The following is a 115,343-nucleotide window of genomic DNA, read 5'->3' as shown; positions in this document are numbered from 1 at the left end:
AGGAGCGGATTTGCGCGTGCTTCCCCGGCGTGCAGATCTACGTGACAAACGACGTGGAGGTCGGCTGGGCCGGTTCGCTCGCGTGTGAAGAGGGGATCAACGTCGTGGCGGGAACGGGCTCCATCGCGTTCGGCGAGGACGGCAGCGGAAAAACCGCGCGTTCCGGCGGCTGGGCGGAGTTTTTCTCCGACGAGGGCTCCTGCTACTGGACCGGAAGAAAGACGCTGGAGCTTTTTTCCAAGGAAGCCGACCACCGGCTGCCCAGAGGGCCGCTGTACGACATTATCCGCGAAGAATTCCGCCTTTCCGACGATTTCGAGCTGATCGACCTGATGGTAAAAGAGTATTTTCCGTACCGGGAAAAGGTGGCCGGCCTGCAGATTCTTCTGGAAAAGGCGGCCGTCAGGGGCGACCCGCAGGCAGTCGAAGCCTACCGCGCCGCCGCCGCGGAGCTGGGACTGATTGTCAGGGGCGTGCTGAACCAGCTGCATTTTGAACCCGGGTTCCCCGTTTCCTACTCCGGCGGGCTGTTCAAGGCCGGAGACCTGATCTTAAAGCCCTTCGGCGAGCAGATTCACGCGCTCGGCGGCCGGCTGGTCAAACCGCAGCTTTCCCCGGTCACGGGAGCGGTGCTCCTGTGCTTCTTCAAGTTCAACCCGGCGGATTTTCCGTCGGTTGCCCAAAAAATAAAAAACAGACAGTGAGGTAAAAAAGATGTATTTAACAGAACAGGAAATCATGGCGACCAAGGACGCCCTTGATAAAACCTATGCGCAGGTACTCAGGCAGGAAGACGAAATCCGGAATTTCTTCCGTGAAAACGCGCAGCGCAAATTCGTATTTCTCGGCTGCGGCTCCAGCTACATGCTGTCCAAGAGCAACGAGCGCCTGTTTGTGACCCGTCCGGACACCTCCGCCGTCGCGCTTGCGGGCGGCGATTACCTTGTCAATCCCGACACCTACCTTCACACCATCGAAAACAGCATCGTGCTGGTCCTGTCCCGCTCCGGCACGACCACGGAGATCGTCCGTGCGGTCGAGCACATGAAAAAGGCCGCCAATGTCAAAATCGTATCCATTACTATGAAGGAAAAAAGCGCCCTGGAGGAGCTTTCCGACTTGACCGTCGTGCTTCCGTGGGCTTACGACAACAGCGTCTGTCAGACCCGTTCCGTCACCAACCTGTATACCGCCAGCCTGCTGATCAACGCGATCTGCTACGGCGACGGGGAACTGAAAGCCGCCGTCAAAACCGCGATTGACCAGAACAAAGACCATATGGAGAAATACCGCGCCGATCTGGAAGCCATTGGAAAGAAGGATTTCACCGACGTGATCGTCCTTGCCGACGGCGTGCTGTGCGGCCTTGCGGAGGAAGGCGCACTCGCCTTTACCGAAATCGCGCTCATCAGCGGCAAATACTTCAATATGCTCGACTACCGTCACGGCCCCAAGGTGCTCAACGGCCCCAAAACCCTCACCATTTTTGCCGTACAGCCCAACGAAAGCGCCTATCAGCGCGACATGATCGACGACGTGAAAAAGCACAACGGAACCGTGGTCACCTTCGGTTCCGAACAGGCCAACGTTTACGGCTCCGACCTTCATATCTCCGTCAGCGGCATCAGCCGCTTTGAAGCATACGGCATTCCGTTCATCTACACCATGCAGATGATCGCCCTGACCAAGGCCCTTGCCGCCGGAGGAAACCCCGACGCACCGACCGGTCTGAACGCTTATATCACACTGAAATAACAGGAGGCAAGCGAATTATGCTGGTAACTACCAAAAAAATGCTCAACGACGCCAGAGACGGCGGATACGCGGTGGGCGCTTTCAACGCGGAAAACGCCGAAATGGTCTGGGCCATTGTCAACGCCGCGGAAGAACTGAAAGCTCCCGTCATCATTCAGACGACATCCTCGACCTTAAAATATTTTCCGCCCGCCTATTTCGCACAGCTGGCGAAGGCGGCCGCCGAGTCCGTCAGCGTGCCGGTGGCCATTCATCTCGACCACGGCGCGAGCTTCGAGCTGGCGAAGGAATGCATTGACAGCGGCTACACCTCCGTCATGATCGACGGCTCTGCCCTTCCCTACGAGGAAAATGTCCGCGTCACACAGAAGGTGCGCGATTACGCGGATAATTTTGGCATTCCCGTCGAATCCGAGCTGGGAAAAATCGGCGGCAAGGAAGACGACACCGAGAGTGACGAGGACCAGTACACCGACCCCGGCCAGGCTGCGGACTTCGTGAACCGCACCGGGATTTCCTCTCTGGCCGTCGCCATCGGAACCGCTCACGGCATCTACGCCAAAAAGCCGGTGCTCGACTTTAACCGCGCCACCCTGATCCGGAAAGTGGTCTCCATCCCGCTGGTCATGCACGGCGCTTCCGGCCTTTCCGACGACGCGCTGCGCGAAGGCGTGGAAAAGGGTATGTCCAAGATCAACTTCGCCACCGAGCTGCGCATCGCGTTTACCGACGCGGTCAAAGCGCACATGGCGGAGCACCCGAACGACTTTGACCCGAAAAAATACATGGGCCCCGCCCGCCTTGCCGTAAAGGAACTGGTAAAAGCGAAAATCCGGGTCTGCGGCAGCGCCGGAAAAGCATAATCCCCTGCCTCCCTCAAAGAGGGAGGTAGGTCCTTACGCGAAATTGCGGGACAAGTGATACTCCCGAATCATAATTTCCCGTCACAGTGAAAAACTATGGCGGGAAATTTTTTTGTTGCAAACGAAGAAGAACCGTGATATTATAATCATGTGCTTATCATATAAACAATTGATTATAAAATTTTTACAGTATCCTTACAGCAATTCCATTTCAGTTTGCGAGACAACACAACCTTATTTTAAAATCAGCCGGAAATGCTATAACCCATGATAAGAGAGCTGTAAAAAGGAGGGGGCCTTTTGACAAACAGGGAACAGGAAATTATTGAGCTGATCCGGAAAAACCCGATGATTACGCAGAACGAGCTGTCGGAAAAGCTTTCCATTACACGTTCCTCCGTCGCGGTGCACATCACCAACCTGATGAAAAAGGGCGTGATCAGAGGGAAATGCTATCTTCTGGACGACGAGCCGTATGTCTGTGTCGTCGGTGGGGCAAATATCGACATTCAGGGCTTCCCCGGCGAAGAGCTGGTCATGAACGACTCCAACCCCGGCAGTGTGAAGATTTCGTACGGGGGCGTCGGCAGGAATATCGCCGAGAACATCAGCAGGCTGGGAATCGCCGCCCGGCTGATCACCGCGGTCGGCAACGACGACTACGGCCGGGGGCTGCTGGAAGCCGCCGGGAGCTGCGGAATGGATATGAAGCATTCGCTGATATCGGACGAATTCCCCACTTCCATTTACCTTTCCATTCTCGACGAGGAGGGCGACATGAAGGTCGCGATCGCCCAGATGCACGTGCTGGAAAAGATCACCCCCGAATTTATTGAAAACCGCAGGCAGCTGATCAAGCGCGCGCGGCTTTGCGTGATTGACACGAACCTGCCGGAAAAGACCCTCGTTTTCCTGACACAGGAGTTCCCGGAAATGGATTTTTACCTGGACACGGTTTCCACCGCGAAAGCGGTCAAGGTGAAAAACATTCTGGGCCGCCTGCACACGATCAAGCCGAACCGGTTGGAATCGGAAAAGCTCACCGGAATCAAAATCACGGACGAGGACAGCCTGCGCCGGTCGGGAGAATTCTTTCTGAAACAGGGCGTCCGGCGCGCGGTGATTTCGCTCGGCGGCAGGGGGACCTATTACCGCGACGAAAAAAACGAATTCATTCTGGAAACGGAAAAGGCGAAGGTGGTGAATGCCACCGGCGCGGGGGACGCGTTTATGGCCGGGCTGGTTTACGGAAGCCTGAACAAAATGAGTCCGGAGGAAAGCATCCTCTTCTCGGCGGCGGCTTCCAAGCTCGCGCTTCGCCACGAAAACACGATCAACCCGGATATGTCCGTCAAAAATATTCAAAAACTTATGGAGGAAACGTACCATGTTAAAAGACTATCTTGAAATCAATCCCGGCGTACAGAAGGCTCTGGATGCCGGAAAGCCCGTCGTCGCTCTGGAATCCACCATCATTTCCCACGGCATGCCCTACCCGCAGAATGTGGAAACGGCGCGCAATGTGGAAAAAATCGTCCGTGAGCACGGCGCGGAGCCCGCTACCATCGCGATCATCGGCGGAAAGATCAAAATCGGCCTGACCGACGGCGAGCTGGAACACTTGGGCACGGCGAAAAACGTCATCAAGACCAGCAGAAGGGATATCCCCTTCGTCATCGCCAAAAAGGCGGACGGCGCCGCCACGGTGGCGACCACCATGATTCTGGCGGCGCTGGCGGGCATCAGGGTGTTTGTCACCGGCGGCATCGGCGGCGTACACCGCGGCGCGCCGGAAACCTTCGATATTTCCGCCGACCTTGAGGAGCTTGCAAGGACCAACGTCGCGGTCGTCTGCGCGGGCGCAAAGTCCATTCTCGACCTGAAGCTGACGCTGGAATATCTGGAAACCCGCGGCGTGCCGGTCGTCGGCTTCGTCACGGAGGAGCTGCCCGCCTTCTACACCAGAAAGAGCGGATTCAAGGTAGACTACCGCGTCGACTCCGAAAAGGAGCTGGCGCAGGCGGTCAAGGTCAAATGGGAAATGGGCATCAACGGCGGTCTGGTAATCGCGAACCCGATTCCCGAGCAGTACCAGATGGACAAAGCGGTGATCGACAAGGCCATCGACGAGGCTTTGGCGGACGCTGCGCGTGAAGGCGTCAAGGGCAAGGAAACCACTCCCTACCTGCTCGCCAAGATCAAGGAAATCACCGGCGGCGACAGCCTGGATTCCAATATCCAGCTGGTTTACAACAACGCCGTGGTCGGCGCGAACCTCGCGGTGGAGCTCGCGAAGCTGCAGTAATTCATTCCTTTGTCAGGCGCGGCTTTATCGACAGCCTGCAGGCCCCCTGCGGAACACAGGCTTCCGCAGGGGGCTTTTTTTCCTGTTTTTTCCATGGAGAATCTTTCCGCCCCGGCGGGGATTTGTTTACACAAATTGCCTTGACAGTCCCCTTTCCGCCCGTTATAGTGGATATCACAGAGATTACTGAAACGTCCGGTACCACCGGCCTGAAAGCCGCAAAGGAGACTTCTTATGAAAATCACGGTCATACACGGCAGCCCCAGAAAGGGCAACAGCTACACGGCGACGCAGAAATTTTTAGAGGCGATGAAGGAGCACGGAGAAATCACCGTGCGGGAATTTTTCCTGCCGAAGGACCTGCCCGATTTCTGCAGGGGCTGCTACAACTGCTTTCTGAGGGACGAACTGACCTGTCCGCACGCCGGATATGTGCAGCCGATCCTTCAAGCGATGCTGGAAGCCGACGGCCTTGTTTTCGACTCGCCCGTCTACGTGCTCTCCCTGAGCGGCGCCATGAAGTCCTTTCTCGACCATTTCGGCTTTCTCTTCCTGCCGCACCGTCCCCGTCCGGAGATGTTCCATAAGAAGGCGTTTATTCTGTCCACGACCGCGGGCGCCGGAACGCGTTCCGCGATGGGCGTGATCGCGAAAAGCCTGAAATACTGGGGCGTTAACCGAGTATATCAAAGAGGCTTTGCCCTGTACAGCCTGAGCTGGGACGAAATGCCGGCGAAAAGGCGGCAAAAATTTGAAAGGCAGCTTCAAACAGATGCGGCCGGATTCTACCAGGCCGTCGCCGGAAAGAGGGACAGACCGCCTTATCTGCAGACCCGGTTAATGTATTTTATCAGCAAACAGCTGCAGAAGGGCCGCGAGGGCAACCAGCTGGACAAACGCTACTGGAAGGAACACGGGTGGCTGGACGGCGCCTCCCCGTTTCATTTCGATAAACCGGCCGAATAGTACTTGAAAGCCGTGCCGTTCAATGGTAAACTATAATAATACTCAGTAATGGCGGTGATACCTTTGGACAAGCTGAAAAAGCTGTGGCGCTTTCTGACAACGCCCGAAATGATCTCCTACCTTATTTTCGGCGTTCTTACCACGGCCGTCAACGTAGTGAGCTACGGCCTTCTGCGCCCGGTCATTCACTGGAACGCGCAGTGGGACGTGCTGACGGCAAACACGATCGCCTGGGTCCTTTCCGTGGCTTTTGCGTTTATCACCAACAAGCTCTTTGTGTTCCGCAGCAAAAGCTTCGCGGCGAAGCTTTTCTGGAGGGAGCTTTCCACCTTCGTAGGCGCCCGCCTTCTGTCGCTCGGCGTGGATTCGCTGGGGATGCTGCTCATGGTGAACGTGCTGGTGTGGAACGACTGGCTGGCAAAGATCATTATGAACGTCGTCGTGGTGATCATGAATTATGTGCTGAGCAAGATGATTATCTTTAAAAAATAATGGAGCGCAGCCAGCGCCCCTGATTATGGAGGAAGTTAAACATGTTGGCAACTGAAAAAACAATGGACAAAATTGTCGCTCTGTGCAAAAACCGCGGGTTTGTTTACTCCGGCAGCGAAATCTACGGCGGCCTGTCGAACACCTGGGATTACGGTCCGCTGGGCGTTGAATTCAAGAACAACGTCAAACGCGCGTGGCTGAAAAAATTCGTGCAGGAAAGCCGGTACAACGTAGGGCTGGACACCGCGATCCTGATGAATCCGCAGGTCTGGGTGGCTTCCGGCCACGTGGGCGGCTTTTCCGACCCGCTGATGGACTGCCGCGACTGCAAAACCCGCCACCGCGCGGACAAATTGATTGAGGACGCCGGCGGCGACCCCAACGGCATGACCTTTGACCAGATGAGCGACTATATCAAAAACAACAACATCAAATGCCCGGAATGCGGATCTTCCAATTTCACCGACATCCGCAAGTTCAACCTGATGTTCAAAACCTTTCAGGGGGTAACGGAGGACGCCAAAAACGAAATCTTCCTCCGGCCGGAAACCGCGCAGGGCATTTTTGTCAACTTTGCCAACATTCAGCGCACCACCCGCCGCAAGGTCCCCTTCGGCGTCGCACAGATCGGCAAAAGCTTCCGCAACGAAATCACGCCGGGCAACTTTACGTTCCGCACGCGTGAATTCGAGCAGATGGAGCTTGAATTCTTCTGCAAGCCGGACACCGACCTCGACTGGTTCTACTACTGGAAGGATTACTGCAAAAAGTGGCTGCTGAATCTGGGCATGACGGAAGAGAACATCCGCCTGCGCGACCACGAGCAGGAAGAGCTGTCCTTCTACTCCAAGGCGACCACCGACATTGAATACCTGTTCCCGTTCGGCTGGGGCGAGCTCTGGGGCGTTGCCGACCGCACCAATTACGACCTGACGCAGCACCAGAACCATTCGGGCAAGAGCCTTGAGTACTTTGACCCTGAGACAAACGAGCGGTATGTCCCGTACGTTGTCGAACCCTCCCTCGGCGCCGACCGCGTCGCGCTCGCCTTCCTGTGCGACGCCTACGACGAGGAAAAGCTGGATGAAAAGGACACCCGGGTCGTCATGCGGCTGCATCCCGCGCTGGCTCCCTATAAAGCCGCCATCCTTCCGCTTTCCAAAAAGCTGAACGAAAAAGCACAGGAAATCAGCGCAGACCTTTGCAAACACTTCATGGTGGACTACGACGACTCCGGCTCCATCGGCAAGCGTTACCGCCGCCAGGACGAAATCGGCACCCCGTTCTGCATCACCTACGACTTCGACAGCGAAACGGACGGCTGCGTGACCGTGCGCGACCGCGACACCATGCAGCAGGAGCGCATCGCCATCTCCGAGCTGGAAAACTATATCAGTGGGAAAATCGAATTCTGATCTTCAACAGAAAAGCGATCCTCCCTCCCCGCCTGTGGCGGGGAGGGAGGATCATTATTTTTTTCCGCTCTCTGATGGAAGATGGGTATTACGCATACAAAAGCGGGCCGCTTCCCCAAGCTGGGAAACGGCCCGCTTTCGGCTATACGAACTATTTATCTCCGGAACTCTCTTCTTTCTGTTCCTGTGTAAACGCTGCTGCGGCCTTTTTCGCCGCCTTTTCAGACCTTCTTCTCTTTTTGCGCAGGACAAACACCACCGCCGCCGCGATCACCGCCAGAAGCAGGATCACGGGCGCGCCGCCGAGCACAAAGACCAGCAGCCCTTCCCCGAACCCGCCGAGCGCGCGCAGGGAATCCCTGAACTGCCTTGAAATTTTTTCGCCGAGGGTCACCGGCGTCTTTTCAAGCTCCGTGGGCTTTACGACCTCGTTGAGCTGAATGGAAACGGTGCTGTAGTGAATGAGGGAATCGTACTGACGCAAAGTGCCGGTGTACTGCTCGATCTGGTAATTGACGTCCGCAAGCGCCTTTTCCAGCGCGATGATATCGGTCAGGGAACCGGATTTCTGCAGCAGGGCCATCAGCCTTTCCTGCTGGGTACGCAGGCTTTTCAGCCTTGCTTCGGTATCGTAGTAGCTTTCGCTGATATTTTCGCTCGAGCTGGTCAGATTCAGGACGCTCCCGATGGAGCCCGCGCTGCTTTTGAACTGGCTGAGTTTTTCCTGTGGAATCCGCAGAACAAAGCTCGCGGAACGCAGGTCCTGCTCCTCTATCCCGCTGCCCGTGACGCTGGAATCCTGCACATAGCCGTTCAGCTCCGTGCAGAGGCTCTGGACCTTCTGGACGGAGTCGTCGAATTTCAGTGTTTCTATCTGATACGACAGGCGCTCTATGATCTTCTGGCTGGAAGAAGCGGCCGCGATTTCACCCGCGGTCGGATTGCCGCCCGCCGTACTCGCGGTACCGTTCTCAGACAGTGACTTCTGCCCTCCGTCGATTCCCGCCGCTTCGTTCGCTGCCCGCGCGTCCTGCATGGCGGCGGATTGCTGTTCCGTCGCGGGCGCTGCGGCGGAGCCCCTCCCCTGTGAGGCGCAGCCGCCGAGGATGTACGCCGTCATCAGCAATACGGCGGAAAGCGCCAAAAATCCCCTGTTTCTCATCGTTTTCCCTCCCTGTATCCAATCTTATAGCATTTCCGGTTGATTCTGCAACAAGTTTGCGTTTCTCACAAGTTGAAATGGAATTGCTGTTAATCAAATTACGGCACGTACTGCTCCCGCAGCGCGATGATTCTTCCGTCGCTTACGGTGTATTCATAGGGAAAGCTCAGAGCGCCGTCCTCAGCAAGGCGCTTCCCCAGTCCCGCGGCGTCTGTCTGTACGTAGGATTCCGCCACGTTTTGCGCATTCCACTGAATAAGACTGATTTTCGCGTTTCCAGAAAGCTTTATTTTCTCCGTTTCCACGGTAGGATTGTAAATGCAGTAGCCGTCCGGGAAATCACCGTCGAGTTTCAACTCCTGAATCCGGGTCTTATCTTCACTGGTGATCCATTCGATCGGGTCCAGAGCAACAGTTTCGGTTTTTTCATCGTAGCTTTTGATATAGCACATCCTTTTCTTCCATGAAACCTCGGAAGAGGTGCCGCCCGGAGCGCTGTTCAGATAAATCTCGCTTCCGACGCTGTTCAGGCTGCTGCTCATCAGCTTTTTTTCTTCCTCACTTTGCGCGGTCTGGGTGAAAATCCAGAGCGTTTTTCCGTCATAGAAGACGAAGCCGGGAATCGGACCGTTTTCCCCCAGCGTATTGAAAGTTTCGACCGGCATATACGCCGCGCCGTCGATCATAGTCGGTTTCACGCTTTTCCCGTCCACCTTGTAACCCGCGTCCGTCTTTTCCACAGTATGATTCAGCGTGTCGGCGGTTTCTTCCAGCGGCAAAAGCACGCCGCCGTCGTTCACAACGACCGGATTCTGAAACTCCATATCCATCCCGTTGTGCCGTACGTTCAACCGGTCCGGGTTATTGCCCATGCGGAATTTCAGGTCGAGGTCATCCAGCGAAAAGCGGAACTCCGGCATTCCTCCCGCGTAAGGCATCAGCTCATACAGGTCAAAATAGACGACAAGGTCCTGCCCGTCCAGATAATAAGAATACGCGCCGTGCTTTTCCTCCACCGTTTTTGCCGCTTCGGGAAAATAAAGATCGGGACGCTCTTTAATATTCTTGAGGATCTTATCCGTAATTTGTTTGGTTCCCGCTTCGGGGTCCTTAAACAGCGCACCGGGCGTATCGTAGGATTCCCCGGTCTGAATATTCACATTGAAAGACTTCACCCACCGGTAGCCGTGTGCGCCGCCCGTGTAATTCTCATTCATGAGCCACACGGAAAGGATATCATTATCCCAAAAGAGATCGTAACAGCTCTGGAAAAAAAGATTCCCCTTCGCCGCCGAATTGCCAAGCTCCTTTTCCGCCCGCTTTACCTCGGCAAGTCCGTTATCGGAAATCTCCCTGATTTTTTCGTTCAGCTCCTGCGCCGCGGAAAAGCCGACGAATGTCGGAACGGCGGTCTGAATCCGCACTCCGTCTTCTTTGGCGTTGACCACATTGCTGCCTTGTGAAAAACCGTTTACCCTGCTGGAATTTGTCTGTGCTTCCGCTTTCCCGGCGCAGCCCGCCTGCAAAAGGACGCAAACCGCCAGCAGCAGAAGCGCCGCGCGCTTTGCCCGGTAGATCATCCCGATTCCCCTTTTCCTGCTTCTCTATTGTCAACGATATGAAATTCCTTATCACTTTCATTATAGTATCATGGAAAATCATGGAATGTCTATATTTCTGACAGCTTTGTAACGGTTATGAATAAATTGTATTTGAAACAACCCGCGGCCCGTTATCTTTCAGATAATCATGCCGCCGTTGACGCCCAGCACCTGACCGGTGATAAAGCGCGAATTTTCCCCCGCAAGGAAACTGACGGCGGCGGCAATATCCTCCGCCGCGCCAAGCATGCCGAGCGGGGTCTCCTCTTTCAGCCCACAAAGGGTGCTTTCGTCAAGCTGCGCGTTCATTTCGGTCGCTATGACGCCCGGTGCCACGCAGTTGACCTGGATTCCCGACGGGCCGACTTCCTTCGCCAGCGCTTTGGTCAGCCCGATCACCGCCGCCTTTGCCGCGGAATAATGCACCTCACAGGAAGCGCCGACCTGTCCCCACATGGAGGAGATATTGATGATTTTCCCCTGCTTGCGGTGAATCATATACGGAAGCGCGCACTGACAGCAGTGGAAAATCCCCTTGACGTCCACGTCGAACATCCTGTCCCAATCCTGTTCCGTAAGGTCCGTAAAGAGTTTCTGCTGCGCGATGCCCGCGTTGTTGACCAGCACATCCACGCCGCCGGCTAAAGCAAACATCTCTTCCACCTGTGCCCTGTCGGAAACATCGGCCCGTACCGCGGCGCAGCCGCGAAAATACCGCGCGTTCAGCTCGTCCAGAAGGGTTTCCGCTTCTCCTTTGGAGGTATGATAATTGACGACGACACGGAAGCCGTCCCCGGCAAGGCGGAGGGCAGCCGCTCTTCCGATTCCGCGGGAGGCCCCGGTAATCAAAGCTGTTTTCATTTTTCCCGATTCCCTTCTTCCAGTTCCCGGCGCACTTTTCTGCTCAGAGAGGCGAATACAACCGCGTACGCGTTGTCCAGCATTTCCCTGACCGTTTCGTCCGGAACAGTTCCCTCCAGATACAGGGAGTTCCAGTGCTCTTTATTCATATAATAGCCCGGCACAATGTCGGAATACCGGGAACGCAGCAAAGCGCCCAGCGTGGGTTCCAGCTTGATGGTAATAATGGGGCGGCCTTCCCTGTCCCCTCCCTGCATGGCGAACATTTTATCCCCCACACGGTAGCGTACAGCGTCCCATTCCGGTTTATAGTCTTTCACTACGCCTTTCTTAGCAAGGCAGTACCCGTCGATCCAGTCATATTGGTCCAAGATGCATTCTCCTTTCTTGCATTGTCCGGCTACATATTCCCCGTTGCGAGCATAATCGCCGAAAGCGCCGCAATGGGCGCGGTCTCCGTGCGGAGGATCCGCGCGCCGAGCGTGCCGACGGCCGCGCCGTTTTCCACCGCGAAATCGACCTCCGACTGTTCAAAGCCGCCCTCCGGCCCGATAAAGATCGCCAGCTCCCGGGTTTCGCCGTTTGCCAGCTTTGAGATGCTCTGCCCGCCGCCCTCAAAGAAGAGAATGATCTCCCCGGCTTGGGCCGCCTGTTTCACTGCCTGACGGAAATCCGTAAGCGGGGCGACCTGCGGGATGATTCCCCGGCCGCTCTGCTTGGCCGCTTCGTGTGCGATCTTCTGCCAGCGGATGATTTTTTTGTCCGCCGCTTTTTCGTCCGGCCTTGAGACACAGCGCGCGGTCATGACGGGCACAATCCCCACCGCGCCCGTTTCCACCGATTTCTGCACAATGCCGTCCATCTTATCCGCCTTGGGCAGGCTCTGGTACACCGTGACACGGACGCCCGGCTCCGCCACGCTTTTGCAGAAATTCAGGACGCGCACAACGACCCGGTCGTCCGCCACGCTCTCGATTCTGCCGTTGTAGTCCGTCCCGATGCTGTCGCAGAGAATCAGGCCTTCGCCGGACTGCATCCGCAGGGACCGCGCAATGTGGCGGGCGTCCTCCCCGGCGATCACCACCTGCTCCTCCGGAACGTAGTTGATAAAAAATCTGGGCATAATCCACCTCAGGTTTCAAAAATAGAAATACAAATTTTCTGTGGTTATTATACCACAGGAAACCGCAGGAATAAAGGAGAAAAGCCCCGCACGATACCGTGCGGGGCCTCTATGAGAAATAGGATGAACAAATCAGGAAATAACCGCCAGAATCGCGAAGTTCAGAATGAACAGGCCGGTGGCAACCCAGAGAATCGGGTGAATCTCTTTGGCCTTGCCGCGGAAAACTTTGATGAGGCAGTAGAAAATGAAGCCTGCCGCGATCCCGTAGGAAATGCTGTAGCAGAGCGCCATGAAAATACCGGCAAAGAAAGCGGGAACCGCCTCTTCCAGATTGGTCCACTCAATCTCCTTAAAGGAGCTGAGCATCATAATGCCGACGACGATCAGGGCGGGAGCCGTAGCGGCGGAAGGAACCGCGCTGATCAGCGGGGCGAAAAACGCGCTGATGATAAACATGACCGCGGTCACGACGCTGGTCAGGCCGGTGCGGCCGCCCGCGCCGATGCCCGCCGCGCTTTCCACATAGGTCGTGGTGTTGGAGGTACCGAAGATCGCGCCGATGGAGGTCGCCGTTGCGTCCGCGAACAGGGCCTTGTCCATCTTGGACTTAAAGCCGTTGCTGGTTTCCAGCGCCAGCTGATCCTCCGCGCTGAAAATTCCGGTCTTGCGGCCGGTGCCGATAAAGGTACCGATGGTGTCGAAGGTATCGGAAAGGCTGAAGGCGAAAATGGTCATCAATACGAGCGGGATTTTCGCCGGGTCGGCAAAGAGCGAAACCATACCGGGGTTGCCGAAGGCGGCGCCGAAGGTTTCCGGCAGCTGGGAGCAGGCTTCCGCAAAGCCCATGCTCTGGCCAATGGTGGTGATCCCCATCGGGATACCGATAATCGTGGTAGCCGCGATGCTGATCAAAATGGCGCCCTTGACGTTTTTGACCAGAAGGACGACGGTCAGCGCAAGCCCGAACAGAGCGAGCAGCACAACGGGCGCGTTCAGCTTTACAATGGCCGGGACCGCGGCGCTGGAGGCGATGACTGTTTTGCTGTCCAGAAGGACATAAGTACCCGGGTCGGAGGTGAACTGGATCAGGCCCGCGTTTTTAATGCCGATGTAGGCGATGAAAATGCCGATACCGCCGCCGATGGCGTTCTGAAGGCTTTCCGGAATGGATTTGATGATGAGCTTGCGGATTTTGGTTACCGTAATGAAAATGTTGACAAGGCCGCAGATGAAGACCATTGCGAGCGCTTCCTGCCATTTGAACTGTAAGCCGAAGCATACGGTAAACACAAAGAAAGCGTTAAGGCCCATGCCCGGAGCCTGCGCATACGGAACATTTGCGAACAGACCCATAATAAGAGTGCCGATTACGGAAGCAATGATGGTCGCAAGGAATACGGCGCCCCACTTCATGCCTGTCTGGGACAGCATGGTCGGGTTCACGACGATGATGTACGCCATTGCGAAGAAAGTGGTCAGACCTGCTCCGACTTCTGTACGGACATTCGTATGATTGCCCTTTAAATTAAAGAAGTCTCCCTTCGGATGGTATGCTGTTTCTGAACTGCCTGCCATAATTTTTCCTCCTGATAAATAAAAGTGCCCGACAAAGCGCTGCCGGGTAATCAACATGATTTATTTATAGTATAGAGCTTCCGGCAGGATATGACAATGGGATATTTACACAAACTTTTTGAATTAGAAACAATTTATTCATACTTTTTGAGACAATTTCATCGTCAAAATGCAAAAAAATGGATTTCATCGTCAATTTTATAGCACTCTGTCCTAAAACATGCATGAAACCGCTTTCAAACTGCAAAAGGCATAAAACAAGCGGCGGCTTTCCAACAAAGCCGCCGCCGAAAATCAGTATGGTTATTTCAGGTTGTTCTTCAGGATATCGAGCTGACTCCTCAGCTCCTTCGGAAGCTTGTCGCCGAACTTCTTGTAGAATTCCTCAATGCCCTCGGCTTCCTTGACCCACTGATCGTTCTTGATCTCAAGAATGCTCTTCAGGGTATCTACGCTGAAGTCAAGGCCTTCCAGGTTGATGTCCTCCGCCTTCGGAACAAAGCCGATCGGGGTCTTAACAGCGTCGGCTTTTCCGTCGCAGCGGTTGATGATCCACTCCAGCACGCGGAGGTTGTCGCCGAAACCCGGCCAAATGAAGTGGCCTTCTTCGTCGAGGCGGAACCAGTTGACGTTAAAAATCTTCGGAGCCTTATCGCCGAGCTTCTCGCCCATTTCGATCCAGTGCTTGAAGTAGTCGCCCATATGGTAGCCGCAGAAGGGCAGCATCGCCATCGGGTCGCGGCGGACTACGCCGACCGCTCCGGTCGCGGCGGCGGTTGTTTCAGAAGCCATGATGGAGCCGACGAACACGCCGTTGTTCCAGTCGCGGGACTGATAGACCAGCGGAGTGGTCTGCGCGCGGCGGCCGCCGAAGATGATGGCGGAAATCGGAACGCCCGCGCCCTTGTCAAACTCGGGGCTGACGCAGGGGCAGTTCTTTGCGGGAGCGGTGAAGCGGCTGTTCGGATGAGCGCCCTTCTGGTCGGAAGTGGTGCCGTCCCAGGGCTCGCCCTTCCAGTTGACCGCGTGCTTCGGGGGATTCTTGTCCAGGCCCTCCCACCAGACGGTGTTGTCGTCCAGATTCTGAGCGACATTGGTGAAGATGGTGCCGGACTTTGTGGAAGCAAGCGCGTTCGGGTTTGACTTGTCGTTGGTGCCGGGAGCGACGCCGAAGAATCCGTTTTCAGGATTGATCGCGTACAGCCTGCCGTCCGGGCCCTGGCGCATCCAGGCGATATCGTCGCCGACCGTCCATACCTTGTAGCCCTTCCTGCGGTAGCCTTCCGGCGGAATCAGCATCGCCAGGTTGGTCTTGCCGCAGGCGGACGGGAACGCGGCGGCGACATATTTGATTTCGCCCTTCGGGTTTTCAATGCCGAGAATCAGCATATGCTCCGCCATCCAGCCCTCGGTCTTGCCAAGGTAGGAAGCGATGCGCAGCGCAAAGCACTTTTTGCCCAGCAGAACGTTTCCGCCGTAGCCGGAGTTGACGGAGATAATGGTGTTGTCCTCCGGGAAGTGGCAGATGTATCTCTTTTCCGCGTCGATGCTGCACTTGCAGTGAAGGCCCTTTACCCAGTCGGTGCTGTCGCCCAGCGTATCCCAGACCTTCTGGCCCACACGGGTCATAATCGCCATATTTAACACAACATAAATGGAATCTGTGAGCTCTACGCCGATTTTTGCGAGCGGCGAGCCGATCGGGCCCATGGAATAGGGAATCACGTACATGGTGCGGCCCCTGTAGCTGCCTCTTGCGATGTCGTAAAGCATTTTATAGGTTTCCTGAGGATCCTTCCAGTGATTGGTCGGGCCTGCGTCCTCTTCTTTGCGGGAGCAGATAAAGGTCCTGTCCTCAACGCGGGCAACGTCGTTTACCGCGGTGCGGTGCAGGTAGCAGCCAGGGAGTTTTTCCTGATTCAGCTTGATAAGTTCCCCCGAAGCACAGGCTTCGGCGCGCAATGCCTCAAGCTGAGCCTCTGACCCGTCAATCCAGACTAATTTATCCGGACCAACAAGCGCTTTCATTTCCTCGATCCAGTTCAAAACAGACTTGTTGCTTGTCATGACTCATTTCTCCTTCCGGTCCAATGACCTTCCAAAATTGATGATATTAGATCCCATTATAATACATTGCGGCGTTTTAATCAATCTTGAAATATTGAATTCGTTAAAAATTTACCATAGTAAAATGCACAAAGCTTTCGCTCTGATTTTGGAGGATTTTCATCAGCTTCCTTCAATCGGCATTGCCGCGTGGGCGTTCAGGTCCATTTTCGCAATGTTTCCTGCAAGAAACTCATAGTATCCCTGCGCGCCGACCATGGCGGCGTTGTCCCCGCAAAGCTTCAGCTCCGGCATATAGAATTTCCAGCCGCGGTCCCCGCATTCCCTTTGCAGACGGCTGCGCAGAAGGGAATTGGCGGAAACGCCGCCCGCGATCACCAGCCTGGTGCTGCCGGTATCCTGCGCGGCCTTCACAAAATTTTTGACCAGACAGTCGACCACCGCCTTGCGGAACGAGGCCGCCAGGTCCTCCACCGGCAAGGCCCGTCCCTTCTGCTGCGCGTTGTGGATCAGATTGATGACCGCCGTTTTCAGCCCGGAAAAGCTGTAATCGTACGGCGAGCCGTCCACCGTCGGCCGCGGCAGCAAAAAAGCGTTGGGGTTCCCGCCCTCGGCGCGGCGGTCCATCTCCACCCCGCCGGGGTAAGGCATCCCCATGGCCCTTGCGGCCTTGTCAAAGGCTTCGCCGGCCGCGTCGTCGCGCGTGCGGCCCAGAACATGAAGGTCCGTATAATCCTTTACCTCCACAATATGGCTGTGCCCACCGGAGACGATCAGGCACAGAAACGGCGGCTTCAGCTCCGGTGAGGTGATGTAGTTCGCGGCGATGTGCGAACGGAGGTGATGCACCGGCACGATCGGCTTTCCGGAGGACAGGGCCAGCCCCTTCGCAAAATTCACGCCCACCAGCAGCGCGCCGATCAGTCCGGGCGCGTAGGTGACGGCGACGGCGTCGACCTCGTCCAGCGTCATTCCCGCGTCGTCAAGGGCTTTCTGCGTAACGCCCACAATCGCCTCGCAGTGGCGGCGCGACGCGATTTCCGGCACGACGCCGCCGTAAAGTTTGTGTTCCTCCACCTGTGAGGCAACCACCGAAGACAGAACCGTTCTTCCGTCCTCCACCACCGCGGCGGCGGTCTCGTCGCAGGAGCTTTCCAGTGCTAAAATCCGCATTCTCTATTTTCCCCTTATTCTTTAAAATAAAACCGTCCGGCCCGCTGTCCGACGGAAAACCGGAGCGTTCATCCTTTATTCTGAAAAAAATCTCGTCATCAGAAGCGCGTCCTCTTTCGGTGACGTGTAAAAATCCTTCCTGACCCCGACCGGCTCAAAGCCGAGCCCGGCGTAAAGCGCAACGGCGGCATCGTTGCTCCGCCGCACCTCCAGCGTGATGAATTCCGCATGGTTTTTGACCGCGTCCTCGATCAAATACCGCACCAGCGCCCGCGCGATCCCCCTCCGGCGAAAGCCGGGGTGGACGCAGACCTTGTCGATATAGCACTCCCCGCAGACGCAGTGCATGCCCGCGCAGCCCACGGTCTCCTCCCCGCACTCCGCCGCGGCAAACCGGGCCGTATCGCTGAAAAGCTCCGCGCGGAGCCCTTCGCGCGTCCAGGGGTCTGAAAAGCAGAGGGCGTCGATCTTCGTCAGCGCGTCAAGGTGCTCCTCGCCCATCGGCACGATCCGCGCCCCGCTCACCCCGGCACCTGCCCCGGCTGCTCCGACTGCAGGTCAATCTGACGCACCGCGTGCCTTGCGACCTGTATCAGAATGAAAAGCATCATGACCGCCAGCAGCTGCACGCTGAAAAAGTCCGTGTTGAACAGGTTGTGGCAGACGGCGTAGGTGGAGCTCAGCACCGTGACCACCGGCACATAGAGCATCTTCGGAAAATAAAACGCGAAGACAACCGACAGGATATCCGCCAGATAGAAATACCGCTCGTGCATATGCGGGAGGACGAACGGTAAAAACAGCGCGAAAAAGAGCGCCAGCGAAACAAACAGCTCGTCCGTAAAAACAAACTTCCTCTTATACAGATAGAAAAGCACGGCAATGGTCAGCGCGCCGGCCAGGATCACCGCGGCGGCGCTGATGTACTCCGGCGTGTCCTCCGGCAGCCAGGTGTACAGGTTCGGCAGGAACATGGCGATCATCTTATACTGCCCCGCCTGGGAAAAATACACCGTCAGAAGTTCCCGCATGCCGCGCCCCAGAAACAGGGCGGGAAGGATGGCCAGCAGGTACACGAACGGAATCATCAGAAAGGTGCTGGGGCGCACCCTGCGCTTGACGAGCAGGAGCAGCAAAAACGGCGCCAGAAACACCGCCTGCAGTTTAAAGATAAACGCGACGGCAAAGGCGGCGACCGCCTGATATTCCTTATCCAGCATGAAATAGTACACACAGGCGACGAGCGCGGCGGTAAAAATCGCGTCGCACTGTCCCCAGACGGCCGAATTCAGCACCACGCTCGGCAGAAACAGGACAGCCGCGTAAGCCATGCCCCCGTACAGGGGGTCTTCAACCTTCAGCCGGACCGTTTTCATCACGTAAACGGCCAGAACAATGTCCGCCAGGCTGGAAACCAGCTTAATCGCGGTCAGCCCGGAAACGGGAAGATAGGTAAACCCGGCAAGCAGATAAAGATAGGTCGGCATATAGTCGCCGATATCCATCCCCACCGCCGCAAAGCCGCCGTTGTCCTTCAGCGAGGTATACCATCCCTGCAAAAACTGGTGGTAATCCCCCGACTCAAACGGGAAAAGCAGAAAACGGCACAGCAGGGCCAGCACCGTGATCAAAACAAGGAAGCCCATGTTTTCAAACTGTTCGTTTGTCAGCTCTTTGCGCCTGCGCAATTTTCTCCCACCTTTTCATAGATTAGAAAATCAAATTCGAGATGCGTTTTTAGCGTCTGCACCTGTTTCAGCCGCCGTACTCCCTCCGCCCCGGTTTTATAGAAATAGGGCGTCATGGCGAACAGGTCCTGAATCAACGCGCCGGAAATCGCGGCGTCGGTCTGTACCGGCACGCGGCCGGCAAAGGCAAACCCGCCGTAATCCGCCTCAAACACTTCGTTCTCATAGGGCTTCTCGTACAGGATTTCCTTTAACCCGTACAGATGGCGGGGACCCGGCACGGCCAGAATCAGAGTTCCGCCCGGTTTGAGCACGCGGTTCAGCTCGCTTTCCACCACCGGCGCGAACACGTCCAGAGCAAAATCCGCCGCGCCGTCCGAAACCGGGATGGCGAAGCTGCTGGCGACGGCGAAGGAAATCGATTTATATTTTTTCGCCGCAGCCTTTACCGCGAACTTGGAAATATCAAACCCGAAGACCCGCGGGGAAAACCCGTGGGAAAGCAGGTCGTCGCACAGCCGCCCGGTATAGTAGCCCTCCCCGCAGCCCGCGTCAAGGAGGATTGGACTTTTTGTCCGGGAATATGCGCGCACCAGCTCGTTGAGCTTATCGCTGAAAAGCCGGTAGGCGCCGGATCCCAGAAAGCGGCGGCGCGACGCGGTCATTTCCTGATTGTCGCCGGGTACTTTGGCGTGCATTTTGTTCGGCGGCAGAAGGTGGACATAGCCCTCCCCCGCAATATCGTAGCTGTGCCCGTTTTTGCAGACGTAGGCTTTCGCAAGCCTGTCCAGCTTTTCCCGGCAGACGGGGCAGGTGAAAATAGTCATGCCTTCGCCTCGTACCACGTTTTTCCGATTTTCGCCTCGGCCACCATCGGCACGGAGAGGGAAACGGCGTTCTCCATTTCCTCCGTCAGGATCCGCGCGGCCTTTTCCGCCTCGTCCTTCGGGGACTCCACAATCAGTTCGTCGTGCACCTGCAAAATCAGACGCGACCGCATGCCCTCTTTTTCCAGCCGCTTTTCCACCTTCACCATCGCGATTTTGATGATATCGGCGGCGGCGCCCTGGATCGGCATGTTGCGCGCCACCCGCTCGCCGAACGAGCGCATGTTGAAATTGCTGGAGGTCAGCTCCGGCAGGTAGCGCCGGCGGCCGAACATGGTCTCGGCGTAACCGGTCTCCTTCGCCAGCGCCACGACCTCTTTCATATACCGGTCGATCCCGGAATAGTGGGCAAGGTAATCCTTGATATAGGTGTCGGCCTCCCTGCGCGTAACATGAATGTTCTTCGCAAGGGAAAACGCGCCGATCCCGTACACAATACCGAAATTGACCGCCTTGGCGCGGCTGCGCATCATCGGGGTGACCATCTGCTCCGGCATATGGAACACCTGTGCCGCCGTGCTGCGGTGGATATCGTCGTTATTCAAAAACGCCTGTATCATATTTTTGTCGTTGGCAACGTGCGCCAGAACGCGCAGCTCAATCTGGGAGTAATCCGCGTCCACCAGCACCCAGTCCTCGCGCGCGACAAAGAAACGGCGCATTTCCCGGCCGAGGTCGGTGCGCACGGGGATGTTCTGCAGATTCGGCTCCGTGGAACTGATGCGGCCCGTGCGCGTTTCCGTCTGGTTGAAATTGGAATGGATTCTCCCGTCGGGCGCGATCACCTTTAAAAGGCCCTCGCAGTAGGTGGATTTCAGCTTTGCCAGGCTGCGGTAATTCAGCACCAGCTCCACCGCCGGGTGCTCGTAGCGCAGGTTTTCCAGAATTTCCACCGCCGTGGAATAGCCGGTTTTCGTCTTTTTCCCGCGGTTCAGCCCCAGTTTTTCAAACAGCGCCTCGCCCAGCTGTTTGGGGGAATTGATATTGAATTCATAGCCGACCGTTTCATAAATCTGCGTCTGGATCGTGTCGATCTGTGCCTGTAAAACCTCTCCGTACGAGCGGATGCCATCCCTGTCCACGGCAAAGCCGACGGTTTCCATGCGGGCCAGCACTTCCGCCAGCGGCATTTCGATATTATTTAACAGCTCCGTCTGGTTTTTCTTCCCGATTTCACCGGCCAGCACGTCCGCAAGCGCGGGCATCACACAAGCGTCCGTCAGCCGGGCGTCCTCCTGCCGGGTCAGGGCGACGCCGTACTCCTGCGCCAGCCGGGACGGCTCGTAGCCGGACGCCGACGGGTTGAGCAGGTAGGCCGCCAGCATCGTGTCGATCCCGGGGTTTTTCAGCGCGATGTCCCGCGCCAGCAGCGCGGCGTAAAGCGGTTTGATGTCATGCGTATTCTTGCGGATGGTTTCGTCCTCACAGAGCCGTTTGATCCATCCGGCGTCGTCGATCACATGAATCCGGCTGCCGCTGTTGAGATACAGCTTCAGGTTCCCGCCGTCATCCTCCGCGATAAAGTCGGCGCGGCCCGCCTTTTCAAGTTCCTTCAAAAGCGCCGCCGGATCGGTGTTTTCCGCAACGCCCGGCGCGGCTTCCTCCGCTTTCTCCCCTTCCGGAGAAGCGGTGGGCTCGCGCAGGCCCATTTTGTCGATCAGCGAGAAAAATTCCAGCTTTGCCATCAGGCGCGCGGCGGCGTCATTGTCGCAGGGCTGCGGAATATAGTGGGAAATTTCCGTATCGACCGGCGCGTCCGTGCGGATGGTCCCGAGGTAGCGGCTCAGATAAGCGGTCTCTTTGTCCCTGATCAGCTTCTGGCGCATTCCCTCCTTGATATCGAGCGTATCGATCTTTTGATAAATGGAATCCAGATCGTGATATCTCTGAATCAGGTCGCCAGCGCCCTTCGGGCCGATGCCCGCGACGCCTGGAATATTGTCCGACGAATCCCCCTGAATCGCCTTGATGTCGATCAGCTGCTTCGGGGTCACGCCGTAGTCTTCCATAATTTTGGCCTCGTCGTAAACCGTGACCTGCGGCTGGCCGAATTTGGTCGCGGCAAGACGGACGCTGACACGCGGCCCGACCAGCTGAAGGCTGTCGCGGTCGCCGGTGGCGAGAACGCACTCGTCCCCGGTTTCGCTGCAACGGTGCGCCAGCGTGCCCAGAATATCGTCGGCCTCAAAGCCCTCGCACTCCACCAGACGGTAGCCTAAAAGCCGCAGCAGCTCCTTGAGGTTGGGAAGCTGCTGGGCCAGCTCTTCGGGCATGCCCTTGCGCTGCGCCTTGTAACCCGCGTATTCCTTGTGGCGGAAGGTCGGCGCGCGCATATCGAACGCGATGGCCACCGCGTCGGGGCCGGTTTCGTTTTTCAGTTTCTGCAGCATGGTCAGAAAGCCGTAAATTCCGTTGGTAAAAACGCCTTCCTTCGTGGTCAGAAGGCGGATGCCGTAGAACGCGCGGTTCAGTATGCTGTTTCCGTCAAGTACAAGCAGCTTCATGTTGTTCTCCTTTTTCAGCGGTATCGTCTGCGGGCGGACCGGAAAGCAGCATCGCCAGCCGGAAAGCCCCGCTTCTTTTCAAACATATACATTGGTATTATAGCACTTTCCAAAGAAAAAAATAAGTGTTATAATGAACGCGGATTTTAAAACGGAAAGGAATTTTGCATGAAAATCGGCAATTTACAGATAGATGGCTTCGCCGTGCTCGCGCCGATGGCCGGCGTGGCCGACCGGGCTTTCCGCGAGACCTGCGTGCGGTTCGGGGCCTCCTATGCGGTCAGCGAAATGGTCAGCTCGAAGGGACTTCAGTTCAACGACAAAAAGACCGGCGAACTGATGGAGCTGAGCGGCGCGGAGCGCCCGGCGGGCATCCAGCTTTTCGGGAGCGAGCCCGCCGTGATGGCACAGGCGGCAAAAAAGGCGATGGAGTACCGCCCGGACGTGATCGACATCAACATGGGATGCCCCGCGCCGAAGGTGAGCTGCAGCGGCTCCGGCAGCGCGCTGATGAAAAGCCCCGGACTCTGCGGGGAAATCGTCGCGGCGGTCAAAAGCGCCGTCCCCGTACCGGTCACGGTGAAAATACGCAAGGGCTGGGACAGCGGCAGCGTCAACGCGGTGGAAGTCGCTAAAATCTGCGAGGCCGCCGGAGCGGACGCCGTCACCGTCCACGGCCGCACGCGCGAGCAGATGTACGCCCCCGGCGCGGACTGGGAAATTATCCGCCGGGTCAAGCAGGCGGTCGGCATCCCCGTGATTGGAAACGGCGACGTTGTTTCCGCGCAGGCCGCCGCGCGGATGCTGGAGCAGACCGGCTGCGACGCGGTGATGGTCGGGCGCGGGGCGCTGGGCAACCCGTGGATTTTTTCACAGATCAACGCCTACCTGACCGATTCGTGCCGGATCGTCCCTCCGCCGGATATCCATGAGCGCATCCTGGTCATGCTGCGGCATATCCGGCTGATGTGCGGATACAAGGGCGAGCACCGCGCCATGAACGAGGCGCGCAAGCACGTTGGCTGGTACCTGAAAGGGATCAAAAACGCCGCGTCGTTCCGCCGCCGGGCGGGCGCTCTGGAAAGCTGGGAACAGCTGGAGGAGCTGGCCCGGGATATCCTTCTGGCAAACAGCGAACCCACACGGCCTCTATAACGGAAAAACCGCCGGAGGAACCTCCGGCGGTCATTTTTTCACTTACTTTTCCATATAAACAATGGCGAAGGTCCCCGGCCCGCAGTGAACCGAAACGGAACAGCCACAGTCCCCAACCACGATTTCCTCAAAATTCTGGTATTCCATGATCTTCTGTCTGACCGCTTCAATGGTTTCATCGTCTACGTCGTAGTGGGCGATGATAAGACGGGAAAGGTCGATGTTTTCCGCGCCCTTCAGCCTATCCTCCACCAGCTTGCAGACCGCCGATTTCAGGCTTCCGCGGTACTTTTTGGCAACGCCCATTTTGCCGTCCTTCACATCGATGCAGGGCTTCAGGTTCAGCAGATTCGCGCCCAGCGCCTGCACCCCGGTGCAGCGCCCGCCCTTATACATATAAAGGAGCGTGCTGATTACGCAGGTGGTGCGCACCTTCCCGGTCATTTCCCCGACCCGCTGTGCGATCTCCGCCGCGGAATATCCCTGATCGCGCAGTTCGGCCGCCTTCACGGCGAGGATGCCCATGCCGCTGGACACGTTGCGGGAATCCACGGGATAAACGCCGTCAAACTTTTCGGCGGCCATCTTCGCGATATTCGGCGTCACGGTCAGCTCCGCGCTGATACTGAAATGCACGACCTCCCAGCCTTCGTCCGTCCACCTGCGGTAAAACTCCTCGTAATACGCGGGAGTCGGAGCGGAGGTGGTGGGAAGCTGTCCGGTCTTTTTATAATATTCGAACAGATCCGGCGTATGGACGGTTACCCCGTCCAGATAGGACTTGTCGCCCAGATTCACGTTGAGCGGAATAACTTCGATCCGGTAGCGCTCCAGCATCTGTGCGTTCAGGTCGCAGGTGCTGTCGGCTACAATTTTTACCTTTCGCTGCATAGCTCCTCCTATTTTTCCTTGTAAAACAAAACCAGCGTGTTGGGGCCCGTGTGGACCGTCATGCTGCATCCCGCGCGCGAGGTGAGGACCTGCCGGAACTTCCCGCTTTCCTTCACCATTCTGACAACGCTGTCAAAAAGCGACCGGTCCATCCCCGTGGTGGAAACAAACGCGCGCTCGTCGTCCATATTCGGCTGCTCCAGCACAAAACGGATATATTCCCTGCAGACCTGAGCGAAATTCCCGCGGAATTTCCGCCGCACGGAAAGCACGCCGTGGGTGTCCAGCAGAAGGCAGGGGCGCAGCTTCAGCAGGTTTGCCCCGAACATCTGCAGCATGGTGGCCCGTCCGCCCCGGTAGGCAAATTCCAGCGTATCCAGAAGCACGTTGGTGCGCATTTTGGTTTTGTCTGTTTCGATTCTGTCAAAAATCTCTTTTGCTGACATGCCCGCGTCGCGCATGTCGGCGGCCCGGAGCACCAAAAGGCCCTGAGCGGAGCTCAGCGTAAAGGTGTCCACCACATAAACGTTGTCGAATTCCCGCGCGGCGATCAAGGCGTTCTGATAGGACGAGGAAAATTTGGAATTCATCGCGATATGGACCACGTCGTTTCCGTTCTCCGTCTGCTTTTTGAACAGTTCAAAAAAATCGGCGGGCGGCGGAGCCGACGTTTTCGGCAGCCGGTGCGTTTTCTCGTAATCCACAAAAAGGTCGTCCGGCCCGATTTCAAAAACATCCCGGCGGGTGCGGCCTCCCACCGTAATATAAAGCGGGACAATCTCGATCCGATATTGCTGATATAAATCGGGAAACAAGTCGCAGGCACTGTCGGTGCTGATAATTACGCCCATAATCGCACTCCCACAATCATTTTGCATACTAATTTTTTAATTATATCATCCTAAAATCCTTTTTTCAATCTTCTCCTGCCGCAAATGTATTTCTATGGAAATTTTACAGAAAATTCACAGTTGTATGGGAACCATATTATATGATATGATATGTTTATGTCAGCTTATCAGCATTGAGAGGATTTGTAAGAATGAATATAAAATCGAAGAGATTTCTGACGGTGTTTCTGACACTGATTTTTGCGGTCACAGTATTTACGCTGACTGCTTTTGCACAAAGCAGCACGGTCGACCCGCCCGGACAGGAGCCCACAAGCTCCGTTTCCACGGGCGGGGGTTCTTCCCAGCCCGGAGACGCTTCGCAGGGGGAAGCGTCTTCCCAGCCGGGAGAGGCGTCCCAGCCCGACGGCAATTCACAGGGGGAAGCTTCCCAGCCCGACCAAAACAGTCAGGCCGAGTCCGCCGCGAGCAATCCGGAAAGCTCCAGAGCTACCGCGGTTTCCAGCAAGGAGCCGGCGGTAAACCACTATGTCGATACCCACACCAATGAGGTCGAAAAAAGAGCTTCTCAGGCGGCGCAGACCGTCAGCGACCCGGACGTGCTTTCTTCCCAGGACTGGGGAGAGCTTCTTTCCAGCGGGGGGTCCTCCTCCAGCGAAACGGTGGCGGCCGCCGGTACCGTCAGCAGTGAAGCCGAATCCCCGTCGGGGATCGGCGGCGTATCCTGGCTTCTGATTTTGGGTGTTGTGCTGATCGTTCTTGCGCTGTGCGGAATCGGCCTGTTCATCTACCTTCAGTTTTTTTTTCAGGGACGCCGTCAAAACCTGAAGTTCGCCCCCGCAGGCGGCGTTCAGGAAGCCGATGAACCCGAAACCTTTGAGGACATCAGCTCCTACAGCGACGAGACGCAGCACCAGACCGACGCCGTTTCCGACGATACGCAGTCCTTTACCGATATTCAGTCCAGCTCGAACGAAACCGAAGCCCCCGCCGCCGCGGAGACGGCGCCCGCCGCAAAATCCCGGACCGTCGCAAAGCACCGGCCCGCCGCGAAGCCGCAGCCGGATAAAAGGCCGGTGAAGTCCGATCAGGAAGAAACCGCGCCCATTCCGCAGGATCTTTTAAACCGGAGCGATCCGTCCGTTTCTTCCCCCGACCCCGATTCTCTCCCGAAATCACAGGCGCGGCCGGTACAGGACAGCAACTTTGACTGGGAGAAGTTTTTCAACGAAGAAAAGTAAGCGAATGCTCTTTTAAAAATAGAAAATTTATAAATCAAGCGCTTTGAACCGGTTTTTCCGTTCAAGGCGCTTTTTTATGATCCTTTGAAATGATTGATTCCGCTTCATCCGGCGACCGATTTCAGCCCCGTGGTAAACCGGATCGTCTTCCCGTCGCATTGCGCCAGAACGGTTTTCTGCCGGTCGGTGCGGTAAACGGTCACTCCCGCTTTCTTCAGCCGGTCCAGCACCTCCTTGTGCGGATGGCCGTAATCGTTGTTCAGTCCGCAGGAGATCACTGCCGTACCCGGGTCAGCCGCCTTCAGGAAGGCGGCGCCGGTGGAGGTGGAGCTTCCGTGATGCCCGCATTTCAGGACGTCGCACCGCAGGTCGTACCCCTTTTTCACCATTTCCTTTTCGCTGTCCGATTCCGCGTCCCCGGTAAACAGAAAGCGCTTTTCGCCGCTTGTAAGCATCGTAACGATGGAATAGCTGTTCAGACCGCCGTATTTTTCGGAATTCGGGGCCAGTATTTCCAGTTTTTCCTCCCCGTTGTCAAAAATCACCGCGCCCGCTTTCGCGGCGGTAATTTTGAGTCCTTTCCGGTCGATGGCGGTCAGCAGCTTTTCATAGGTTGCCGTGGTGGGAATCTGGCTGTCGGGGATTCTGGGCATATAGACCTTCCCGACGGAAAAGCGGTCGACGACCTGCTCCATCCCGCCAATGTGGTCGGCGTGGGGGTGCGTCGCGATCAGGCAGTCGATTTTTGAAACCCCCAGACCGGCCAGGTAATCGGCAAGCTCCCGCGCCGTTTCCGGGGTGCCCGCGTCGATCAGGATATTTTCACCCGTTTTCAGGCGGATCAGCTCGCTGTCCCCCTGCCCTACGTCAAGAAAATAGACGCTTGTGGCGTCCCGCTCCGCCCCGGACGGCTGTGCGCCCGGAGAACTCTGCGGCGCCGGACCGGCGACCGTTCCCGTCCCGCCGCGGGACCCGAACGCCATAACCGCCGAAATCGCGGCAAAAATCAGCAGAGAGACCCAAAAAGGTGTTCTCTGATTTTTTCTGTGTGCCAATGATGTTCCTCCTTCTGTTCCCGTGTACTAAAAAACCGCCCTCACGGGCGGCGAGAGTGTCGAAAAAACTGTCAGGCGTCGGAAAATATGCCGGGACGGCATATCCATCAATACCGATTACGCCTTTTCCGTTCCGAAAAGATTGAAGCGGAAAAGTCTGGATTCATCCTCCGGTTTTTCACAGATAATAAAGGCCTCCGCGATTTTTCCGCCTTCGATCAGCTGTGTCAGCCCGACCAGCTGGCTGAGCTTGCTCTTTAAATTGAGATGGTCGCCCTCGCGCGTTACCAGAAAGACGTTTCCCTCACACTGGTCAAGCACCTTTAAAAACGCGGGAACATCCACATCATGCAGTTGAAGCGTAGATGACGTCATAATAAGCCTCCTTCAGCGGTTTTCATGCTATTATCTTCCAACGCCATTATAACATTTTCCTCCCGATTGTCAATGAGCCGGCATGCCTTCCGTCTGCCGGGACAGCTTGCGGTTTTCGGAACGGATGTGCTATAATGCCTATTGATTACTTTAGCAAGGTCCGCATCCGGCAACTTGCTATCCAGACAGGAGATTGTTAAAAATGACTTTCGCACCCGAGTCCGCCATCGTATTGGGTGACAAAAATGACCTGCCCATGATTTATGAGGACATGAAGCAGCAGTTCCCGCCCAACGAGTTGTATCCGTATCCAAGGCTTTTGCAGCTTCTGAACGGCGACCGGTATAAAATTCTGCTGTTCCGCCGGCTTTCCGACAACGAGCTGATCGGCTACGCTTTGGTGTACGCGATGGAGGACAGCAATATGCTTTGGCTGGATTATCTGGCCGTCCTGAAAAAATACCACGCCCACGGATACGGCAGCGCGCTGTTTCGTGCGCTCTGGCAGAAATACTGCGGCCCGTTCGACGGCATCCTGTTTTCCGTGGAATATGTCTCCGAAACCGACCCGGAGCTTGCCGAACGGCAGAAACGGCGCATCCGGTTTTACGAAAAGCTGGGCGCGCGCCGCCTTCACGCGAAATTCCTGCTGCCCTGCGACGACGGGGCCTTTCCGATGCACCTGTACTGCAAACCGCGCCGCGGATACCTCACCATCAGCCGCTCCGTACAGATGCAGGCGGTCAGCCAGATGTACGAATACTGTTTCTTTTACCTGAAGCACCGCCGGGAGCTGCTTCCCAAATTCAAAGACACCATTGCCGACGAAAAATTTACCGACTGACGATTTGGCCGTCCTGTATCTGTACCATGCGGCCCGCGGAAGCGGCGATTTTTTCATCGTGCGTAATCAAAATAACCGTTTTCCCTTCTTCATTTAAAGAATTTAAGATCCGCATGACCGCCGCGCCGGACTTTGAGTCCAGGTTTCCGGTCGGTTCATCGGCCAGAATAATGGGTGGCTTTGCCGCGATCGCGCGCGCAATGGCCACCCTTTGCTGCTGCCCGCCGCTCATCTGGTCGGGCCTGTGATGCTCGCGGTTCGTCAGCTCGACCTTCGAAAGCGCCTCCTGCGCAAGGGCGCGGCGCCCGGATTTCGGAATCCCGCGGTAAAGCAGGGGCAGCTCCACGTTTTCAAGCGCGTCCAGCCCGCCGATCAGATTGAACCCCTGAAAGACGAACCCGAGCTCGCAGTTGCGGATCTGCGTCAGCCGTTTTTCGCTCAGACCCGCCACGTTTTCCCCGTCCAGATAATACTCGCCCATGGTTGGCGTATCCAGACAGCCCAGAATATTCATCAGGGTCGATTTTCCCGAGCCGGACTGACCGACGATGGCGACGAATTCACCCTCGTCTATGGACAGGGAAACGCCGTTCAGCGCGCGCACTTCGTTCTCCCCTTCGTTGTATATCTTATAAATATTACTGATGGTAATCAAATTTTCGATCGTGAACACCTCGTTTACAAATATCCCCGAATCGCTTATAATAAGACCAAATAACAGCATAAAGGGGACAGATTGATGCTTACAAAATATTGGAAACAATTCAAGAGCGGCACCGATATCCGCGGGGTGGCCAGCGAAGGAGTACCGGGGCAGGAAATCAGCCTTACCGATGAAAATATTGAAAAAATGGCGGCGGGTTTCGTCCTGTGGCTTTCCGCCTTTACCAAAAAAGGCGCTTCCCAGCTGACCGTCGCCGTAGGGCATGATTCCCGCATTTCCGCCGACCGGATTCAGGCGGCAGCGACCCGTTCGCTCACCGGGGCGGGCGTGCGGGTGCTGGACTGCGGGCTGGCCTCCACCCCCTCCATGTTTATGACCACAGTCGACCTCGGCTGCGACGGCTCCATACAGATCACGGCAAGCCATCACCCCTTCAACCGCAACGGGCTGAAATTTTTTACCGGAAACGGCGGCCTGGACGCGCCGGATATCGAGCAGATCCTGCTGCACGCGCAGGAGGGCGAAAGGCCCCTTCCCGGCTCCGGGACCGTGGAAAAGGTCGATTATATGGCGCGGTACTGCGCGAACCTGAGAGAAAAAATCAAAGCCGGCGTGAACGCCGCGGACTACGGGCATCCGCTCGCGGGATTTAAAATCGTGGTGGACGCGGGCAACGGCGCGGGCGGCTTCTACGCGCGGGACGTGCTGGCCCCCCTCGGAGCGGATACCGACGGCAGCCAGTTTCTGGAGCCGGACGGCACCTTCCCGAACCATATCCCCAACCCGGAAAACGAGGCCGCCATGCGGTCCGTATGCGCGGCGACCGTTGCCGCGAAAGCGGACATGGGCGTTATTTTCGACACCGACGTGGACCGCGGCGGCGCGGTGGACGCAAAGGGGGACGAAATCAACCGCAACCGGCTGGTGGCCATCGCCTCCGCGATTGCGCTCGAGGGAAACCCGGGCGGCACCGTCGTAACGGATTCCATCACTTCCAGCGGACTGAAGACCTATATTGAAAAAACGCTGGGCGGGAAGCACCACCGTTTCAAAAGAGGATATAAAAACGTCATCAACGAGGCGATCCGCCTGAACGAAGAGGGCGTCAACTGCCCGCTGGCCATTGAGACCTCCGGCCACGCCGCCCTGCGCGAAAATTATTTTCTGGACGACGGCGCGTATCTGGTGACCAAGATCATTATCAAAATGGCCCGGCTGCGCGCACAGGGAAAGACGCTGGAAAGCCTGCTCCTGCCGCTGGCGGAACCGGCGGAGGCCGCCGAACTGCGCTTCCCGATTCTGGAAGAAAATTTCCGGGAATGCGGTAGCCGGATCATTTCCGAGCTGGAGGCTTACGCCAGACAGCAAACGGGCTGGCAGATCGCGCCCGACAACCGCGAGGGCATCCGCATTTCCTTCGGGAAAGAGAACGGGGACGGCTGGTTCCTGCTGCGCCTGAGCGTGCACGACCCCCTGATGCCGCTGAACGTGGAAAGCGACACCCCGGGCGGAAACAGGCTGATCGCAAAGCAGCTCTACGGCTTCCTGCGCACCTGTTCCGGCCTGGATATCTCGCCTCTGGAAAAATTTATCGGTTAAATAACACAGGGGCGGCCATGAGCCGCCCTTGTTTTTGCGTCATGCTTTCAAAAGGACCAGATGCGCCACGCCCGGGATGCTTTCCCCCTGCTGCGACGAGGTGGGCGACATCAGCGCGCCCGTCCCCAGAAACAGCACCTTGTGCAGCTTTCCGGTCAGCATCTGCTGCATGATATAGGAGCACAGCACCGCTCCGGAGCAGCCGCAGCCGGAACCGCCCGCGTGGACGTCCTGCTTTTCAATGTCGTAGATCATCAGTCCGCAGTCATTGTGTACGGCTCTGATATCGATTCCGTCCTTCATCAGCAGCTTTTCCATCAGGTCGCTGCCGATGCTTCCGAGGTCCCCCGTCAGGATCAGATCAAAATCCTTCGGCGAAGAGCCGGTGTCCGACAGATAATCGATCAGCGTCTGCGCCGCGGCCGGGGCCATGGCGGCCCCCATGTTTGCCGCGTCCTTGATGCCGAAGTCGGTGATCCGCCCAAAGGTGACGGAGTCCACGACAACCTGGCCCTCCTGTTTCTGCTGCGGGGAACCCATCACGATCGCCCCGGCCGCCGTGGCCGTCCACTGGGCCGTGGGCGTCCGCTGCCCGCCGTATTCCAGCGGGAACCGGAACTGGCGCTCCGCGGAACAGAAATGGGACGAGGTCACCGCGACCGCCCGCCGCGCCGCGCCGGACTCCGTGAATAAAGAAGCGATCGCCAGCGTCTGCGCCATGGTGGAGCAGGCGCCGAACTGCCCGAGAAACGGGATGTTCAGGCTGCGCAGGCCGAAGGTGGAGGAAATGCACTGATTCAGCAGGTCCCCCGCCAGAATGCAGTCGATATCCGAATTTTTCAGGTTTGCCTTTTCCACCGCAAGCACGACCGCCTCATTCTGCAGGCGGCTTTCCGCTTTTTCCCAGCTTGACTCCCCCAGCGTCGTGTCGTTGTGGCACTGGTCGTAATACTGTCCGAGCGGCCCTTCGCCCTCCTTTTTGCCGACAACCGAGGCGGAACCGAGAATCACGGGCTTACTGGTCAGTTCAACCGTATATTTGCCGATTCGGGTAGGCATAGCCATTCCTCCTCATCCTTAGTATAAATGGAAAAACCATATGATCAGGCCGTATAAGATCGAAGCCGCGATTCCGTAAACCAGCACCGGCCCCGCGATGACGAACATTTTTCCGCCCATTCCAATGACATAGCCCTCGCTTTTAAACTCCATGGCAGGAGCGACGATCGAATTGGCGAACCCCGTAATCGGCACCAGCGTGCCGGCCCCGGCGTGCTTTGCGATATTGTCGTAGATTTTCAGCGCGGTCAGCAGCGCGCTGAGCGCGATTAAGCTGATGGAAACCCACGCGCGCGCGTCCTTGAGCTCCAGCCCGTAGTGCATGTACAGGTTAGCCAGTGCCTGTCCGAGCGCGCAGATACCGCCGCCGACCACAAACGCGAGAATGGTATTTTTCACGTATGTCGTACCGGGCGAAGCTTTATCTGCCATCTTTTTGTATTCCCCTTTTGATATTGTCATCTCGGCACCTCCTTCAAAAAATATTCTGCCAATCCGGCACGCAAAATATACGAATCCGGCACGATTTTTCGGCGTCTGTTTCGCGCCCGTAAAAGGGTTTTCCCCGCAGGGGGACCGCTTTATCAGGAAAAAATTATTTTTTTGCTAAAAAGGTTGGATTTTTCGACAAAATACGTTATGATAAATAAAGATTCCAATATCAGGAAAATAAACTGTGGAGCATGATCATGGACAATCGTATTCCTTCCGGTTACTATCATCAAATATCCGCTCTGAACCGCGCAAACACAGCGGTTAACAAAAGCGCGCCGGCCTCCGTATTTTCCAAGCTGCTGCAAAACGCGATCGGCGCGGAGGACAGTCAACAGAAAAAGGGCGGCATGGAGGATATCTTCCAGACCGCCGCCCAGAAATACAATCTCCCGGTGAACCTGCTCAAAGCGGTCGCCAAGGTGGAATCCGGATTTGACGCGGACGCCGTTTCAAGCTGCGGCGCGCAGGGCGTGATGCAGCTGATGCCGGGAACCGCCGCCTCGCTGGGGGTGGAAAATCCCCTTGACGCGGAGCAGAACATCATGGGCGGGGCAAAATACCTGAGCCAGATGCTCGACCGGTACGACGGTGACACCAAGCTGGCGCTCGCGGCCTACAATGCGGGCAGCGGCAACGTCGCCAAGTACGGTGGAATTCCTCCGTTCAAAGAGACACAGGCCTATATTTCCAAAGTGCTGAACGAAGCGGGCGGGGATGTTTCCGCGCCGGCCGACGCGCTTTCCGAACTGAGTTCGCTTCTGAACGCTTCCGTTAACGGGACGGGGCTGACCGGCCTTTCGGCGCTGACCGGCTCCCCGTCGTCCGGTTCCCCGTCGGCGGTTTCCCCCGGAACCGGCGCTTCCGGCGCCGCTTTCACCTATGACGATTACCTCGCGTTCCTGCAGCTTTTTATCGCCCAGATGCAGATGAACACCACCCAGATGATGTCCTCAGACCTCTCGGGCCTTACGTCCTCCGACACGGACAGCCCGACGTCCCTGTTATAAGAAGATGACGTAAAAATCCCCTTTCCAACCGCTTAGCGGCACTGGAAAGGGGATTTGTTTTGTGTTGAGGACCTGCCGTCGGGAAACGCCTACGGCGGCACTTTCAATCAGCTTACGTTAAATCGAAGCCTGATGCTCCAAAACTCCTTCCGGCGCGCCGGGCGCACCACCTCCCTCAAAGAGGGAGGCAGGGGTCTGATCACAGCGATTCGATTTCTTTGAGCCAGAGAGCCGAAGACGCGTCGCTGGGCATCCGCCAGTCCCCGCGGGGGGACAGCGTGACACTGCCGACCTTCGGGCCGTCCGGCAGGCAGGAACGCTTGAACTGGTGCGTGAAAAACCGCTGGTAAAAGGTCGTCAGCCATTTTTTGATCGTCGCGCCGTCGTAGATTCCGGCAAACGCGCTCTGCGCCATATGGTAAATCTTCGCGGGCGTGAACCCGAAGCGGAGCATGTAGTACAGGAAGAAATCATGCAGCTCGTAAGGGCCGACGATATTTTCCGTCTTCTGGGCGATGACCCCGTTTTCCGGCGGCAGAAGCTCCGGGCTGACCGGGGTGTCCAGCACATCCTCCAGCAGCGCGCACAGCTCTTCGCTGCTGTTGACGGCGGCGTGGTGCACGAGATGCCGCACCAGCGTTTTGGGAATGGAGCAGTTCACGCTGTACATGGACATAATGTCGCCGTTATAGGTGGCCCAGCCGAGCGCGACCTCCGAAAGGTCGCCCGTGCCGATAACCAGCCCGCCGCACTGGTTTGCCAGATCCATCAGGACCTGTGTGCGTTCGCGCGCCTGCGCGTTCTCATAGGTGACGTCGCGCACATTCGGGTCGTGGCCGATATCCTCGAAATGCCGGGACACCGACTCCCCGATGGGAATCTCCCTCAGGGTGACCCCCAGCATTTCGGAAAGGCGCTGGGCGTTGCTTTTGGTCCGCTTCGTCGTGCCGAAGCCCGGCATCGTGACCGCCAGGATCCCCTTGCGGTCCAGCTTCAGAAGGTCGAACGCGCGCGCAATGACGAGCAGGGCAAGCGTGGAATCCAGCCCGCCTGAAACGCCGATCACCGCGCATTTGGAGCCGGTGTGTTTCAGCCTTGTTTTGAGGCCCGCGGCCTGCATGTTCAGGATCATTTCACAGCGCTCGCTCAAATCCCTGGTATCGTCCGGCACAAAGGGAAGAGCCGGGAATTTCCGCTCCAGTATGGGGTCTGGCATGTCCATGTCAAAGCCGACCTCACAGGCCTCTCCCATGTTTGACCACGTGGTGGTGCGCAGACGTTCCTGCATCATGCGCTGCAGGTCGACATCCGCCACGGTCAGCCCCGTCGTAAACAGCTGCGATTCGGCAAGGACCGTCCCGTTTTCGGCAATCACGTTGTGCCCGGAGTACACCAGGTCGGTGGAGGACTCCCCTTCCCCGGCGTCGGCGTAAGCGTAGGCCGCAAGCAGCCGCGCGGACTGCCCGTTGACCAGATTGCGGCGGTAGGGCGCCTTGCCGATGATCTCGTCGCTCGCGGACGGGTTGAGCAGCAGGGTGGCCCCGCACTGCGCCAGCCGCGCGGACGGCGGGCAGCAGGTCCACAGGTCCTCGCAGATTTCCACGCCGACCACCAGCTCCGGCGCGCTTTCGCACCGAAAGATCAGGCTGTTTCCCAGCGGAACGGTCCCGCCGCAGAAGCGGGTTTCCGCGTACGCGGGCGCGGGCGTGAAATGCCTCGCTTCATAAAATTCGCTGTAATTCGGAATGCTGCTCTTTGCCGGCAGCCCCAGCAGCTTTCCGCGGCAGACGACCGCCGCGCAGTTGTAAAGGTCCGCCCCGACCGGAACGGGAAGCCCGATCACCGCGAGCAGGTTCATGCCGCGGGTCTGCTCCAGAAGATCGCCGAGCGCCTTCTGCGCGGCGGAAATCAGCGTGCGGTCGCGAAACAGGTCGCCGCAGGTGTACCCGGTCAGGCAAAGCTCCGGGAAAACCACCGCGGTCACCCCGCGTTTTTCACATTCGCGCATCTGATCGAGAATCTGGTTTTTATTATATTCACAGTCGGCAACCTTAATGGACGGCGTCGCCGCCGCCACCCTGAAAAAACCGTCCTTCATTCAACACGGCACCGGGCCTGTCCCGTTTCCTGCGCCGCAACGTACGGGAAACTCCGATGCCTGCCCCCTCCCACGATAAAATTGATATTATGAAGATTTTCCATGCGGGCTTTGCCGACCGCTTTTCCGGTCCATCCCGGCAAAAAACGCCCCGACGATGATACAGGAATAATAAGCGGTAAACCGCCAAAGTAGCATGGCCTGATGAAGAATGTCCTGCCCGAAAAAGATCTGAAAAATAACCAGAAAACTGCCTTCCGCCGCCCCCGCGGCACCCGGCAGCGGCGTATAGGTGGAAATCATGGTGACAAAGCTCTGCGCCGCCACCATATCCACAAACGGTGCGCCGGGACTGTGAAAAGCCTTATAGATAAAAAAAGGCACCGCGAAAACGGCAGTAAGCTGAACCGCGGTGTACGCGTACACTTTTCCTTTCATCCGCCGGTTCCCCAGCATGGCCCTGTTGTTTTTCATGTAAAATTCCAGCTGACTTTTTACCTTCTCGTCGGCCTGCTTCGGATTTTTCACAATATGGAGCTTTGTCAGAACCCACACGCAGCTATGGATCAGCCTTGTGGTGAAAGCCGGGCTGTGGGTAAATAAAAGAAGCAGGATCACCACCGCGGACTGACACAGAAAGCCGACGACCGCCAGCGCCATAAAGCTCTGAAATTTACTGCGGAAAAACGAATATTTGATCAGGATGACCGCCATGGAATAAACGGTAATGGAAATCTGATAAACCAAAAATTTGCGCACCAAAGCCGACAGAGCGATTCCGGAGGCAACGCCCTGCCTTGTCAGAGCAAGCACCTGCATCGGCTGGCCGGCCGCCGCGAACGGCGACACGGAATTGAAATACTGTCCGACCATCGTCACCTTAAAAGCACGCCGGAAGCCGTACTTCCCGTGACAGGAAGCGGCGACCAGGTTCTGGGTGACAAGGCCTTCCATCATCCAGCTGAGCACCACGCAGCCAAAAGCGCCCAGAAGCCAGTACGGGTCAAGCGTGTGAAAGCTGTACAGCAGAGTAAGCAGATGATTGTCCGTCAGACAGAAATAGGCCAGCATCCCCAAAGTCAGCGCAAAAAGCGCAATCCGAAATATTTTAGACGGCCTGTTCCTGCTCTCGCTCATATTCTCCGTTTACTCCCACTTTCTTCAGCGGGTGGAGTAGTCCTTTTCCAGCTTTTCGGGAGCATCCACCACATCCGGCAGCTCGCTGAACATGGTCGTAGGACTGAACTCATCCGCGGAATAATGCCTGATGGCACGCGATATCCGGCGCATGTTGGCCATGCACCCACGCATACATTTTTTCTCATTATGCAGCTTTAATACATACAAATAACAGCAGGCGCACGTTTTTCTGGTGAGCGCCAGATAGCTCTTCTTATATTTTTCGTAAAGCCCGTTTTTTTCCAGCGAAATACGGACCATGGCGATCGCGCGGATGAAGTCGTTGATCTTGTCCGCATTCATGGTCGCCAGGGTGCTGGCCGGATGCTGATTGTAGTAGTAGAGCGGACGGTCGATGACGACCACCTGGTTTGCATGCACAAAAATTTTGTTCGCGACGGCCATATCCTCAAAGCACATGGTCGGGAACTTGATATCATAATCTGTAAAAAGGGCGCGTTTATACATCTTGTTCCAGACAAGGCTCTGAATTTCCACATCGCGCAGAAGCTTTTTCATCGCCTCGGCGGGCTTCAGAATCCCGCGGCAGCGGAACGGATATTCAAACAGGAAATCATTTTCCACAAAGTGGAAATAATAATAACAGCAGGCGATATCGCTGCCCGTGTCCACACAGGCGTTGTACAGCTCTTCCAGGTAGGTGGGGCAAACATAGTCGTCGCTGTCCACAAAGCAGACGTATTCGCCGCGCGCGGCCGCAAGGCCGCTGTTGCGCGCATTGGCGATGCCGCCGTTTTTCTGGTCGATCACCTTCACAAAATCGTATCTCTCCTCAAAACGGCGGAGGATATCGAGGGAATCGTCTTTGGAGCCGTCGTTGACGGCGATAATTTCAAAATCGTTAAATGTCTGGCTGACCAAAGAAGACAGGCATTTGCCGATATATTTTTCAACATTGTAGACCGGTATGATAATGCTAATCTTCGGTGCAGCTACCTTTTCAGACAACATCAGCTCATCCTTTCTTGGCCTGCGGCAGAACAGCCGCCTTTTGAAATTGTATTGTTTTAAACAGTATGTTGTTTATTTTGTTTGCGCAATGAAAAAATATCCTGTTCCACTCTCATTTTTACAGAAATAAGACAAAAAGTCAAGTCCAATTTAAAACCAGGGTGCAGCCTGAGCCACACCCTGAAAAGCCGGTTATTCGGGAATGATGATGTCCGCAGGAACCGTGTCGGACTCGGTGCCGCCGGACTGTCCGCCGCTGTCCTGATCCGCCTGGGAGGACGCGGGGGAGGAGCTGCCCGGCGAAGAGGAAGAGCCTGCCGGTTTCGAGGAACCGGCGGGCGGTTTGGAAGAACTCGCCGGTTGGGAGGACGCGGAGGACGCGGAGTTTCCACCCACCGTTGTTCCGGGACCCATGGAATAATACGCGGGCTGCGCGCGATAATAGGAGGAGGACAGGTTTTCCGTTTTTACCACGGCGCCGTTTTTATAAAAAACGCGCTGCGCGGTCGCCCTTGCCCCCGTACGCGCTTTGGAATCCAGCTTGACGACCCCTTTCGTCAGCGTTTTGTCAACAATGTATTTCGGGGCGGTCGGCGCGGCGATCGTCTCCGTCTTCTGCGAGGTGACGGCAATATGATCGTAATCCGGCGACTGGTACCCGTAAAAAGTGACGGTGAGCACCTTTCCCTTGATGCCGGAAACAATGTAGATGGGATATTCCGTGGGATTCCGGAATTTGAAGTCCAGATCCGGGTAACTGACCGCGGCGTCCTGGCCGATCGGGCAGTAGGTGGACTGAAGCGTATGGTTGGAGCGCTGTGTGATCTTCATGTTGGAACGGAGCGCCGCGCCGTAAACGGTGGTGGACGCCTGACAGATTCCGCCGCCGTAGGATTGGATCAGCCTGCCGTTCAGAATCGCCCCCGCCTCAAGAAAGCCGCTTGCCTTGCTGGTGGAGTCGCCGACGATCCCGTTGAAGGAAAACGTGCCGCCCGCCGGGATACAGGTCCCGTTGATTTTGGAGAGGGCCAGCGCCATATTATGAGTGCCGTTCGCGTTGTTGGTGGACGTGGTGCTGTAGGTTCCCAGCTTCTGCAGGTGGCTTTTCACCTCCGCAATGGTTTTGCTGAACGGGACCACCGTCGTCGGTACTTCCACCGTTCCGGCGCGGGGGCCGTTGATCAGCGCTTCCACCTGTGCGTATAGCCTGTTCTCATCGACCGCGAGGCCGTTTTTACCGTCGGCATAGCGGAAGGCCGCGGTTTTCGTGTCAAAGGAGGCCACCGTCGCGTCGACCGGGTCACAGGCGATCCCCTTGACCGTCTCTTTCAGCTTGGCGTCCAGATTATCGTAATTCATCGTATTGGTGATATTGTACGTTTTAGGAGCGGTCCGCAGCGCCAGCACCTGCTGATAGCGCTCTTCCCTGTCCCCAGTGCGCGCATAGGCATACGCCTCTTTCAGCACGTCGTCCGTATTGAACCGGAAGTTGAGGTCATCCTCGGTCAGCTGCCACGTTTTATCCTGATAAACGATCCTGATATCGTACTTGCCGCGCAGGCCCGGTTCGACCGCGGCAGCGGCGGCTTTGGCCTGCTCCATGGTCTTTCCGCCCAGATCGACGCCGGCGACGACGATTCCCTTATAGAAGGTATCCGCGTCAATCACCGAAGCAACCTCCTGCCGGTGCCGATAAACCTCATACAGCTGTTTGCCGAACAGGCCGCCGACCGCAGCAAGCAGAACCACTCCGGCAATCACAGCCGCAATCCCTGCGCGCTTTTTCCCGGAGTTCGGCGCTCCGGAAGAAATGTCGATCCTATTTGCATCGGTCATACTGGGCCTCCCAAATAACAGTAAATTCTCAAGTTGCTGACAGATCCTCAAAATGCTGGTATCATTATATAACGCGGCCCGATAAAAGTAAAGTTACAGCTTTATAACCGGCCGCGGGCCTCCGGCGGGGCTTTGAGGGAATTTCATTGGCAACTTTTATAAATATATGATATAATTACCAAAGATATGGCAATCCGGAAAAAACGGTTACAGGTTTCCCGTTTCTTTTCAGATCAGCCGCAGTATGATGGGAAATACGATCCCTGACCAAAGGAGGATTGGTGTGAAGATCTTAATTCTTTCGGCCGCGACGGGCGGAGGACATCTGAGAGCCTCCCATGCCATTGAAAAATATATCGCGGAGAATTCCACGGGCAACGAGGTGGCCGTGGTCGACGCGCTGAAGAGCATCAACGCCGTATTGGACAAGACGGTCTGCGAGGGGTATCATTTTCTGGCGACAAAAACGCCGAAGGTGTTCGGGCAGCTTTACCGGAAAAGCAATCAGGAAAGCCTGCTTGCCAATCTTGTGAACCGTTTTTCCAGCGTGTTCAGCCAGAAGCTGATCCCGCTGATGGAGGAGCAGAAGCCCGACGTGATTATCTCCACCCATCCGTTTGCAACGGAAATGGTTTCCCACTTAAAGGGCAAGGGGATCGTAAAGGCCCCGCTGATCTGCCTGATGACGGACTACGGCCCGCACCGTGCGTGGATCGCGGAGCATGTGGACGCGTATATCGTTTCCACAAAGGACATGATCCCGGAAATGAACGCGATGGGCGTCCCCGCTGAAAAGATTTATCCGTTCGGCATTCCCGTGGGGGATGTTTTCTACAGCAAGGGCGACAGGCCCGCCCTGCTGAAAAAATTCGGTCTGGACGAGGACCTGCCGACCATCCTGATCATGGCGGGCAGCTTCGGCGTCACCAACATCATGAAAATCTATAAGCACCTGACGCAGCTTCCCATCGAGTTTCAGGCGATCGTCATCACCGGCCGCAACCAGAAGCTGTACGAGTCCTTCGCCCCGGTGATCGCGCAGAGCCCCAAAAAGACCAAGCTGGTCTTTTTCACCGACGAAGTGGAAAACTATATGCACGCGTCCGACCTGATTATCACCAAGCCCGGCGGGCTGACCGTTTCGGAAGCGCTTGCGTGCAACATCCCGCTGGCGGTGTTCGACGCGATTCCCGGTCAGGAGGAGGACAACGCGAACTTCCTGCTTTCCCACAACATGGCGGTCAAGCTGGAAAAGGGGGTCGATCCGGGCGAAACCATCCTTTCCCTGCTGGCGGACAACAGGCGGCTGGAAAAAATGCGGGCGTCACTGAAGACCTTTGACACGTCCCAGTCGGGGAAAAATATTTTTTCCCTGATCAACGAGCTGTCGGAGCGCAATTCATAAAAGGCGGAAAATCGCGGATTTTCCCGATGGCAAAGCGCATAACAAAATTGTATCTGCAGCATAAAAACGCGCCTTGAGACGGCCTTTACGGCCCAATCAAGACGCTTTTTTCGCGCTGTTTCAGGGAAGGCTGTTTTGCAGCAGTCCCTATTCCTTATCCTGCGGCTCCCGCGCTTTTTCGCGCCGGACGCATTGGGGGCATTTCCCGTAAATCGTCAGCGTGTGCCCCTCTATTTCATAGCCCGTGTCGCGGGCCAGCCCCTGCTCGATTCCGGTCAGGGGGCAGTCCTCTATCCTGATTTTTGCGCTGCATTCGGTGCAGATCAGATAATGCCCATGATGCTCCCGCGCAACGGAGTACCGCACGATCCCGTCTCTCCACACGTCTTTTTTAATCAAGCCGTCCCCGGCGAAGCGCTCCAGATTGCGGTAAACGGTGGAGAGGGCCAAACTTGGATATCCGGCCTTCAGCGCCGCGAAAATATCCTCTGCGCTCACAGGGTCGCTGCTCCGCTTCAGAATCTGCATAATGGCGCACCGCTGTTTTGTGTTTTTCAACGTTTTTCCCTTTCCTCTCTGCACCGGATACGGGTTCCGTGCCGACATCCCGTCTTCGTTTATTATAATACAAATCAACAAAAATGCAAATCGCTTCCGGGGTGTTTTCATTGCTCAAAATACACGCAAGGTGTATAATATAGTAATATCAATTAATGACTTGGAGGTATCCCCATTGGGTGAAATATATCTTGACAATTCCTCCACCACCATGGTTTGCAGAGAGGCCGCCGACAAAGTGATGGAGATGATGACGGACAATTACGGAAACCCCTCCAGCCTTCACACGAAAGGCTTTTACGCCGAACAGGAGCTTTCCGCCGCAAGGCAGGAAATCGCCGACCTTCTCGGTGTTTTACAGGAAGAAATCTACTTTACCTCCGGCGGGACGGAAAGCAACAATCTTGCGGTTTTCGGCGCGGCACACGCGCTGCGCCGCCGCGGAAACCACATTGTAACCACGATGATAGAGCATCCGTCGGTGCTCAATACGATGAAGCAGCTTGAAAAAGAGGGATTTGCCGTCACTTATCTGAAACCGGACGGCAGCGGAAAAATCAAGCCGGAGCAGGTGTTCCGCGCGGTGACGCCGCGTACCGTCCTGGTCAGCATGATGTGCGTGAACAACGAGGTCGGCACCTTCCTTCCGCTGGAAGCGGTCCCCGCCGCGATCGCCGCCGCGAAGGCCCCGGCTCTTTTTCACGTCGACGCGGTGCAGGCATTTGGCAAAATCCCTTTAAAACCGGGCAGACTAAAAATCGACCTGATGAGCGTGAGCGCGCATAAGATCCACGGGCCGAAGGGCGTGGGAGCGCTGTACCTGCGAAAGGGTGCGCACATCGTTCCGCGCGCCTACGGCGGCGGGCAGGAAAAAGATATCCGTCCCGGAACGGAAAGCGCCCCGCTGATCGCGGGCTTCGGCGCGGCGGTACGGGCGCTGCCGGAACCCGGCGCCCAGCTGGAAGCGATGGCGAGGCTCAGCTCGTACTGCCGGCGAAGGCTGCTGGAAATCGACGGCGTCACGCTGAATTCCCCCGAAGACGCCCTGCCCTATATTGTGAACCTCTCAGCCGGCGGCGTGCGCGCGGAAACCATGCTGCACTATCTCTCCGCCAAAGAAATTTACGTTTCCTCCGGCTCCGCCTGCTCCAGGGGAAAGGCGAGCCATGTGCTGACCGCTATGGGACTGCCCCGCGACCGGATCGCCTCCTCCCTGCGGCTCAGCTTTTCCCGCTACAATACCCGCGAGGACGTTGACGAACTGGCGGACGCCCTGAGAGAAGGACTTTCCTCACTGACTAAAAAACCGTAACGTAACAGGAGAATTTAAATGGAAGAAATCATCTTAATCAAACTGGGAGAAATGGTTCTCAAAGGGCTGAACCGGAACGTGTTCGAGGCCGCCCTGATCCGGAATATCAAGCGCCGGCTGAACCCCCTGGGCGGTTTTGACATAAAAACCGCCCAGTCGGCCGTTTACGTCACCCCCCGCGAGGGGGCCGATCTGGACGCGGCTGTGGAACGGGTTTCCAAAATATTCGGCATTGCCGCGTTTTCACGCGCCTGCGTGGTAAAAAAAGAGATGAGCGCCATTCTGGAAGCGTCCGCCGAATACCTGAAACCGGAGCTGCTGGCCGCGAAAAGCTTCAAGGTGGAAACGAAGCGCGCCGATAAGATCTTCCCGCTGAAATCGCCGGAGATTTCCGCGCGGGTGGGCGAATACCTGCTGGAGCGGTACCCGCACCTGCGCGTCGACGTACACGAGCCCGACATCACCGTGCGGGTGGAGGTGCGCGATTTCGGGGCCTACGTTCACGGCCAGGCGCTGAAGGGCGCGGGCGGAATCCCGGTGGGCACCGGCGGAAACGCCGCCGTCCTGATCAGCGGCGGGATCGACAGCCCCGTCGCCGCGTGGACGATGGCAAAGCGCGGTCTGGAGCTGACCGCCGTCCACTTTGCCAGCCCGCCGTACACCAGCGAGCGCGCGGAGCAGAAGGTGCACCGGCTGCTGGCCCGCGTCGGCGAATACTCCGGCAGGATGAACCTGTTTACCGTTCCGTTCGCAAAGGTGCAGGAGGAAATCATGGCGAAATGCCCGGAGGACCTGTTCACTCTGATCATGCGGCGGTTTATGATGCGGATCGGCGAAAAAATCGCCCGCAGGGAAAGCTGTTCCGCACTGATCACCGGCGAAAGCCTGGGCCAGGTGGCGAGCCAGACCCTGCAGGCCATTGTCTGCACCGACCAGGCCTCCGAGATGCCGGTCCTGCGTCCGCTGATCGGAATGGACAAGTTGGAAATCATTGAAATTTCGCGCAGGATCAACACCTTTGACATCTCCATAGAACCGTTTGAGGACTGCTGCACCGTATTCACGCCGAAGCATCCGCGCACACAGCCCCGGCTTCCGGAGCTTCTGGAGGCGGAACGGGCGCTGGACTGCGAAAGCCTGATCGGGGAATGCGTCCAGAACGCCGTACTTACAAAAATCTATCCAAATCAATAGCGGGGGAAAAAGAATGAACGCTGAAATTATTTCCGTAGGAACCGAGCTTCTGCTCGGCCATACGATCAACACCGACGCCTCCTTTGTCGCGAGGGAGCTTTCCACCATCGGCGTCAACCTTCTGTTCGCGGGAACCGTGGGCGACAATGTCCCAAGGCTGAAGGAAGCGCTGGAAAGCGCGCTTCGCCGCAGCGACCTTGTCATCACCACCGGGGGGCTGGGGCCCACCGGCGACGACCTGACCAAAGAAACCATCGCGGAGGCCGCGGGCAGAAAGCTGGTACTGCATCAGGAAAGCCTGGACAGGATCGTCCGCTATTTCAAAGGGAGGGCGCTGGGCGAAACACAGAAAAAGCAGGCGCTGCTTCCCGAGGGCTGCACCGTGTTCCCCAACGATCACGGCACCGCGCCGGGCTGCGGGTTTGAAACCGACGCGGGCAAAATCATCATCATGCTGCCCGGGCCGCCGTCCGAGCTGATTCCCATGCTGAAAAACTATGCGATCCCCTACCTGGCAAAGAACGGACAGGCGGTGATCGTTTCCAGAATCGTCCGCGTGTTCGGCCTGGGGGAAGGGTTTGTCGCGGAAAAAATCCCCGACCTGACGGACTGCGCCAATCCGACGGCGGCAACCTACGCCAAGGACGGCGAAATGTTCGTGCGCGTCACCGCCCGGGCGGAAAATCGGGAAAAGGCGGAAGCCATGTGCGCCCCCGTTGTAGAAGAACTGAAAAGCCGTTTCCACGAGTTCATTTACGGAATCGACGTGGAAAGCCTGGAAGAGGTCGTCGTCACGGAGCTCGGCAGGCGCGGCCTGCGCCTTGCCACCGCGGAGTCCTGCACCGGCGGCCTGCTCTCCAAGCGGATCACCGATATCGCGGGCGCGAGCAAAGTCTTTCAGATGGGCGCCGTCACTTACGCGAACCAGATCAAGACGCTCCTGCTCGGCGTACCGGAGTCCACCCTGAAGCAATACGGCGCCGTCAGCGTCCAGACCGCGCGCGCGATGGCCGAGGGGGTCCGGGCGAAATCCGGCAGCGATCTGGGCATCGGCATCACCGGGATCGCGGGGCCGGACGGCGGAACACCGGAAAAACCCGTGGGCCTGATTTACATTGCTTTCTGCGACGGGGAACACACCTGGGTGCGTAAAATGCAGCAAGCCGGTGCTTCCAGAGGGCGCGAATACCTGCGCTGGCTCGCCGCCTCCAACGCGCTGGACATGGTGCGCCGCTATCTGACGGGCTGCGGGGGGCTGGAAGAAGCCGCCTACGCGAAAAAAATATAACTATTCCGAAAGGAAACAAGGGGGTGCGCCATGAAACTGAAAAACGGAGACCGCACGAAAAAAAGGCTTCCTTTTTACCGCGTCCTGCTTCCCCGAAAGGGGGACGGAAAAAAACTGATCTTTTATAAGACCGTCTGCCTGATCGCCGTCTGCGTTTTTCTGGGCTGCGCCCTTTATCTGGTCTGGGACCTTGCCGTCCTGCCCGCCGCCGCGGACACGGAGCAGCAGGATATCAAAAGCGTCTATTACGCCGAAAGCTCCGAAGGGCCGGACGCGGAGGACGATCCGCCCGCTTCCTCCGCCCCGCCGGAACGCGACGAGCAGGGGCGGCTGGTCCGGTTCGTCGAGCTGCAGAAAATCAACCCGTCCATTGTGGGCTGGATCAAGGTCCCCGACACCGTCATCGACCTGCCGGTTCTGCAGGCCGACGCAAAGGACCCGGAGTTTTACCTGACCCACGACTACCGCAACCGGTACTCCGGATACGGAAGCGTCTTTGTGGACGCGCGCTGCTCCGTGGAAAAGGGGAAATCCCGCAGCGTCGTCCTTTACGGGCATTCGCTCAATTCGGGCCGGATGTTCACGCAGCTGGACCGGTACAAATCGCTGGATTTTTACAAAAAGAACCCGGTGTTTACCTTTGATACGGCCGACAGCCAGTCGCAGTGGAAGGTCATTTCCGTTTTCCTGACCAATACCCTGCCGGAACAGGGCAAGCCGTTCAATTACATGAAAACGGATTTTCAGGACGACAGCGATTTTCTGAATTTCGTTTATCAGATGCGGATACGGTCCCTCTACAACACCGGCGTCGGCTTCAACAGGGACGACAGCGTCGTGCTGCTTTCCACCTGCTCCTATGAGTTCAAGGATTTCAGGGAAGTCGTGGTCGCCCGCAAAGTCCGCGGCGGGGAAAGCGGCGAGGTAGACGTTTCCAGAGCGTCGTACAGCGGCAGGACCGTGTACCCCGACTGCTGGTATGCAAAGCACGGCGGGAAAAAGCCGGTCTGGCCGGAAACCTATGAAGAGGCCGTCAAAAAGAATCTTTTATCGTGGGGGGAAGGAATATGAACGCGGGACTGATCTTTTATTTCGCGCACAGGACCCTGCGCTGTCAGAATAAAATAGGGGAAGCGCTCCGTTTTTACGGTTCGGGGATCGCTGAGGTGAAGATCTGCGCCAAGAAGGCGGACCTCAGCTCCACTATGGCGCGCCTTCTGCGGACGCTTCCCGCCGTCTTTGTGGTCGGCGACTCGCCCGAAAGCACGCCGGACTGCGCGCCGCCGCTTTTCAAAATCCTGCATATTCCCGTCGGCAGGTCCGGGGAGCCGAAAGGCGTTCTGCGCCTGAACGGCACGGATAAAGCCGGCTATCTGATCGAAAGCCTCAATCAGGCGATTGTCGTGCTGCCGGACGTGCCGGAGGAGCTTTCGCAAATGCTTCCGGCCGCCTGTGAACGGCTTGCGCTGAAATTCGGTCTGACGGGGGAATTTCCTTCCGATAATCGGGAGCCGTTTGAAGAAATGATCGAGAATTCCATGAAGACTTTTAACCCGGGGGTTTAAATCCATGTTGGATCTGCTGTCCCAGATGAAAACCGTTGATCTGGTGATCAAATTTGTCCGCGGCGATATGCGGCGCATCACGCCGTATCCGTTTCAGCCGCAGAAGAAAAAGAATATCCCGAAAACCGGTCTCGGCGGGATTCCCGCCTCCACACCGGAGGACGAGGGGATTCCCAGCGAATATATCGAACAGTTTTTTGAGGAACTTGCCGCCTCTCCCGCCGTCCGTCCGCACAGCGTGCTGCTGCTGCGGCACGGAAAGCTGATCGCGCAGGGCAGCTTCAAGCCCTATTCCCCCGCGTATCCGCACATGATGTTTTCCCTTTCCAAAAGCGTTACCGGCATGGCGGTGGGGATCGCCATAAAGGAGGGGCTGCTCTCCCTCGACGAAAAGGTCATCGACATCTTCTCCGAAAAGGGCGTCCTGTTCCGCAGCCTCAGAATCAACGGCATCACCGTCCGGCACCTGCTGAACATGACCAGCGGCATCAAGTTCAACGAGGCCGGTTCCCTTGTGGAAAAGGACTGGGTGAGGGCCTTTCTGACATCGGACTGCATTTTCGAGCCCGGAAGCGAATTCAGCTACAACAGCATGAATTCCTACCTGCTCAGCGCCATCGTGTGTAAAAAAACCGGCGTAGGGCTGGTGGAGTACCTGACCCCGCGGCTTTTCGCCCCGCTGGGGATTGAGGATGCGGACTGGGAAACCTGCCCGCTGGGAATCGAAAAGGGCGGCTGGGGGCTTTCCCTGCATATCGCGGATATGGCGAAGCTCGGCCAGCTTTATCTGCAGGGCGGCCGCTGGGACGTCGGCGGCGAAACACGGCAGCTCATCCCGGAGGAATGGATCCGGGAATCGACCAGAGCGCAGACCCCGCCCCGCGAAAACAGCCATCCGGTCGGCTACGGGTATCAGGTATGGGATTTCCACGCGGCGGACGCGTACCAGTACAACGGCGTATTCGGCCAGTACGTCATCGTCCTTCCGAAGCGCGACATGGTGGTGGCCATCACAAGCGGAAGCCAGAACCTGTTTTCCGACGTTTCCATCGAGCTGGTGGAAACCTATTTCGGCGACGGCGCGGAAAAGATCTTCGACCATCCTTTGCCCCGGAACATCCGCGCGCTCCGCTCGCTGAAAAACAGGCTGGACAGCCTGTACGCGGTCCCCGAAACAGCGCCCAGACCCCGGAAATCCAATCCGTTCCACACGTTTCTGCAGCGGTTTTTTCCCCCGAAAGCCGAAGGACTGCCTTTGCTCGCCGCGGGAATCGACAAGCAGGAGTACCGGCTGGGCAGCAGCTACGGAACGCTGCTGCCGCTCATTCTGCAGTGCGTGACCAACAATTTTTCCGGGGGGATCACCCGCGTTTCCTTTTCCTTTGAACCCGGCCTGTGCAGGATCACAATGTACGACGGGACCGACGAAAACGTAATTGCAGCCGGGCTGGACGGCATTCCCCGGCGCAGCGACGTAACGCTGAACGGCGACGTTTACACGGTGGGGGCGACGGCAAAGCTGACGACGGACGAAGAGGACCGCACGGTCATGCTCCTTTACCTCTCCTATATTGAAACGCCCAGCCTGCGCGTGATGAAATTCATCTTCTACGGGGAAAAGCTGCTCATCCGTTTTTACGAGCACCCCACCGTGGAGGCCGCGACAAAAATGCTGTTCGGCCTGGTCGGGGGAAACGGAAACTCCATCGACAAGATGCTGATCGACGCCATTTCGCAGGAACGCATGGCCGCCCGGGTGGACAATATCATGATGCCCCGCGCAAAGGGCACCCTGTTCGATCAAACATAAAAACGGCGGGACCGGTTCGGTCCCGCCGTTTTTATGAAAGAAGGGAGTATTATGAAAAAGTTTGCTGGAAACTTATTTTCCTGTTGACTGGGCCAGCTTTACTTTGGCGGTGAAGCTTTCCTCCGTCAGGGAACTGGTAACGTTCAGCGTGACCGTGTCCCCCGGTTTCTTCCCCGTAATCACGTTCGTAATCACGTTCTGGCTGGTCACATCCTTGCCGTCGATTTTCGTGATCACGTCGCCCTTTTTGATCCCTGCCGACGTCACCTCCGGATTCGTGACGGAGCCGACGTACATGCCGACGGGCAGGTTGTAAAAACGGGAGGTCATGGTATCGATAAACTGGCCGGAGATGCCGAGCACCGCCCTGTCCTTGACGTAGCCGTACTGCTTCAGGTCGCTGATGATCGGCTGCGCCACATTGATGGGGATGGAAAAGCCGAGGCCCTCATAGCCGGTGGCTACGATTTTGGAGGAGTTGATACCCACGACCTGGCCGTACATGTTGACCAGCGCACCGCCGGAGTTGCCCGGATTGATCGCGGCGTCGGTCTGGATGCACTTCATGGTATAGCCGGTATCGGAATTGGTGATTTCACGGTTTAATGCGGAAACATAACCGATGGTGACGCTGGAGTTGAACTCCATGCCGCCCGGGTTGCCGATCGCCATAACGGTATCCGCGACTTTGAGGTCGTCGGAGGAGCCGAATTCCGCCGCGGTCAGACCCTTTGCGTCGATTTTAACAACGGCCAGGTCGGTGACGCTGTCGCTGCCGATCAGCTTCGCCTCATATTTTGTTCCGTTGGATAAGATGACTTTGAGCGAAGACGCGCCGTCGACCACGTGTGCGTTGGTAATGATGTATCCGTCGCTGGTAGCGATAATGCCGGAGCCCTCGCTTGTCGGGGTGACGGAACTGTCCCCGCCGCTGTTTTCCGCGCTGCCCGCGCCGTTCCCGCCCATGGTATAGCGGGTGCTCTGGCCCAGCTGGTAATTCTGGATACAGACGACCGACGGGACCACCTTTTCGGCGATCTGCTGCTTGGTCAGCTCCCCGGTCACCGCGGCGGTATTGGCGGTGCCGCTGTCGACCAGCTTCGTCACGGTAAACGCCGGATCGCTGGCGCCTGCGTTCCCCAGCTTGACATACCCGTTGTTGACCAGCGCCGTGAACCCTGCGATGGAACCGGCCGAAATCATCAGGCAGCACATGACCCCCGCCAGCACCTTGACAAAAATCTTTTTGCCGCCGCGCTTCTTTTTGCGCGGCTCCTGAAAATCGAAACCAGGCTGCCGGGGAACGGGGGGCTGCTCCCAGCTGTAAACCGGGGGCTCGTTCGCCGGTTTGCTGTAATGGTAAAAATCCCCCTGCCACTCCGTCTGGCCCGCGCTTCTGTGTTCCGTATCGTTACTGTTTAAATCACGATTTGCCAGGTTTCTTTTCTTTTTATCATCTGCAAATGGATTAAACATTGAAATCATTCCTTTCTGCGGTGATTTGCTTTCTGTGATTGTTATGATACCTGTTCTATGTGAAAAGGGTGTGATGATTGGTTTATATTTTTATGATATTTTTAAGAAAAATATGTAACCTGAATTTAACGGAATTATGAATGCAGAAAGGGAATATTTTTTCTTTCTCCGAGCTTACCGTAAAATCCCCCGAAAATGTATGGATTCCCGGCGGATTTGCGCCAAAATGTGCTATGATAGGATCAGAAATAAATTTGATACGGATGGAGAATGTGCGATGAACGGACTGACTCACGTTTACTGCGGGGACGGAAAAGGCAAAACCACCGCCGCCGTCGGGCTGGGGGTGCGCGCCTGCGGAAGCGGCAAACGGGTGCTGATGGCGCAGTTCCTGAAGGGGAACGGCTCCGGCGAGCTGGCCGCCCTGAAACAGCTGGACCATTTCAGCGTGCTCCCCACGGTGCCGACCGTAAAGTTCACCTTTCAGATGACCAAAAAGGAGCTGGAGGAAACCGCCGTCCTGTGCGCCAGCCTGTTCTGCAAGGCGGTCGCCGCCGCCAAAGCGGACGAGTGCGACCTGCTGATTCTGGACGAGGTATTTGCCGCGGTCAACTGCGGCCTGCTCGACGGCGCAATGCTGACCGACTTTATAAAAAACAAGCCCCAGAAGCTGGAGCTTGTTCTGACGGGGCGAGGCCCGAAGCCGGAGGTTCTGGAGCTCGCCGATTATGTTTCCGAAATCAGGAAGGAAAAGCACCCCTACGACAGGAACATCCCCGCCCGGAAGGGCATTGAATTCTAAGCCGCATTAGCCGCAGCGGGAGTACCCGCACTGGCGGCACGTCACGCATCCGCCCTCATGCTCCAGCCTTGCCCCGCACTCCGGGCAGAAGCGCATGCTGCCGGGGGCGCCGTCCGCCGCGGTTTCCCGCACCGGTTTGGATTTTTGCGGCGCGGGAGCGGGCCACTTTCCCATCTGGACCTGCTCTTTGTAAACGCGTTCGATCGTCTTTGCGATCGCGTCCGGACAGGAGGTGCATTTCAGCCCCGGCTGGCGGATGGTCGACGGGCAGCGGATTCCCCTGAGCTGGTCGACGATGCTTTCGACCTCCATCCCGCTGCGCAGGGCGATGGACGCAAGGCGCGCGGTCGCCTCCGACTGGGACGGGCATCCCCCGGCCTTGCCGGTATTGGTAAACACCTCGCAGATTCCCTGGTCGTCGTAGTTGACGGTAATATACAGGTTTCCGCAGCCGATTTTCACCCGCTCCGTAACTCCGGTCACCGTGTCGGGACGCGGGCGCGGCACAATCCGGCCATGCTCCGGCGTCTCCGCCGCGGGCCGGCCTTCTTTTTTTACCTGCCCGATGTTGAGCACCTGTTCCGCGCGGCTGCCGTCGCGGTAAATAGTCACGCCTTTGCAGCCGAGATGGAACGCGAGCGTATACACGCTGGCCACGTCCTCCCTTGCGGCGCCGTTGGAAAAGTTCACCGTCTTGGAAACCGCGTTGTCCGTTCCCTTCTGGAACGCCGCCTGCATCCGGATATGGTACTCCGGGCTGATGTCGTGCGCGGAAACGAACACCCGGCGCAAATCCTCCGGCAGCTCCTCAATGTGGGCGACCGTCCCCTCTTTGGCAATGCGCTTCATCAGCTCGTCCGAGTAAAGCCCGCGCTTTTCCAGCTCCGCCTTCAGAATCGGGTTGACCTCGATCATTTCCGTGCCGTCCATGATGTTGCGGATGTAAACATAGCCGAAAACCGGTTCTACACCGCTGGAGCAGTTCGCGATGATGGAAAGGGTCCCGGTCGGCGCGATGGTCGTGATGGTGCCGTTGCGCATCGGCCTGTCCTGCGGCAGGATGCTTTCGCCGAAGAGCGGGAACGCGCCGCGTTTTTCGGCAAGTACGGCGCTTTCTTCGCGCCCGCGTCCGGTAATGAATTTCATGACCTTTTCTCCGAGCGCGATCGCTTCGTCGGAATTGTACGGAATCCCCATCTGCAGCAGGCTGTCGGCCCAGCCCATGACGCCCAGGCCGATTTTCCGCGTCTGTTTGGTCACCCGGTCGATATTTTCCAGCGGATACCGGTTGGCGTCAATGACGTTGTCCAGAAAATGCACGGCGTTTTTTACCGTCAGCCCAAGCTTGTCCCAGTCGAACTCCGTTTTTCCGTCCGCCGTCTTCAGCATCTTTACCAGATTGACGGAACCGAGGTTGCAGGACTCATACGGGAGCAGAGGCTGCTCGCCGCAGGGATTGGTGGACTCGATTTCGCCCTGCGAGGGCACAATGTTGTCACGGTTCAGGCGGTCGAGGAAAATAATGCCCGGCTCGCCGTTGCGCCACGCGGCGTCCACGATCCGGTCAAACACCACGCGGGCGCGCAGAGCGGAAACGGCTCTCTTCGTGTGGGGGTCGACCAGCTCATAATCGGTATCGTTCTCCACCGCTTCCATGAATTTTTCCGTCAGGCCCACAGAGATATTGAAATTGTTGATTTCGTTGTTGTTGGCCTTACAGTCGATAAAATCGAGGATGTCCGGGTGATCGATGCGCAGGATGCCCATGTTTGCGCCGCGGCGGGTCCCGCCCTGCTTGACGGCCTCCGTCGCCATGTTGAACACCTTCATAAAGCTGATCGGGCCGGAGGCGACCCCGCCGGTCGAGTTGACGGTGCTGCCCTGCGGGCGCAGGCGCGAAAAAGAAAAGCCCGTTCCGCCGCCCGATTTGTGAATCAGCGCCGCCTGCTTGATCGCTTCAAAAATATCCTCCATGCTGTCCGCGACCGGCAGCACAAAGCACGCCGAAAGCTGCCCGAGCGGGCGGCCGGCGTTCATCAGCGTGGGAGAATTCGGCAGGAACTCCAGCTCCCGCATCATATGGAAAAAGGTTTCCTCTGTCTTTTTAACGTCCGCTTTCCCGTCGTGCAGCTTGTCCGGCGCCGCAATGGCGGCGGCTACGCGGCGGAACAGGCCCTCCACGGTTTCCGTGGTTTCTCCCTTTTCGTTTTTGATCAGGTACCGCTTTTGCAATACCGTCAGCGCGTTCTGTGATATGGTCATGATGGCCTTCCCTTCCCTGTCCATTTTGTGATACCATATATTGTACCACTTCATACGCACAAGTCAATATATTGTGAATATTTTATCGTATTCAGAAATAAAGAAGGCCCCGCGCGGAAATCCGCGCGGGGCCAACTGATTCAAGAAAGATTATTCCATTTTGGAGAGTTTGACAAGGTGCTCGTAGTTTTCGGCCGCAACCTTTTCGGCCTTCTGGAACAGAACCTCCGCGCGCTCCGGGAACGCACGGGTCAGGGAGTTGTAACGAACCTCGCCCATAATAAAGTCACGATAGCTGGTTGTAGGAGCCTTGCTGTCGAGGTGGAACGGATTCTTGCCCTGCTCCGCAAGACGCGGATCATAGCGGAAGTTGGTCCAGTAGCCGGCTTCAACCGCCTTCTTCTCTTCCAGCTGGGAGATGCTCATGCCGCCCTTGATCCCATGGTTGATACAGGGAGCGTAAGCAATGACGATAGAAGGTCCGTTGTAGCTTTCGGCTTCCGAAATCGCCTTGATGGTCTGGTTATAGTCTGCGCCCATTGCGACGCGGGCCACATAAACATAACCATAGGTCATTGCGATCGCGGCAAGGTCCTTCTTCTTTGTCGATTTACCGGTTGCCGCGAACTGGGCGACGGAACCGATCGGGGTGGATTTGGAAGCCTGGCCGCCCGTATTGGAGTAAACCTCGGTGTCGAATACGAGAATGTTGACATTCTCACCGGAGGCGAGAACATGGTCAACGCCGCCGAAGCCGATATCGTAAGCCCAGCCGTCGCCGCCGAAGATCCACATGGATTTCTTGGCGAGGTAGTCTTTGTCAACAAGCGTTTTCTTCGCAAGCTTTGCAACATCGTCGCTGCCGTTTGCAGCTTTTTCGAGCTCCGAAATCAGAGCGTCTGCCGCGGCGCGGTTCAGGTTGCTGTCTTCCTTGGTTGCAAGGTAGTTCTTGCAGGCTTCCTTCAGGGAAGCGGAAGCCGCTTCGGAAGCTTCGATATTTTCAACATACTCGGCGAGTCTGCCGCGGATCGCGTTCTGGGCAAGAGTCATGCCGAAGCCGAACTCCGCGTTGTCCTCGAACAGGGAGTTGTTCCACGCGGGGCCGTATCCCTTCTTGTTGACGGTGTACGGCGTGGCCGGTGCGGAACCGCCCCAGATAGAGGAGCAGCCTGTCGCGTTGGCAATATACATTCTGTCGCCGAAGAGCTGTGTGACGAGCTTTGCGTACGGTGTTTCACCGCAGCCCGCGCACGCGCCGGAGAACTCAAGCAGCGGCTGCTTGAACTGGCTGCCCTTGATGGAGGTAGGCTTGAATTTCTCGATGACTTCCGGCTTCTCGTCAAGGCTAAGGCCGTAATCAAAGCCCTTCTGGCTTTCAAGCTGTGTTTCCATCGGTTTCATGACCAGCGCCTTTTCACCCTTCATGCCCGGGCAGACGGATGCGCAGGAACCGCAGCCGGTGCAGTCGTAGGAAGAAATGGTGATCGCGTATTTCATGCCGGGCATACCGGTCATATCCTTGGTCTTCTGGCTTGCGGGCGCCGCGGCGGCCTCCTGCGCGGTCATAGCGACCGGGCGGATAACGCCGTGCGGGCAGACATAGGAGCAGAAGGTGCACTGGATACAGTTTTCCGGATGCCACTCGGGAATATCAATGGCGATGCCGCGCTTCTCGTAAGCGGCGGAGCCTGCCGGCACGGTGCCGTCGGCCATTTTGACAAAGGCGGATACGGGAAGCTGATTACCCTTGTATTTGTTTGCGGGAACCATGACGTTGTTGACATACTCCAGCGTTTCCGGCCTGCCGTCCGTAAAGACGTGCGCCTGGGTATCGTCCTTGCAGTTCTTCCAGGATTCCGGAACCTCGACCTTGACAAAATCGGTCGCGCCGCGCTCAATGGCGGCATAGTTCATGTCGACGATCTTCTGGCCCTTCTTCGCGTAGGAATGCAGGGCGGCGTCCTTCATATACTGGATCGCCTGTTCGGAAGGAATGATGTTCGCGATCTTGAAGAACGCGGACTGGAGGATGGTGTTGATACGGCCGCCGAGGCCGATCTCTTTCCCGAGCTTGATACCGTCGATGGTGTAGAAGTTGATGTTGTTGTCGGCAATGAATTTCTTCATTTTGCCCGGCAGTCTCTTGTCAAGCTCTTCCAGATCCCACTGGCAGTTCAGAAGGAAGCTTCCGCCCGGCTTCAGGTCCTGTACCATGTCGTACTCGTCGACATAGGAGGGCTTGTGGCAGGCGACGAAGTCGGCCTGGCTGATATAGTAGGTGGACTTGATTGGCTTGCTGCCGAAACGCAGGTGGGAAACGGTCAGGCCGCCGGACTTCTTGGAGTCGTAGGCGAAGTAGCCCTGAGCGTACATATCGGTGTGGTCGCCGATAATCTTAATGGAGTTCTTGTTCGCGCCGACGGTGCCGTCCGCGCCGAGACCCCAGAATTTGCAGGAATGCGTACCCTTCGGGGTGGTGTCCGGATTTTCCCTGAGGTCGAGGGAAAGATGGGTGACGTCGTCGATGATGCCGATGGTGAAACGCTTCTTCGGGGCGTCGGTTTCCATGTTGCGGTATACGGCGACGATCTGGCCCGGGGTGGTGTCCTTGGAGCCGAGGCCGTAGCGGCCGGTGTAAACCGGAACAGCGCCGAATGCCGTGCCGTTGATCGCGGCGAGGACATCCAGGAACAGCGGCTCGCCGATGGAGCCCGGCTCTCTTGTTCTGTCGAGCACGGAAATCTTTTTGACCGTCTTCGGCAGGACGTCGAGCAGATATTTCGCAACGAACGGCCTGTACAGCCTGACCTTGACCAGACCGACCTTGTCGCCGGCCGCGTTCAGGTAATCCACAACTTCCTCCGCCGCTTCGCAGACGGAACCCATCGCAATGATGACCCTTTCGGCATCCGGCGCGCCGTAGTAGTTGAACGGCTTGTAATCAGTGCCGATTTTCGCGTTGACTTTATTCATATAGTCGACAACAACATCCGGAAGATCATCATAGAATTTGTTGCCGGCCTCACTTGCCTGGAAGAAAAAGTCGTCGTTCTGGGCCGTGCCGCGCGTAACCGGATGCTCCGGATTCATCGAGTTGCGGCGGAAAGCTTCCACGGCGTCCCAGTCGAGCAGCTCGCCCAGATCGGCGTAATCCCACATATGGATCTTCTGTACTTCATGGGAAGTACGGAAGCCGTCGAAGAAGTGCAGGAACGGCACGCGGCCCTTAATGGCGGAAAGATGGGCGACTGCGCCCAGATCCATAACCTCCTGCGGGCTGTTGGAGCAGAGCATCGCGTAACCGGTCTGACGGCATGCATAAATGTCGGAATGATCGCCAAAAATGCAGAGTGCGTGGGTGGACAGGGAACGCGCCGAACAGTGGATGACGCTCGGAAGGAATTCACCGGCCATCTTGTACATGTTCGGAATCATCAGGAGAAGCCCCTGAGAAGCAGTGTAGGTAGTGGTCAGCGCGCCTGCCGCCAGCGAACCGTGCACCGCGCCCGCGGCACCCGCTTCGGACTGCATCTCGGTAACCCTGACTTCCCTGCCGAAAAGATTTTTTCTGCCGGCCGCGGCATACTTGTCCGTTTCATCCGCCATAACGGACGACGGGGTGATGGGGTAGATGGCAGCAACATCTGTAAACGCATAAGAAACATGTGCGGCAGCGTTATTGCCATCCATCGTTTTCATCTTTCTTGAATCCATTATTACTATTTTCCTCCTTTTAAGGATAATCTATTTTCCATAGGCGCAACATACTGCACCTTGTCTAAATTTTATCATCTTTTATGAGATATGTAAAGAAATTTTGCAGAATTGCCCATAGAATTTACATCTCTAATAAAATTTTAAAAACTTTATCCTGAATTCGTTCATTTTGGCGGCGATTTCCCCCTGTAAAGCGGCTTTTTCCGGCCACACCTCCGCCTCTCCGCTTTGCTCGCGCGCACAGACGCGCAGATACTCCATAAACTGTTTGACATTAGTATGAATAATAATATACAATGATATTATTATATTTTATTTCCGAAAGGGGAAAAACAATTCATGTCACCCGAACCTGACGGCTCATTTTTTCATTTGCTGAGCGCGCTGCCCGCCGCCGCTGAACAGGAGCCAAATGGATTTTTATCCATTCTGCTGCTGTTTGTCCTGATTTTGGTAAACGCTTTCTTTGCCGCGAGTGAAATCGCCGTGATTACCCTCAACGACAACAAGCTGAAAAAAATGGCGGAGGACGGCAATAAAAAAGCCGCCAAGGTACTGAAGCTGACGGAGAATTCCAGCCGTTTTCTCGCGACCATCCAGGTCGGCGTAACGCTGAGCGGATTTCTGACCTCCGCTTCGGCTTCCCAAAGCTTTGCCGGCAAGCTTGCGAAGCAGCTTGCCTTTTTGCCCTTTCCCACCAGCGTCGTTTACGGCGTATCCACGGTATTGATTACCGTGCTGCTGTCCTATTTTTCGCTCGTGCTGGGCGAGCTGGTCCCGAAAAAAATCGCCATGCAGCGCGCGGAAGAGCTGTCTTTCAAGTTCATCGGCATCCTGAACGGCACTTCCGCCGCTTTCCGGCCGTTTATTTCCTTCCTTTCCTTTTCCACCAACGTGGTTCTGAAGATGCTGGGCTTTGATCCCAACGCCGCGGAGGAAACCGTCACGGAGGAGGAAATCCTGATGATGGTCGACGCGGGCGAGGAAAAAGGCGTCATCGGCGAAACCGCCAAGGATATGATTTCCAATATTTTCGACTTCAGCGACATCACCGCGAGCGAGATCATGACCCACCGCACCGAGGTGGACGCCGTGGAGGACACCGCCTCCATACAGGACGCCGTGAACCTTTCCATTTCGGACGGGCACTCCCGCATCCCCGTTTACCACGAGGATCTGGACAACGTGCTCGGCGTGATCTACGTCAAGGACCTGCTCCAGTATGTCGGCAGCGAGCTGGATGAAAATATCAAAATTACCGATCTGATGCGCCCCGCGTACTTTGTGCCGGAGAGCAAACGCTGCAGCGAGCTGTTTACGGAGATGGCCGAGCGCAGGACCCAGATCGCGATTATTGTCGACGAATACGGCGGAACCGAAGGGATCATCACCATGGAGGACCTTCTGGAATCCATTGTCGGCGACATTCAGGACGAATACGACCACGAGGAAGAGGAAATACATAGGGTGGACGATCACAAATTTACCGTGGACGGCGGGACCGACATCGACGAGATTTCCGATCTGGTGGGGATTGAGCTTCCCGAGGGGGACTACGACACCATTGCGGGACTGGTGGTGGAGATGCTGGGAAGGATTCCAAAGCCGGGCGAACACCCCGTCGTACAGGTCCAGAACCTGACGCTGACCGTTCAGGAGGTCGAGGACCGCCGCATTTCCAAAATCCTGGTCGAGGTGCTGCCGGAGCCGGACGACGGCGACAATCCGGCCAAAGATGAATAACGGAAAAACAGAGAGTCTGCCGCTTCGGCACAGGCTCTCTTTCACTGCGCCGTTTCCTGCCGGATATCTGTGGAAACGAGTTGCTTTCATCGCAGTTTTGTAGTATGGTATTGTAATTACCGGACACAGCCTGTCCGGTATGGTCAGTCGCAAAATCCTGACCTTAAAGAAAACTACGGAGGAATCTGAAAATGAAAAATCAGTCTCAGCGCGCGCAGTATCTTGCGCAGGGCGCCATGATCGGCGCCATTTACACGGTTTTGACCCTTCTGGCGGCTCTGGCGAACTTAGCCTACGGCCCGGTGCAGTTCCGCTTTTCGGAAGCGCTCACCATCCTGCCGGTCTTTACCCCGGCGGCCGTTCCGGGGCTTGCGGTCGGCTGTCTGCTTGCCAATATATGGAGCGGCTACGGCGCGGCGGATATGGTATTCGGAACCCTGGCGACTCTTTTGGCGGCGGTCTGCACCAGGATGGTCCGAAACATCCGGTTCAAAAACATTCCGGTTCTGGCCCCGCTTCCGCCGGTTTTGTTCAACGCGGCGATCATCGGGCTTGAAATCGCCGTCCTGTCCACGGAAGGCTTTTCGTGGGCCGGGTTCTGGGCGGCGGCCCTTTCGGTGGGCGCCGGAGAGCTGGTGATCTGCTGCGGCCTGGGGCTTCCTTTGGCCGCGGCCTTGCAGAAGGCAGGGAAAAGGAGAAAAATATTCTGATTTTGGGGTGTAATTGTAATGGGAGAAGAACAGTTCTGTGTGAAAAAGCGGCTGAGGAACGTGCCGCCGGTCAGGCTGATCGTGGTGAGCTTCGCGGTTGTCATTCTTGTGGGCGCGGTTCTGCTCACGCTGCCGATCGCTTCGCGCAGCGGGCTGCCGACCGGGTTCATCGATTCGCTGTTTACCGCGACCTCGGCTACCTGTGTCACCGGTCTGATCGTATTTGACACATGGACGCACTGGAATCTGCTCGGCCAGATCGTCATCCTTCTGCTGATTCAGGTCGGCGGGCTGGGCGTTATCACGTTCACCACCGGCTTTTCCATGCTGGTCCGCCGAAAAATCGGGCTGCGGGACCTGCGGCTGGCAACGGAAAACACAAGCGGCGACACGATTAACATAAAGCATCTGATCAAGATCATTCTTTTCTTTACATTTTTCTGCGAGATGACCGGAACGGTGCTGCTGACGTTCCGTTTCGTTCCCCAGTTCGGGGCGAAAGGAATCTGGATCGCGGCGTTTACGGCGATTTCCGCCTACTGCAACGCCGGATTCGATATTCTGGGCTTTTTGATGAAGGACGGCAACCTGATCCCCTATGTCGGGGACCCTCTGGTCTGCCTGACGGTCGGCGGGCTGATCGTGATCGGCGGGCTGGGCTTTGTGGTGATCAGCGATATTTACAGCGCGCGGCTTCTTCCGCGGATTCATCAGAAAAAACCGGTCCACCTGCACTTCCATTCCACTCTGGTGCTGATCATGACGGCGATTCTGATCGTGTCCGGCACCGTGCTTTTTCTGGCCTGCGAATACGACAACACGCTCGCGGGCATGGATTTCGGAACAAAGCTGAACGCTTCCCTCTTTCAGTCCGTCAGCGCGCGCACCGCGGGCTTCTGTACGGTTGACATTGCAAAGGAACACGATTTTACAAAAATCATCACGGTTGTTTTAATGTTCATCGGCGCTTCACCGGCAGGAACCGGCGGCGGTATCAAGACGACCACCTTTATCGTACTGCTCGCTACGGTTTTCAGCGTCATGCGCGGAAATGAAGAAACAACCCTTTTCAAACGCCGGATCGACCAGTCCACGGTTTATCGCGCGCTGTCGATTCTTTCCGTCGCGGCTGCCGTCGTAATCACCACAGCCGGTATCATTCTGACCGCCGACCCGGACGTTACCGGCGTCGATGCCCTTTTTGAGGCGGCCTCCGGTTTCGGCACCGTGGGGCTTACCGCGGGCGTCACACAGACTTTAAGCCGGATTTCCAAGCTTGCGGTTACCTTCACGATGTTTATCGGCCGTGTCGGCCCGGTTTCCCTCGGGCTTGCGCTGACGCTTCATAAAGGCCACCGCAGCGCGGACGCGATTCTGCCGGAAGGGAAAGTCATTGTGGGCTGATGCTTTGGCGGCACGGCGGCCCTCGGCCAGAGGGCTACAACGAAAGGCGGAACAGCATACCGATGGGAAAGAAACGGAGCGTGGGACGGCAATTCAGATAAGCGGAAGAAAGGATGGCTACAATGAGTGAAATACGCATGGGAATCGGATTCGCGACGGGCAGACGTAATTTTCGGAAAGTTTTATCGGCCTATATACATACGTGGAAAGCGACAAAGAAGGACTTGCCTGCAGGCATGGAAGTCAAGCTTCATCTTTTCGTCGCATACGATGTGGAATATCATAATACAAAATCGACCGACTATACCAATCTGCCCCAGGAAATTGTGGACGCTTTTGAAAGCATCACTTTTGTCGGCGCAAAAAACGCGCTGAGGAGCCTTCAAAAACTGCGGGACAGCAGAAAATTCACACAGTCTGAACTGACCAGCGTTTTTGGGGCGGGATATGCGGGAAAGCGTAACGCGGTGCTGTTTGCGGCGATAGAAAACCGGATGGACTATTTTCTCTTCCTTGACGACGATGAATATCCAATGGCGGTAACGAAAAATCACGATACATGTCTTTGGAGCGGACAGCAGGTTTTTGTTTCCCATCTGAAAGAAATCGGCGACGCGGATTACACCAACGGCTTCCACTGCGGATATATCTCGCCAATCCCTCAGATCGGGTTTAACGAGGTTTTGGATGAGGAAAATTTCAGACTTTTTATTGAAGCGATCAGTAACGATATCATCAACTGGACAAGCATTAAAGCGCTTATGGAATCCGGCGGCGTAACCTATGCGTCGACAGATGTGCTGATCACCAACAAAGCGGCTGATGTGCCGCTGATCGGCGGCAGCAAGTTTATTTCCGGCGCGAATCTCTGCATCAATCTTAAAAATCCGCAAAAAACTCTTCCTTTTTTTAATCCTCCGGGCGCGAGAGGAGAAGATACCTTCCTGTCAACCCAGCTGGAAGATAAGACTGTGCGCAGGATCCCATGCTATACCTTTCACGATGGATTTTCGATTTATCAGCATCTGCTGGACGGAGCGCTGCCGATACACCTTTCAGCAATTACCACCGATTCGGCCGCTGTCAATTCAAGGTTTTTGAATGCGTGCATCGGCTGGATCCGCTATAAGCCGCTGCTGACATATATTACCGCGCCGGAAGAATACGAGCGGAGAATGAAGTCGATCAAGGCCGCGCTGGACCAGACGCTGCCAAAAGTGGCGGAATATTTCCAGACCAATCGCTTCTTTAACATTGCGGCGGAATTTGACAAGTATTCCAAGAACGTAAAGAGGCACTATGATCAATTTGGCTTGGCCAGGCGTACATGGGAAAAAATCATGGATCTGTTTTGATCGTTTCGCGTGCTTTTTTACAATATTGCTTACTGTTTTCCGGCATTCGGTACGGACCGCCAGGTGCGAAAAAGCATTTCCGTTAAAACAGCCCTCTCCGCGCGTTATTGACGGTTAGCCCGCATAGGGGAAAGCAGGCGGCGTCCGGACTTTCGTCCGGACGCCGCCTGCTTTGCTGCGCCAATTCAGCCCGACAGATGCCGCAAATCATTTTTCCGGGACGACTGCACACGGTCTTCCCGCGATGGGCTTTTTGCGCTTATTCTTTTTGGGCTCCCAGAATTTTTATCAGTTCCTTCTGGCTTTTATTTTCACAGACCGCGACAATTTCATCATTGGCATGAATAACCGTAAACCCGTTTGGAATCATCATGGAATCTCCGCGTACCACCGAGATAATCAGGGAACCCTGCGGGAGGGTGACATCCTTCAGCTGCACGCCGTCCAGAGCGGTGTCGCGCGGAAGGGTAATGGAACAGACTCCGGCCTTTCCCTTATTCAGCGTTGCAAGCAGATGCATCTTTGAGACGTCCACTTCCTGCTCGATCAGGTTGGTGATAATTTCCGTGCTGCTGACGGCAATATCCGCGCCCAGCTTGCGCAGGGCCGCCAGATTGCGGGGATCGTTCGCCCGCGCAATAACTTTTGCCGCCTGAAACTCTTTTCTGGCCAGCTGCGAGGCAACGAGATTATCCTGATCGCTTCCCGTGACCGCGATCACGCAGTCGGCGTTTTTTGTGCCGGCTTCATCCAGCACCTCGATTTCCGTGCCGTCGCCGCAGATCACTTCCACGTCCAGCTCATTGGCGAGACGCATACATTTGAGCTTGTCTTTTTCAATCAGCTTCACGCTGTATTTTCTTTCGAGCATATTTCTGGCAATCTGATGCCCCAGCTTGCCGCCGCCCACAATTACAATCCTCATATCTTCCCAATATCCTCCAAATTCGGCACGACCGAAATCAATCAGTCGATCACCTTTGCAAAAATGACCTTGTCCCCTTCGGCAAGAATGATTCTGCGGTCAGAAGAATACAGCTCCAGCGTACCGTTACGGTGAAGAACCCCGAAAACGGTCTCTCCGGTATCCTTTGGCGCCGCGGCAGCGGAAATGCCTTCGTGTGCCTGATCCACGGCGCGGCAGTGAAAAGCCGCCGTCGCGCTCTCGAAGGACACATTCCTGGAAGCAAGCGGCTGCGTCAGCGCGGTAAAAATAGAATCGCCCGCCAGATTGGTCGGGCAGACGGTTTTCAGGCCGAACCGCTCAAATACATTTTCACGGGCCGGGTCGGAAATACGCGCAACCACGTTCTGTACGCCGAAAAACTCGCGCACAATCTGTGACACCGTAATGTTCAGATTATCGTCGGGAGTGACCACGGCAACCGCGTCGCAGCTTTCCACTCCGGCGTTCTGCAGCACCGTCATATCCATCGGCATGCCGGTGACCGTGATCCCGCTGAAGTCCTCGCCCAAATTCCGGAACGTATCCGGATTGGAATCAATCACGGCGACATCGTGGCCGTGCTCATCGAGCAGCCCCGCCAGACGGGTTCCCAGCCTGCCGCAGCCCACTACAAGAACATTCACAATAACCTCTCCTCTGCATAACACCGTATACAAAATTATAAAATTTTACTGATGAAAGAAACCGGCGCCGCTCCCTGACCGGGAGGCGCCAACATTTATTTTGTCGAGTAAACGACTTCAAACTCTTCACAGACCACGAGCATTTCTTCTGTGAATTCCTGCCCGATTTTTTTCAGTTCCCCTGTGAAAAACTCGGAATGACACTTTTTCCAAGAAGAAAGCGTACGGTCACATTCCCCTTCTTTATACGCGTGTTCGGCTGTTACCAGATGAAACGGCGTTGTGTAGACCCTCGTTGTCCTGGTGACACAAACCGCCTCGTTTCCGGTGTTTAAAATAATATTGTATCCCCCGACGGGCGGCAAAGGGGACTCCTCTTTTATATAAACGGGAAATGCGCTGGCCGTCGCGGTTTTTGTGCCTTTTAATACAAGATCAGCCAGCATATCCGTCATTTCGGGCGTATTCCCTCCAAATGACCATGCATCGTAGGATCCGGCGTCCGGATTCACTTTTGTATACTGATTCCACATCTGTTGTTCCGTCATCATCTGTCTCCGTCAAATATCAGCCGCGCGCGAACCGCCCCCTTCGGATTGCAGGCAGAAACGAGCATATCGAAGGTAAAAACGACAAAAAGCCCCCTACGCGAATCGCGTGTCGAGGCTCTCGGCTGGCCCGGGCGCACCGCGCCTTTTTGCGCCTCTGGCGGCGGCTGTCCGTATTGAAACGCAAAAAAAATTCTGGCAGACAAGGCAAAAGCCTTGTCTTTATTTTTTGGCCCGCCCGGAGGGATTCGGGTGTTGGCACGCTGTACCCGCGTTCCGCGGCTTCTTTTCTTTTTCACAGCGCACGGAGTTTTTCCCGTTCTACCCGACCTGCACCGGGATTCTTGCCTCGTGACAAACGAAAAATAGCGACAAGGCAAAAGCCTTGTCTTTATTTTTTGGCCCGCCCGGAGGGATTCGAACCCCCGGCCTTCAGAATCGGAATCTGCTGCGATATCCAGCTTCGCTACGGGCGGATGTTTAGCCAAAGGTTATTATAACATAATTCGCGCCAAAGTCAATGGAAACAGCCAGAAATTGCAAGGGTTCATGCCCCGCAGATTTTTCGGATCGAGGCCACCGCATTCTCGATATATTTGGACATGGGCTTTTCTTCCACCCCCGCCACGTACACATGACAGGCGGACACGGGTACCAGCACCTTTTCCGCTCTGCTGCCGGAAACGGCCTGTGCGATTGCGGGCGAAATTTCCCCCAGCATCGCGTTCGCAAGAATAATCCCCATCGGTCCGGCGATCACATCCGCGTGCGCGCAGTTGTATATTGCCGCATTCTCACCGGTAGCGCCGGCGTCGGCCCCCGCTCTCAGCATCGCCGAGGTTGCAAGGGCGTTGGTCCCCACCGCGATGAGCTCGGCGCCCGGAAGCTCCGCTTTCAGCCTTTCCACGATGCTGCGGCCGATCCCGCCGCCCTGGCCGTCAATCACGATAATCTTCATTGAAATCCTCCATCCCAAGGTTTTATAAAGATGATAAAATCAAAATACCTTCCCGTAACGAAGATGATAGCACAAGTGTCTTTTCCCGTCAATCGGCCCCGGCGGCGGGTATCTTTTTCCATTAAAAATTCCCTGAAAAAAGAGAGGATTTCCAAGGCCGCAGGGAAGGGGAAGCATTGACAAAAGCCTGTTTATATTGTAAAATATAAAATAATATCGATATGCAGAAGCATATCGCCGGAGGAACGGAAAACAGGATCGGGAATCATGAACGCGCGGCAGCAGCTGTGCGCTTTGCCAGAAGGCTCACAGTACTGTGAGCCTTTATTTTTTATGATCGGAGTTATGATCGATGGACTTAAAAACTTTCTTCACACAGAATCCGCACGCCGCGCTCGCCTTTTCCGGAGGAGTGGATTCCTCTTATCTGCTGTACGCGGCAAAACAGTACGGCTGCGGCGTCCACGCCTATTTTATCAAGTCGGCCTTTCAGCCCCAGTTTGAGCTGGACGACGCGCGCCGTCTGGCGGAGCAGCTAAACGTTCCTTTTACCGTGGCGGAATTCGACGCTCTTGAAAATCCGCAGGTGGCCGCCAACGACGCCCTGCGCTGCTACTACTGCAAAACCACCCTGTTCACGCAGCTCAGGAAGCTCGCGGCGCGGGACGGCTGCGCCCTTCTGATGGACGGCACCAATGCTTCCGACAGCTTCGAAGGGCGGCCGGGCATGCGCGCCCTGCGGGAGCTGGACGTACGCTCGCCCCTGCGCGAATGCGGCCTGACCAAGGACGATATCCGCCGCCTCTCCCGGGAAGCCGGGCTGTTTACCGCCGAAAAGCCCTCTTACGCCTGCCTTGCCACCAGAATCCCCACCGGCACGGCCATTACGGAGGACATGCTGAAAAAAGTGGAGCGGGGAGAAAACGCCATGTTCGCCATGGGCTTTACCGATTTCAGAATCCGGCTTTTCCACGGCTCGGCGAAAATCCAGCTTCCGGAAAGCCAGTTTTCAACGGCAGTCGAAAAGAAAAACGAGCTGAACCAGGCTCTTTCCCCCTATTTTGACGGGGTATTGCTCGACCTGACGCCCAGAGTATAAAAGAGAGGTTGACACATATGGAACAGCAAAAAGCGCTGGAACTGCTGCAAAAGGTGAAGGACGGGGAGCTTTCCCCACAGGAGGCCGTCCTGAAGCTGAAAATGAGTCCCTTTGAAGATTTGGGATACGCCAAAATCGACCTGCACCGGGAGCTGCGCCAGGGCATTCCGGAGGTGATCTACGGCAGCGGGAAAACGCCGGAGCAGATTCTCGGCATCGCCTCGGCCATGCGGGCGCGCGGCGGGGAAAACATCCTGATTACCCGTCTTTCCGACGAATCCGCGGAAAAAGTGGGTGAAAAAATCGCCCTCACCTACGACCCCATGTCCAAAATCGGGATCGTGGGACGAAAAAGTGAAATCACCGCTTCCGGCACGATCGCGGTGGCGACCGGCGGTACCAGCGACATGCCCATCGCCGAGGAAGCGGCCCTGACCGCGGAGGTGCTGGGCAACAAGGTTGTCCGTCTGTACGACGTGGGCGTGGCGGGCCTGCACCGCCTGCTTTCCAAGCTGGATATCCTGATGGGCGCGAACGTCGTCGTCGCCATCGCCGGTATGGAGGGGGCGCTGGCAAGCGTGATCGGCGGGCTTGTGGACTGCCCGGTCATCGCCGTACCGACCAGCATCGGTTACGGGGCAAACTTTAACGGCCTTTCCGCCCTTCTTTCCATGCTGAACTCCTGCGCCAGCGGCGTGAGCGTGGTCAATATCGACAACGGCTTCGGCGCGGGGTACCTCGCCAGCATGATCAACCATAAGGGAGGAACTCCCCAATGAAAAAGCTGTATCTCGAATGCAACATGGGCGCCGCCGGAGATATGCTGACGGCGGCCCTGCTGGAGCTTTATCCGGATAAGGAGGGTTTCCTCCGGCAGATGAACTCGCTCGGGCTGGACGGCGTTTCGGTCCGGTGCGTCCCTTCGCAGAAATGCGGCATCAATGGAAGCCGCATCGACGTGAGCATCCACGGCGAAGAAGAAACCGCACAGGACGTAAGTCCCGACGGGCTGCATTCCCTCGGCGGCGGAGACGATCACAGCCATAGCCATGACGGTCATGGGCACGATCATGATGAACGGGGACGCGGGGACGCGCGGGCGCACGCCCACAGCCATATCAGCTATGAAACGCTGAAAAACAGGATTTCCGGGATGCCGGTTCCGGAGCCGGTCAAAAAGGACGCCCTCGCCGTTTATTCCCTGCTCGGAGAGGCGGAGTCCAGCGTACACGGCGTTCCGGTTGAGCAGATCCATTTCCACGAGGTCGGCTCTCTGGACGCTGTTGTGGATGTCGTCGGCTGCTGTCTGCTGTTCCATCTGCTGGGGCCGGATTCGGTCACCGCGTCGCCGGTCCATGTCGGCAGCGGCTTTGTGCGCTGCGCGCACGGGATTCTGCCTGTTCCCGCGCCGGCCACCGCGGCAATTTTACGCGGGGTACCCATTTACAGCGGAGAAATCCGCGGGGAGCTCTGCACCCCGACCGGCGCCGCGCTGCTGAAGCACTTTGTTTCCCGGTTCGGCCCGATGCCGCCGATGGCGGTGGACAGAATCGGCTGCGGGATGGGCGTCAAGGACTTTGCGGCGGCAAACTGCGTGCGCGCCTTCTGGGCCGAAAGCGAAGAGAACCGCGACGAAATCTCGCAGCTGAGCTGCAATCTGGACGATATGACGCCGGAGGCGGTCGGGTTCGCGTCGGAGCTGCTGCTTTCCGCGGGCGCTCTGGACGTTTTCTCCACGCCGGTCTTCATGAAGAAAAACCGTCCGGCCACTCAGCTGACCTGCCTGTGCAGGCCGGACGACAGGGAGAAAATGGCGCGACTGATGCTTTTGCACACCACCACGCTGGGAGTCCGCGAAACCGGCTGCGCGCGCACCGTCCTGACCTCCTCCTTCCGTACGGCGGAGACCGCCTGCGGCCCCGTGCGCATCAAGGTGAGCGCCGGCGGGGACATCGTCAAATATAAGCCCGAGTACGCCGACGTACGCGCCGCCGCCGAAAAACACGGCGTTCCCTACGATACGGTTTACAAACAGGCGGTCGCAGCAGTGGAAAAAAGGAAATAAAACGAGAGTGTCGAAAAACCTGTCAGGCGTCGAGAAATCGTGCAAGACCAGACGGCAAGCGCCGCAAATGAGGGAGCATACTTGTTGTATGTGAACGGAATTTGCAAGCACAGCCAACGCGGTAAGCAAAATTTTAAAATAATTTTGCGGTTGCGCGGCTTTATTGACTGCCTGAAAAAACATCTTTGCTTTTATGGATAAATGCGGTATACTGTAGTCATAAAATATTCATTTTCCCTGTATTGGAGGCTGCCATGAAAGAGGACATTCTGAATCTGCTCAGCGACAACCCGATCATCGCGGCGATCAACAGCGACGAAGGGCTGGAAAACGTTCTTCATTCCAGGTGCAAAGTTGTGTTTATTCTGTACGGGAGCCTGTGCAGCATTGCGAATATTGTCCATCGGGTCAAGCAGGAGGGAAAATACGCCTTTGTCCACGTCGATCTGATCGAAGGCACGTCGACCAAAGACGTCGTGATCGATTTTATCAAGGAAACGACCGGCGCCGACGGCATTATCAGCACCCGGGCCGCCATGATAAAGGCCGGAAACTCAAGGGGCCTGTACACCATCCACCGCTTTTTCCTGATCGATTCCATGTCCTTTCACAATGTTTCCAGACAGGTGAGCCTGTGCAGCCCGGACTGCATTGAAATTATGCCGGGGTGCATTCCGAAGGTGCTCCGTTCCATTCAGAAAATCGTAACCGTCCCGATCATTGCCGGAGGGCTGGTGTCGGACAAGGAGGACGTGGTCGCCGCCCTGGGAGCCGGCGCGGACGCGATCTCTTCCACCAGCACAAGGGTCTGGGACCAGATATAAAAACGCATAAAGATACGCCCTGAAACGTTTCCGTTTCAGGGCGTATCTTTCTTTTACATATCTCTTGTGGCGACAAAATCGATTCCCGTTCCTAATATATCCTTATAAACCACGTCGCCGCGCTTGACGGGAGCGGTCACCTCTACGGTGTCCAGCAGCTTCATCGCGTCGAAGATCATCGCCTTGGGAATCGGCTCGCTGGTCTTTACCGGCAGGCGGCGGTGGGAACCGCCGTTGATCTTCACCGTGGAAGGAACCACCCTTGTCGGATCGGTCAGCTCTTTTTTACCGTAAACCTCACCCCTTTTGCAGCCGTTTCCGGTCACCGCGCAGCCGTTTTTCTCGTCCACCTTCAAATGGCAGCCCTTGGGGCATACGATACAAATCAGTTCCGTCATGCTGTTTCCTCCTTCCCGACCGCTACGGTCAGCGCACCCGCGGCATTTTCCAGGAGCGCCTTCGGAACCGTGATCTTTTCCATTTCGCCCGGCGCCATGTGTTCCCTTTTAAACCGCGCGATTTCCTTTTCGCCGTGGGTCACCTTAATCACTACATCCTTATAAACATTGTTGACGCGGAAGAAAATCTCCGCCGCCCTGTCCAGATTTTCCGTGCGGATTTTCTGCGGAACCGTGTAGTTGACACAGCTGCCGTTCTGCACCTCGAGGAAGCTTTCGGACTCCGGCTCCCCGTTTGCGATATATTTTCCCGCGGCGCGGCCCGCCCGCTGGCTTTCCGCCGTTACGAAGTCCACCAGGTCATGCACGTGCACCACGTTGCCGCAGGCGAAAATCCCCTGCATGGAGGTTTCCATGTTTTCAAACACCACCGGCCCGCTGGTGCGCCGGTCCATGGCCAGTCCCGCGGACCTGGACAGCTCGTTTTCCGGGATCAGTCCGACGGAAAGCAGGACCGTGTCGCAGTCGAAGGTCATTTCCGTTCCCGGAATCGGCTTTCTGTTTTCGTCCACCTTGGACACGACGACCTTTTCCACCCTTCCGTTCCCCTGAATATCCGTAATGGTATGAGAGAGGTAAAGCGGAATGTCGTAATCCTTCAGGCACTGCACAATGTTGCGGTTCAGCCCGTTGGAGTAGGGCATCAGCTCCACACAGGCCAGCACCTTCGCGCCCTCCAGCGTCATGCGGCGTGCCATAATCAGGCCGATGTCGCCGGAGCCGAGGATGATCACCCTTTTGCCGACCATATAGCCTTCCATGTTGACGTAGCGCTGCGCGGTCCCGGCGGTAAAAATACCCGCCGGGCGGTCGCCCGGAATCGCGATGGCTCCGCGGGTCCTTTCCCTGCAGCCCATCGCCAGCACGATCGCCTTCGCCTGAATAATCATGTAGCCGTCCCTGCTGTTCACGCAGTGGATCTGCTTGCCGCGTGTGATTTCCAGCACCATCGTGTCCAGCTTGACCTGTACGTTGGTGTCCCGCAGCATTTCAACAAACCGCTGGGCGTATTCGGGACCCGTCAGCTCCTCTTTAAAGTAATGTAGCCCGAACCCGTTGTGGATACACTGGTTGAGAATCCCGCCCAGTTCCTTGTCGCGCTCCAGAATGAGGACGCTTTCCGCGCCGTTGTGGTAGCCCTCCAGAGCGGCCGCGAGCCCCGCGGGGCCGCCGCCCACGACCACCAGATCATAAGCTTCCGTTATCATTGCCGTACTCCTCCCTTTTTGGTCTCTCCGGTCAGAATATAAGTCCCCTTTTTATTCAGAAGCACCTCTTCCAGCGGAAGGCCCAGCTCCCTTGCGAGAATCTCCTGCACGCGCGGGCCGCAGAAACCGCCCTGGCAGCGCCCCATGCCGGCGTTGCACCTCTTCTTGACCGCGTCGACGGTGCGCGGGGTGATCGGGCTGTGGATGGCGTCCACAATCTCGCCCTCCGTGATCGTCTCGCAGCGGCAGATCACCCGGCCGTAAAGCGGATTTTTCTCAATCAGCGCCGCTTTCTCCTCCGGGGACAGGGACTTGAAGCTCACCTTCCGCCTTTCGTCTATAAAGTCTTCCTTTTCCTTCAGAAAAACGCCCGTTCTTTCCAGAAGCTTGATACAGTCGAGCGCAATGGCGGGGGCGCTGGTCAGGCCCGGAGATTTGATGCCGGCCAGGTTGATGAAGCCTCTGGCGGATTTGGATTCCTCAATGATAAAATCCGAACGCTCGCTCTGTGCGCGGACGCCCGCAAAATTGCGGATGGACTCCCTGAAATTGATGCCCGGCACGGACCTGACCGCCGTTTCACGGACAAAATCAAGCCCGCTCTGGGTGGTGGAAACATCGTCGTCGTTCTCAACGCCGACCGCGTCCGGCCCGACGATCAGGTTGCCGTGCACCGTCGGGGAAACCAGAACGCCCTTTCCCACCTTGCTGGGGCACTGGAAAATCACCTTGCCGACCAGATTGCCCTGACTTTTATCCAGCAGATAATACTGTCCCTTGCTCGGGATAATCCTGAACTCCGGCTTCTCCGCCACCAGATTGTGGACGTCGTCGGAATGGAGGCCCGCCGCGTTGACCACGCGGGCCGCTTCGACCACCTGGTCGCCGCAGAACAGGCGGTACGCCGTCCCCGTGCGCTCGATCCGGTCGACCTTGCTGTTGAGGAAGAAATCCGCGCCGTTGCGCTTCGCGGTGTCCGCCATGGCGATGCACAGCTCCCACGGGCTGACGATCGCGCCGGACGGCGCGTACAGGGCGCCTTTGATCTCCTTGCTTAAATTCGGTTCCATTTCAAGGGTCTCCCTTGCGTTCAGAACCCGGATGCCCGGCACGCCGTTTACCACGCCCTGCCTGTACAGCCGGTAGATCACGTGCAGGTCGTCCTCGTTGAATCCCAGCACCAGCGACCCGCATTTCCGGTAGGGAACCTTCAGTTTTTTCGCAATCTCCTCAATCATGGCGTTGCCCAGAACATTGAGCCGGGCCATCGCCGTGCCGGGCTCCGGATCGTACCCCGCGTGGACAATGGCGCTGTTCGCCTTGGTCGTGCCGTCGGCAACGTCGTTCTCCTTTTCCAGAACGGCGATTTTCAGGTCGTAGCGCGAAAGCTCGTACGCTGTTGCCGCTCCGATGACCCCGCAGCCGATAATTGCTACATCATACATAAGAGACACCCTTTCCATACCTTCATTTTTCCATAAAAGCAATAAAAAAAGAGCAATGCGAATCAACAGTATCGTTAATTCAGCATTACTCAAAAATCTCCATGCTTTTGTATTCAATTTTCTGTGTATATTTTACACCGTCCGACCGGTTTTGTCAATGGATCAGGCCTGAAACGGGCTGCCACTTTTTGTAAAGCGGATTTCAGCAATCTGCATAAAAAGCGCTTTGAATCAGGCTGATTAGCCCAACTCAAAGCGCCGTTTCCTGTGCAATATGACCGAACCGCCGGAAAAGCTGTTCCGCGGCCCGGATTTTCGTCAGATAAACAGATTGGTGTCCGACTGCTCGGCGGAGCCGAGAAAAGTGGCGACGCCCGCGATTTCCACCCCGTCGATCAGCTCTTCCGGCTTGATCCCCATAATATCCATGGACATCTGGCAGGCCACGATCCTCACCCCGCCGTCCATGGCGGAGCGGAGAAGCTCCTCCGGCGAAGAAACGTTTTTGCTCTTCATGACCCCGCGGATCATTTTGGAGCCCATCCCCATCATGTTCATTTTGGAAAGGCCCAGCTTCTTGCTTCCGCGCGGCATCATCCTGCCGAACATGCTCTCTATGAAATTCTTCTTCACAGGTACCTTTTCGCTTCTGCGCAGGATATTCAATCCCCAGAAGGTGAAAAACATCGTGACCTTCCGGCCCATGGAAGCCGCGCCGTTGGCGATGATCAGCGCCGCCAGGGCCTTGTCGAGGTCGCCGCTGAACACCACCATGCTCTTGTCGTTCCCGCTCCGGGCCGGGACGGCGGGGGCCTGCGCGCCCTTCTGGATTCTGACGGTGTAGGCCGCACCCTCGCGCTGCACGCCGAGCAGCAGGTTCCCCGTCCTTTCGCACCAGACGCTGATGTCCGAGGCAAACGCCGGGTCGGTCGCGCGGATGGTCAGGCAGTCCCCGTCCTGAATCCTTTTGATTCCCTCCGCGGCTTTCATGATCGGGCCGGGACACTGCAGGCCGCAGGCGTCCACCTCCAGCATTTCCGCGTCCCGGCAGCACGCCGATTTTATCTCTTCCCCGCCGTTACTGTTTTTTTTTACGCCGACACAGTCGGTTCCCGTCGGACTTTCCCTGTCCCCTTTGGCGGTGACGTAGGTCTTGTATCCGCCGCTGAGGTTGTAGACGTCGTAGCCGTTCTGCGCCAGAACCCTTGCGGCAAGGTATCCGCGCAGGCCCACCTGACAGAACGCGTACACCGGTTTGTCCTTCGGCAGCTCGCCCATCCGCCCGCGCAGGCTGTCCAGAGGAATTCCGATTGCGCCGTCGAGCGTACCCATTTTCATTTCGTCGGGCGTCCTGACGTCCAGCAGGGTGATCTTTTCACGGTCCAGCGAATCCACCTCGTCATAGTGGAATACTTTTACGTCGCCGCGCAGGATATTGGCCGCCGTAAAGCCCAGCATGTTCACCGGGTCCTTCGCGGAGGAATAAGGCGGCGCGTAGCAGAGTTCCAGCTTTTCAAGGTCGTAGACCGTTCCGCCCAGCCGAAGCGCGGTGGCAAGCACGTCGATGCGTTTATCCACTCCCTCGTAGCCGACCGCCTGCGCGCCGAGGATTTTGCCGTCCGGCGCAAACAGCAGCTTCATGCTGATCTGTGAGGAACCGGGATAGTAGCCCGCGTGGCTCGACGGATGGATATAGGTTTTCTGATACGGAATCCCCTGTGCCTTCAGCTGTTTCTCGTTCAGCCCGGTGGAAGCGGCGGTCATGTCGAACACCTTCAGCACCGCGCTGCCCTGTACACCGCTGTCCCTTGTGACCCTCCGCCCCAGAACATTGTCTCCGGCAAGCCGCCCCTGCTTGTTGGCGGGCCCGGCAAGGGGAAGCAGCGTCCTGTCCCCGGTCACGATCTGGCGGACGGAAACGGCGTCGCCGACCGCGAAAATATCCGGGTCGGAGGTGGCGAAGGTATCGTCGGTCAGGATGCTTCCGCCGACGCCCAGCTCCAGTCCGGCTTCTTTGGCAAGGCGGCTGTCCGGCGCGACGCCGATGCTCAGGATGACCAGATCTGCCTCCAGTTCCCTGTCTCCGGTCAGCTTCACTTTCAGGCCGCCGGATTTTTCAAAGCCCTGCACCCCTGTGCCGAACAGTAATTTGACTCCGTTTTCCCTCATATGGCGGTGCAGGATCGCCGCCATTTCCGGGTCAAGGGAGGCAACGGCCTGGTCCAGAAATTCGACAATCGTGACGTCAAGGCCGCGTTCCTTCAGATTTTCCGCCATTTCCACCCCGATAAAGCCCGCGCCGACCACAACGGCCGACTTCGCGTGCTTTTCCTTAATATAGGCGTCGATCTGAAGCGTATCCGGCACCGTGCGCAGCGTAAAGATCCCCTCGCTGTCGATTCCGGGCAGATTGGGGCGCTTCGGCACCGCGCCGGGCGAAAGGATCAGTTTATCATAGCTTTCCTCGTAGGTGCTGCCGTCCGCGTGGTTTTGTACGGTCACCGTCTTTTTTTCACGGTCGATTTTCACGACCTCGCTCTTCGTACGCACATCGATGCCGAAGCGCCCGCGAAGCAGCTCCGGCTGCGTGACGATCAGCTTTTCCCTGTCCCTGATCGTTCCCCCGATATAGTAGGGAAGACCGCAGTTTGCGTAGGAAATGTACGCTCCCTTTTCAAACAGGATGATTTTGGCTTCCTCACTCTGCCTGCGCAGCCTGGTAGCCGCGCCCGCGCCGCCCGCAACACCGCCGACAATCAGTACCTTCATTGTATTTCCACCTTTCCCAAAATAATCTTCATGAAATATCTGGAATTTAACTTGAAAAACCGCAAATATTGTAGTGTAATCTTTTACGGTTTTATGATATCATGAGGGAAGACGGGATTCCGTGACTAAATCACACAGCGGAAGAGAGCCCGGATGTGACCATGTCACAGAATAAATCTCATTTACGGCATATAATAAAACAATCAACCAGAGAGGGTGAAACGATGGCCGATATCATCATCTTGGGAAACGGTCCCGCCGGAATCTCTTCAGCGGCCTATGCGGCGCGCGCCGGGCTGGATACCATGGTAATCGGGCGCGACAGCGGGGCGTTGTCAAAAGCGGGGGAAATTGAAAATTATTACGGCTTTCCCACCCCTGTTTCCGGGGAACAGCTGGTCCGCAACGGAATCGACCAGGCCGAAAGGCTCGGCGTTTCCGTCGTCAGCGACGAGGTCCTGGGCATCACCTACGACGGCGAATTTACCGTCCAGTCAAAACAGGGCGCCTACAAAGCGCCTGTGGTCATCCTCGCGACCGGCGCTTCCAGAAAATCGCCCGGGATCGAGGGTCTGAGCAGATTCGAGGGGAAAGGCGTCAGCTACTGCGCCGTCTGCGACGCGTTTTTCTACCGCGGAAAAGCCGTCGCCGTTCTGGGGGACGGCGGCTACGCCCTGCACGAGGCCACCGAGCTTCTGCCGGTCGTCGGTTCGGTCACGGTGCTGACCAACGGGCGCGAACCCTCCGCGGAATTTCCCGAACAGATTTCCGTGAATAAAAAGGAAATAGAGGCGCTCAGGGGCGACAGCGTTTTGGAATCCATCGCTTTCCGCGACGGCTCCACCCAGCCGCTCAGCGGGCTGTTCATCGCTCTGGGCGTGGCTTCCAGCGCGGATTTCGCCCGCACCATGGGCGCCGAAACCGAAAACGGCCGCATCGTGGTAAACGACCGCATGCAGACGAGCATTCCCGGCCTTTACGCGGCGGGCGACTGCACCGGCGGCATGTACCAGATTTCCAAAGCGGTCTACGACGGCGCCAGAGCCGCGACCAGCGCCATTCAATACCTGCGCAGCCGCAAAAAATAACCTTTTTCGCCAAAACGTGATATAGTCACGGAAAAATTCGATTTCCGGTATATAATAAGGGTACAAACGGAGAAAACTATTCTTAAACATGAACAAAGGAGAATGAATATGGCAGTGGTAACTTTAACAAAAGACAATTTTACGCAGGAGGCGGTCAACGCCGACAAGACCATACTTATTGATTTCTGGGCCCCGTGGTGCGGCCCCTGCCGCATGGTATCGCCCATTGTGGATGAGATCGCCGAAGAGGCTTCCGCCACCTTAAAGGTAGGCAAGGTAAATGTGGACGAGGAGCCGGAGCTCGCCTCCCAGTTCGGCGTGATGAGCATCCCCACCCTGGTGGTGATGAAGGACGGAAAAGTCGTGACTTCCTCCGTCGGCACCAAAAGCAAGGAATCCATCCTGAGCATGGTCCAGTAAAACAATTTGAGCGTCTCCCTTCCGTGAGAGAGCTAAAAAGTAAAAGCGATTTTATCGCCGGCCTGAAGGGGCTGCCCTGTCTGAATTTCAGGGCAGCCCTTTTTTGTGCTTTGGCCGGGCGGACCGTAATGCCACAGCACCTGTCAAAAGCACAAATTTCCTTATTGAAATTTATAATAATTACCGAAAATCGTAAAACAAGTTGAAAAAATATTGACAATCTGTTCGGATAATGCTTAAATTATACACGAAAGAATAATTAAAGAGGGCACCATGAGAACAACACTGGAAGAAACAGAGCGCAACAATCAGATCATCCTTGACGCCGCCGTCCGGGTATTTTCCGCAAAGGGATATGAGGCGGCCAATATGCAGGACATTGCCGACGCGGCAGGCATCACCCGCGGCCCGCTGTATTACCGCTATAAGACGAAGCTGGACCTGTTTCAGGCTGCGCTGCTGGTGAACTGCGAACGGGATTTTGAGGAATATAAGAGAATCTTCGCGCAGGATAAAGGAATCTGGGACATTATCCGTGAGGATATGGTCTTTTGTACAAAAAGCCTGCAGATGAATACCTACACCTTCGACAGTATCATCGCGGATACTCCGGCGCTTCGCAAATCCTATGAGGTGATGAGGAAATACACCCGCAAAATCTTTGACGTCAAGGTAGACGCCGTAAAAGAAGCCATGCAAAAAAAAGAATTGAAGCCGGGAACGGACCCCCGCCAGATTGTAAACCTGATGTTCATTTTTGCCGAGGGACTGTACAGCACCGTTCAGCGTTCCAAGATTGTTTTTTCCCGGAAGGAGGTCACGGACGCCATTGAGGATTTGATCTATCTGCTGAAAAACAGATACGGCGCGGATTCCTGAAAAAGCGCAAAGCCCGGAAGGGCTTTTTCTTCCGTACAAAATTATACACCAGTGTATAATTTCCGACAAACCGTCCGGATATTACGCACTTTGTGAATAATAAAAACAAAAAGGAGATGTCACACAGGCAAGCATGTTCAGGGACAGGTGCAAAGCGGATGTTCCAAAATGGATGTTCCGGTAAACGACACAGGTTTGTGCCTCTGAAGTTCTAATCCAACATAGGAAAGAAGGTTTATCATGTGTAAAGTTTTAACCCCCATTCAGGTCGGTCCCATGAAGCTGAAGAACCGCGTCCAGTTTCTCGCTATGGCCAAGGGCCTCTGCAATCCCGACAACACCGTCAGCGACCGGGAGATCGCCTATTTTGAAACCGTCGCCAAAGGCGGCACCGCTCTGATCACAACCGGCGCCTGTATCGTGTTTCCGGAATACCCCTCCGTACTTCCCTGCCAGCCCGGTCTTTATGACGACAAGTTTCTTCCCGGCCTGAAGAAGCTGGCGGACGCCGTTCACAAACACGGCGCAAAACTTCTGCTTCAGCCCTGGCATCCCGGCGAGGCCGCCTACGGCTGCGATCCCGCCGGTGTGAAAAAGGTGGCGGACTTCTCCATTGACGAAATCAAGGCGATGCAGCGCCGCTTTGCGGAGGCCGCCCTGCGGGCCCGGGAAGCCGGCGCCGACGGCATTGAGGTACATATCGCCCACAACTATCTGATGGAGGAATTCCTGACCCCGCTTTTCAATAAGCGTACCGACGAGTACGGAGCCCAGAACATGGAGAACGGACTGCGCTTCTCCACGGAGATGATCCGGATGATCAAGGAGGCCTGCGGCCCCGATTTCGCCGTCACCGCCAAGATCAACGGCACCGACCTGAATCCCGAGGGCATGACAATCGAGCGGGTCGCCCTGGCGGGCCCCATTCTGGAGGCGGCGGGGGCGGACATGATCGCCGTCAGCGGCGGCGGCTCCCTGACCGACGTCCTGGGCATGTCCGCGGACGGCCATCAGCCGGAGGGCTGGAAGGTTCCGTTCGCCGAGGCTGTCAAAAAGTCCGGCGTCAGGATTCCCGTGGAGGCCACCGGCAGCATCCGGCATCCGCAGTATATCGAGGAAATCCTCTCCGAGGGCAGGTGCGACATGATCGGCATGGGCCGCGGTCTTCTGGCCGAGCCCGAATGGGTCAATAAGCTGGCGGAGGGCCGCGAAGACGAGATGCACAACTGCATCTCCTGTATGGCCTGTTTCTCGCCTGTCGTGCCGGGCTGTTCCAACTGCTCCGTGAACCCGCTGGCCACGCGGGAGCTGGAAAACATCGAGGTGAGGAAGGACGGCGGCGGCCGCACCGCAGCCGTTGTGGGCGGCGGCCCCGGCGGTATGCAGGCAGCCGTCACGCTGGCCGAACGAGGCTTCAAACCGGTCCTCTTTGAGAAGGACGGCAAATTGGGCGGCCTGGAAAATCTGGCTGCCGCGCCTGTGGGGAAAGCAAAAATCCAGTGGCACATCGACTACCTTGCCAAGCAGCTCCGGCGTTTGGGCGTAGAGGTACGGCTGGGAAGCGAAGCCACCGCCGGCGACATCCGTGCGCTTAAGCCCTACGGCGTGGTCATCGCTTCCGGCAGCATTGCCACCTATCCCCGCTCCATCCCTGGCATCGGCAAGCCCCATGTAGCCGAATCCCGTCAGGTGCTGCCCTGTTTCCCCAGCGTGAAGGGGGAGAATGTGGTGGTCGTCGGCGCGGGTCTGGTGGGGCTGGAAACCGGCCTGACCTTCGCCGACATGGGTAACCGCGTCACACTGATGGATATCCTGCCTTCCGCAAACCCCATGGAGATGCCCATAGACATGATGATGACCTTAGGCCATGTGCTCAAAGCCGGCGTAGAGCTGCGCATGGAGCACAAGCTTCTGGAGATTACGGACACCGCCGTTCTCGCGGAGAACAGGAAGACCGGCGAGAAGGTGACGCTGCCCGCCGACCGCGTGGTGCTCTGCATGGGCAGCAGGGCCAACGACGCCCTGTACGAGGAGCTGAAGGGCGAGTTTGACCGCATTTTCAACGTGGGCGACTCCAGGGAACCGGACAAAATTCTGACAGCTGTCCAGGGGGGATTCGATGCGGCAATCGCAATGTGACCCTTTGGGGAAAGACCGGCAGCACCATCTGATTCCCGTTAACGTGATCGGCGGTTTTCTGGGCGCGGGAAAAACCACGTTTCTGAACTATATTTTGGAGCAGCCCGCCCTGGGCCGCACGGACGTCCTGATCCGGGAGTACGGAGCGGTTCCGATCGACGATCAGCTGGTAAAAAACGTCTCCGGCAAGCTGCATGTGTTCCCCGGCATCACTGTCCATGACGATCCTCAGCTGGTGCTGCACGATTATCTTCACGAGCTTGTGGGCCCGGCCGAGCAGCCGGGTTTCGACCGGCTGCTGCTGGAGACCAGCGGCATCGACTCGCCCGAGAGCCTGGTTCAGTTGTTTCTGGTGGGCTATATGCCCGAGCACTACCGGCTGGGGAGCTATATCGCGGTGGTAGACGCCCAGTACGGTCTGCTGAACATGGATGAATACGATGTTGCCGTGCGGCAGATCGCCTTCGCGGACGCCGTCATCGTAAACAAGATCGATCTGGCGGACGGGGAGACTGTAAAGCAGCTGGAACGGCGGATCGGGTCCGTCAACGCCATGGCAAAAATCTACCGGGCCAGCTACGGCAGGGCGCCTTTGGAGAATATTCTGGAGATTCCCCTGTACCAGCAATTAAAGGATTTGACCGCAAAGGAGCGTGCCGGGACCGTGGATGAAATACAGTCGGTTGTTCTTGTTGAAAAGCGTCCCATGAATAAGGAAAGGGTCAACGCCTGGATCACCCGGCTCTTTGAGCAGGACGGTCCGAAGATTCTGCGGAGCAAGGGCTTTTTCTGCTTCGCGGGCGAGGATTGGCGCTATGAGTTCCAGGGAGTCCGCAAGTCCTTCCACTCCAAGGCGGAGCAGCTCTGGGGGCCGGACGAGGAGCGGAAGAGCACCGTAGTGCTGATCGGAGAGCACCTTCCCGATCAAAAACTGCTGCAAGCATCCTTTTCCGCCTGCGCCGAGTGAGCAGGCCACCGATATCAAAAATAGGAGGTCAAAGTTATGGCATCGAAAGTTTATTATCTGAACGACCGCGCCAGTGGCCTTCCGGACAGCATTCCCTTCAAAGGCGTGCGGGTCCTGCGGGACGCGGGGCTGGAAAGCATGATCAAGCCGGGGGATAAGGTCGGGATCAAGGTGCATCTGGGCGAATGGGGCAACGCGCTGAACCTGCGTCCCCACTGGGTCAGCGCCATCGCGGACGAGGTCAAGCGCCTGGGCGGAAAGCCCGCCGTCGTGGAGACCAACGTGGCCGTGTACGGCGAGGCGCTGGGCCGCTGCACGACGGAGGATCACCTGAAGACCGCCGCCGTCCACGGCTTTACCGAGGAAACCATGGGCTGCCCGATCGTCATCTGCGACGGCGACTACGGCGTCGACGACGTGCAGGTACCGGTTCCCAACGGCGTGTACATGAAATATTCCTTCATTGGCAAGGGATTTCTGGATTTTGACAAGATCATTGTCGTCACCCACTTCAAAGGCCACCCCATGGGCGTCTTCGGCGGCTCCATGAAGAACGTGGGGATCGGTATGTCCTCCGCCCGGGGCAAGTATGCCGTCCATAATATTTCTCACCCGGAAATGGGCATAAAGACCTGGGAGATCAACCAGGACGCCGTAAAGGGATACAGCCAGGCGCCGCATCCCAACATCATCGACCGCACCGTCAGCACCTGTCCTACCGGCGCCTTTACCTACGAAAACGGTATTCTGTCCCGCGATAAATCCAAATGCCGGCAGTGCGGGTACTGTTTTGCCCGGTTGTTCCAGGGCATCTATCAGTTCCCTGCCGAGTTGGTGCCCAGTTGGCCCGCCGGCATCTCCGACGCCGCCTGCGCCTACATCAATGCCATCGGCAAGGACAATATGATTTTCCTGAACTACGCCATGGACATCACGCCCCAGTGCGACTGCGGCAACTGCCACGACCGGTCGATGATCCCGAATCTGGGCGTATTTGCCTCCCGGGATGCCGTGGCCGTGGACATGGCCTGCATCGAAGCGGCCGAGGCCGTCAGCGCAACACCCGGCTCCGTCGCCGACGAGTACGGTTTCGGCGAACCCAACACCGAGCGCTTCACCAACTGCTCCAGCATGGCCAAGATCAGCCAGTGGGCCCAGATCAACGCTTCCGTATACAACGGCACCGGCTCCTCCGAATACGTGCTGGTGGATTCCAAAGCCACGCCGTGCAAAGACTTTGAGTTCCCCCGTTATCGGGATATCACCTATATGGAGGTCCATAAGGAGGCCTATGCTCATATCACCATGGACCCCGGCGACTATGCCTATTCCAAACTGCCCAGACTGGATATGGGCGAACAAAGCAAGAAGCCAAAGGGCAAGGTAAAGGAAATCTCCATCGAAGACGATTAGCGGAAATGCCCGCCGAACCGCGCGGAGCTGAAAAATCAATATTCAACCGGATTCTCAAAAGCGGGGCTGTCCTGAAAACGCAATCAGGGCAGCCCCTTTTTTCTTTTCCGTTTCTGTAGTATAATAAACCTAAAAAGAAATATCAGCCGCCCGGCGCGGCTGACTCAGGGAGGCAGTCGGGATGGCCGTTACACAGAAAGAGCTTGCATTTATGAGGGAGGCGTTTCCCTTTTGGAATCAGCTGACGCAAAGGCAGCAAAACCTTCTGGAGCAGTCGGTTTCCGTCTCTTCCTACCGGAAGGGCCAGCGGCTGCACGACGGCGCGCAGGACTGCATGGGGCTGATTCTGGTGCTCAGCGGGCATCTGCGCGCCTTCATCCTTTCCGACACGGGAAAGGAAATTACCATTTACCGTCTTTTTGAACGGGACATCTGTATTTTTTCGGCCTCCTGCATGCTGAAAAACATCAGCTTCGACATTTATATCGAGGCGGCGGAGGACTCCCGGATTCTGCTGATTCCCACAGCGGTATACAACGAGCTGAATCAGACCTGTCTGGCGGTTTCAAACTTTACGAGCCAGCTGATTTCCTCCCGCTTTTCCGACGTGATGTGGGTGATGGAGCAGGTGCTTTTCATGAGCTTTGACCGCCGCCTGGCCAACTTCCTGCTGGAGCAGTCCGCGATTGCCGGCAGCAGCACGTTCAGCATCACGCACGAGACCATTGCGAAAAACATGGGCTCCGCGCGCGAGGTCGTGACCCGCATGCTGAAATATTTCCAAAGCGAGGGAATGGTTTCCCTCTCCCGCGGCGGCATTACCATTACCGACCCGAAAAAGCTGGAAAAGCTTCTCCGGTTTGACAAATGACCGCCCTGATTGCAATTGCCGATCATCTGTAGTAAAATCAAATGGAAAACAATGTCATAAACAGACGAATTTCTGCGAAGCGGAGGCCATACCTATGCAAACTGGACAACAGCCCGATCTTCTGAAAAAGCCCGCGGACGACGACGCGGCGGCGGAAGATTATGTGTTCGCGCTCGACATCGGGACAAGGAGCGTGATCGGCATTGTAGGGACCCTGGAAAAGGAAAAGCTGCGCATCTCCGCCGTGGAGCAGGCCGAACATCCGAAACGCGCCATGATCGACGGCCAGATCGAAGATATCGAACAGGTGAGCCGGGTGGCAAAGCAGGTCAAGAACCGGCTGGAAAAGCGGATCGGCTATCCGCTGCGGCATGTCTGCGTCGCGGCGGCCGGACGCGCGCTGAAAACGCAGAAGGCCGCTTATGAGCTGGCGCTCAAGCAGTCGCAGGTGATCGACGAGGAGCTGATCTGCCGGCTGGAGGCGGGGGCGATCGAAGCGGCCGAGCGGCAGTTCAACCCCGAAACCGCCGACGAAAACCAGCCCGTTTTTTACCTTGTCGGCTACTCCGTGATTCAGTACACGCTGGACCGCTACCCCATTTCCAACCTTCTGGAGCACCGCGGGCAGAGTATCGGTGTGGAAGTCATCGCCACCTTCCTGCCGCGCGAGGTAGTGGACAGCCTGTATACCACCATGCATAAAACCGGGCTGGAGGTTTCCAGCCTGACGCTGGAGCCGATCGCGGCCATAAACGCGGCCATCCCGCAGAAGCTGCGTCTGCTGAACCTTGCGCTGGTGGACATCGGCGCGGGCACCTCGGACATCGCCGTGTCCAGGGACGGCGGCGTCGTGGGCTATACCATGGCGACCGTGGCGGGAGACGAGGTCACCGAGGCGATCATGAAGACGTATCTGGTAGACTTCGACGCCGCGGAAGAAATCAAGCTGAAAATGGACGGGGAACGGAAGATCGCCTTTACGGATATTCTGGGATTTGAACATACGGTCACGCCGGAGGAAATCCGCGATAAAACCGAACCGGTCAAGCGCGCGCTCTGTGAGGAAATCTCCCAGAGGATCGTACAGGCCAACGGCGGCCCCCCGTCGGCGGTCTTTCTGGTAGGCGGCGGCAGCAAGCTGCCCGGCATGTGCGAATGCGTGGCGGAATGCCTCGACCTGCCCCTGACCCGCGTGGCCATCGGCGGAAGCAACTTTATGGCGCATGTGGCCGCTTCGGAGGAGGACGTGACCGGGCCGGAATACGCGACCCCGCTGGGCATCGCCGTTTCCGCGGCGCTCAACCTTATCAACGACAGCTTCTCCATCACCCTGAACGGCAGCCGCGCAAAGCTCTTCCGCAGCGGCAGGCTTTCCGTTCTGGACGTGCTTCTGATGAACGGGTTCAGCTACAACCAGCTTATCAGCCGTTCCGGGCAGAGCATGATCGTGGAGCTGAACGGGGAAAGAAAAGTCGTCTACGGCGGGCATCCGACCGCGGCGCGCATCCTTCTGAACGGCGCGGAAAGCAACATCGCCGCCATGATCAAAGCCGGGGACAGCATTGACTTTGAGCCCGCCGTGGCGGGCGAAGACGCGCACCCGCTGCTCGGCGAGGCGGTCGATCTAAAAGAAACGCGCAGGGTGTTTTTCAATGGCTCGGAAATGGCCGTGGGGACCCGCGCCATGGTCAACGGGCAGCCCGCCGGGCCGGACTATCCGCTCAGCATGCGGGACCGGATCCAGACCTTCCCGATCAGCACGCTGCGGGAGCTTCTCGTCTTTGCGGGGGAGGACGAAACCCGCCCGTACCTGATCAACGGACAAGCCGCCGATCCCGACAGCCCGCTTTCCGCGGAGGACCGGATCGAATACGCTCCCGTCGCCGCGCGCCCCGGCACGCCGCCGCCCGACGCCGAACCGCCGCAAAACGGTGAACCGCGGGAAGACGAAGAACCGCCGGTCCAGACGGTCACTCATATTACCCTGAACGGCGCGCCCCTTGCCCTGAAAACAAAGCAGGACAAGACGCCCTACCGCCTGATCGACATGCTTAATCTGGTGGATTTCGACCTGTCCAAGCCGCAGGGGAATATTATTCTGCACGTCAACGGGCAGGACGCGGCCTATCTTCAGGTGCTGGCGGACGGGGACTGTGTGGATATCTACTGGGATAAAAACCAAAGGCCATCATTATGATGCAGAAAAAGCATCGGAACGGAAATTTCCGCTCCGATGCTTTCTTTATCGGTTCCTATTGATTGTTTTTCGGCAGGCTGTCTTCCAGCAGCTTTAAAATCCGCTGCGGCTGCAGGTTCGCCTGCGCCAGCATCGCCATGCCCGCCTGCACCAGAATATTGTGCCGCGCCAGCTCTGTCATTTCCCGCGCCATATCCACGTCGCGGATACGGCTTTCCGCCGCCGTCAGATTGTCCTCCATGGTGGAAAGGCAGCTCAGATGGCGTTCCAGCCCGTTCTGGGCGGCGCCCAGACTGCCGCGCGCTCCGGCGACCGTGTCGGCCGCCTTTTTGATCAGATCGATGGCTTTCTGCGCGTCCTCCTGCGTGGCAACGGAGGCCTCGTCCAGGCCCAGCCCCTTTGTCCCCATATCGGGGATATGGACGGTGTAATGGCTGTCCTCTGAATTGTCCGCCCCGATCTGCAGCGTGACGCCGTCCTTCCCGAACCCGGGGTCGGAAGGGTCCGTTATTTCGGCCAGGCTGCCGTTAAGCAGTTTGGTCCCGTTAAAATCGGTGGTATTCGCGATCCGGTCAATTTCTTTTTTCAGGGCCTCAAATTCCTTTTCGGAATTTTTTCGGTCCGTGTCGTTCTGATAGATCCCGTTGGAGGACTGCACCGCAAGCTCCATCATCCTGCTCAGGATGGACTGGGTCTCGTTCAGGTTTCCTTCCGCGGTCTGGATCATGCTGACGCCGTCCTGCGTGTTCTGCTGCGCGGCCTGCAGACCGCGGATCTGCGACCGCATTTTTTCAGACACGGCAAGGCCCGCCGGGTCGTCCGCAGCGGAATTGATGCGGTACCCGGACGAAAGCCTTATAATGCTTTTATCGCACAGCGCCTGATTGATGGAAAGCTGGCGCAGCACAAAAAGGGCGCTGAGATTATGCTGGATCACCATTTCGATTACTCCCTGAAATCCGAAAGCGGCAAGTCCTTTCGCCGCCGTTTTAAGTTCTATTTCATATATCGTCTCCTCCGGAAGAAAATTTACATAATTCCCGGAGAATAAAAACAGGGATGCTTCCATAAGCGGCTGTTACCTGATTTCCTGCTCCAAACCGCGGAACACAGGCGTGTCGAAAAAATCGGGCAGGGAAACGCCCAACCCGTCGCACAGTTTCTTAATCGTCACAACCCCTGGATTTTGGCTTTCATTATTTAAGATGCTCTTAATCGTCGACTGTGGTACTGCGGCATGGTAGCTCAACGCATTCGGCGTCATGTTTCTTTCTCTGCACAGCTCTATGATTCTGTCTGCAACTGCCTGTCTTGTGTCCGTATTAAACACCTCCAGTGTTATATCACTAGTTAGAGAATACCTGAGAGAAAAACAATTTGTTAGTGATATAGCACTAGAATCCGTTTTATGTTATAATTAGTGATATAACACTAATTATGCAAAGGAGTGCATTTATATGCCGGACTATCGAAAAATGTATTTTGAACTTGCGGCGAAAGTGGCGGATGCTGTCGAACTGCTTGTAAAGGCGCAGCAAAAAGGGGAGAATGACTATACGGAAGGGAAACCAACAATAGCGGAATTTAAAATCCGCGAAGCTTCGGAAAAAAACGATCTGCATCAATAGAAGAGGGGCGGCGGCTTTCGGCCGTCGTCCCCCGCTGTTTTTGCCAGTATTATTCTTCCGGGTTGCTGACCGTGCCGATAAAGACAGGCAGCTTTGCCTGCGTATCCACAATCGCATAGAGGAACGGGCGGTCGAACACGACCTCCTTCTCGTCCTGCGCAGGAGCCGCGCTTCCCGCAGCCATGGAAATCGAAGTGGCGGCGCCGGCCTTCGCCCCCAGCTCATCCACCTCTATAAAGGTCTTGTGCAGCACATCGCTGATAAACAGCGGCCCGTCCGGGGAACTGCCCATGGAGCGGAAATCGGCCCGGTCGGCGTCAAAGGCGTCCGTCAGCCCCAGCGCTTTCAGCGGGTCGTTCAGACCAATGGAAAATTCATATTTGAATTTTGGCAGGAAGGAGTCCGCCCATTCTTCTCCGGCGGAATCGAGCAAGGCCGCGAACGATTCCCCCGTCATCTGTCCGATATATTCGTCCAGCCCGACGCCTTCCTTCGGCAGAACCGCCATGAGGGCGAAGCGGTCGTCCTTGAAGGGTTTCAGAATCCCGTCGGATTTGCCGTCGTGCAGATAAACTTCCTGGGAATTCATGAACGGTACGGTTACCTTCCCGCCCGGGGCCTGGAATTCCCTGTCTTTGACCTGATAGTCTTTGTAGGCGATCCGCCAGTCCGACTCGAAATAGAGCGCGTTGATCAGATACATCATGGTCGTATCGTCGATTTGGCTCACCATTTTATCGATTTTCCCGCCGGTGTTTTCCTTCACCCAACCGTTGATTTTATTGACGGTCGACTGCTTCCCAAAATCGAGCTGAAACGCGCCCGCGCCGAAATAATCGGCGTTTTTCTGAAGGAAACCCTTTTCCACCTTCAGGTTTTTGTCGCGGTACCAGATGGAATTGGCAATCTGCAGCTTGCCGTCCGTAATGGATTTCAGCTGGTTTGCGAGAAGGTACTCGTTCCGGTTGAGCTCCGTGACGTCCATCCCCCCGCCCAGCAGCTTTTCGAACTGGGTCAGCGTTTCGCCGCCCGCGCCGTTGGCCGTCATGCCGAGCGCAAGGGAGACCGAAACCGGCGACACGAGGGAATTCTGATCCTTTATCAGAGATTTCTGGAACAGGCGCACGGAAAAATCCTGCTGGCTGCGGATAAAATCCTCGCTCACGCTGCCCTGCACATCAATTTGATTCGCCGAAACGCCGTTCATCAGGTTTTCGGAAGCGCTGACCGTACTGAGCGGAAACAACACGCCGCTCAGCAGCAGCCCGCAGACCAGCGCCACCACAAGCGCGGGAACCAGCACCAGCCGCAGCGGCTTTCTTTTCTTTTCCGGCTCTTTTCCCTGCGGAAGATTTTTTAACCGTTCCGCTGTTTTTTGTTGAAAAGTTTCCGACGCCTTGATTTCATTCAGTTCGGAAATATATTTGTCCCTATTCATCGTCAAAACCTCCCGTCAGCGATCTTTTCAGCTGCTTTCTTGCCCGGTGCAGCCAGGAGGAAACCGTATTTTCCTTCTGCTGCAAAGCGGACGCGATTTCAGTCACGCTCATGTCCTCGTAATAATGCAGATAAATCACATTTCTGAACTTCGGCTCAAGCCGCATGACCGCGTCCAGGACCTCCCCGTTCCCGTCACGGGACGGAAGGGTATCCTCCAGAACGGCCCTTTTCCGGAACCACGAGGATTTCAGATAATCCTTGCACAGGTTGATTGTCACCCGGATGATCCACGCCTTTTCATGCTCGGCGCTTGTAAAGTCCGGGCCGAGCGTAAAGAGCCGCAGAAAGACCTCCTGCGCAATATCCTCCGCTTCCGCTCTGCTTTTGACATTCTGGAACGCGATGCGCACGACCATGTCGGAATAGCGGGCAAGGCACGACTGAATCCTGCTGTCCGCGTCGATTACTGTTTTCACCTTTTCGCCTCCTTCAGATACAATACGATTCAAAAAACTCCCGGCTTGCACATTGCCGGGACATCCAAAAAAATTTTTTTCGGCGCTGGCTCAGGCGCTTGAAAGCAAGCCCCGTCCATGCAACATAAATCTATAAAATTGAGTATATTGTCCTTGCAAACAGGCGATGATTGGAATAGAATATAGTCGGATATTGCATAATAATCATTTTCGTCCTCATCAAAAAGATACAGGGGGTAACAAAATGCTGTCTGCAAAAGTAAAAGAATGGATTACTCAGGGAAAACTGGATGAAAACCTGTCCTATCTATATGTCTGCGGTTACGAAAAAGTGGCGGATTATCGGAGAAGGCTGCTGCTTGCGGTCGAAAATTTTGAAAAGCTGTTCGGCGAGGGACGGGATATCCACATTTTCAGCGCGCCCGGCAGGACGGAGGTGGGCGGCAACCACACCGACCATCAAAGGGGCCGCGTGCTTGCCGCGAGCGTAAACCTCGACGTGATCGCGGTGGCTGCCGTCAGCGGCGATGACCGGGTGCGGGTGAAATCCGAAGGTTACCCCATGGATGATTTAAGCGCAAAGGAACCGGAGATCAAGGAAAGCGAGCGCAACAAATCCGTTTCGCTCATCCGCGGAATTTTAAGCCGCTTCTCCCAGCTCGGCTACGCTGTCGGCGGATTCGACGCCTACACCACCTCCAACGTGCTTACCGGCTCCGGGCTTTCTTCCTCGGCGGCCTTCGAGGTGCTGATCGGCACCGTCGTCAACGACCTTTTCTGCGGCGGCAGGGAAAGCGCGCTGAAAATCGCGCAGATCGGCCAGTACGCGGAAAACAGATATTTCGGAAAGCCCTGCGGGCTGATGGACCAGGCGGCCAGCTCGGTCGGCGGGTTCGTCACCATCGATTTCAGGGACGCCGAGGCGCCCAGGGTCGAGCAGGTCCATTTTGACTTCGCGAAATGCGGCTACGCCCTGTGCATCATCGACACCAAGGGCAGCCACTCCGACCTGACGCCGGACTACGCGGCCGTTCCCGCCGAAATGCGGCAGGTGGCGGCGTTTTTCGGCAAAGAGGTGCTGTCCGAGGTGGACGAGGAAACGTTTTATCGGAGCATTCCCGCGCTGCGGGAAAAAACGGGCGACCGGGCCGTGCTGCGCGCCATCCATTTCTTTTCCGACAACGCGAGGGTTTTGAAAGAGGTCGCGGCTTTGAAGGACAACGACTTTGAAACGTTTAAACAGCAGATCATTGAAAGCGGCTATTCTTCCTATATGTACCTGCAGAACGTCTTTTCCCCGGCGCACGTGCAGGAACAGGGCATGTCCCTGACGCTGGCGCTCTGCCAGAAGTTTTTGGCCGGAAAAGGCGGCGCGTACCGCGTGCACGGCGGCGGCTTCGCCGGAACGGTGCAGACGTTTGTCCCGCAGGATTTCCTCGGCGAATTCGTGGAGAAAATGGAAGCGGTGCTTGGGGAAGGCAGCTGCCACACCCTGTCCGTCCGTCCGGTCGGCGGCACGAAGCTGATATAAAAAATTTCAGGAGGGCTTTTTCATGGCTGAGTTAAGATGGCATCCTTTGATCAAGGACTGGATTATGATCGCTTCCAACAGGCAGGGCCGCCCGCAGATGCCCAGGGACTACTGCCCGTTCTGCCCGAGCTTCGGCAATGTGCCGGACTACGACGTAATGAAATACGACAACGATTTTCCCGCCCTTTCGCAGAACCCGCCGGAGCCGGACGACGTTGCGACCGATTTTTTTAAAGTCCGGCCAAGCTACGGCAAATGTGAAGTGATCTTATATTCTCCCAACCATACGGCAACCCTGCCGGAGCTTTCCGATAGCCATATGAAGAAGCTGGTGGATTTGTGGTGCGAGCGCTTCAACGCGCTGCGCGCCGACGAAAAAATCAAGTATGTGTTCCCGTTTGAGAACCGCGGGGAGGTGGTGGGCGTAACCATGCCGCATCCCCACGGCCAGATTTACGGCTACCCGTTCCTGCCAAAAAAGCTGGAACTTGAAACCAACGCGGCAAAAGAGTATTATGAAGAAAGGCACGAGTGTCTGTTCTGCGACATGCTCAAAAACGAGCGGAAAGAGGACCGGCGGATCATTTTCCACAACGAGCATTTTACGGTTTTCCTTCCGTTCTACAGCGAGTATCCCTACGGCGTATACATTATATCGAACCGTCATACGGAATATATGACGAATTTTACCGAAGAAGAAAAAGCATCCCTCGGACTGACCATCCGCGACACCGTCGGGATGCTGGACGCCCTGTTCCATTACCGGTTCCCGTATATGATGTGTATGCACAACGCTCCCGTGAACATGGGCGATTATTCAAAGGACTTCCATTTCCACATTGAGTTCTTCCCGCCGATGAGGAGCGCGGAAAAGCAAAAATTCAATGCCTCCAGCGAAACAGGCGCCTGGGCCTGCTGCAACCCGACCTGCCCCGAGGAGACCGCACAGGAGCTCCGCGAGGCATACAAACGTTATAAGGAGAATCGAAAATGAGAGTATTGGTTACCGGCGGCGCAGGGTACATCGGTTCCCACACCTGCATTGAGCTTTTAAACAGCGGACATGAAATCGTGGTAATGGATAATTACTGCAACTCCTCCCCCGACGTTTTAAAGATCGTGGAAAAGCTTACCGGCAGGACCTTTCCCATCTATGAATGCGACATGCTCAACTACGACGGGTTTGAAAAAATCTTTCAGGAAAACAAAATAGACGCGGTCATCCATTTCGCCGGACTGAAGGCGGTCGGCGAATCGGTCGGCAAGCCGCTGGAATATTACCACAACAATCTGGTGGGCACCATCAACCTGCTCCGCCTGATGAAGCGGTACGGGGTTTATCAGCTGGTGTTCAGCTCCTCCGCCACGGTATACGGCATGAACAACACCGCGCCGTTCAAGGAGGATATGCCGCTTTCCACCACCAACCCCTACGGCACGACCAAGCTGATGATCGAAACCATGCTGAGGGATCTCTGCGCTGCGGATCAGAACTGGAAAATCGCGCTTCTGCGCTACTTCAACCCGATCGGCGCGCACCAGAGCGGCCTGATCGGCGAAAACCCGAACGGAATCCCGAACAACCTGATGCCGTACATCATGAAGGTGGCGGTCGGTCAGCTTCCCTGTCTGAGCGTTTACGGCGACGACTACCCGACGCCGGACGGCACCGGCGTGCGCGACTACATCCACGTCTGCGACCTTGCGGCCGGACATCTGAAGGCGCTGGAGAAGCTGCCGCAGATCGACGGGGCGCAGGCCTACAACCTCGGCACCGGCAAGGGCAGCAGCGTGCTCGATGTGGTCCGCGCGTTTGAAAAGGCAAGCGGCAAAAAGGTCACTTATAAAATTGCCCCGCGCAGGGCGGGAGATATCGCCGAGTGCTACGCAGACGTGTCCAAAGCGAAAAACGAGCTCGGCTGGGAGGCCAAATACGGCCTTGACGAAATGTGCCGCGACAGCTGGAATTTCATCAAAAACAAATAGGCACCGAATTCAACAGCGCCGGGGGAGGAAACCTCTCCGGCGCTGTTTTTTTATGAAACTCCCTCCAATTGCTCCCGCCTCCCTCTGAGAGGGAGGTCCGCGGCGAAGGGACTTCGTTCTGAAGCACAGTGCTTTCCGGATTCCTGTTTCTAATCGTTCACTTTGCCCTCAGGCCGGGCAGGCCCCTACTTTCGCTCTTGTCCGAAAGTAGGCAAAGGACGCGCAGGGGGATTTTTAATTCCCGGCGGGAGGGTTCCATAAAATCCCCCTGCACCCCCAAGGTATCCCCGTAATACCTTTGTGTGACACGGTATTATTGTGGTTTTCATTGACGGGGGAACGGAAAAGCAACCCCTTGGCTCCCTCTTTGAGGGAGCTGGCAAGCGTAGCTTGACTGAGGGAGTCCGCCTATTACCTCCTCTTGCCTCCTGAGAGCATCGCCGTAGGCGCGTGCCGACCGCATGGTCCGCTTCCTGACCGGCAGGTCCTACTCCTTCAGAATACTCAGAATCTCGTCGGCGTTGCTCACCGTTACCGCACGGTAGGGGATACGGATATAATGCTCGTTCTGGATATCCAGCTTCACGGACGGGCTTTCCCCGGTGGCCAGGGCGTAGGACAGGTCGAAGATCGCCTTGGCCTGCCCCTGCGCGTCGTTGAAGACCGTGCCGAACATGCTGCCGTCCTTAATGGCGTTCAGGCCGCTTTCCGTCGCGTCGACCCCCACGATCACGGGGTGCGCCTTCGATTTGCTGTCCCTGACCGTGTCGATCGCGCCGAGCGCCATATCGTCGTTGTTGCAGAAAACGACCTCGATCCGGTCGCCGAATTTCGCGAGCCACTGGCTCATTTTCGCCGACCCCTGCGCGCGCTGCCAGTTGGCGGTGTCGTTCGCCAGCTTCTCCACCTGAATTCCCGCGCCGGTAACGGCCTTGATGGAATATTCCGTTCTCAAAAGCGCGTCCTGATGCCCCTGCTCGCCCTCCAGCATGACATACTGAATCTTCCCGTCGCTGTTTTTATCGATCCCGGCGCGGTCTTTCTGGAAGGCCTCCGCAATAATTTCCCCCTGCAGCCGCCCGGACTGCGCCGCGTCCGCGCCGACGTAATACGCCCGCTCCCACAGGCGGATGTCCTCTTCCACCGGCTCCCTGTTGAAAAAGATCACCGGGATATTGGCGGCCTTTGCCTTGTCCACGATCACCGCGGCCGCGGTCCGGTCAACCATATTGACACAGATCACGTCGTAATTCTGGGAAATAAAGCTGTCCACCTGATCGTTCTGCAGCGCCTGGCTGGACTGTCCGTCCACCATATTGACCACGATCTTCTTGCCCGACTCGGTCTCCTTCTGCTTCGCCACCCGTTCCAGGCAGGTGCAAAGGCTCGCCACAAAGGTGTCGTCCTTGCGGTAAAGGGAAATCCCGATTTTCACCGTTTCCACCTTTCCCCCGCCCCTGCCCGAATCACAGGCGGTCAGAGGAAGCAGCATCGCGGCCGCCAGCGTAAAAGCCAGGATTCTGATAAAGCTTTTCATATTTCTCCCCCATTATCTTACAAACGGAAAAAGCAGCCTTTGGTTGTCGGAATTATACATGTTCCCGTGATTTACGATTGCGAAATTGATGTTGGCCTGACCGGCCGCCTGCCTGTTGTTGATTTTTTCCACCGCCGTACGGATGCTGATGTACCCCAGATTGTACTCGTTTTCCACCCCAAGGGAATTGATGATCTTTTCCTCCAGAAGAGAGACGATCGTATTCGTCCGGCCTATCCCGTAAATCTGCACCTGGGCGCTTCCCGTCTTCAGAAGGTCCTTTTCCGCTTTCGCGGCGGCTTCCAGCGCGGACGCGTCCAGCGCGACCAGCGTATCGGCGCCGCTGGTCCGCAGCATTCCCCTGACCGTATCGTACGCCTCCTGGGAGTCGTTGGGGATTTCCCAGTATTCCATATCGTCTTTGGAGGATTTGAGCGTCTGCAGCACGCCGAGGTAGCGCTGCTGGATATTGCTGCAGTCCATGCTGTTGCGCAGAACCGCGATACGGCCGTGCCCGCCCCCGTTTTTCAGGATCGTCTCCGCCAGGGCGCTGCCCAGCTTCTGATTGTCGCACGAAATGGTGGGCAGATCCTTGATGGTCGTCACCGTGGACTGCATGGCGACCACCGGAATTCCTTTCTGGGCCTTTTCAATCGGCTCCTTCAGATCCGTGGAATTGACGGGGGCGATCACAATGGCGTCCGCGCCGTTTTTGATTTCGCGCTGGAGCAGGGAAATCTGTTCCCCCGCGTTGTTTTCCCCCGACAGGGTGATAAAGCTGACCTCCGCGTTAAAATCCCTTGCCGCCTGATCGATCCCCTGCTTGATGGTGGTGCTGCTCTCCGTGCTTTTGCTGCGCCAGATGACGGATATTTCGTAGGGGTCGCTGTTTTTCTCTTCAAAAAAGCGGTCCCGGTTCAAAATCAGGAAGGAACCCGCAAACGCGAGCAGGATCAGGATAAACACCTTTATTTTATTTTTGGTCATTTGCTCCCGCTCCCTTCGTTTCCTTCGGCTTCCTCCATCGTTTTCAGCGGCAGATGGATTCTGGCGGTGGTTCCCTCGTCCGGTTCGCTGTAAATGGCAAGCCCGTATTCGCTGCCGAAATAGAGCTGAATGCGTTCCTTCACATTTTTCAGCCCGATGCCCGAACCCTTCCCGCGCACCTTTGTGGTTTCCTGCGTCAGCAGCGCGTCCGCCTGCTCCTGCGGCATGCCGAGGCCGTTGTCGATGATATCGATATAGAGATCATTTCCCTCACGGTAAGCTTTAATGCGGATTTCACCGTCGCCGCTCATAAATTCCATGCCGTGATAGATGGCGTTTTCCACCAGCGGCTGGACGATCAGCTTGATGGTGGCGCACTGCAGCGTTTCCGGCTCGGCCGAAATCTCGTAGCTGAATTTGTTTTTATACCGCATTTTCTGTATGGTCAGGTAATTGCGCACGTGCTCCAGCTCGTCCGACACGGTGATGATGTTTTTCCCCTTGGAAAGGCTGATGCGGAAAAGCCTTGCCAGCGCCGTTACCATGGTGACCGCGCCGTCGTACCGCTCGTTTTCAATCATCCAGATGATGGAATCCAGCGTATTGTAGAGGAAGTGGGGATTAATCTGGGACTGCAGCGCGTCCAGCTCGCTCCTTCGCTTGGATTCCTGCTCCGCCACAATGTCGTCCATCAGCCGGCGCATCTGATCGACCATGGAGCGGATCGTCTTGCCCAGATGCTGCACCTCGTAGGAGCCGGAGACGGAGATATCCACCCCGCTCAGATTCCCCCGGTCCAGCTCCTTGACGGAAAGCTCCAGCTCCTTGAGCGGGTTGGCGATGCGGGAGGACAGGAACATGTTGACGAAGATCATCAGAAAGATCGCGAAGAAGATAAAAAAGAGCGTAAAGAGCCGGAACTGCTGATAATCGGAGGTAATGTCCTGGGTGGGGGTGACGGCAATGATTTTCCAGCCCGTATACCCCGCGGTTTTGACCGTGACCAGCCGCTGCTGCCCCTCAAAGGTCTCGTTATGGTTTCCGTCGTCGTACCTGGCGGCGGCGTAGTTGTTTTCATGAATCAGATTGGAATAGATCAGCTGCTGGCGGGGGTGGTAGACGATCTCCCCGTTCCCGTCAATCAGATAGATATAGCCCGACTCGCCCAGATCGACATTTTTGCAGATCTGTTCGATCCCGCTGAAGTTCATGTCGACCAGCAGGACGCCGTGGGTGATCGAACCGGCGCTGGTCAGCTCCACCGAGCGGCTGAGCGAAACGACCCACCGGTACTTGTTGTCCGGGTCCACAAACAGGTTCTGCACATGCGGCGTGGAAAAATGGCAGTTCTCGATCTTGCGCGCGGCGTTTTTGAACCAGTTTTCCCCGCTCACGTTGGCGGATGGCTTCAGCTGCGTCAGCGGCTCGGCGGCAATGACCTCGCCGGAATTGGAAAACACGCCGATGCTGATGAGCAGGTCCCGGTTCGTCTCATAGAGCAGGCTCATATCGTTGCTGATGTTGTCCGTAGCCAGATCGGCATTTTTGATCACGCGGTAATACATGGAGTCGGAAATACGCATCATGTTGCGCAGATAGTTGTCCAGGTTCAGGTTGACCTGGTCGACCATACGCGTGTTGTCGTCCGAAACCATTTTTTCGCTGGAGCTGATAAAACGCATGGAGAGGGAAACGCCGACAATCAGCATTCCCACCACCGAAACAGCGGTAAAAGTGATGGAAATAGTAAACTGCAGGCTTTTTTTCTGCAGAAGCTGGGTTATTTTATCGATAAAGTCCCTTGCTTTTTTCCGCATCGTATCAACTCCGGGCCCGACGCCGTGAAACGGCGCGGCATTTCGCCTAAGCTTCAGTTGCTTCTGTATTTTGATGGCGACACACCAAATTTCTTTTTAAAAACATAGCTGAAATAGTTCGGCTCGGTATAACCCACCTTGCCCGCAATGACATAAGTTTTGTCCCCGGTGGTATTCAGAAGATTGACCGCCTCCTGCAGGCGAACCTCCGTCAGATAAGCGACAAAGCTCATGCCGGTCTCCCGCTTAAAGACCGTCGAAAAGTAAGCGGGGCTGACGTGCAGAAACGAGCAAAGGTTTTCCACGGAAAGGTCGCTGCTCTGATAATGCCCCGCGATATACTGCTTCGCGTTCTGCGCAAGCAGCTTGGTGGAATCCACGCGCTCGCGCTTGATCAGCGTGCTGATTCTGATACAGGAATCCGTGCACCACTGCTTCATCTCAGCCGGCGAATGCAGGGAGGCGATGGTGTTGACGTAATTGAAATCCACGCCGAAAATTTCTTCCGTGCTCAGTTCGTACGCGTGCATGACCTTCAGCAGGGAGGTCATCATCTCCATGACATAGATCTGATACTGGCTGAGCGGAAGCAGCAGCGTTTCAAAGCGCGTGAAAAGCGCGTTGATCCGGTCGGCAATTTCCTGCTCGGAGCCCATCTTGATCGCGTTGGTGATTTCCCGCTCGTCGTGCTCGTCGAACCGGAGCCGGACGGAGGTTTCCGGCTCGACATCCGCAATATAAATGGCCTTTCCGGAACCCATGGCCGCGCTGTAGTCCAGCGCGTTCTGCGCTTCCCGGTAGGAATGGCGGATTTCCGTCAAAGCGGAGCACACCGTGCCCACCCCGGCCATGACCTTCGCGCCGAGCACCCGCTCGGCGGACTTGCACACCTGGTTCATTCCGTTGATCAGGGAATCGATGCCGCTTTCCGGCTTCAGCTCCGCAATAACCGCGACGCAGTCGGAGTAAAGGAAGCCCGTAAAGCCGCAGTAATTCCCCAGAATTTCATCCACGGTGCACTTCAGGGAGATCGGGATCAGCTCCTCCTCCCCGTGGAGGGCCGCGTCGGCCTTCGGCGCGGAGTCCGCCCGGACAAGCGCAACCGCCCACTGGTCTACCGCCGTCAGGTCGATCTGCAGAAGCGGCACCTGCGCGCGCAGCCGCTCCTCGGAAATCCGGCCCTCGATCAGGCCGACCAAAAACTGCTCCCGCATGACGGGGAGGCTGTCCATATAATTTCTGCGCAGCGTTTCCACGTCGCGCTTTTCCGCGAATTCCCGGTCAAGCTGCTGCTTCAGCTTTTTCAGCGTTTCCGTCAGCTCGTTGGAATTGATCGGTTTGAGGACGTATTCCGCCGCATTGATCTTGATCGCCTTCTGCGCGTATTCGAAATCATCGAACCCGGAAAAGATGATCAGCTTTGCCGACGGCAGGACCACCCGCAGGCGTTCCCCCAGCTCAAGCCCGTCCATAAACGGCATTTTAATGTCCGTCATGACGACGTCCGGGTGAAGATGCTCCGCTTTCTCCAAGGCCTCCAGCCCGTTTTCCGCGTCGCCGACAATGGTGTACCCCAGGCGGGCCCAATCTATCTTGCGAATAATGCCTTCTCGTATTTCTTCTTCGTCATCCACAAGAAGAACACGGTAAAGTGCCATAAAATTTTCACTCCAATCGGTACTGCAGCTGTGATAATTGTACCATTTTTTTTCCGGATGTGCAATCGATAACTGAGCGCGAACGGCCCGCGCAGTTCTGCACGGGCCGTTCGCGGGAATAGTATGAGACGTAAAAACGGAGAAATCATTTTTTTCTGTACTTGGAAAGATCGATCGCGACAGCAACGGCAATAATGATGCCCTTGATGATCTGCTGCCACATCGGGCTTACGTTGATGAACTGAAGGCCATACTGAATAACGGTAAAGATCAGAACGCCGGTTACAATCCCGCGGATCTTGCCGACACCGCCGTTGAGCGAAACGCCGCCGACCACACAGGCCGCGATGGCGTCCAGCTCATAGCCGTTGCCGTAGTTATTCGTAGCTCCCGCGGTTCTCGCCGCTTCCAGTACGCCGCCAACGCCGTAAAGGCCGCTGGCAAGAATAAAGATACACATGATGGTGGCAAACACGTTGACGCCCGAAACGATGGCCGCCTCGCGGTTGCCGCCGATGGCATAGACATTTTTGCCGAACACCGTTTTATTGAGTACAAACCAGATAATGACCGTGGTCAAAAGCGCGATCGGAATCAGCACGGAGAACCCGCCGAAAAAGGATTTGAACAGCTTTGTCTGGCCAAGCGCCGCAAAATCCGGACGGATGCCGCCGATCGGCTGGGAATTGTTCGGGGGCAAATCGAAGTACAGGGAACACGCGCCGTAAATGATAACCTGTACGGCCAGGGTCGCGATAAACGGGTGCATGTCGAACCGGGCGACCAGATAGCCGTTTAAAACGCCGAACAGCAGGCACGCCGCCACAGCCGCAACAATGGAAACAATCACCGGGAGCTGCGGAAGATTGGGGTAAAACCGGTTCGCGTAGGTTTCCGTCTGCATCATCGATGTGGAAATAACCGCCGCAAGCCCGACCATACGGCCTGCGGAAAGGTCGGTGCCTGCAATCAGCAGGGTAAAGCAGATGCCCAGGGCGATAATCAGCCTTGTGGACGACTGCGTCATGATATCGAGCAGAACCTTGATCTGCATGAAACGGGGCTCAATAAAGATGATGACGACCACCAGCGCCAGCAGCGCAAGAATAATCGCGTTGTTTGTCAGGAAGGTCTTTGCCGCTTTTCCCGAAAGCACGACCTCTCCCAGGCGCTCTGAGTTCAGCATCTGAAATCCCGCGTAAATACACAGGATGAATCCGATGCCGATCAGGATCAGAGGCATATCGTACATCTTCTTGTTATAGACCGCAAGCTTCAGGACGGCGCCTACAGCGGCCAGCACAAGGCCGACAGCTATGTAAATGACGGCAAATTTTTGCCGGGGAATGACTTTCTCTCCTTGCATCATACGCAACCTCACTTTCAATTTTAACACTACTGGACGAATTTTGTCGCCAGGCGCATAACCTCGATCTGATTGGCTTCGTCACGGTTCAGCATTCCTGAGACTCTGCCTTCGCACATGACCATAACCCTGTCAGACATGCCCAACAGCTCGGGCATTTCGGAAGAAATCATGATGATTGATTTTCCCTGCCGGATCAAATCCAGCATAATCGTATAGATTTCATATTTTGCGCCGACGTCGATCCCGCGGGTCGGTTCGTCCAGAATCAGGATATCCGGATGCGTGAGCAGCCAGCGCGCGATCAGAACCTTTTGCTGATTGCCGCCCGACAGGTTCTGCATCAGGGTTTCCAGCGTGGGGGTCTTGACGTTCAGCTGCTGGTTGGCTTCCTTCGCCGCTTTCTGCCGCCGGCCCTGCTGGAGCACACCGCTTTTCGCGTAGTCCTTCTGGCTGGCGATGACCGTATTGTCCAGAACGGAAAGGATTCCGAACACGCCCGTTGCGCGGCGTTCCTCCGTTAAAAGTGCGATTCCGTGTTTTTTCGCGTCCGCCACGGATTTTACTTTGAATCCCTGGCCGTCCTTTTCCACCGTACCGGATTCAATGGCTCTCAGCCCGAACAGCGCCTCCACCAGCTCGGTGCGCTGCGCGCCGACCAGCCCGCCGATCCCGAGGATCTCGCCCCTGTGCAGCTCAAAGCTGACATGCTGGAACGATTTGGGAAGAGGGGAGCACAGATCGCTGACCTTGAATACGACTTCGGAGCCCGGGGTATGGGTCCTGGGGGGAAAGCGGTTTGTCATATCCCGGCCGACCATCCGGCTGATAATCAGGTCGGTGGTCAGCTCGCTGGCGGGCCAGGTGCCGACACCCTGTCCGTCACGCATAATGGTGACCTCGTCCGCAATTTTCAGGATTTCCTCCATCTTATGCGATATGTAGATGATGGCGCAGCCCTTGGCCTTCAGCTGACGTATAATTTTAAAAAGATGTTCCGTTTCATTATCCGTCAAGGATGATGTCGGTTCATCCATGATAATTATCTTCGAATTGTAGCTGACAGCTTTCGCAATCTCAACCAGCTGCAGGTTGGAAGCGGAAAGGCTGCCGGCGAGTACCTCCGGATTGACGTCCAGGTCAATCTCCTTAAAAAGATCCCTGGTTTTGCGGATCATGGCCCTGCGGTCAACCGCAATTCCTCTCATCGGGAAACGCCCCAGCCAGATGTTTTCCATAACCGGCCTGAAACGAATGGGGTGCAGCTCCTGGTGAATCATGGACACGCCCAGATCGAGCGCCTGCTTTGAGCTTGTAATATTTTCCTTTTTCCCGTCCAAAACGATCTCTCCGTCGTCTTCCTGGTAGATTCCGAAAAGGCATTTCATCAGGGTGGATTTCCCGGCACCGTTTTCGCCCATCAGCGCGTGCACACTGCCCGGCCGCACGTTCAGGCTGACGTTGTCCAGCGCCTTTACACCGGGAAACACTTTGGTAATGTTCTTCATCTCCAACACATATTCGCCCATACACCATTCCTCCTTTTTGCTAAAATCAACGGGGAACGCAAAGCGTCCGCTTCGTCATTCCCCGTTGAACAGTAACCCCTGAAACTACTAATTCAGCCGAGAATTAGTTGAAATTATTTCTGGAAATCTTTGTAGTTCTCAGCCGTTACCTTAACATAAGGAATCCATACATATTTGCCGTCCGTCACTTCGTAGCCGGCTGTATCTTTCGTGATCTCTTTGCCCTGAGCCGCCGCGACTGCGATGTTCACGGTCGCTTTGCCCTGGTTTTCGCCGTCGTTCAGCACGGTGCCAAGCAGCGAGCCGTCCGCCATTGCTTCCAGCGCGGGGGCGGTGGCGTCAACACCGACGACCGGGATGTACTTGGATTTGTCGCCCTTGTTGTAGCCCTGTGCTTTCAAAGCTTCGATTGCGCCGAGAGCCATGTCGTCGTTGTTGGCGAGAACGGCTTCGATCTTGTCAAGGCCCTGGGAGGAAATGAAGGTGTTCATCAGATCGGTCGCTTTTACTTTATCCCACATTGCGGTATCGGCAGCCAGTTTTACCGGCTCGAAGCCCGCGTCTTTAATCGCCTGTACGGAATACTGTGTGCGCAGCGTGGCGTCCTGATGGCCCGGCTCGCCCTGCAGCATCACATACTGGACTTTGCCGTCGCCGTTCTTGTCGGCGTCTTTATTCGCCTTGAAGTAATCGGCGATCAGTTCGCCGGACATTGTGCCGGACTGCTCCGCCTTTGCGCCTACGTACCAAACCTTGTCGTAGCTCTTCATGACGTCCGCTTCCGGCTCACGATTCAGGAACACGATCGGAAGGCTTGCCGCCTTTGCTTTTTCTACCAGCGGGGCGGCCGCGGTGCGGTCAACCGGGTTGACGGCGAGCGCCGTAACGCCCTTGGTGATAAAGGTATCGACCTGCTCGTTCTGGGTCGGCTGTTTGTTCTGGGAATCCACGATGTCGAGCTTCGCACCCAACGAATCTGACTGAGCAGTCATGTTGTTGCGGACGCCCGTCATGAAGGTATCGTCGAATTTGTAAATGCAGACGCCGACGTTCACATCGGACGCATCCGCTTTGCTTTCCGCCGCGCTCTCCGCTGCTTTGCTCTCCGCCGCTTTGCTTTCCGCCGGTGCATTTGCGCAGCCTGCTGCTGCTGAGGCCATCATCAATGTGGCCAGAATCAATGCAACAATTTTCTTCATTGAAAAATCCCCTACTTTCTTTTTGATTGTTCTGTTCGCAAAGTCTTTCTTGTGCTATTGCACAAATTTCAAGACGTTTGCATCGTTCTATTGGATAGTATAACTGCCGTAACCGAAAAAATCCATATGATTTTCTTTTCTCTTCTATTAAATTTCTTCACAGGTTTCGCTAAACCGCAGGCGATTCCCTGAAATATATTGGTTATTTTTTATACAATCCGGAAGGCTCTCCTTTCCGCGGCCCAAGCATACCTCCCGACGAAATTTTTGTTGTGCCGGGCGGAGAAAACAGCTATAATAGGGAGGAAAAAATACGGGTTGGGAAGCGGAAAACATGAACGGACAGATCCTTGAAATTCTGAACGAGATCCCGGGCAAAACCGGATTCTATTATAAAAATCTGACGACCGGCGTGGAATGGGAGGTTCGCTCCGAAGAGCCGATGATCGCCGCGAGCGTCATCAAAATCCCCGTGCTGGCGGAGGTCTTCGCGCGGCTGGAAGCCGGCGCGGCCGACAAAAACGAGCTTTACCGGATTCGGGAGGAAGACAAGCTGCCCTCCTGCGGCGCGCTGAACTACATGCACACCGGCCTGGAAGTGACGCTGGAGGACCTATATACCTTAATGATCATTCTGAGCGACAACACCGCCGCCAACCTGCTGATCAAAAAATTCGGCATGGAAAACATCAACCGGCGCATGCGGGCCCTCGGCCTGAACGTCACCACCGTCAACCGCCTGCTCTTTGACGCACAGGCATCCGCGGCGGGCCGGGAAAACATCATCTGCGCAAAGGAAATCGGCCTTTTGCTCGAGAAGATGTTCCGCGGGGAGCTGATTTCGCCGAAGGCTTCTCAGAAAATGATTTCCCTGTTGACGAACCAGCGCTTAAATGGGAAAATGCCGTTTCATTTCAAGGGAAAAGTCAAAATCGCGCACAAGACCGGCGAGGACGGTGGCATTACCCACGACGTCGGAATCGTGTTCGCGCCCCAGCCCTTTGTGGCGTGCTTCTGCTCGAACGAAACGGACGTTCCGCTCTTTGAAAGGGCGATTCAGGACATCACCAAGCTGCTGTACGACCTGCAGCCGGGATGCTGATTTTTCAGGCCGGAAACGGGTTTTCGGGCGGATTTGATAACAAAGCTGTAATGAATTTCCTCCCGTTGCAGGCGTCATTTTCCCCCTTTCTTACCTTTACAAAAATGCCCTACAGTGATATAATTACCGATGTATGAATTTTCATAATTGAAAAATTGCATTATTCAGAATAAATATGGAATGCCGGAGGAGGCCCTTTCTTGAAAATAAAGGAAATAGAGATCGGCGAGATTTTTATCCCGCTGGCAACTCCCTTCAAAACCGCTCTTCGCACAGTGGAAAACGTGGAGGACATCGTCGTCAGGATCACCGCCGATACCGGGGAAGTCGGCTACGGCGAAGCGCCGCCGACCGCGGTGATTACCGGCGACACGAAGGGCTCCGTCGTCTGCGCCGTCCGCGATTTTATCCGCCCGGCCCTTCTGGGCATGGAAATCGAAAACATGGACGGAATCATGGAGAAGCTGCACTCCTGCATCCAGAAGAACACCAGCGCCAAGGCCTGTGTGGACATGGCGCTTTACGACCTGTACGGAAAGCGCTACAAAGCGCCGCTCTACCGGCTTCTGGGCGGGTACCGCAAAGAGCTGGAGACCGATCTGACCATCAGCGTCAACCCGGTCGGCGAGATGGTGCGGGACAGCGTAGCCGCGGTGAAGCGCGGCTACCGCATTTTAAAGACGAAGGTCGGCAAGGAAGGCGTAAAGGATATTGAGCGCATCGCCACCATCCGCGAAGCGGTGGGCAAAGACGTGAAAATCCGCGTGGACGCGAACCAGGGCTGGACCGCCAAGGAAGCCGTCCGCATCCTGACCGCGATGGAGGACCGCGGGCTGGACATCGAGCTGTGCGAGCAGCCGGTGAAGGCGCACGACCTCAACGGAATGCGCGCCGTGACGCAGGCTGTTTCCACCCCCATTCTGGCGGACGAAAGCGTGTTTTCCGCCGAGGACGCGGTGGAAATCATCCGCACGGGCGCGGCGGACCTGATCAATATCAAGCTGATGAAAACCGGGGGCATTTACGGCGCTCTGAAAATCTGCGCGATCGCGGAGACCTACGGCGTGGAGTGCATGATCGGCTGCATGCTGGAAAGCAAGCTGGCTGTCAGCGCGGCGGCGCACCTTGCCGCGGCGAAGGGCATTATCACCCGCGCCGACCTGGACGGACCGTCCCTGTGCAAGACCGACCCGTTTGAAGGCGGCCCGGATTTTCTGGAAAACCGGATCGTCATGAACGACCTTCCCGGTATTGGGATTCAGTCTGTTCCCGCATTCAAAGAGGACGGTAAATAAGGCACCTGCCGTCCTTTTATCATAAACAGGCAGCCTGCGGCAATTCCATTTCCGTTTGCGGGAGAAACGCAAACCTGTTGCGGAATCAGCCGGAAACGCTGCAGGGTCTATCATTCAGAGAGAAAAGAGGATAAACGATGAAAAAGCTGTTATCAATGCTGCTGTGCGCGGCCATGCTGCTCGGCACGCTGGCGGGATGCGGCCAGAAAACCGGGGGCTCGTCCGAAAACTACCGCAAGCTTTATTCCGAAGAATTCACGACCATGAATTACCTGATTTCCGGCAGCCAGACCGAACAGGCGGTCGCGGCCAACTGTGTGGACGGCCTGATCGAGTACGACAAATACGGCGTCGTACAGCCCGGCCTTGCGGAAACATGGGAAACCAGCGATGACCAGCTCACCTGGACCTTCCACCTGCGCAAGGGCGTGAAATGGGTGGACAGCACCGGCAAGGAGGTCGCCGACGTGAAGGCGCAGGACTTCGTGGACGCCGCCCAGTATCTTCTGACGGACGCCTACAAATCGGAAACCGCGAACATGTTCTACAGCGTGGTCAAAAACGCGGAGGACTACTATAATAAGAAAATCACGGACTTTTCACAGGTCGGCGTCAGGGCGGCCGACGACAGCACGCTGGTTTACACGCTGAAAAAGCCGACCCCGTATTTCCTTTCCATGCTTGTTTACGTCTGCTTTTTGCCGGCGAACGGCGATTTTCTGAAGGAAAAGGGCGCCAATTTCGGGATCGACAACACCAGCCTTCTGTACAACGGCGCTTATCTTCTGACCACCTATGAGCCACAGGTCTCCCATGTCTTTACCAAGAACGACAAATACTGGGATAAAGACAAGGTCTACATCGGCACCATTACCGAAACCTATAACAAGGAAAAGAACACCCTCGCGCCGGAGATGTATAAGCGCGGAGAAATCGATCAGGCGTATATTTCCTCCGATATTCTCGACCAGTGGATGAAGGACGACGCCACCAAAGATCTGGTCAGCCCGAGCCGCAGCCAGTGCTACTCCTACTTCTACGCCTTCAACTTCGACCCGAAGTTCGACGCGCAGTACGAGCCGGACAACTGGACCAAGGCCGTCAACAACGAGGATTTCCGCAAATCCGTCTTCTACGGCCTTGACCGCATCAAGGCACTTGCCGTCGCGGAGCCGTACCACCCGGATAAACAGCTTCTGAACACGGTCACCCCGCCCGCGCTGGTCGATCTGGACGGTACGGACTACACCAATATCGGCGACCTGAAAGCGATCACCGCCCGCGATTCCTTCCAGGCGGACGAAGCCAAAAAGTACGCCGAAAAGGCAAAGGCGGAGCTGAAGGCCGCGGGCGCGACCCTGCCGGTCAAGATTCTGATGCCGTACAATCCGACCACCGCCAACTGGGATAAGGAGTGCCAGGTGGTCGAGCAGCAGTTGGAAAACCTGCTCGGCAAGGATTACATCGACATCATCCCGGAGGCCGGCCCGTCGACCGGGTTCCTTTCCGCCACGCGCCGCGCGGGCAAATACGCGCTGATGAAGGTCAACTTCGGCCCCGACTACGCCGACCCGCAGACCTTTACCGACCCGTTCCAGCCGAACGACGCGAACGGCGAGGGCGGCGGAAGCTACAACCGGCCTGAAAAGGCGCAGGGTTACACCGACGCCGACGGCAATAAGACCTACACCAACCTGTATAACGCCGCGATTTCGGAATCCGCCGATCTTGAGAAGCGCTACAACGCGTTCGCCAAGGCGGAAGCCTTCCTCATCAACAACGCGTTCGTCATCCCCTACGGCCTGAACACCGACGGATACCAGGTCACCAGGAGGAACGAATTCGACTACCAGTACGCTCCGTTCGGCGTTTCCATCCTTCGCTACAAGGGACAGCATCTGCTCCAGAAGCCCATGAGCATGGATGAATTCTACGCCGCGGAAAAGAAATGGGACGAAGAGCGCGCGGCCGCGCTTTCCAAAGCAAAGAAATAAGGGATTCCTAAAGGATAAACGGAAGAATAATGGCTCCGCCAAAGCGCGGCGGAGCCATTATTCCTATTTTTGATCGATAGGATATGAGAATGGGCATTCCGGGGAACGGCCATTCTCATATCCTGCCGCAAAGGAGCATCGCCATGTTAAAATACACAGCCAGACGGCTGGCACAGTCCCTGATCACCCTGTTTATCATCATCACCATCGTGTTTTCCCTGATGAGGCTGATGCCGGTCGAGGGCTACTTCCAGAATTTCGACAAGCTGGATAAAAACCAGATTCACACCGCCCTGCAGAGCATGGGGCTTCTCGACCCTCTGCCGGTCCAGCTCAAGAACTTCTACATCCAGCTTTTCCACGGCAGCCTGGGCAATTCGCTGATCTACCGCCCCAACGTGCCGGTCATGGAGATCATTGCGTCGAAAGCGCCGGTTTCCATCTGCATGGGTCTCGCCTCCATGGCGATCGCCCTTTTGCTGGGCCTTCCGCTCGGCGCCGCCATGGCGCGCAGCAAAAGCGGCTTCTGGGAAAAATCCGGCACCGCGTTCATCGTATTCATCACCGCCGTACCCGCCGCCGTTTACTACCTTCTGGTACAGCTCTACTTTACCGATTGGTTCGGCCTGCCGATCCTGTTCAGCGCCGCGAACCCGGTCAGCTGGATCCTTCCGACCGTGTCGCTGTCGCTCGGCAACATCGCCTATTACGCCATGTGGCTCAGGCGGTACATGGTCGACGAGCTGAACAAGGATTACATACGGCTTGCGCGCGCGAAGGGCGTGGACAGCAGGTCCATTATGAAGAACCACGTGTTCCGCAACGCGTTCGTGCCGATGGTGCAGTATCTTCCCACCTCCCTGCTGTACACCGTCGCCGGTTCCATCTATATTGAGTCGCTGTATTCGGTCCCCGGCATGGGCGGCCTTCTGGTCAACGTCATCCAGCGCCAGGACAACAACATGGTGCAGGCGCTGGTGCTGATCTACTCCGCGGTGGGCATTGTGGGCCTGCTGCTCGGCGATATCCTGATGAACCTGATGGACCCGCGCATCAGCTTTGTGAAAAAGGGGGGCGCACGGTAATGGCTCTGCGACATAAAAAATCCGCCGCTGTGGAAACCAGCATCAACCGGTCCCTCAAAGAGATGAGCGACGACGAGCTGTTCACCTTCGCTGGCTTTGACGAGGCCGCCGCGGAGCGCTCCGGTTACTCGGACTACTCCTACTGGCGCTCCACCTTTCAGGTCTTTCTGAAAAACAGGGTCGCTCTGTCCCTGCTGATTTTAATAGGAGCCATCCTCCTGTTCACCTTTCTCCAGCCGATGATCCCCGGCCAGCGCTCCGCGACGGAAATTTTCAACGGCGCAGACGGGCTGCAGCTGAGAAACCTGCAGCCCGGCGGGAAATTCTGGTTCGGCACCAACTCCATCGGGCAGGATCTGTGGAGCCGCGTCTGGAGCGGCACGCGCACTTCGCTGCTGATCGGCTTCGCCGTCGCGCTCAGCGAGGCGGTGCTCGGCATCCTGATGGGCGTGCTCTGGGGCTACGTCCGCAAGCTTGACCGGTTATTCACCGAAATTTACAATGTGCTGGACAATATTCCCCAGACCGTCGTCCTGATCCTGTTCTCCTATATTATGCGGCCCAGCATCCCGACGCTGGTGTTCGCCATGTGCCTGACCGGGTGGCTGGACATGGCACGGTTTATCCGCAACCAGATCCTGATCATCCGCGACCGGGACTACAATCTGGCCTCCCGCTGTTTAGGCACGCCGACGCGCCGCATTATCCTGAAAAACCTGCTGCCGTACCTCGTCTCCGTCATTATGCTGCGCATGGCGCTGGCGATTCCCTCCGCCATCGGCAACGAGGTGTTCCTCACCTATATCGGGCTGGGGCTTCCGGTCAGCATCCCGTCGCTCGGCAACCTCATCAACGAGGGCCGCGTGCTGATGACCTCCCCCGCGCTGCGGTACCAGCTGTTTTTCCCCGCGATCGCGCTTTCCGTGGTCACGATTTCGTTTTATATCATCGGCAACGCGTTTGCGGACGCGTCCGACCCGAAAAACCACGTTTAAGGAGGCTGAAGAATGGAACAGGAAGTCATTCTTTCCGTAAAAGACCTGGAAGTAAAATTCAATCTTCGCGGGCGCATTCTTCACGCAATCCGCGGAATATCGCTCGATCTTTATAAAAGGGAAAGCCTTGCGATCGTCGGGGAATCCGGCTCCGGCAAGTCCGTTCTCGTCAAGACCTTTATGGGCCTTCTGGACGCGAACGGCACGATTACAAACGGGGAAATCCTTTATGACGGCAAGGATCTGAGCAAGCTGAAAACCGAAAAGGAATGGCTCGCGGTGCGCGGCAAAGAGATCGCTATGGTGCTGCAGGACCCGATGACCAGCCTGAACCCGCTCAAGACCATCGGCTACCAGGTCTGCGAGGCGGTCGAGCTGCATCAGGGGCTGAAAGGGGCCGAAGCGAAAGCGGCGGCGGTTTCCATTCTGGAGGACGTCGGCATTTCCGACGCCCAAAATCGGATGCACCAGTATCCCCATGAATTTTCCGGCGGCATGCGCCAGCGCGTGGTCATCGCCATCGCCGTCGCGTGCAAGCCGAAAATCCTGATCTGCGACGAGCCGACCACCGCGCTGGACGTGACCATTCAGGCGCAGATTCTGAAGCTGCTCAAGGATTTAAAGGATAAATATGATCTGACGACGATCTATATCACCCATGACCTGGGCGTGGTCGCCAACGTGGCCGACCGCATCGCGGTCATGTACGCGGGCGACATCGTGGAAATCGGAAAATGCGAGGAAGTGTTCTACAATCCCCGCCACCCGTACACCTGGGCGCTGCTCTCGTCCCTGCCGCAGCTCGGCGTCAAGGGCGAAAACCTGTACTCCATCAAGGGCGCCCCGCCGAACCTGTTCACGCACATCGAGGGCGACGCGTTCGCGCCGCGCAACCCGCGCGCGCTGAAAATCGACTTTGTCAAGCGTCCGCCGTATTTTGACGTAAGCCCCACCCACAAGGCGCGCACCTGGCTGCTGGACCCGCGGGCGCCCAGGGTGGACCCGCCGGAAATCGTCCGGAATCTGCACCGGGAGGTGACCGGCCATGCCTGAGAAAAAAACGCCGCTGCTGGAAGTAAAGGACCTGACCGTCACTTTCGGCACCAGAAAACAGAAATTTACCGCCGTGGACGGCGTGAGCTTTTCGATTCAGGAAGGAGAAACCTTCGGGCTGGTCGGGGAATCCGGTTCCGGAAAAACGACCATCGGCCGCTCGATCATCCGGATCAACCCCACCTCCGGCGGGGAAATCCTGTATAAAGGCAAAAAAATAAACGGCCCGATTTCACGGGAGCTCGACCGCGAGCTGACGCGCCGCATCCAGATGATTTTTCAGGACCCGATGGCGAGCCTGAACGAGCGCGCCAAGGTGGACTATATCGTCTCGGAGGGCCTTTACAACTGCGGAAGGCACCTGAGCGAAAAGGAGCGGCGGGAAGAGGTCGACCGCGCGCTGGCCGACGTGGGACTTTTGCCCGAATTCGCCAGCCGGTTCCCGCACGAATTTTCCGGCGGCCAGCGGCAGCGCATCGGCATTGCGCGCGCGCTGATCATGCAGCCGGATTTCATCATTGCCGACGAACCCATCAGCGCGCTGGACGTTTCCATCCGCGCGCAGGTGCTGAACCTGCTTGCCGAGCTGCAGAAAAAGCGCGGGCTGACCTATCTGTTTATCGCGCACGACCTTTCCGTCGTCCGCTTTATTTCCGACCGCGTCGCGGTCATCCGCAAGGGCGTGCTGGTGGAGCTGGCCGAAACGGAGCAGCTGTTCGCCCGCCCGCTGCACCCCTACACCCGCGCGCTGCTTTCCGCGATTCCGCTGCCCGACCCGTCCGCGGAAAAGAACAAGCAGCTTCTGGTGTACGACCCCGAAATGCACGATTACTCGGTCGACAAACCGATCTGGTGCGAAATTGAGCCCGGCCATTTTGTACTGGCGAACGAGCCGGAGCTGCAAGAGTACCGGAAACTATTGGAGGGATAACATGTTTACGCCGAAACCACTGTTCCCGGGCGCGCGTGTCGCGCTGATCGCCCCGGCCGGCCCGGTTCCCCCGGAGCGCTTCGGCCCGGCGGTCCGGGCGGTGGAAGAGCTTTCCTTAAAGCCCGTCATCTTTGAAAGCTGCCGCAGGGCGCACGGCTACCTCGCCGGGGACGACCTGCTTCGCGCCAACGACGTCAACGCGGCGTTCGCGGACGGGGAAATCGACGGCATCCTCTGCATCCGCGGCGGCTACGGCGCACAGCGCCTGATGAACCGGATCGACTGGAACAGCATCCGCAGGCATCCCAAATTCTTCTGCGGCTACAGCGACGTCACTTCGCTTCATATCGTTTTGAACCAGCAGTGCCGCATGGTCACCTACCACACCCCCATGCCCGCCACGGAATGGTACCGGGGCATGGACGAATACACGGCGGACAGCCTGAAAAAGGTGCTGTTCGGCGGAAAAACCGGCGAGCTGCGCAATCCGGACAATATGCCGGTCCAAACGCTGGTCGGCGGCTGCGCAAGGGGAATCCTGACCGGCGGCAACCTGTCGCTTGTGTCGTCGTCGCTCGGGACCTGCTATGAAATCAACACCAAAGATAAAATCCTGTTCCTTGAGGACGTGGACGAAGAGCCGTACCGGATAGACGGGATGCTGAACCACCTGAAAATGGCCGGGAAATTCCGCGACTGCGCCGGGATCCTTCTCGGCTCCTTTACCGGCTGCGCGGCGGAGGAACCGCAGAAATCGCTGACGCTGCGGCAGGTTTTTGAAGAACTGCTCGTGCCGGAGCACAAGCCCGCCCTGATGGATCTGGCCTGCGGGCACAGCCTTCCCAGCATGAGCCTGCCGCTGGGAAAGGAAATCGAAATGAATTCCATCTCCGGAAAAATCACGGTATTGGAGGGATGATATGAAACGGGATGAACTGCGTGATTATGCGGAAAACGAAATTCAGGACATCAACGCGAAGGTTTCGCTTCTGGTATACGATTTCGATCAGGACGAAACGCTGCTCTCCTTTCATGAGAAAGACCGGGTGGTCTCGGCCAGCACCATCAAAACGCCCATCCTCCTGACGGCGCTGGACATGGTACAGGGCGAAAAACTGTCCGTCGGGCAGATGCTCCGCCTGCCCGGGGAAGAGATTCTGAACGACACCGAAGTGTTCGACCGGGGCGTGCGGGAATACCCGCTGGAAGAGCTTCTCACCTGGATGATCATCAACAGCGACAACACCGCCACCAACGTGCTGATCGAATTCCTGGGCATGGACGCCGTAAACGCCTACTGCCGGAAGCTGGGGCTGAAAGCCACCGTTCTCGAGCGGAAAATGCTCGACTGGGAGGCAATCAGACAGGGCCGCAACAATTACACCAGCGCTCAGGACCAGCTGACCGTGTTTCAGAGCCTGCGCCGCGCTTCGATCCTGACGCCGGAGCTTTGCCGCCGCGCGCTGGGGATTCTGAAACGCCAGCGCGATTTCAGCATGGCGCTGCGGTACATTTCCGACCGGGACTTCTCCGCCGCGCACAAAACCGGCGGGCTGAATTATCTGAATCACGACACAGGCATCTTTTCCCTGCCCGGCCACGAATATTATTTCGGATGCTTTGTCACCGACTCCACGGACGATACGGATGACAACCCGCTGTCCAAAAAGCTGATCGGCAGGCTTTCCCGCAAAGTCTACGACTATTATAAAGAGGGATGACATGGAATACGCACTGATAAAAGAGGCGATTGCGCCGCTCATGGAGCTGCCGGACCGCAGCAGCGAGCTGACCGACGAGGCTCTCTGCGGCATGACGGTGGAAATTTTAGAACGGCGGGACGGATGGGCGCGCGTGCGCACGCACTACCGCTACGAGGGCTGGGCGATTGACGCGTCGCTTTGCTTTGGGGAAGGCTTTGTCCGGGACTGGGGCACCGCCCCTAAAAAAACGGTGCTACAGGCTTACGCCGACGTGCTCGACGAGCCGAAGGTGCAGGGGCATCCGGTGGGCTCAGTGACCCGCGGCGGCCTGCTGAGCCCCGTGGGACAGCCGGAGGACGGCTGGCAGCGCGTCCTCTTCTGCGACGGGCGGGAGGGCTTTACCTGGGGCGCGTTCCTTGGGGAACATCTCACGTCATGGGACAAGAAAGATGAGCCCGCTCTGCGGAAGGCGCTGGTAAACACCGCGCTCGGCTATTTCGGCACACAGTACCGCTGGGGCGGGAAAACGCCGCTCGGCATCGACTGCAGCGGCCTGTGTTCCATGGTGTATCTGATGAACGGGGTGCTGATCTGCCGTGACGCGCACATTCTGCCGGAATTCGCAATGCATAAAATCCCCTTCCATGAGATCAAAGAAGGCGACCTGCTGTTTTTCCCCGGGCACGTTGCCATGTACCTCGGCGACAGCCGGTACATCCACGCGACCGCGGGCAACAACTGCCACGGGGTCGTCGTCAACAGCCTTGACCCCAAGGCCCCGGATTACCGGGCCGACCTGCCCGGAAAGCTGCTCTGCGCGGGCAGCATCTTCTGAAAAAATAGCCGCCCCGCTGTGTTGTGCAGCGGGGCGGTTTTCCGTATCGCAGAAGAAACGTCCTGTTCGTGAATAAAGGCCCTGTAGCATTCATATAGAATGTACAAGGCCTTTTGTGTTTTTCCTCAATCCTTACGCGGAACCGGGTTTGCCGAATACAGCAGCTTCAGCATCTCCGGGTCGGCAACGCCGGTGACCACGAGCCCGTTCAGCAGCTGGAAATCCTTCACGCTCTGTTCGGTGCCCTCCGCGAATTCGCCGGTCGGGGTCACAAACATATAGCCGAGCTCTTTCAGCCGGTTCTGCATCTTCAGGACCTCGTCGTTCTTATCGCCTTTTTTCAGCGTAAGATTGGTATTTCCCGCCGCCGTGGAAGAAGCGGAGGAAGAGGAACTGCTCTGATTGCCCTTAGAAGGCTGTGACGTCGTGCCGGAGGAAGACGGGCTGGACGAAACGGACGGCGCGTTGGAAGCCTCCGTACCTTCGAGAAGCTCCGGATAAACGGTTCCGGCCATGAAGCTGACCGCCTCGATCATCCCCCTGCCCTGCAGGAGCATCCGGTTCGGGTCCATCTCGTAAACCCGGCCCTCCCTGACCGCGCCGAGCTTTTTGTACTCCTCGGACGCCGCCAGCTTTGCCTTTAAGCCGGTCGGGCAGAATATGTATTTCGGATCCGCCAGCAGCAGGGCGCCGGCGGAAAGCTGATTTCCCGTACCGTCGGAAGCGGCGTTGACCAGCCCCGCGGATTCAATCAGCTTGCCCTCCAGAGTGTCGCCGGTAACGGCCCCGCCCTGTGTATCGTAAAGATACGCGACGGTGGTCGGCGTGTCGCTGGAGGGGATAATGCGGCTGATATCGTCAATGGTAAGGAAAATCCCCTGAGAAACTTTCCTGCCCTTTTCATAACCGGTTTTCGCGCCCTTCATGGCCGCGCCGACCTGGGAATAAAGCCTGTCCAGATCCTCCCTGCCGATCGCTTTCGCGACGGTGAGCACCGCGATTCCTTCTTTGTTCAGCGCGGACAGCTGTTCGTCGGTGGGCTTGGCGTCGGTAAATACCATCTGCGCCCCGAGGTCCTTGATTTTCTGCGCGTCGTCCAAAGTCACGTCCGGCAAAACGGAAAGGTCGCTCTGGGTACACTGCGCGCTCTTCGCCTTCAGCTGGGCTTCGTACCCGATCGCGAGAATCACGTCGGCAATGTTCGGAGAAAGCACCGCGACCCCCGCCGGTTCCTCACTGATGGTGACGTTCCCGATGGTTACCGGGAAATCCTTGGTCCCGGCGCCGGAAGAGATATCGTTTTTCGGCCCGCAGGCCGAAAGGACCCCCGCGGCAATGGCGATACACAGAAATACCGCCGTTATTTTTTTCAGCATGGTATGCTCCTTTCCGTCTCTTATGAAATCTTCTGTCCGCGCCTGATACGCGCTTCCGCGTCGTCGATATACTGCCTGGCGCAGCGCGGGGAACGCCCGCCGCGCGCGGTGGCCCAGCGCTCCGCCCCTTTTTCCAGCTCGCTCATGTGCGCTTCCAGCCGCCGCTGTCTTGCCAGCAGCCGGATAATCTCCAGATAGCGCTCCCTGTCCGGCAGGGTAAAGCTGATGGAAAGTCCGAAGCGGTCCGCCAGCGAAAGGCTTTCCTGCATAGTGTCGCCGCGGTGGACTTCGTCGCCCTCCCGGTCGGAAAAGGTCTCCCGCACCAGATGGCGGCGGTTGGAGGTGGCGTAGATCAGCGTGTTTTCCGGCCTTGCCGCCAGACCGCCCTCCAGCACCGCCTTCAGCGCGGCATAAGTATCGTTCTGCTTCGAAAAAGAGAGATCGTCGATAAAAATAATGAATTTCATCGGGATCGCGGCGATCTGATCGACCAGAAGCGGAAAATCCATCAGGGATTCCT

General features: G+C 56.7%; 99 protein-coding genes and 1 tRNA gene (1 of these 100 running past the window's edge). 51 read left to right on the top strand and 49 right to left on the bottom strand.

All coding sequences use genetic code 11. From position 1 onward, the window contains the following. The 8 genes from ACQGQ5_RS11575 to ACQGQ5_RS11540 form a co-directional block, all read left to right on the top strand. Positions 1 to 704 carry the 3' portion of an N-acetylglucosamine kinase gene (locus ACQGQ5_RS11575; protein WP_455736652.1) on the top strand. The gene continues 259 nt to the left of window position 1, outside the view, so the window shows 704 of its 963 coding nt (coding positions 260-963); its start codon lies off the left edge, out of view; it ends in the stop codon at positions 702 to 704. Positions 705 to 714: 10 nt separating this feature from the next. Continuing rightward, a complete protein-coding gene (locus ACQGQ5_RS11570) occupies positions 715 to 1,755 on the top strand; it encodes an SIS domain-containing protein (RefSeq protein WP_455736651.1) in 1,041 nt (346 codons plus the stop codon). A gap of 17 nt (positions 1,756 to 1,772) precedes the next feature. Further along, the gene (locus tag ACQGQ5_RS11565; protein ID WP_455736650.1) at positions 1,773 to 2,618 is read left to right on the top strand and encodes a class II fructose-bisphosphate aldolase; all 846 of its coding nucleotides are present in this window, start codon (positions 1,773 to 1,775) and stop codon (positions 2,616 to 2,618) included. A 300-nt stretch (positions 2,619 to 2,918) separates the two neighbouring features. Further along, entirely contained in the window at positions 2,919 to 4,025 is a 1,107-nt protein-coding gene (locus ACQGQ5_RS11560; RefSeq protein ID WP_455736649.1) for a PfkB family carbohydrate kinase, read from the top strand. Further along, positions 4,006 to 4,923, top strand: coding sequence for a pseudouridine-5'-phosphate glycosidase (locus tag ACQGQ5_RS11555; RefSeq protein ID WP_455736648.1), 918 nt, complete (start codon positions 4,006 to 4,008; stop codon positions 4,921 to 4,923). The genes ACQGQ5_RS11560 and ACQGQ5_RS11555 overlap by 20 nt, the downstream gene beginning before the upstream one ends. Positions 4,924 to 5,157: 234 nt before the next feature. Continuing rightward, positions 5,158 to 5,889: a flavodoxin family protein gene (locus ACQGQ5_RS11550; RefSeq protein ID WP_455736647.1), complete on the top strand. Its 732-nt coding sequence runs from the start codon at positions 5,158 to 5,160 to the stop codon at positions 5,887 to 5,889. Positions 5,890 to 5,943: 54 nt separating this feature from the next. After that, positions 5,944 to 6,381, top strand: a complete 438-nt coding sequence (locus ACQGQ5_RS11545; RefSeq protein ID WP_455736666.1) for a GtrA family protein — start codon at positions 5,944 to 5,946, stop codon at positions 6,379 to 6,381. Positions 6,382 to 6,425: 44 nt separating this feature from the next. After that, the gene (locus ACQGQ5_RS11540) at positions 6,426 to 7,796 is read left to right on the top strand and encodes a glycine--tRNA ligase (RefSeq protein ID WP_455736665.1); all 1,371 of its coding nucleotides are present in this window, start codon (positions 6,426 to 6,428) and stop codon (positions 7,794 to 7,796) included. A 151-nt stretch (positions 7,797 to 7,947) separates the two neighbouring features. Here the strand turns inward: ACQGQ5_RS11540 and ACQGQ5_RS11535 are convergent, their stop codons facing one another. From ACQGQ5_RS11535 to polA, 12 genes are all read right to left on the bottom strand, one after another. After that, positions 7,948 to 8,958: a DUF4349 domain-containing protein gene (locus ACQGQ5_RS11535; RefSeq protein WP_455736646.1), complete on the bottom strand. Its 1,011-nt coding sequence runs from the start codon at positions 8,956 to 8,958 to the stop codon at positions 7,948 to 7,950. A 98-nt stretch (positions 8,959 to 9,056) separates the two neighbouring features. After that, entirely contained in the window at positions 9,057 to 10,538 is a 1,482-nt protein-coding gene (locus tag ACQGQ5_RS11530; protein ID WP_455736645.1) for a DUF3298 domain-containing protein, read from the bottom strand. Positions 10,539 to 10,697: 159 nt separating this feature from the next. Further along, complete coding sequence (gene ymfI, locus ACQGQ5_RS11525; RefSeq protein WP_455736644.1) at positions 10,698 to 11,420, bottom strand: elongation factor P 5-aminopentanone reductase; 723 nt, start codon at positions 11,418 to 11,420, stop codon at positions 10,698 to 10,700. Next, positions 11,417 to 11,791, bottom strand: coding sequence for an MmcQ/YjbR family DNA-binding protein (locus ACQGQ5_RS11520; RefSeq protein WP_455736643.1), 375 nt, complete (start codon positions 11,789 to 11,791; stop codon positions 11,417 to 11,419). Before ACQGQ5_RS11520 ends, ymfI begins: the two co-directional genes overlap by 4 nt. A 29-nt stretch (positions 11,792 to 11,820) precedes the next feature. After that, positions 11,821 to 12,543 (bottom strand): 16S rRNA (uracil(1498)-N(3))-methyltransferase, encoded by a 723-nt coding sequence (locus ACQGQ5_RS11515; RefSeq protein WP_455736642.1) that lies wholly within the window; start codon positions 12,541 to 12,543, stop codon positions 11,821 to 11,823. 132 nt (positions 12,544 to 12,675) lie between these two features. Then, on the bottom strand, positions 12,676 to 14,121 hold the full coding sequence (locus ACQGQ5_RS11510; protein WP_455736641.1) for an NCS2 family permease: 1,446 nt from the start codon (positions 14,119 to 14,121) through the stop codon (positions 12,676 to 12,678). Between the two features lie 303 nt (positions 14,122 to 14,424). Beyond that, a complete protein-coding gene (locus ACQGQ5_RS11505; protein ID WP_455736640.1) occupies positions 14,425 to 16,188 on the bottom strand; it encodes a phosphoenolpyruvate carboxykinase (GTP) in 1,764 nt (587 codons plus the stop codon). Between the two features lie 162 nt (positions 16,189 to 16,350). After that, positions 16,351 to 17,361 carry a tRNA (adenosine(37)-N6)-threonylcarbamoyltransferase complex transferase subunit TsaD gene (gene tsaD, locus ACQGQ5_RS11500; protein ID WP_455736639.1) on the bottom strand — a complete coding sequence of 337 codons (1,011 nt, stop codon included), beginning with the start codon at positions 17,359 to 17,361 and terminating at the stop codon, positions 16,351 to 16,353. 75 nt (positions 17,362 to 17,436) lie between these two features. After that, on the bottom strand, positions 17,437 to 17,886 hold the full coding sequence (rimI, locus tag ACQGQ5_RS11495; protein WP_455736638.1) for a ribosomal protein S18-alanine N-acetyltransferase: 450 nt from the start codon (positions 17,884 to 17,886) through the stop codon (positions 17,437 to 17,439). Beyond that, positions 17,883 to 19,049 carry a hypothetical protein gene (locus ACQGQ5_RS11490; RefSeq protein ID WP_455736637.1) on the bottom strand — a complete coding sequence of 389 codons (1,167 nt, stop codon included), beginning with the start codon at positions 19,047 to 19,049 and terminating at the stop codon, positions 17,883 to 17,885. The genes rimI and ACQGQ5_RS11490 overlap by 4 nt, the downstream gene beginning before the upstream one ends. Further along, on the bottom strand, positions 19,028 to 19,876 hold the full coding sequence (locus ACQGQ5_RS11485; RefSeq protein WP_455736636.1) for a putative RNA methyltransferase: 849 nt from the start codon (positions 19,874 to 19,876) through the stop codon (positions 19,028 to 19,030). Before ACQGQ5_RS11485 ends, ACQGQ5_RS11490 begins: the two co-directional genes overlap by 22 nt. Continuing rightward, the gene (polA, locus tag ACQGQ5_RS11480) at positions 19,873 to 22,440 is read right to left on the bottom strand and encodes a DNA polymerase I (protein WP_455736635.1); all 2,568 of its coding nucleotides are present in this window, start codon (positions 22,438 to 22,440) and stop codon (positions 19,873 to 19,875) included. The genes ACQGQ5_RS11485 and polA overlap by 4 nt, the downstream gene beginning before the upstream one ends. Positions 22,441 to 22,608: 168 nt before the next feature. Between polA and dusB the strand changes: the two genes are divergently transcribed. Further along, positions 22,609 to 23,595 carry a tRNA dihydrouridine synthase DusB gene (dusB, locus tag ACQGQ5_RS11475; protein ID WP_455736634.1) on the top strand — a complete coding sequence of 329 codons (987 nt, stop codon included), beginning with the start codon at positions 22,609 to 22,611 and terminating at the stop codon, positions 23,593 to 23,595. A gap of 42 nt (positions 23,596 to 23,637) precedes the next feature. On the opposite strand, the gene ACQGQ5_RS11470 is transcribed toward dusB, so the two are convergent. After that, positions 23,638 to 24,486 carry a DegV family protein gene (locus tag ACQGQ5_RS11470; RefSeq protein WP_455736633.1) on the bottom strand — a complete coding sequence of 283 codons (849 nt, stop codon included), beginning with the start codon at positions 24,484 to 24,486 and terminating at the stop codon, positions 23,638 to 23,640. A gap of 8 nt (positions 24,487 to 24,494) precedes the next feature. Next, a complete protein-coding gene (locus ACQGQ5_RS11465; protein WP_455736632.1) occupies positions 24,495 to 25,337 on the bottom strand; it encodes a DegV family protein in 843 nt (280 codons plus the stop codon). Positions 25,338 to 25,528: 191 nt separating this feature from the next. On the opposite strand from ACQGQ5_RS11465, the gene ACQGQ5_RS11460 reads away from it, so the two are divergent. Then, complete coding sequence (locus ACQGQ5_RS11460) at positions 25,529 to 26,578, top strand: hypothetical protein (protein WP_455736631.1); 1,050 nt, start codon at positions 25,529 to 25,531, stop codon at positions 26,576 to 26,578. Between the two features lie 104 nt (positions 26,579 to 26,682). Here ACQGQ5_RS11460 and ACQGQ5_RS11455 read toward each other — a convergent pair whose 3' ends face one another. Both ACQGQ5_RS11455 and ACQGQ5_RS11450 read right to left on the bottom strand, forming a co-directional pair. Then, positions 26,683 to 27,633 carry a ComEC/Rec2 family competence protein gene (locus ACQGQ5_RS11455; protein WP_455736630.1) on the bottom strand — a complete coding sequence of 317 codons (951 nt, stop codon included), beginning with the start codon at positions 27,631 to 27,633 and terminating at the stop codon, positions 26,683 to 26,685. Positions 27,634 to 27,750: 117 nt separating this feature from the next. Next, positions 27,751 to 28,008, bottom strand: coding sequence for a hypothetical protein (locus ACQGQ5_RS11450; RefSeq protein WP_455736629.1), 258 nt, complete (start codon positions 28,006 to 28,008; stop codon positions 27,751 to 27,753). Between the two features lie 202 nt (positions 28,009 to 28,210). Here ACQGQ5_RS11450 and ACQGQ5_RS11445 point away from each other — a divergent pair, with 202 nt between their 5' ends. Continuing rightward, the gene (locus ACQGQ5_RS11445; protein ID WP_455736628.1) at positions 28,211 to 28,852 is read left to right on the top strand and encodes a GNAT family N-acetyltransferase; all 642 of its coding nucleotides are present in this window, start codon (positions 28,211 to 28,213) and stop codon (positions 28,850 to 28,852) included. Here ACQGQ5_RS11445 and ACQGQ5_RS11440 read toward each other — a convergent pair. Next, positions 28,842 to 29,516: an ABC transporter ATP-binding protein gene (locus ACQGQ5_RS11440; RefSeq protein ID WP_455736664.1), complete on the bottom strand. Its 675-nt coding sequence runs from the start codon at positions 29,514 to 29,516 to the stop codon at positions 28,842 to 28,844. The genes ACQGQ5_RS11445 and ACQGQ5_RS11440 overlap by 11 nt on opposite strands. A 75-nt stretch (positions 29,517 to 29,591) precedes the next feature. Here ACQGQ5_RS11440 and ACQGQ5_RS11435 point away from each other — a divergent pair, with 75 nt between their 5' ends. Beyond that, complete coding sequence (locus tag ACQGQ5_RS11435) at positions 29,592 to 31,115, top strand: phosphomannomutase/phosphoglucomutase (protein WP_455736627.1); 1,524 nt, start codon at positions 29,592 to 29,594, stop codon at positions 31,113 to 31,115. 39 nt (positions 31,116 to 31,154) lie between these two features. Here the strand turns inward: ACQGQ5_RS11435 and spoVAD are convergent, their stop codons facing one another. Then, positions 31,155 to 32,174: a stage V sporulation protein AD gene (spoVAD, locus tag ACQGQ5_RS11430; RefSeq protein WP_455736626.1), complete on the bottom strand. Its 1,020-nt coding sequence runs from the start codon at positions 32,172 to 32,174 to the stop codon at positions 31,155 to 31,157. An 18-nt stretch (positions 32,175 to 32,192) separates the two neighbouring features. Beyond that, the gene (gene spoVAC / locus ACQGQ5_RS11425) at positions 32,193 to 32,636 is read right to left on the bottom strand and encodes a stage V sporulation protein AC (RefSeq protein WP_455736625.1); all 444 of its coding nucleotides are present in this window, start codon (positions 32,634 to 32,636) and stop codon (positions 32,193 to 32,195) included. A 227-nt stretch (positions 32,637 to 32,863) separates the two neighbouring features. On the opposite strand from spoVAC, the gene ACQGQ5_RS11420 reads away from it, so the two are divergent. Continuing rightward, complete coding sequence (locus ACQGQ5_RS11420) at positions 32,864 to 33,676, top strand: lytic transglycosylase domain-containing protein (RefSeq protein ID WP_455736624.1); 813 nt, start codon at positions 32,864 to 32,866, stop codon at positions 33,674 to 33,676. 199 nt (positions 33,677 to 33,875) lie between these two features. On the opposite strand, the gene ACQGQ5_RS11415 is transcribed toward ACQGQ5_RS11420, so the two are convergent. The 4 genes from ACQGQ5_RS11415 to ACQGQ5_RS11400 form a co-directional block, all read right to left on the bottom strand. Then, a complete protein-coding gene (locus ACQGQ5_RS11415; protein ID WP_455736623.1) occupies positions 33,876 to 35,774 on the bottom strand; it encodes an NAD(+) synthase in 1,899 nt (632 codons plus the stop codon). Between the two features lie 87 nt (positions 35,775 to 35,861). Next, a complete protein-coding gene (locus tag ACQGQ5_RS11410) occupies positions 35,862 to 36,911 on the bottom strand; it encodes a lysylphosphatidylglycerol synthase transmembrane domain-containing protein (protein ID WP_455736622.1) in 1,050 nt (349 codons plus the stop codon). A gap of 24 nt (positions 36,912 to 36,935) precedes the next feature. Continuing rightward, complete coding sequence (locus ACQGQ5_RS11405; protein ID WP_455736621.1) at positions 36,936 to 37,925, bottom strand: glycosyltransferase family 2 protein; 990 nt, start codon at positions 37,923 to 37,925, stop codon at positions 36,936 to 36,938. Between the two features lie 192 nt (positions 37,926 to 38,117). Continuing rightward, on the bottom strand, positions 38,118 to 39,761 hold the full coding sequence (locus ACQGQ5_RS11400; RefSeq protein WP_455736620.1) for a VanW family protein: 1,644 nt from the start codon (positions 39,759 to 39,761) through the stop codon (positions 38,118 to 38,120). 283 nt (positions 39,762 to 40,044) lie between these two features. Between ACQGQ5_RS11400 and ACQGQ5_RS11395 the strand changes: the two genes are divergently transcribed. Continuing rightward, positions 40,045 to 41,166: an MGDG synthase family glycosyltransferase gene (locus ACQGQ5_RS11395; RefSeq protein WP_455736619.1), complete on the top strand. Its 1,122-nt coding sequence runs from the start codon at positions 40,045 to 40,047 to the stop codon at positions 41,164 to 41,166. Positions 41,167 to 41,313: 147 nt separating this feature from the next. On the opposite strand, the gene ACQGQ5_RS11390 is transcribed toward ACQGQ5_RS11395, so the two are convergent. Continuing rightward, on the bottom strand, positions 41,314 to 41,724 hold the full coding sequence (locus ACQGQ5_RS11390; protein WP_455736618.1) for a Fur family transcriptional regulator: 411 nt from the start codon (positions 41,722 to 41,724) through the stop codon (positions 41,314 to 41,316). A 175-nt stretch (positions 41,725 to 41,899) separates the two neighbouring features. Here ACQGQ5_RS11390 and ACQGQ5_RS11385 point away from each other — a divergent pair, with 175 nt between their 5' ends. The 6 genes from ACQGQ5_RS11385 to ACQGQ5_RS11360 are packed head-to-tail and all read left to right on the top strand — an operon-like array spanning position 41,900 to position 48,893. Beyond that, entirely contained in the window at positions 41,900 to 43,036 is a 1,137-nt protein-coding gene (locus ACQGQ5_RS11385) for a cysteine desulfurase family protein (RefSeq protein WP_455736617.1), read from the top strand. Between the two features lie 18 nt (positions 43,037 to 43,054). Then, entirely contained in the window at positions 43,055 to 44,230 is a 1,176-nt protein-coding gene (thiI, locus tag ACQGQ5_RS11380; protein ID WP_455736616.1) for a tRNA uracil 4-sulfurtransferase ThiI, read from the top strand. A gap of 13 nt (positions 44,231 to 44,243) precedes the next feature. After that, positions 44,244 to 45,518, top strand: a complete 1,275-nt coding sequence (locus ACQGQ5_RS11375) for a competence/damage-inducible protein A (protein WP_455736615.1) — start codon at positions 44,244 to 44,246, stop codon at positions 45,516 to 45,518. A 30-nt stretch (positions 45,519 to 45,548) separates the two neighbouring features. Continuing rightward, the gene (gene srtB / locus ACQGQ5_RS11370) at positions 45,549 to 46,589 is read left to right on the top strand and encodes a class B sortase (RefSeq protein ID WP_455736614.1); all 1,041 of its coding nucleotides are present in this window, start codon (positions 45,549 to 45,551) and stop codon (positions 46,587 to 46,589) included. Beyond that, positions 46,586 to 47,083 (top strand): hypothetical protein, encoded by a 498-nt coding sequence (locus ACQGQ5_RS11365; protein ID WP_455736613.1) that lies wholly within the window; start codon positions 46,586 to 46,588, stop codon positions 47,081 to 47,083. Before srtB ends, ACQGQ5_RS11365 begins: the two co-directional genes overlap by 4 nt. Before the next feature lie 4 nt (positions 47,084 to 47,087). Then, positions 47,088 to 48,893 carry a serine hydrolase domain-containing protein gene (locus ACQGQ5_RS11360; protein WP_455736612.1) on the top strand — a complete coding sequence of 602 codons (1,806 nt, stop codon included), beginning with the start codon at positions 47,088 to 47,090 and terminating at the stop codon, positions 48,891 to 48,893. Positions 48,894 to 48,965: 72 nt separating this feature from the next. On the opposite strand, the gene ACQGQ5_RS11355 is transcribed toward ACQGQ5_RS11360, so the two are convergent. Next, complete coding sequence (locus ACQGQ5_RS11355) at positions 48,966 to 50,369, bottom strand: S1C family serine protease (RefSeq protein WP_455736611.1); 1,404 nt, start codon at positions 50,367 to 50,369, stop codon at positions 48,966 to 48,968. A 277-nt stretch (positions 50,370 to 50,646) separates the two neighbouring features. On the opposite strand from ACQGQ5_RS11355, the gene ACQGQ5_RS11350 reads away from it, so the two are divergent. Next, on the top strand, positions 50,647 to 51,171 hold the full coding sequence (locus tag ACQGQ5_RS11350) for a cob(I)yrinic acid a,c-diamide adenosyltransferase (RefSeq protein WP_455736610.1): 525 nt from the start codon (positions 50,647 to 50,649) through the stop codon (positions 51,169 to 51,171). Positions 51,172 to 51,177: 6 nt separating this feature from the next. Here ACQGQ5_RS11350 and ACQGQ5_RS11345 read toward each other — a convergent pair whose 3' ends face one another. Then, on the bottom strand, positions 51,178 to 53,433 hold the full coding sequence (locus ACQGQ5_RS11345) for a vitamin B12-dependent ribonucleotide reductase (protein ID WP_455736609.1): 2,256 nt from the start codon (positions 53,431 to 53,433) through the stop codon (positions 51,178 to 51,180). Between the two features lie 150 nt (positions 53,434 to 53,583). Next, entirely contained in the window at positions 53,584 to 57,147 is a 3,564-nt protein-coding gene (gene nifJ / locus ACQGQ5_RS11340; RefSeq protein WP_455736608.1) for a pyruvate:ferredoxin (flavodoxin) oxidoreductase, read from the bottom strand. Positions 57,148 to 57,489: 342 nt separating this feature from the next. Here nifJ and ACQGQ5_RS11335 point away from each other — a divergent pair, with 342 nt between their 5' ends. The 4 genes from ACQGQ5_RS11335 to ACQGQ5_RS11320 all read left to right on the top strand — a co-directional run bounded on the left by ACQGQ5_RS11335 (position 57,490) and on the right by ACQGQ5_RS11320 (position 62,362). Beyond that, positions 57,490 to 58,893: a hemolysin family protein gene (locus ACQGQ5_RS11335; protein WP_455736607.1), complete on the top strand. Its 1,404-nt coding sequence runs from the start codon at positions 57,490 to 57,492 to the stop codon at positions 58,891 to 58,893. Positions 58,894 to 59,084: 191 nt separating this feature from the next. Beyond that, positions 59,085 to 59,603, top strand: a complete 519-nt coding sequence (locus tag ACQGQ5_RS11330) for a QueT transporter family protein (protein ID WP_455736606.1) — start codon at positions 59,085 to 59,087, stop codon at positions 59,601 to 59,603. An 18-nt stretch (positions 59,604 to 59,621) separates the two neighbouring features. Continuing rightward, entirely contained in the window at positions 59,622 to 61,007 is a 1,386-nt protein-coding gene (locus ACQGQ5_RS11325; protein ID WP_455736605.1) for a TrkH family potassium uptake protein, read from the top strand. A gap of 122 nt (positions 61,008 to 61,129) precedes the next feature. Next, positions 61,130 to 62,362, top strand: a complete 1,233-nt coding sequence (locus ACQGQ5_RS11320) for a hypothetical protein (protein ID WP_455736604.1) — start codon at positions 61,130 to 61,132, stop codon at positions 62,360 to 62,362. A 259-nt stretch (positions 62,363 to 62,621) separates the two neighbouring features. On the opposite strand, the gene ACQGQ5_RS11315 is transcribed toward ACQGQ5_RS11320, so the two are convergent. The 5 genes from ACQGQ5_RS11315 to ACQGQ5_RS11295 form a co-directional block, all read right to left on the bottom strand. Further along, the gene (locus ACQGQ5_RS11315) at positions 62,622 to 63,287 is read right to left on the bottom strand and encodes a potassium channel family protein (protein WP_455736603.1); all 666 of its coding nucleotides are present in this window, start codon (positions 63,285 to 63,287) and stop codon (positions 62,622 to 62,624) included. A 41-nt stretch (positions 63,288 to 63,328) separates the two neighbouring features. Then, on the bottom strand, positions 63,329 to 63,952 hold the full coding sequence (locus ACQGQ5_RS11310) for a potassium channel family protein (protein WP_455736602.1): 624 nt from the start codon (positions 63,950 to 63,952) through the stop codon (positions 63,329 to 63,331). Between the two features lie 95 nt (positions 63,953 to 64,047). Next, complete coding sequence (locus ACQGQ5_RS11305; RefSeq protein WP_455736601.1) at positions 64,048 to 64,500, bottom strand: ASCH domain-containing protein; 453 nt, start codon at positions 64,498 to 64,500, stop codon at positions 64,048 to 64,050. A gap of 399 nt (positions 64,501 to 64,899) precedes the next feature. Beyond that, a tRNA-Arg gene (locus ACQGQ5_RS11300) sits at positions 64,900 to 64,976 on the bottom strand. Between the two features lie 71 nt (positions 64,977 to 65,047). Continuing rightward, the gene (locus ACQGQ5_RS11295; RefSeq protein WP_455736600.1) at positions 65,048 to 65,458 is read right to left on the bottom strand and encodes a DUF3842 family protein; all 411 of its coding nucleotides are present in this window, start codon (positions 65,456 to 65,458) and stop codon (positions 65,048 to 65,050) included. Between the two features lie 352 nt (positions 65,459 to 65,810). On the opposite strand from ACQGQ5_RS11295, the gene larE reads away from it, so the two are divergent. From larE to ACQGQ5_RS11275, 4 genes are all read left to right on the top strand, one after another. Continuing rightward, the gene (larE, locus tag ACQGQ5_RS11290; protein WP_455736599.1) at positions 65,811 to 66,557 is read left to right on the top strand and encodes an ATP-dependent sacrificial sulfur transferase LarE; all 747 of its coding nucleotides are present in this window, start codon (positions 65,811 to 65,813) and stop codon (positions 66,555 to 66,557) included. A 17-nt stretch (positions 66,558 to 66,574) separates the two neighbouring features. Beyond that, positions 66,575 to 67,336: a nickel pincer cofactor biosynthesis protein LarB gene (larB, locus tag ACQGQ5_RS11285; RefSeq protein ID WP_455736598.1), complete on the top strand. Its 762-nt coding sequence runs from the start codon at positions 66,575 to 66,577 to the stop codon at positions 67,334 to 67,336. Beyond that, the gene (gene larC, locus ACQGQ5_RS11280; protein WP_455736597.1) at positions 67,333 to 68,622 is read left to right on the top strand and encodes a nickel pincer cofactor biosynthesis protein LarC; all 1,290 of its coding nucleotides are present in this window, start codon (positions 67,333 to 67,335) and stop codon (positions 68,620 to 68,622) included. Before larB ends, larC begins: the two co-directional genes overlap by 4 nt. 254 nt (positions 68,623 to 68,876) lie before the next feature. Next, the gene (locus tag ACQGQ5_RS11275; protein ID WP_455736596.1) at positions 68,877 to 69,446 is read left to right on the top strand and encodes a glycerol-3-phosphate responsive antiterminator; all 570 of its coding nucleotides are present in this window, start codon (positions 68,877 to 68,879) and stop codon (positions 69,444 to 69,446) included. A 53-nt stretch (positions 69,447 to 69,499) separates the two neighbouring features. On the opposite strand, the gene ACQGQ5_RS11270 is transcribed toward ACQGQ5_RS11275, so the two are convergent. The 4 genes from ACQGQ5_RS11270 to ACQGQ5_RS11255 all read right to left on the bottom strand — a co-directional run bounded on the left by ACQGQ5_RS11270 (position 69,500) and on the right by ACQGQ5_RS11255 (position 75,326). Further along, the gene (locus ACQGQ5_RS11270) at positions 69,500 to 69,844 is read right to left on the bottom strand and encodes a DUF1667 domain-containing protein (RefSeq protein ID WP_455736595.1); all 345 of its coding nucleotides are present in this window, start codon (positions 69,842 to 69,844) and stop codon (positions 69,500 to 69,502) included. Continuing rightward, positions 69,841 to 71,112, bottom strand: coding sequence for an NAD(P)/FAD-dependent oxidoreductase (locus tag ACQGQ5_RS11265; protein ID WP_455736594.1), 1,272 nt, complete (start codon positions 71,110 to 71,112; stop codon positions 69,841 to 69,843). The genes ACQGQ5_RS11270 and ACQGQ5_RS11265 overlap by 4 nt, the downstream gene beginning before the upstream one ends. Continuing rightward, positions 71,109 to 72,557, bottom strand: coding sequence for an FAD-dependent oxidoreductase (locus ACQGQ5_RS11260; protein ID WP_455736593.1), 1,449 nt, complete (start codon positions 72,555 to 72,557; stop codon positions 71,109 to 71,111). The genes ACQGQ5_RS11265 and ACQGQ5_RS11260 overlap by 4 nt, the downstream gene beginning before the upstream one ends. A 318-nt stretch (positions 72,558 to 72,875) precedes the next feature. Further along, entirely contained in the window at positions 72,876 to 75,326 is a 2,451-nt protein-coding gene (locus tag ACQGQ5_RS11255; protein ID WP_455736592.1) for an FAD-dependent oxidoreductase, read from the bottom strand. A 224-nt stretch (positions 75,327 to 75,550) separates the two neighbouring features. Between ACQGQ5_RS11255 and ACQGQ5_RS11250 the strand changes: the two genes are divergently transcribed. The 8 genes from ACQGQ5_RS11250 (at position 75,551) to ACQGQ5_RS11215 (ending at position 85,300) form a co-directional block, all read left to right on the top strand. After that, positions 75,551 to 76,414: an NAD(P)/FAD-dependent oxidoreductase gene (locus ACQGQ5_RS11250; RefSeq protein WP_455736591.1), complete on the top strand. Its 864-nt coding sequence runs from the start codon at positions 75,551 to 75,553 to the stop codon at positions 76,412 to 76,414. 78 nt (positions 76,415 to 76,492) lie between these two features. Continuing rightward, positions 76,493 to 76,834, top strand: a complete 342-nt coding sequence (trxA, locus tag ACQGQ5_RS11245; protein ID WP_455736663.1) for a thioredoxin — start codon at positions 76,493 to 76,495, stop codon at positions 76,832 to 76,834. A 273-nt stretch (positions 76,835 to 77,107) separates the two neighbouring features. After that, positions 77,108 to 77,713: a TetR/AcrR family transcriptional regulator gene (locus ACQGQ5_RS11240; RefSeq protein WP_455736590.1), complete on the top strand. Its 606-nt coding sequence runs from the start codon at positions 77,108 to 77,110 to the stop codon at positions 77,711 to 77,713. 240 nt (positions 77,714 to 77,953) lie between these two features. After that, complete coding sequence (locus ACQGQ5_RS11235; protein ID WP_455736589.1) at positions 77,954 to 79,852, top strand: oxidoreductase; 1,899 nt, start codon at positions 77,954 to 77,956, stop codon at positions 79,850 to 79,852. Then, entirely contained in the window at positions 79,833 to 80,819 is a 987-nt protein-coding gene (locus ACQGQ5_RS11230; RefSeq protein WP_455736588.1) for a CobW family GTP-binding protein, read from the top strand. The genes ACQGQ5_RS11235 and ACQGQ5_RS11230 overlap by 20 nt, the downstream gene beginning before the upstream one ends. A 36-nt stretch (positions 80,820 to 80,855) precedes the next feature. Then, positions 80,856 to 82,232 carry a DUF362 domain-containing protein gene (locus ACQGQ5_RS11225; protein ID WP_455736587.1) on the top strand — a complete coding sequence of 459 codons (1,377 nt, stop codon included), beginning with the start codon at positions 80,856 to 80,858 and terminating at the stop codon, positions 82,230 to 82,232. A 181-nt stretch (positions 82,233 to 82,413) separates the two neighbouring features. Continuing rightward, complete coding sequence (locus tag ACQGQ5_RS11220) at positions 82,414 to 83,103, top strand: Crp/Fnr family transcriptional regulator (RefSeq protein WP_455736586.1); 690 nt, start codon at positions 82,414 to 82,416, stop codon at positions 83,101 to 83,103. Between the two features lie 94 nt (positions 83,104 to 83,197). Continuing rightward, positions 83,198 to 85,300 (top strand): cell division FtsA domain-containing protein, encoded by a 2,103-nt coding sequence (locus ACQGQ5_RS11215; RefSeq protein WP_455736585.1) that lies wholly within the window; start codon positions 83,198 to 83,200, stop codon positions 85,298 to 85,300. Positions 85,301 to 85,355: 55 nt separating this feature from the next. Here the strand turns inward: ACQGQ5_RS11215 and ACQGQ5_RS11210 are convergent, their stop codons facing one another. Next, entirely contained in the window at positions 85,356 to 86,240 is an 885-nt protein-coding gene (locus ACQGQ5_RS11210; RefSeq protein WP_455736584.1) for a flagellin N-terminal helical domain-containing protein, read from the bottom strand. A gap of 138 nt (positions 86,241 to 86,378) precedes the next feature. Further along, positions 86,379 to 86,630 carry a helix-turn-helix domain-containing protein gene (locus ACQGQ5_RS11205; protein WP_455736583.1) on the bottom strand — a complete coding sequence of 84 codons (252 nt, stop codon included), beginning with the start codon at positions 86,628 to 86,630 and terminating at the stop codon, positions 86,379 to 86,381. 127 nt (positions 86,631 to 86,757) lie between these two features. On the opposite strand from ACQGQ5_RS11205, the gene ACQGQ5_RS11200 reads away from it, so the two are divergent. Continuing rightward, positions 86,758 to 86,928, top strand: coding sequence for a hypothetical protein (locus ACQGQ5_RS11200; RefSeq protein WP_455736582.1), 171 nt, complete (start codon positions 86,758 to 86,760; stop codon positions 86,926 to 86,928). Positions 86,929 to 86,977: 49 nt separating this feature from the next. Here ACQGQ5_RS11200 and ACQGQ5_RS11195 read toward each other — a convergent pair whose 3' ends face one another. Both ACQGQ5_RS11195 and ACQGQ5_RS11190 read right to left on the bottom strand, forming a co-directional pair. Then, a complete protein-coding gene (locus tag ACQGQ5_RS11195) occupies positions 86,978 to 88,366 on the bottom strand; it encodes a serpin family protein (protein WP_455736581.1) in 1,389 nt (462 codons plus the stop codon). Continuing rightward, positions 88,359 to 88,844 carry a sigma-70 family RNA polymerase sigma factor gene (locus tag ACQGQ5_RS11190; protein ID WP_455736580.1) on the bottom strand — a complete coding sequence of 162 codons (486 nt, stop codon included), beginning with the start codon at positions 88,842 to 88,844 and terminating at the stop codon, positions 88,359 to 88,361. The genes ACQGQ5_RS11195 and ACQGQ5_RS11190 overlap by 8 nt, the downstream gene beginning before the upstream one ends. Positions 88,845 to 89,088: 244 nt before the next feature. Here ACQGQ5_RS11190 and ACQGQ5_RS11185 point away from each other — a divergent pair, with 244 nt between their 5' ends. Genes ACQGQ5_RS11185 through galE form a run of 3 tightly spaced genes read left to right on the top strand, consistent with a single transcriptional unit; the run spans position 89,089 to position 92,361 of the window. After that, the gene (locus tag ACQGQ5_RS11185; RefSeq protein WP_455736579.1) at positions 89,089 to 90,375 is read left to right on the top strand and encodes a galactokinase; all 1,287 of its coding nucleotides are present in this window, start codon (positions 89,089 to 89,091) and stop codon (positions 90,373 to 90,375) included. A 22-nt stretch (positions 90,376 to 90,397) separates the two neighbouring features. Beyond that, positions 90,398 to 91,369 carry a galactose-1-phosphate uridylyltransferase gene (gene galT / locus ACQGQ5_RS11180; RefSeq protein ID WP_455736578.1) on the top strand — a complete coding sequence of 324 codons (972 nt, stop codon included), beginning with the start codon at positions 90,398 to 90,400 and terminating at the stop codon, positions 91,367 to 91,369. Continuing rightward, a complete protein-coding gene (gene galE / locus ACQGQ5_RS11175; protein WP_455736577.1) occupies positions 91,366 to 92,361 on the top strand; it encodes a UDP-glucose 4-epimerase GalE in 996 nt (331 codons plus the stop codon). The genes galT and galE overlap by 4 nt, the downstream gene beginning before the upstream one ends. Positions 92,362 to 92,848: 487 nt before the next feature. Here galE and ACQGQ5_RS11170 read toward each other — a convergent pair whose 3' ends face one another. The 7 genes from ACQGQ5_RS11170 to ACQGQ5_RS11140 all read right to left on the bottom strand — a co-directional run bounded on the left by ACQGQ5_RS11170 (position 92,849) and on the right by ACQGQ5_RS11140 (position 102,454). Beyond that, entirely contained in the window at positions 92,849 to 93,898 is a 1,050-nt protein-coding gene (locus tag ACQGQ5_RS11170) for a galactose ABC transporter substrate-binding protein (protein WP_455736576.1), read from the bottom strand. A 12-nt stretch (positions 93,899 to 93,910) separates the two neighbouring features. Then, positions 93,911 to 94,885 (bottom strand): substrate-binding domain-containing protein, encoded by a 975-nt coding sequence (locus tag ACQGQ5_RS11165; protein ID WP_455736575.1) that lies wholly within the window; start codon positions 94,883 to 94,885, stop codon positions 93,911 to 93,913. Next, on the bottom strand, positions 94,882 to 96,702 hold the full coding sequence (locus ACQGQ5_RS11160) for a sensor histidine kinase (protein WP_455736574.1): 1,821 nt from the start codon (positions 96,700 to 96,702) through the stop codon (positions 94,882 to 94,884). The genes ACQGQ5_RS11165 and ACQGQ5_RS11160 overlap by 4 nt, the downstream gene beginning before the upstream one ends. A gap of 53 nt (positions 96,703 to 96,755) precedes the next feature. Beyond that, a complete protein-coding gene (locus ACQGQ5_RS11155; protein WP_455736573.1) occupies positions 96,756 to 98,360 on the bottom strand; it encodes a response regulator in 1,605 nt (534 codons plus the stop codon). Between the two features lie 145 nt (positions 98,361 to 98,505). Continuing rightward, positions 98,506 to 99,546, bottom strand: a complete 1,041-nt coding sequence (gene mglC, locus ACQGQ5_RS11150) for a galactose/methyl galactoside ABC transporter permease MglC (RefSeq protein ID WP_455736662.1) — start codon at positions 99,544 to 99,546, stop codon at positions 98,506 to 98,508. 209 nt (positions 99,547 to 99,755) lie between these two features. Continuing rightward, on the bottom strand, positions 99,756 to 101,255 hold the full coding sequence (locus ACQGQ5_RS11145) for a sugar ABC transporter ATP-binding protein (RefSeq protein WP_455736572.1): 1,500 nt from the start codon (positions 101,253 to 101,255) through the stop codon (positions 99,756 to 99,758). A gap of 113 nt (positions 101,256 to 101,368) precedes the next feature. Beyond that, positions 101,369 to 102,454: a galactose ABC transporter substrate-binding protein gene (locus tag ACQGQ5_RS11140; RefSeq protein WP_455736571.1), complete on the bottom strand. Its 1,086-nt coding sequence runs from the start codon at positions 102,452 to 102,454 to the stop codon at positions 101,369 to 101,371. Between the two features lie 334 nt (positions 102,455 to 102,788). On the opposite strand from ACQGQ5_RS11140, the gene ACQGQ5_RS11135 reads away from it, so the two are divergent. From ACQGQ5_RS11135 to ACQGQ5_RS11090, 10 genes are all read left to right on the top strand, one after another. Further along, entirely contained in the window at positions 102,789 to 103,556 is a 768-nt protein-coding gene (locus tag ACQGQ5_RS11135) for a serine hydrolase (RefSeq protein ID WP_455736570.1), read from the top strand. 200 nt (positions 103,557 to 103,756) lie between these two features. Continuing rightward, positions 103,757 to 104,851, top strand: a complete 1,095-nt coding sequence (locus ACQGQ5_RS11130) for a dipeptide epimerase (RefSeq protein ID WP_455736569.1) — start codon at positions 103,757 to 103,759, stop codon at positions 104,849 to 104,851. A gap of 137 nt (positions 104,852 to 104,988) precedes the next feature. Further along, on the top strand, positions 104,989 to 106,845 hold the full coding sequence (locus ACQGQ5_RS11125) for an ABC transporter substrate-binding protein (RefSeq protein WP_455736568.1): 1,857 nt from the start codon (positions 104,989 to 104,991) through the stop codon (positions 106,843 to 106,845). A gap of 143 nt (positions 106,846 to 106,988) precedes the next feature. Further along, positions 106,989 to 107,930 carry an ABC transporter permease gene (locus tag ACQGQ5_RS11120; protein ID WP_455736567.1) on the top strand — a complete coding sequence of 314 codons (942 nt, stop codon included), beginning with the start codon at positions 106,989 to 106,991 and terminating at the stop codon, positions 107,928 to 107,930. After that, entirely contained in the window at positions 107,930 to 108,925 is a 996-nt protein-coding gene (locus tag ACQGQ5_RS11115; protein ID WP_455736566.1) for an ABC transporter permease, read from the top strand. The genes ACQGQ5_RS11120 and ACQGQ5_RS11115 overlap by 1 nt, the downstream gene beginning before the upstream one ends. 12 nt (positions 108,926 to 108,937) lie before the next feature. Beyond that, positions 108,938 to 109,978, top strand: a complete 1,041-nt coding sequence (locus ACQGQ5_RS11110; protein ID WP_455736565.1) for an ABC transporter ATP-binding protein — start codon at positions 108,938 to 108,940, stop codon at positions 109,976 to 109,978. Next, positions 109,971 to 110,909 carry an ATP-binding cassette domain-containing protein gene (locus ACQGQ5_RS11105; RefSeq protein ID WP_455736564.1) on the top strand — a complete coding sequence of 313 codons (939 nt, stop codon included), beginning with the start codon at positions 109,971 to 109,973 and terminating at the stop codon, positions 110,907 to 110,909. The genes ACQGQ5_RS11110 and ACQGQ5_RS11105 overlap by 8 nt, the downstream gene beginning before the upstream one ends. Before the next feature lies 1 nt (position 110,910). After that, a complete protein-coding gene (locus ACQGQ5_RS11100) occupies positions 110,911 to 111,828 on the top strand; it encodes a S66 peptidase family protein (protein ID WP_455736563.1) in 918 nt (305 codons plus the stop codon). A gap of 1 nt (position 111,829) precedes the next feature. After that, complete coding sequence (locus ACQGQ5_RS11095; protein WP_455736562.1) at positions 111,830 to 112,630, top strand: serine hydrolase; 801 nt, start codon at positions 111,830 to 111,832, stop codon at positions 112,628 to 112,630. Position 112,631: 1 nt separating this feature from the next. Continuing rightward, the gene (locus ACQGQ5_RS11090) at positions 112,632 to 113,447 is read left to right on the top strand and encodes an NlpC/P60 family protein (protein ID WP_455736561.1); all 816 of its coding nucleotides are present in this window, start codon (positions 112,632 to 112,634) and stop codon (positions 113,445 to 113,447) included. Positions 113,448 to 113,572: 125 nt separating this feature from the next. Here ACQGQ5_RS11090 and ACQGQ5_RS11085 read toward each other — a convergent pair whose 3' ends face one another. Then, positions 113,573 to 114,823 (bottom strand): peptidoglycan-binding protein, encoded by a 1,251-nt coding sequence (locus ACQGQ5_RS11085; RefSeq protein WP_455736560.1) that lies wholly within the window; start codon positions 114,821 to 114,823, stop codon positions 113,573 to 113,575. Positions 114,824 to 114,843: 20 nt separating this feature from the next. Then, on the bottom strand, positions 114,844 to 115,343 hold a 500-nt coding region (locus ACQGQ5_RS11080), incomplete at its 5' end, for a DUF815 domain-containing protein (RefSeq protein WP_455736559.1).

This window comes from Caproiciproducens sp. (assembly GCF_053840905.1).
Note: the sequence above shows the minus strand (reverse complement) of the source record. Positions and strands in the feature narration are given on the sequence as shown.

What these genes read in the sequence shown, in the direction of transcription:
- ACQGQ5_RS11550 (WP_455736647.1), top strand. Translation starts at nt 5,158, where the DNA reads ATGAAAATCACGGTCATACACGGCAGCCCCAGAAAGGGCAACAGCTAC.
- ACQGQ5_RS11215 (WP_455736585.1), top strand. Translation starts at nt 83,198, where the DNA reads ATGCAAACTGGACAACAGCCCGATCTTCTGAAAAAGCCCGCGGACGAC.
- ACQGQ5_RS11270 (WP_455736595.1), bottom strand. Translation starts at nt 69,844, where the DNA reads ATGACGGAACTGATTTGTATCGTATGCCCCAAGGGCTGCCATTTGAAG.
- spoVAC (WP_455736625.1), bottom strand. Translation starts at nt 32,636, where the DNA reads ATGACAATATCAAAAGGGGAATACAAAAAGATGGCAGATAAAGCTTCG.
- ACQGQ5_RS11170 (WP_455736576.1), bottom strand. Translation starts at nt 93,898, where the DNA reads ATGAAAAGCTTTATCAGAATCCTGGCTTTTACGCTGGCGGCCGCGATG.
- ACQGQ5_RS11350 (WP_455736610.1), top strand. Translation starts at nt 50,647, where the DNA reads ATGAACGGACTGACTCACGTTTACTGCGGGGACGGAAAAGGCAAAACC.
- ACQGQ5_RS11195 (WP_455736581.1), bottom strand. Translation starts at nt 88,366, where the DNA reads ATGAATAGGGACAAATATATTTCCGAACTGAATGAAATCAAGGCGTCG.
- ACQGQ5_RS11465 (WP_455736632.1), bottom strand. Translation starts at nt 25,337, where the DNA reads ATGGGCGTAATTATCAGCACCGACAGTGCCTGCGACTTGTTTCCCGAT.
- ACQGQ5_RS11240 (WP_455736590.1), top strand. Translation starts at nt 77,108, where the DNA reads ATGAGAACAACACTGGAAGAAACAGAGCGCAACAATCAGATCATCCTT.
- ACQGQ5_RS11210 (WP_455736584.1), bottom strand. Translation starts at nt 86,240, where the DNA reads ATGGTGATCCAGCATAATCTCAGCGCCCTTTTTGTGCTGCGCCAGCTT.
- tsaD (WP_455736639.1), bottom strand. Translation starts at nt 17,361, where the DNA reads ATGCGGATTTTAGCACTGGAAAGCTCCTGCGACGAGACCGCCGCCGCG.
- ACQGQ5_RS11320 (WP_455736604.1), top strand. Translation starts at nt 61,130, where the DNA reads ATGAGTGAAATACGCATGGGAATCGGATTCGCGACGGGCAGACGTAAT.
- ACQGQ5_RS11260 (WP_455736593.1), bottom strand. Translation starts at nt 72,557, where the DNA reads ATGTATGATGTAGCAATTATCGGCTGCGGGGTCATCGGAGCGGCAACA.
- ymfI (WP_455736644.1), bottom strand. Translation starts at nt 11,420, where the DNA reads ATGAAAACAGCTTTGATTACCGGGGCCTCCCGCGGAATCGGAAGAGCG.
- galE (WP_455736577.1), top strand. Translation starts at nt 91,366, where the DNA reads ATGAGAGTATTGGTTACCGGCGGCGCAGGGTACATCGGTTCCCACACC.
- ACQGQ5_RS11110 (WP_455736565.1), top strand. Translation starts at nt 108,938, where the DNA reads ATGGAACAGGAAGTCATTCTTTCCGTAAAAGACCTGGAAGTAAAATTC.
- ACQGQ5_RS11375 (WP_455736615.1), top strand. Translation starts at nt 44,244, where the DNA reads ATGAACGCTGAAATTATTTCCGTAGGAACCGAGCTTCTGCTCGGCCAT.
- ACQGQ5_RS11445 (WP_455736628.1), top strand. Translation starts at nt 28,211, where the DNA reads ATGACTTTCGCACCCGAGTCCGCCATCGTATTGGGTGACAAAAATGAC.
- ACQGQ5_RS11250 (WP_455736591.1), top strand. Translation starts at nt 75,551, where the DNA reads ATGGCCGATATCATCATCTTGGGAAACGGTCCCGCCGGAATCTCTTCA.
- ACQGQ5_RS11155 (WP_455736573.1), bottom strand. Translation starts at nt 98,360, where the DNA reads ATGGCACTTTACCGTGTTCTTCTTGTGGATGACGAAGAAGAAATACGA.
- ACQGQ5_RS11225 (WP_455736587.1), top strand. Translation starts at nt 80,856, where the DNA reads ATGGCATCGAAAGTTTATTATCTGAACGACCGCGCCAGTGGCCTTCCG.
- ACQGQ5_RS11100 (WP_455736563.1), top strand. Translation starts at nt 110,911, where the DNA reads ATGTTTACGCCGAAACCACTGTTCCCGGGCGCGCGTGTCGCGCTGATC.
- ACQGQ5_RS11255 (WP_455736592.1), bottom strand. Translation starts at nt 75,326, where the DNA reads ATGAAGGTACTGATTGTCGGCGGTGTTGCGGGCGGCGCGGGCGCGGCT.
- ACQGQ5_RS11165 (WP_455736575.1), bottom strand. Translation starts at nt 94,885, where the DNA reads ATGACCAAAAATAAAATAAAGGTGTTTATCCTGATCCTGCTCGCGTTT.
- ACQGQ5_RS11570 (WP_455736651.1), top strand. Translation starts at nt 715, where the DNA reads ATGTATTTAACAGAACAGGAAATCATGGCGACCAAGGACGCCCTTGAT.
- ACQGQ5_RS11555 (WP_455736648.1), top strand. Translation starts at nt 4,006, where the DNA reads ATGTTAAAAGACTATCTTGAAATCAATCCCGGCGTACAGAAGGCTCTG.
- ACQGQ5_RS11140 (WP_455736571.1), bottom strand. Translation starts at nt 102,454, where the DNA reads ATGAAGAAAATTGTTGCATTGATTCTGGCCACATTGATGATGGCCTCA.
- ACQGQ5_RS11095 (WP_455736562.1), top strand. Translation starts at nt 111,830, where the DNA reads ATGAAACGGGATGAACTGCGTGATTATGCGGAAAACGAAATTCAGGAC.
- thiI (WP_455736616.1), top strand. Translation starts at nt 43,055, where the DNA reads ATGGAAGAAATCATCTTAATCAAACTGGGAGAAATGGTTCTCAAAGGG.
- ACQGQ5_RS11090 (WP_455736561.1), top strand. Translation starts at nt 112,632, where the DNA reads ATGGAATACGCACTGATAAAAGAGGCGATTGCGCCGCTCATGGAGCTG.
- ACQGQ5_RS11515 (WP_455736642.1), bottom strand. Translation starts at nt 12,543, where the DNA reads ATGCCCAGATTTTTTATCAACTACGTTCCGGAGGAGCAGGTGGTGATC.
- ACQGQ5_RS11415 (WP_455736623.1), bottom strand. Translation starts at nt 35,774, where the DNA reads ATGAAGGACGGTTTTTTCAGGGTGGCGGCGGCGACGCCGTCCATTAAG.
- ACQGQ5_RS11460 (WP_455736631.1), top strand. Translation starts at nt 25,529, where the DNA reads ATGAATATAAAATCGAAGAGATTTCTGACGGTGTTTCTGACACTGATT.
- larE (WP_455736599.1), top strand. Translation starts at nt 65,811, where the DNA reads ATGGACTTAAAAACTTTCTTCACACAGAATCCGCACGCCGCGCTCGCC.
- ACQGQ5_RS11145 (WP_455736572.1), bottom strand. Translation starts at nt 101,255, where the DNA reads ATGGGCGAATATGTGTTGGAGATGAAGAACATTACCAAAGTGTTTCCC.
- ACQGQ5_RS11160 (WP_455736574.1), bottom strand. Translation starts at nt 96,702, where the DNA reads ATGCGGAAAAAAGCAAGGGACTTTATCGATAAAATAACCCAGCTTCTG.
- ACQGQ5_RS11335 (WP_455736607.1), top strand. Translation starts at nt 57,490, where the DNA reads ATGTCACCCGAACCTGACGGCTCATTTTTTCATTTGCTGAGCGCGCTG.
- ACQGQ5_RS11485 (WP_455736636.1), bottom strand. Translation starts at nt 19,876, where the DNA reads ATGACTATTTTCACCTGCCCCGTCTGCCGGGAAAAGCTGGACAGGCTT.
- ACQGQ5_RS11505 (WP_455736640.1), bottom strand. Translation starts at nt 16,188, where the DNA reads ATGACAAGCAACAAGTCTGTTTTGAACTGGATCGAGGAAATGAAAGCG.
- ACQGQ5_RS11295 (WP_455736600.1), bottom strand. Translation starts at nt 65,458, where the DNA reads ATGAAGATTATCGTGATTGACGGCCAGGGCGGCGGGATCGGCCGCAGC.
- ACQGQ5_RS11410 (WP_455736622.1), bottom strand. Translation starts at nt 36,911, where the DNA reads ATGAGCGAGAGCAGGAACAGGCCGTCTAAAATATTTCGGATTGCGCTT.
- ACQGQ5_RS11105 (WP_455736564.1), top strand. Translation starts at nt 109,971, where the DNA reads ATGCCTGAGAAAAAAACGCCGCTGCTGGAAGTAAAGGACCTGACCGTC.
- ACQGQ5_RS11435 (WP_455736627.1), top strand. Translation starts at nt 29,592, where the DNA reads ATGCTTACAAAATATTGGAAACAATTCAAGAGCGGCACCGATATCCGC.
- ACQGQ5_RS11305 (WP_455736601.1), bottom strand. Translation starts at nt 64,500, where the DNA reads ATGACGGAACAACAGATGTGGAATCAGTATACAAAAGTGAATCCGGAC.
- nifJ (WP_455736608.1), bottom strand. Translation starts at nt 57,147, where the DNA reads ATGGATTCAAGAAAGATGAAAACGATGGATGGCAATAACGCTGCCGCA.
- ACQGQ5_RS11400 (WP_455736620.1), bottom strand. Translation starts at nt 39,761, where the DNA reads ATGACCGATGCAAATAGGATCGACATTTCTTCCGGAGCGCCGAACTCC.
- ACQGQ5_RS11115 (WP_455736566.1), top strand. Translation starts at nt 107,930, where the DNA reads ATGGCTCTGCGACATAAAAAATCCGCCGCTGTGGAAACCAGCATCAAC.
- ACQGQ5_RS11345 (WP_455736609.1), bottom strand. Translation starts at nt 53,433, where the DNA reads ATGACCATATCACAGAACGCGCTGACGGTATTGCAAAAGCGGTACCTG.
- ACQGQ5_RS11565 (WP_455736650.1), top strand. Translation starts at nt 1,773, where the DNA reads ATGCTGGTAACTACCAAAAAAATGCTCAACGACGCCAGAGACGGCGGA.
- ACQGQ5_RS11360 (WP_455736612.1), top strand. Translation starts at nt 47,088, where the DNA reads ATGTTGGATCTGCTGTCCCAGATGAAAACCGTTGATCTGGTGATCAAA.
- ACQGQ5_RS11235 (WP_455736589.1), top strand. Translation starts at nt 77,954, where the DNA reads ATGTGTAAAGTTTTAACCCCCATTCAGGTCGGTCCCATGAAGCTGAAG.
- mglC (WP_455736662.1), bottom strand. Translation starts at nt 99,546, where the DNA reads ATGCTGAACTCAGAGCGCCTGGGAGAGGTCGTGCTTTCGGGAAAAGCG.
- ACQGQ5_RS11355 (WP_455736611.1), bottom strand. Translation starts at nt 50,369, where the DNA reads ATGTTTAATCCATTTGCAGATGATAAAAAGAAAAGAAACCTGGCAAAT.
- dusB (WP_455736634.1), top strand. Translation starts at nt 22,609, where the DNA reads ATGAAAATCGGCAATTTACAGATAGATGGCTTCGCCGTGCTCGCGCCG.
- ACQGQ5_RS11330 (WP_455736606.1), top strand. Translation starts at nt 59,085, where the DNA reads ATGAAAAATCAGTCTCAGCGCGCGCAGTATCTTGCGCAGGGCGCCATG.
- ACQGQ5_RS11365 (WP_455736613.1), top strand. Translation starts at nt 46,586, where the DNA reads ATGAACGCGGGACTGATCTTTTATTTCGCGCACAGGACCCTGCGCTGT.
- spoVAD (WP_455736626.1), bottom strand. Translation starts at nt 32,174, where the DNA reads ATGCCTACCCGAATCGGCAAATATACGGTTGAACTGACCAGTAAGCCC.
- ACQGQ5_RS11125 (WP_455736568.1), top strand. Translation starts at nt 104,989, where the DNA reads ATGAAAAAGCTGTTATCAATGCTGCTGTGCGCGGCCATGCTGCTCGGC.
- ACQGQ5_RS11135 (WP_455736570.1), top strand. Translation starts at nt 102,789, where the DNA reads ATGAACGGACAGATCCTTGAAATTCTGAACGAGATCCCGGGCAAAACC.
- ACQGQ5_RS11325 (WP_455736605.1), top strand. Translation starts at nt 59,622, where the DNA reads ATGGGAGAAGAACAGTTCTGTGTGAAAAAGCGGCTGAGGAACGTGCCG.
- larC (WP_455736597.1), top strand. Translation starts at nt 67,333, where the DNA reads ATGAAAAAGCTGTATCTCGAATGCAACATGGGCGCCGCCGGAGATATG.
- ACQGQ5_RS11470 (WP_455736633.1), bottom strand. Translation starts at nt 24,486, where the DNA reads ATGCAGCGAAAGGTAAAAATTGTAGCCGACAGCACCTGCGACCTGAAC.
- ACQGQ5_RS11405 (WP_455736621.1), bottom strand. Translation starts at nt 37,925, where the DNA reads ATGTTGTCTGAAAAGGTAGCTGCACCGAAGATTAGCATTATCATACCG.
- ACQGQ5_RS11530 (WP_455736645.1), bottom strand. Translation starts at nt 10,538, where the DNA reads ATGATCTACCGGGCAAAGCGCGCGGCGCTTCTGCTGCTGGCGGTTTGC.
- polA (WP_455736635.1), bottom strand. Translation starts at nt 22,440, where the DNA reads ATGAAGCTGCTTGTACTTGACGGAAACAGCATACTGAACCGCGCGTTC.
- ACQGQ5_RS11450 (WP_455736629.1), bottom strand. Translation starts at nt 28,008, where the DNA reads ATGACGTCATCTACGCTTCAACTGCATGATGTGGATGTTCCCGCGTTT.
- ACQGQ5_RS11420 (WP_455736624.1), top strand. Translation starts at nt 32,864, where the DNA reads ATGGACAATCGTATTCCTTCCGGTTACTATCATCAAATATCCGCTCTG.
- ACQGQ5_RS11265 (WP_455736594.1), bottom strand. Translation starts at nt 71,112, where the DNA reads ATGATAACGGAAGCTTATGATCTGGTGGTCGTGGGCGGCGGCCCCGCG.
- ACQGQ5_RS11315 (WP_455736603.1), bottom strand. Translation starts at nt 63,287, where the DNA reads ATGAGGATTGTAATTGTGGGCGGCGGCAAGCTGGGGCATCAGATTGCC.
- ACQGQ5_RS11230 (WP_455736588.1), top strand. Translation starts at nt 79,833, where the DNA reads ATGCGGCAATCGCAATGTGACCCTTTGGGGAAAGACCGGCAGCACCAT.
- larB (WP_455736598.1), top strand. Translation starts at nt 66,575, where the DNA reads ATGGAACAGCAAAAAGCGCTGGAACTGCTGCAAAAGGTGAAGGACGGG.
- ACQGQ5_RS11200 (WP_455736582.1), top strand. Translation starts at nt 86,758, where the DNA reads ATGCCGGACTATCGAAAAATGTATTTTGAACTTGCGGCGAAAGTGGCG.
- ACQGQ5_RS11535 (WP_455736646.1), bottom strand. Translation starts at nt 8,958, where the DNA reads ATGAGAAACAGGGGATTTTTGGCGCTTTCCGCCGTATTGCTGATGACG.
- srtB (WP_455736614.1), top strand. Translation starts at nt 45,549, where the DNA reads ATGAAACTGAAAAACGGAGACCGCACGAAAAAAAGGCTTCCTTTTTAC.
- ACQGQ5_RS11185 (WP_455736579.1), top strand. Translation starts at nt 89,089, where the DNA reads ATGCTGTCTGCAAAAGTAAAAGAATGGATTACTCAGGGAAAACTGGAT.
- galT (WP_455736578.1), top strand. Translation starts at nt 90,398, where the DNA reads ATGGCTGAGTTAAGATGGCATCCTTTGATCAAGGACTGGATTATGATC.
- ACQGQ5_RS11275 (WP_455736596.1), top strand. Translation starts at nt 68,877, where the DNA reads ATGAAAGAGGACATTCTGAATCTGCTCAGCGACAACCCGATCATCGCG.
- ACQGQ5_RS11085 (WP_455736560.1), bottom strand. Translation starts at nt 114,823, where the DNA reads ATGCTGAAAAAAATAACGGCGGTATTTCTGTGTATCGCCATTGCCGCG.
- ACQGQ5_RS11510 (WP_455736641.1), bottom strand. Translation starts at nt 14,121, where the DNA reads ATGGCAGGCAGTTCAGAAACAGCATACCATCCGAAGGGAGACTTCTTT.
- ACQGQ5_RS11120 (WP_455736567.1), top strand. Translation starts at nt 106,989, where the DNA reads ATGTTAAAATACACAGCCAGACGGCTGGCACAGTCCCTGATCACCCTG.
- ACQGQ5_RS11220 (WP_455736586.1), top strand. Translation starts at nt 82,414, where the DNA reads ATGGCCGTTACACAGAAAGAGCTTGCATTTATGAGGGAGGCGTTTCCC.